Here is a 115,343-nt window from a genome sequence, read left to right as displayed (position 1 = left end):
CTTTAAATGGAAGTTTAGAATCTTTAAGTCAGCAGGTTATTGCAAGCGAGAAATCGGTGAGTGATATCAATAACAATATAATTGAATTGCTTGAAGCACATCAATTTGATTCCGTTGAAACAGTACAAGTAATACTTAATAATGTTTGGGATGTTGAATCAGAAAAAAACAAAACAAAACAATTTTCGATTGATTTACAAACTTCTAAAAATGGAGTAGCTGAATTTGAAAATTTAGTTGGGGTACAAACTTTTGACAAAGAAGTATTTGATAAAAAAAATATTGCATTTGAAGAGATCAAATTAAAAAGAGAAGCACAATTAGGGAAATATTCAAGGCTGCAAGGGGATTTAGTACGAATGAATGCTGAGTTTGATGCAAAGGGAGTTTTTCTATCTGAATTAAAAATGTATGAAACGCGACATGCAAATTTAGGGACTTTAGCAAATATGTTCAATGCGAATGGTTTTGTAAATTATGTTTCGAGTATTTACTTACAGAATTTATCTGATGCGGCAAATGTTCGTTTTCACCGTATGACTAAAAACCAATTGAGCTTAACCATCAATAATACAAACGAATTTGAAGTTGTAGATTATCTCAATAATGGAGCTTCCAGAAGTGTAAAAACGCTCTCTGGTGGTCAGGGTTTTCAGGCATCTTTATGTTTGGCTTTAGCTTTGGCTGAAAGTGTTCAATCATTAAATAAAAATGACAAAAATTTCTTTTTTATTGATGAAGGTTTTGGTACTCAAGACCCGGAAAGTGTGGCTGTAGTATTTGAAACCCTGCAATCTCTTAACAAAGAAAACAGAATTGTTGGGATTATATCTCATGTAAGTGATTTGCAAGAACGAATTCCTCGGTCCATAAACGTGGTAAAAGACGAAGAGAATGGTAGTATTATTACAGAAAGTTGGAATTAATTGTTATTGCATATTTTTAAAAATCAAACCTAAGTGTTCTAAATTCTTAAATTAACCTATATGAATTTTATTAACGATTTGCATTTTCAATTTACAGAATTAGTAGCAGATAATAATTTGAAGCCCTTTGCCTATCTCTTATCCAAAAGAATGAAGGAAGGAAACATTTGTGTTGATTTAGTAAAAGAAAATTTTGCAATGGAATATGAAACTTGGGCTGATGAAATTCAAAATATAATCCCGCCTTTTACTTTAGATACATTTACCGAATCAACAAATATTTTATCTATAAATGGAACCGATAGAAAACCGTTTATAGTTTTCAATAATAAGTTCTATACTTATAGATATTTCACTTACGAAACGGGGATAATTGACAAGATTAAGCTTTTAATTTCTCAGGAAGAAATGTTGCTGGCAAAACGGAAAGAGGAATTGAAAAGTAATTGTGAGGCTATTTATAAACTTCAGGACGCTAATTTAGAAATAACAGATTGGCAGTTAGTGGGATGTTTGAATTCCTATTTAAGCAACTTTTCAATTATCACTGGTGGACCCGGTACGGGAAAAACTACTACAATTGCCAAATTATTAGTGTTGTTGTATACCATTAATCCAGACTTAAAAGTTGCTTTGGCAGCTCCAACAGGGAAAGCAGCAATACGAATGTTGGAGTCTCTTAAAAATAATCTATTGTCTAATGTTGAGCCTTTAAAAAGTAAAATTGAAGAGTTAGAAGGAAGTACGATCCATCGATTATTGGGTTATCAACCAAACTCTCATTACTTTAAATACAATCAGGAGAACTATTTGGACTATGATGTTATAATAGTTGATGAGGCATCTATGATTGATGTACCATTACTTGCTAAGTTATTAGGTGCCATCGAACCCACTAAGAGGATCATATTATTAGGAGATAAAAATCAATTAGCTTCAGTTGAAGCAGGGAGTATGTTAGGAGATTTATGTAATTCTTCTATAATAGAAAAGGAACCAACCTTGAACGTCTTTAATGAAGATCGTAAATGTTTTATAAATCAATTTTTAAACAGAGCAAATATTATCGAGTCCAATAATACTTCTAAAGGAAAACTTTTAAATGAACATATTACTGAATTGATGCTCATTAGAAGAGTTACAGAAGAATCAAAAATTATTGCCCAACTTAGTAAAGCAATTATTCAGGAAGATTTAGAAGAAGTTAAAGCATTAATACATCGGGAATCTGATAATTTGAAAGTGGATACCTATTACAACAATGGAATTTTTGAAAATTTTATTTCCAATTATATAGAATATATTAAAGAAAAGGATATCAAAACCGCAATAGAAAAGTTAAATAAGATTCGTGTTTTATGTGCAGTAAGGGAAGGGAAATATGGTATTTATACAGCAAATAAAAAAATTGAGACTTATTTACAAACTAGAAATGTTTTAAAAATAAATGCAGAGGATTATGAAAATCGACCTGTTTTAGTGACAAAAAATAATAAAGAACTGAATTTATTTAATGGTGATATTGGTATTATCAGAACTAATTCTAACGGACACAAAATGGCTTACTTTATTGATAAAAATAAAGATGTACGTGAAATAATGCCTGCGAATATCGGAAGTTTCGAGACAGTATTCGCAATGACCATTCACAAAAGTCAAGGGTCTGAATTTAATGATGTGTTGATTATTTTGCCAGAAAATCAAGAAAATAGATTGCTGACCAAGGAATTACTATATACAGCGATAACGAGAGCTAAAAACAAGGTAATTATTCAGGGCACAGAAGATATTATTCTTCAGACTACACAGACGAGGGTAAAGAGAACCTCTGGAATTATTGATCGAATAAATAATTAATTATGAGTATTCAAGTTTATGCAGCTTCTACAATAGTACCATTAGCTAAACAGTTAGCTAATTCGATAAAAAACAACGGAAAATCTGTTTTTTATTCAGATTTTATTGTTTCAAGCAATAACGTTATGACACAATGGTTGAAAGTAGTAATTGCGGAAGAAAATGGCATTGCAGCAAACCTGGTAGCAAATTCTGCTAAAGAGATGTTGTCAATTGTCCACAAAATTATTGGTGGCAAGGAACAAAATAAATTGGTGTTGAACTCTTTGCAACAAAAATGGATAATTTACGAATTGCTAAATGAATCTTCTTTTTTTACTAAATTTCCATCCGTTGCAAATTATTATCTGAATAAACCGTCGTATAGATTGGCGTTAGCTGATAAAGTATCGACTCTATTTGACCAGTATGCTTTGTATATGCCCAGCACAATGGAAGCTTGGAATATAGAAGAATTTCAACGTCTAGGCATAGATGAGGAATGGCAACAACACCTATGGCGTGCTTTTCAGGAAAAAATAAATACTAACTTTTTAGATGATTATCAGTTATTTCAATTTATTAAATTGGAATTAAAAAAACCGGAAAAAATCGCAATTTTAAAGGAAAAATTACCATCCATTTATGTGTTTAATATTTCTAATTTTAATACCTATTTGTTGGAGTTATTTATTGAAATAGGCAAGGTAATTGAAGTTGAAATTTTTTATGCTTCAGCTATTCGAGAAGTTAAAGAATCCTATAATAATGATCTGGTACAGAATTTAAAAGGAAATTCAGCATATATTCTAGATGCATACAATAACAAAAATATCCCAATTATTTGGTTAGATGAAGTTATAGATAAAAGTCAGAATTCGTTGCTTGGTTCCTTAAAAAAGGCAATAATTAAAGATCTAAAACAAACAGCATTACACGATGCTGACAGCTCAGTAATTATAAATTCTTGTTATTCCTCTTTTCGTGAAGTGGAGGTTTTGTATAACTATTTGGTCAAGTCGATTGATTCTTCATGTAATGGAATTGGAGCAAGGGATATTGTGGTATATTGTTCTGATATTGCTATTTATGCCCCTGCTATTTATGCCGTTTTTGAGAATGCGCCTTATTCTTTCCCCTATCATATTATAGGCCAGAAAGAGCAAAATATTAATTCGTCATTAAATGCTCTGGAAGCTATCATAAATATTGATGTTAGATGGATGAAACCTTCTGCGGTGATGCAATTATTAGAATATACTTCAATTATTCAAAAATATCAAATTGAAGATGTGGCTTTTCTACGCAAATTGGTAAGTGAAGCTAACATCCGAAATGGATTTAGTGGTGATACATACAATGAAACTAATCTGATCTCTTGGGAGCATGGATTAAAAAGGTTGTGTTATGGTATGTTGATTTCAGGCGAAGAGTGGTTTACTGATGGAAATGATGATTACTTGGTAATCGATAAAGTTGAAGGAAGTAATTCTAATGATTTGGTTCGATTTAATTATTTAGTCCATAATTTGCATACTTTCCTTTTAGAATTAGATAAAGAACGAACAATCGCCAATTGGGTATTGTTTTTAGACGATGGGTTTGATTTGTTTTTTGATAGAGAAAATGATTTTAACCTGGAAGAGTTAACCCGAGAATTTTCTGCAATTGAAGAAGTTGCATCTCTTGATGAAGAAATAGCTTTTGCCACAATTTATCCAATATTACAAAAGGTATTTGAAAATAATGATTCTACAAATAGAGTTACTATTAATAAAGGGATTCGTTTCTGTTCTATTTCAGATGCAAAACCTATTCCTAGCGCCATTGTAGCATTATTAGGGTTGAATTTTGCAAATTTTCCGAGACAGCAAAAACCTTTAAGCTATGATTTAATTCAGCTTATTAATAATTCTGTTTTACAAGATGTCAAAGAAAAAGACAAAACCTTTTTCCTGGAAGCGATTCTTTCCGCAAAACAACAGTTATATATCAGTTACATCGGCAAGAGTTCAAAAGACAATTCAGAATTTCCGCCTTCTTCAGTGGTTGATACGTTGCTGGATTACCTTGAGATTAACGAATTAGTTACCAATCATCCCCTGCATAATTTTAATTCAAAATATTTTGAAGGCTCTCCTGAGTTTTATTCCTATTTAGGGGAAAATAATGGGGTTGAAACGGTCGAAAATATTTTTGATAAAGATAAAACTCCTGTTGAAGACAAGCGAAAAATTATAGACATTTCGTTACATGAATTTATTAACTTTTTCAAAGATTCCTTTAAATGCTATTATAATAAACAATTAGGTATTTATTATGGAGGAGATGAAGAAGCACTTGAGGATTCAGAGCTATTTGAGAATAATACTTTGCAAAAATGGGCTTTAAAGAAAATGATGGTAGATAAACGTACACTAAGTCCTCTCGAAATGAAAGCACTAAAAGTAAAGGGCAAGCTTCCTTTAGGTGCTTATGGTGAAATTTGTTTAGAAAATATACAAGAAAAAATTAAACCTCTTACTGATAAAATTTTGGAATTGAGAAATGGGTTTGAAGAAGAAAAAAGGAAAATAAATTATGAAATTAATATTTTAGGTGTTTTATATAAAGTAAAAGGTGAGATTGATTCTGTTTTTACAAACGGTACCGAAAAAAAGTACATTTATTCTAATGTAAGCAGCAGTCAACATAAATATCAGTTTGAAGCCTTTATGCATTTATTGTTTTTAAATAACAAGGAAAAAATTCAACTGGAGTATGTTAGTGATAAGTTCAGCAAAACTATTATTTATTCTGCTGAATTTAATGATATTTTAGATCAATTAATTACAGTTTTTGTAAATTCTAAATCAAATTTTAACCCTTTTTATATTAATGAAAATGTGAACGCCTATATTGTAAATGCTGATAGCAATGAAGTCACTCAAGAGATTGTAGAAACTGCTTTTGAAATGGATTCCTATTTAAGCACCTATGTTCGTAAAGAAATGGAAACAAATTATTTTAATGAAATGGCTAATAACCAAATATTTGTAAAAAATTGTCAATTGTTGAATGAATTAATATTTATAAATTTCAATTAATTATGGTAACAATAGATTTCAAAGATTTTGATGCAAACAAGGTTGGTTTAGAAGGTAGTAATTTAGTTGAAGCCAGTGCAGGTACAGGTAAAACGTATTCAATTGCTATATTAGCATTGCGCTTAATATTGCAAAAAGAAATCCCTGTCAAAGAAATTCTGATGGTGACATTTACTAAAGCTGCGGTTGCTGAATTAGAGACTAGAATTAGAAAATTTATCCGGTTAGCACATAAGTATAGTTTAGGGAGCGAAGATGGAGTAAATACAGACATTAGAAATCTGGTAGACAGTATTGACAAAGAGAAGACACAGATATTACTTATCGAAGCTGTTCGACAATTAGATGAGACAAATATTCTTACCATACATAGTTTTTGTCAAAATACATTGACCGAATTTGCTTTTGAAACCGGACAAGCCTATAATACTGTTCTGATTGAAAATTTATTAGATGTAATAGGGGATGAGGTCAAAGATTTTTGGAGAACAGAGATAGGGAATATAAATAAAAAGGATTTAGAAATAATTGTCAATAACCTGACAAAATATAAAATTTTCACAGATTGGTATCGCTACTTAGGGTTGGGAGTTTTTGAAAATGCTTTAAGTCTGGGGATTGACAATAAAATTTTCATTAACGGGGAATTAAATTTTGATAACTCTAAAACAATTGAAGCCCAGGAAAATGAAGTTCAGGAAGAAATTTTAAGTCACATTATTGATAATAAGGCTGCTTTTATCACTGAAATTAATATGTACCAAGCGCCACGTTATACAGATAACACCAAGGCAACATATGTTCAAGAATTGGAAGATCCATTAGGTTTTCTAACTTTTATTCTTAAAACAACAGCAAAACCGGCATTGGCAATTTTTGCAAAAGAAATCAAATATTACCGTGAATTACAAAAGAAAAAGGATTCTTTGAAGAAAATATTTTTTGAGCAATTTATTAGCAAAGTAATAATTTCTAAAACCGAAGTAATCAAGCAACGATTGAGATTATTGAACCAAGTATCTTTTGATGATTTAATTCAAAATTTGCATAGAACGATTGTAATTAATCAAAATGATAGCATAATTAATCTACTTAGAAATAGATATAAAGCCGTATTTGTTGACGAATTTCAAGATACAGATAAATTTCAGTATGAGATTTTTAATGCTACTTTTGATAATGAAAGAAGTATATTGTTTTATATAGGTGACCCTAAACAGTCTATTTACGGATGGAGGAAGGCTGATATCAATACTTATTTTGAGGCAAGAAGTAGGGTAGAGAATGTATACACTATGAATACTAATTTCAGATCGACACAGCCACTAATAAATGGTCTCAATGAAATTTTTAGTGAAGATAATTATTATGACGAGGATCTATGTTTAGGTAAGGGGCTGTTTTGCAATGAAAATGAAAGTTCTGTTGCTAAACAAATACATTATCAAGAGGTTGCTGCGAGTATTACTGCAGAGAATATGGTTTGTGTTTTAAACGATTCGAAAGAATTTCCGCTAACCATTTTTAATGGAATTCAAAACAAAGATGCAATACTTCCTAATGTTATTAATTTGGTTCAGGACTTGTTAAGAAATGGTAGTTTGAGATCAGGTCAAACGGATTCTCCAATAAAAGCTTCTGATATTGCCATTTTAATTCGGAAAGGATTTGAAGGTAAAGAATTAAAAAAAGAGTTCGATAAAATTGGAATTCCATCGGTATTAATAGATGAGGACAAAATTTTTAGTGCCTTGGAAACAACAGATGTACTGTATTTGCTTCAGGCGATCCAAGTGCTGTCTTCCTCGTCGATCAATAAAGCATTGTTGTCGAAACTGACAGGGTATAGCCGTACAGATATAGAAAATCTAGAAATTAACTTTCATATTACCCGTTTTAAAAAATATTTACTATTATTTAATTCTAAGGGAATTTATACTTTTTTACTTGCTTTTTTTGCGGATTATCGTACTCGAGAAAATTTATTAGGAGGTTCTGAATTTGCGGTAAGTAGCGGGCTGAAAGCGTATTCTAACCTTCTTCAGCTAGCTGAAGCTTTACAACGGATTCAAGAGGAAAGAGGGTATGAATTAACGGAATTAATATCCTTTGTAAGGAAGGCTATTGCTGGTGAAAAAATTGATGGGGATGAATATGGACAACGAATAGAATCAGATGAAGATGCTATTCAAATAACTACTATTCATAAAAGCAAAGGATTGCAATATAATCTGGTTATTGCACCTTATTTAGATTTAGATGTAAAATCAAAAGGAGCATTTTCCAGTTTCAGAAATGATCAAGGGAAATATTGTTTTGAACCTAATTATAATCATCCTGAATCCAATAATTTTGATTTTAGAATTCAGAATGAGCAAGAAAACAGAAGATTAATTTATGTGGCTCTTACGCGAGCAAAATACCAGTTGTATATATTTACTCTAAATAAAGGTTCTCTAGGCTCAATTCTGGAAAACAAGCAAAATTCTGACTCTTTGCTCATAAAAAATTATGAATTCAAAGAATTGTTTTTTGATTCGCAAAACAAACTTTTGGACAATTTAATATATGATGAGGCAAAAGAATTTAATTTGAAAGATAAAAAATGGTGTAAAATGAGTTTTTCATTTTTAAGCTTGCCTCATGCAGCTGCGCCAAAAGAGTTTAGTAGAATTAATGAAGATTATGATTACTTTATTTTTAAAGAACTTGAACGTGGCGCGCACATTGGGAATTTATTGCATACTATCTTTGAGTATATCGATTTTACAAATCCAGAAAAATGGCAGAAGATTATTGATTTAAATTTGAAAAGATATATCCCTAAGAAGCAGCAATTATATAGTCCTAAGATAATCGGTTTTCTAAATCATGTTCTAGATACTTCAATCGAAATAGCGGGAGACAAGATATTTAATTTAAAGCAAATTGCCAATTCAAAAAAGCTAAATGAATTAGAATTTGACATCAATATTGCTCAAATGGATTTGAATAAATTGTACGAGATTCAAACCGAGGCTACCCGATTTTCTTTTAGAAATGTTGATCTATATGGTATTCTTAATGGTAAAATCGATATGTTATTTGAACATGATGATAAATATTATATCCTTGACTGGAAATCTAATTATTTGGGGGATACTTTGGATGACTATACGCCTGAAAAATTAAATGATGCCATGAACGAAAACAATTATCATTTGCAGTATTATATATATACTATGGCTGCAAAGCGATATTTAGAAAGTAAAATAACAGGTTTCGATTATAACAAACATTTTGGCGGCGTGATTTATCTTTTTCTACGTGGTATAAGACAAGGTTCAGACACCGGGATTTTTACAACCAAATTATCAGTAGAAAATGTAACCAAATTAGAAGAGGTTTTTCAATTAGCGCCAACAAATTAAAAATAAGAGGAATCGTTTTGTTTAAGAATATTTAAACATTAGTAATGTTAAATTGAAAATAAAAAAGATGAATAAGTCCAATCACAATTTTAATGGATTTCCTATTGACGGATCCATGAGAAGCCAGACCCAATACAATCTTTTTGCAGGATATCTTGCAGAAGGGTTTAGGGCTTCCGCCGCTAAAAGTATTCCAGGAGACATAAGTATATTTTCATTTTTTTTCGCGATCTTGAATTTAGCAGCCTGCATTTCTGCCGGGATTTTAATAATTATCTGGTTTATCCTGTCAGGCTTGTTCCGACTCATTTTTCGTCGGAATATGCACAGTGAGGATGATATTCCTGTTAGTGTTAATGAATCCTCTCGAGACTCTGATTGGGATTATACACCAGAAGAACTCGATTATTATTTATCGGATGAATACGCGGAACTTTGCGAGAAAAGAGAAAATAAGCTATAAATTAAGTGTATTGGTTTGATTTAAAATCAGGTAAACCAGATCGAATTTATTACTATGAAAATGAATTGATCAGTAAATTTGATTATTTTTATGTGAATATTTATGATTTGGATTTTGATTGTATGTAATTCTGCATTATTGGTTTTACGAATTTTTTCTACCTCTCTTATGAAACTTTACTTATTATTTTTGGGTACAGATTGAAAGCGGCACGGTTGGACTTATAGTCTCAAGCATTTTCTAAATTTCTATATATTAGTATATTATTTTCAGAATGGTTTCATTTCACTTCCATCTAGTATACGATTATCTTCAGGTTTCGGGTCATAAACTGATTTAGGTATATCAGTCTGATATTTGAATAAATTATATTCACTCAAATATTTTCTATCATAAATCTTAATACTAAGTGTAAATATGATAATACCTATAAAAATTATAACTGCGTTACTGTTAGTTAATGACTTTAAAACCAGTAAAGAAATATTGATAATAACCGAAGCAATATTTAACATGATAAAAAATACATTACCTCATTAGTCATAAGAACCATTGTCATAGTAAACACTAACCAATGATTATAACAATCGATTAAGAAATAAGAACCAACAACAGCACCAAGTAAATTTATAAATTTATTTGATGTTAAAAAACTAATAAATAAGGTTATTGGGGAAATTAACACCATAAACAATATTATAAACCCAAAAGTCGCAAAACTACTACCAGTTGGTAAATTACCAATACTATCTGGGACCCATTCATTAGCGGTAAAAGTAGTTCCATCACTATTTTTACCTTTAAAAATTCCTTTAGGGATTAATTCCATAATAATAGAATTTATTAATTAAAATATTTTTATGCATTCATTAAATATAATTGATTTATTCTTGCTAAAGATTTTGATTTCAATGACAACAAAGTTTTTATTCATTGTCCTATTTTTAAAGAAAGCAGACTGTATGATTGAGTTGTATAAATTCATTAAAAAATTGGAATTATAAATTATGAATGATCTGATGTCTTAAATTTAATTATCAAACTTTGCGAGATAAAGTTAATAAGTAGAAATACTAATATCCAAGCCAATCTTTAAAACCTTTCCATCCTTTTCCTTTATATACTTCTTCAGGTTTAGCTGGAATAGTATCAGGTTTTAAACCCGATTGTTTAAATTTTCTCCATTCGCTTTCACTACAAAGTTTGAGACTGTGAACGAATACTTTTGCATCTTCATAAGGTAAAAAGTTAAATGAATTTCTTTTAACCGTTTCATACCCTAAAAAATCTTTAAACCCTTTCCATCCTTTTTCTTTATATACTTTTTCAGGTATAGCTGGAATAGTATCAGGTTTTAAACCCGATTGTTTAAAATTTGTCCATTCGCCTTCACTACAAAGTTTGAGACTATGAACCAATACTTTTGCATCTTCAAAAGGTAAGAAGTTATGCGTATTTGTTTTAACCTTTTCATACCCTAAAAAATCTTTAAACCCTTTCCATCCTTTTTCTTTATATACATTTTCAGGTTTAGCTGGAATAGTATCAGGTTTTAAACCCGATTGTTTAAATTTCCTCCATTCGCTTTCACTACAAAGTTTGAGACTGTGAACGAATACTTTTGCATCTTCATAAGGTAAAAAGTTAAATGAATTTCTTTTAACCGTTTCATACCCTAAAAAATCTTTAAACCCTTTCCATCCTTTTTCTTTATATACTTTTTCAGGTATAGCTGGAATAGTATCAGGTTTTAAACCCGATTGTTTAAAATTTGTCCATTCGCTTTCACTACAAAGTTTGAGACTATGAACTAATACTTTTGCTTCTTCAAAAGGTAAGAAGTTATGTGTATTTCTTTTAACCGTTTCATATCCTAAAAAATCTTGAAAACCTTTCCATCCTTTATTTAAATATACATTTTCAGGGTTGGCAGGAATGTTTTCAGGTTTCGTTTCCAATTTCTTATATTTTACCCATTCATCTCTGCTTTTTAAGTTTAGTGATCCTATAAATTTTTTTGCTTCTGCGAAAGATAAATAATTAATGATAATTTTCTGTAAACTCTTTTCTCTTTTCTTTAGAATATTTTCAGCTTCCGGAGTTAAATAAAGTTCTGTATATTCAGTTTTTATAGTTAAAAATTCTTCTGCCAAAGAAATAGCTCTTCCGTACTCTTTCATTGCCATATACGCACTCATCAATCTAGATATTAATGGATCAATAAAATGTGAATATTGTTTTTGTCCTAATTTTTCTTTAAAAAAAACCATAAATTCTTCATAATCTTTTTCTAATAAATTGGCTAATATTGGAGCATCTGTTTTTTTTGATGAAACAAGACCTTCATAAGCGCCACTGCGTATTTTGTCATTAAGATTTGAAGCTCTATGACTTACTTCATAATTATTGTACTGATTGTTCCATTGATAATAATTTTCTTCACTTATATTCCCCCCATTGTATGCAATTTCAATTACTTCTTCGGGTAATTTAATTGCCTCTTTATATTCCAGTTCACAATAAAATCTATAATATTTTTCATTAAATAATATACACAAGCCTTTATTTCCATCCGATCCTATATTATGAATTAGAACTTTTATTTTTTCAATTTTATCTATTAACCCATTATTTTTAAGATAAGCATAGGCAGTGATATTTTCTAGTTCCCTATCGATTTTATCTTTGGTATGAAACTGACTTAGGAATTGCATCTCTTTAGTAATACTTGTAATAGAAATTACATTACTATAAAATGCATTCAAAAGACGTTGGATTCTATAAGTACAATATTTTTGTATGTTATGTTTCGTGCCTTTATTGCTGAAGGCAGTTTTGTATTCTGATTTTTGTAATATATCTAATTCGTTAAAAAAATAAGTATTTGGATAATGTGCATTTTCAGTACATATATTTTGTTCAGGTATATTAGCATCTGAATTTAAATTTAAAAATTCAAAATTTTTGATTTTTATTTCAGTATCTAAATAATTGGTAAATCTTTTAAGTCCTTTTTGATACCTAGCTTCGTCGATTAAGTTAAGTCTATAGGCATTATTTACCTGGGTCAAATTTGAAAAACTCCAGTTAGGGAGTTTACTCGAATATAAGTCAAATAAAAGCAGTCTGTCTTTTTTTTGAATTACCCCTTTATCTTCGTCCTCATAAATTTCAATTGCAATATTTTCAGTCGAATAAGGAATAGGGTTTGTATTAGTATTTGTATCAAAATGATCATCCATGTATTGATACATTTTGTCCAAAATTTCTTTTATATTTAATTTTGTATCTAAAAACCGTATACAATCCAAAGCTTTATGGAAAACAAAAAGTGAGCGTTTTAGAAAATAGTACTTTGGATCATATGTTTCATTAAAAATAAGATTTTCAATAATTTGTATTCCATCGAATTCTTTTTCATCTATAATGATATCCAAATAAAGTTCAATTAATTCTGTTAATTCTGTTTTTCCAAAATAAGTTCTAAATATCAATAAAAAGTCCCAATTAAGTTGGTCAAAAGGAATTTCATTTCTTAAAAAGGCTTCCTCATAATGACTTAATAATCCCTTTAATGAAGGATTATTATTTATTTTTAGATTTAGTAACGATTTTTTAGACTTAGATTTTAAAAATTCTAAATTAATTTCATTTCTAGAATAAAATCCACCATTTTTTTTTAAGTATAAGTTAAAATCAGGTACTTCATTGTTAGAGATATCATCTATAGAAGTTAAAATAGAAAGACCATCTGGTTTTGAAGTTAAATCGGCAACAAATGAAATAAAATTTGATTTGAAACTTAAATATAAATCTCTTCGTAATGGCCTGTTACCATAAGAACGTAATATTGATTTATCATGTAACAGATGAATAAACTGATAAGAAATGTTATTGCTTAATAAATTTGTAATTTTATCCATATTATTTGGAAATTTAGATATTTTAATCTTTAAAATTAAGTGCTTTTTATTAAATGTCCTGTGAACAAGTACAATGCAATAAAGTCAAATGCATTTTTTATTTGTTTATTAAAACCCATATCTAAACTTTCATGATTTTTATTATGTCTGGTTTGGTCGCTTAAATATTTAATTCTACTTAAAATATAAGAGAAGTTCGTTTTTTTAATATCCGTTCTGTAAATCCTTTCAATGTCTTTATATTTTCTTAAATCAGATATGGAATTAAAATGGTTTATTACGTCAGCTTGTCCGATAAATAGTTTAGTTTCAGATTCCAAAATATAGCATTTTAAATATGTTTCAAAACCCGTAATAAGTTTGTTTAAACAAGTTTCACGATCGTAATAATCAGTTTTTGTGCATAAAAGCTCGTATAGTGATTGTAGCAATGAGTCTCCCCATCGAGTTATATTTCCGGTTGTATCTAAAATTGCTGTATAAAAAATATCAAAACTATTTGATAATTCCTCTTTATCCATTTTGTAGAAATTAATTTCGGAAGATAGCTCGTTAATCACTTCTGACTTCAATTTAGTTAAATCATAGCGTACTCTCTCGGTTAAAGCTTTATTACCTAATAACTCTGTTGATTCTTCTTGTACTTCAATATGCAATTCTTGGGGAACTGGTAATAATGAAGTTTCTAATGAAATCCATACGTCACTTTCGATTTGTTCTTTTATGAATAACTCTCTATCTTGAAAAACTCTATAAAAATTAGAATAAGAAATTCCTTTAGGCATTAAAAATTCAACATCAACTTTTAAATCAATTAGTTTAGCTTTTTTATTTTCTTTAAGAAAACTAATAGCATGTGCTCTAACGTTCTTTTTATAATCAGGCTCAGCTTTTTTACCTAATTTTTCTAGATCATGATTTTTTAATTCATGTTCATCAATAGTATAAAACGTATTATTATTTATAGTTTGTTTTAATAAAATTCCCGTTTCAACAAATTTTTGCAAATACGAATAGTAGTTTCCACTTCCATTAATTCTAAAACCATCATTTTTTAATGATTCCATTGTTTGCTTTTCTAAAATTCCTTTTTCAATTTCCTTTTCTTTTGTGCTTCTAATAATTTTAACGATAGTTTTAATTAATGAGTTTCCTAAATACCGATTTCTTTTGTCAACCGTTTTTATCTCAGGATATTTTTTAAGAAAGTCTTGATGAATAAAGAGATTTTCATCTTCCACGGCTCTTCTTGAACATAAAAAAAGGTTTGTTCTTAAACTACTTTCGGGGTATATAGAATAGGGAGTATTAGCTATAAATTCTTTCAATTGATTAAAGTTTACTTTCCCAATAAATTGTTCAATAACGGTTTGGTCTATAAATTTCGCAATAGTTTCTTGAGTTGCTTCATTATTATTTTTACTATAAAACCAATAACCGGATTTGTTTTTTGGTTTTATTTTATCGGTTTTCTTAATATGCAATTCAATAAGACTCGGTATAATTTCAAGATCTGTTTCAGCGGCTCTTTGATTGTATACATTTAAAATCTCCTCTTTATGCATTGCGCTTCCATTCTCTAAAAGTATTCGTTCCAATTTTGCATTTAGTGATGACAGATATTCCCATTTAAATTGGTAAAGCAATTTGTCATCGTCTTCTATAATTTCAATCTTAAAATAATCATCAAGCAATACATCTAAAATTTGTTTATTAATTCCTTTGCTTATGATTGGTATATTACTTTTTGTACTTTTTAGTTTTGGTATGATTTGTTCAAATGCTGAGAAAACTTCATTTTTCGTTAGTGAATTTCCTTCTCTTAGTACAGAATCGAGAACAGTTAGATGTGCCCTAAAGATACCAGATTCACCTTTTCTAACTATGGTATAATTGCTATTGACTAAATTATCAAAATTAACTTGAATACATTCTAACCTGAATAATTCAACAAGTTTTTCGACTTGTATAATGTCAACTTCATTATGATTAGAAAAATATTCTAAAAAATTAGAACTGTAGATCGATTCTTGAAGCGTTTTATTTACAGAAGACAATAAAGTTTGATTAACTTCTAATCCAAATCCCTGCTTGGCATTTAAAAATAAATCACAAAGATCGGGTCTATTTTTATAATCAAATAAATTTGTTCTTATATTCTCGGATGACTTATCGTATTTAAATCCAATTTCTTTAAAATTTAAAGACGCATTTGCATTCAGTCCAAAATATTCATTCATATAATTTGATATCTGAAGAAATGCATTATAATCTATTTTTTGAAAAAAGTTTTCTGGAAGTTTAGATTTAATTTCAAGAATATTAGAAATTTGCGTCAAACTATCTAATAAATTAGATGCGATACTTTTTTTGGGGTTTATGGTGTTACAAATTTGAATAGGTACATTTACTACATAATGATAATAATTTTCAAAATATTCTGATTCGTTGTCAACTTGAAGTTTAAATCGATTCAAGAGGGAGAGTTTCGTAACTCCTAATTTATCAATTTTTGTAAATTCTTCATCAGTTAGATTGTAAATGTCAAGTAATGAGAAGTTTTTTTCAATTAAAGGACCTTTGATTTTTGAATTTAATAATTTTTCCAGGTGTTCTTTTCCTTTAATTTCATTTAATATTGTTTGTAAGCTGATATCCATTTTTCTTGTTTACATGTTTTTTTATTCGATGGGAATGATTTATAAAAGTATTTCTTTTTTTCTGCTAATTGATAAACTAATTGAAATTTTATAATTTATGTTACTAGTTTTATTAAATGTTAGTCTTTGCTCAAGCGCAATGACACTGTTGGGTTTTGTTTAAGCGTATTAGGAGTGTTGTCGCAACTTCTTTACTTCTAATTCTGCTGAATTAAGCGCATTATACAGCATATCCAAATGAATTCACATAAAATATCGGTAGTATATTTAAGGTTTAGATTTATAAATCATCCCTTTATTAAGTATAATATATCTAAGCAAAAGAACGAAGTTAGGAAGGGACAAGATAATTAAAAAATCACGCATAATTTCCAAATTATCGTCCAAATCATGGTAATTTGGTTCACTAAGACTGACACAGGATGGCCTATCCGTGTATCTATCGATAAAAAATGTCAAACCCAATATTAGAGTGACAATAGCAAGTATTAGTAGCGCTCTTGATGTTATTTGTATATTTTAATTTTAAAGTTGAATTAATTGGCTACTTTAAATTCATTGGGAAATACTGCTGCTTTAAATATTTTTCAAGATAACAGTGATTTGTATACTTTCAATCTGTTTGATACTTATCTTCTTCTTAGCGCACTTCTCGATTGAGCTTGAATATTAGGGATGTTTTGTGGGACGATACTGATTTGAGCCATTTTTCATTACTGTTCCTTATTTATAAATCCACATAAGTACTGGTTTAGCACTTGATTTTAGAAAGGGGTCAATTATCTTAAAGCTATTATTTGAAATTGTAGGACAGCCCCAACCTTCAGTTGTTCCATTTGGATAAACTTCTTCATCTGAAACGGCATCCCACGAGTGAAACACAATAAAGCGCTTAAAAGCATTGCTGTTTGTTGGTTCTAATCCATGCAAAACATATTTTAAATTGACACCCCAACTACTATAAGCTCTATCGCCAATTTTATATTTTCCAAGAGAAGAGCAATGACTATCATCAATATTACTAAATTTAGGTTTATCTCTTGAAGAGTCATTCCTCCAAGGATTATCTCAACATCCATGACCAACCAAAAAACTATGCTTTATTTTTTTGTTTTTAAAATCCCAAACTATCAATCTTTTTATACCAGAGTGTAAGCTCATGTCAATTAACATGCAGAAATCTGTATTAAAGTTTTTAGTATTACAAAAGGCAAATGCCTGGTTTGCTTTGTCTCTTGTTGATTCAATATCTATATGGGGCTTTTCACGTGTCCTAGTACATCCAAATAAGAAGGTAGAAAATAGAATTATGATAGTCTGTAGATGTATCATTTTAAAATATTTGTATAAATTAATTAGTATTGTTGTTCTTTTTATTCGACTGAATTTTCGTCCTTGTTTTTTTCGTCATTTCGCTGTAATAACTCGGAAAACACAAATACAAGGTCCTCACCAGTTTCCATTAACCTATAAAATGACCATACGCAATCTTTGGTTAAATCATAATGGTCGAAGCAGTCATTTTCAATTTTTTTTGGATAGAGCATATAGGTTAGTAAATCTCCTGAATAAACAAATGACACATAATTGTACTTAATATTAACTTTGACCATCCCAAAATTTAATAAGCCATTAAAATGAGACGTTAAAACTAATATGTCGTTTGTTCTCTCCTCATCGAAACTTTTTAATATTATTGCATTGAATTCTAATTTATGATCGGTAACTGTATAATTGAATGTTATCAAATTACTTTCGTCTACATTGAATCTGTTTTCAATACGCTTTTCAGTTTCAAATTGCCCAAAACGCCATCCTTGCTCTAGGTTATATTTAATAAGGTCTTTCCAAACAAATTCAGAGCGTTTGCGTACATTCAAGAGTCTGTACATTCGCTTTGCTGAGGATAAAATTTTAAACAATAGTTTTTTTAATTTATTCATTGCACTTTTAAAATAAGATTACAGCTTATTTTTTTGGATTTACACCATATTTGTTAACACCTAAATCACCTTCTACAAATATCATCCAAAGTATATAAAATGGAATTATTTGAAACCATCCGCTATTTTGCATATCATGACATCTTTTAGTGCCTTGGGCTAAGCCAAACCAGTGCAGAGGAATTAAGGAAACATATAAAATCCATTCGTTATCTTCAAAGCTCATTCCATTCGAATAAACTGTCATGCCAAGAACAGCACCAATAATAAAACTAGCAGCGTAATAAATAATAACACTTAAACCATATTCTAATCGGCGAATACGACCTTCAAAAGAAAACAAATTTCGAAACATATTTTTTTTGTTTTGTTGATTGTCTTGAGTCTGATCGGAAGTATCGTATGATGGAGAAAATTCAGTTTTATTTCCTGATATTGGATTGCCACCTGCGGGTAATAAAGCTTCAATCTTAGTCCAATAGAGTGGAATGCTATGAGTTAAAAGAATGGAACTATTGGAATTTATTGGAACCTCATTATTTAGTATTTTTCTACCATTTATAGTACTGCCATTAGTGCTTACGTCACGAAAAATATATAGCCCATCCATTAAAGAAATTTCAGCATGTATTCTGCTGATATTTGGTTCGTTGATAACGATGTCGCAAACTTCGGAACGACCGACGGTGATTTTCTTCATATATTATTGGTTATTAATGTTATATCTTTATTTTTTAAGTTGCGTTTGTTTATTGGTGCGGATTACTTAGCCTGTTCGAGGGTGCTTTAATATAAAACCGCTATCGTTCTTGAGATTATTTGTAGGGCAATCTGAACTCCTATTCTTCTAAATAGAAATTTACCATGTATGATTTACCCTCAACAACTATTGTTAATCACTCTAAAGGTTGTATTGTATTTGAACCTGTTAAATCTAATTTATAAAAGTTTGCCTGTTCGCTACAATTTTGTTTTGAATAAAAATGAAATGCATTTATATTATCGATACAGAAACTAGTATCTGTGCCCTCATATTTTTCACCATTGGTATTTTCTGCATACCAATAAATAGAATTTCCCAGAAACGAAGTTGGAAGTGCAACACTAATTGATTTATTAGGTGTGATTTCAAACCAACCTATAGTTTCCCATCCTTTGTCGTAAAAAGCATAAGCTAAGAATACCGTAACATTTGAATTATTTTCGAAATCTACTATTTTTGATTGAGATGCAACTGGTGTATCAACGGTCGAGTCTATTACTGCAGTGGTATCAAGAACTACTGCAGCGGTATCAATAGTTATCGCATTAGTATCAGCAGGATAGTCAATAGCTGATTCGCTATCATCATTATTAGCTGACTTGGTATATTGAACAAAAACTATTAATAATATGAATAAACTCAAAATAACAAAAACAACATTACCTATTTGACCAAAAGGTGTTGAAAGCTTCTTAGACACTGGTTTGTCTTTAATGGGCTTTTCTATTGGTTTTTGGTTTTTTTTAAATAATGCCAATTTAAACTGGTCACAGTCTTGAAACCGATCTTCCCTTTGCTTTTGCGTGGCTTTATCAATTAGTTTTTGTAAGCGGTCGGATGCATAAGGATAAATACTATTGGCTCGTGGCAAGGGTTCTTTTACAATTAGTGTTTGCACTTCAAAATCTGAGGAAGTAGCGGTGTCATAAGCCGCTTTGCCAGTTATCATTTGATGCAGCATCACTCCTAAGGAGTAAATATCTGTACGCACATCGATATTTGGTGCAGCATTTACCTGTTCCGGACTCATATTGGACACTGTCCCGATGCGAGTTCCTGTTTGGGTTCTGCCTGAAGCGTTTTCGTCCACTATCTTGGCTATCCCAAAATCAAGTACTTTAACTTTTCCATCACGGGTAATAATAATATTAGCGGGTTTAATATCCCGATGAACCACACCTTTCTCATGAGCGTACCCAAATGCATCAAGCAAGATTGACATTATCTCGATGGTTTTAGGTTCAGAGATGGGGCCAGTCACTTCTTTTATGTGCTGTTCCAAATCCATTCCATCTACATATTCCATTATCAAATAGAAACTTGTAGCTGATTCTTCGTAACGAATTAGTTTTACGATATTAGGATGATCCAATTTAGCCATAATTTGTGCTTCACGCTTAAACCTTTCACGCAAATCCTTACTATGTGCTAAATTTGGCAATAGCTCCTTAATGGCTACTTGTTGATGAGTATTTGGGTCTTCACCTAAGTAAACGCGACTCATGCCGCCTTCGCCCAGTACTCTAATTATATTATAATTGAATAATTTCTTCTCCATTTTAAATTTAAATTCACCCGATTTAAGGTATTATTGTCCTGCCTGGCGATAAATATTCACATAGTCAACTACCGCATCACTTGGATTATTCATTTCTTGTAATCCCCATTACTTTCTTTTACCACTTCTTTAGAATGTAAAATCAATCCATATTTATTTATTATTAAAGCATGTTTGGATTAACTAGCTCAGATTTCCTTGAAATATAATATACGTAACTAGTCAAGTAACGATTGTTTTTAGCATCACACAAAAAAGTTAGGGACTTAAAGTTAGTATCCATTAAAATTTTTTGCCCATAATTATCATTTAAAACATACCAATTGTTTTTTCTGTCAAATGAATCATATTCCAATTTTGTATGTAGCCAACCACCTAATGATGGTTTTTTAAATGAAAGGTTAAAATTATTTAAATACAACTCTCCTTGCTCCGTTTTTTCTGATAATATCCATTGTGAATTATTTATATCATAATTGTATTCTTCGATTTTATCAACAATATAACCTCCATTAAAACTTATTATTTTTTTATAGATTTCTTCTTTTTTTACACCGGAAATTGTATTTTCTGTTTGGCTTGTTGCGGCACTATCAACAATTATTGTTGGTGCAGCTGTAGAGTCTATAACTACTACTGCTGAATCAATAATATTGCCAATTGGTATTTCACTCTCATTAGTATTAGGCGACTTATTAATTATGGAAAGACTAATTAAAACTAATAAAACCACAATTATAAAACCAACGCTAAGTGGTAGACCGACAGATGGTGAAAATGGCTTAGATACAGGTATATCTTTGGGCAGTTCTGGCGGTTTTTGATTATTTTTTAATAATGCCGACTTAAATTGATCACAATCTTGAAATCGATTTTCCCGTTTCTTTTGTGTTGCTTTATCAATTAATTTTTGTAAGCGGTCGGATGCATAAGGATAAATGCTATTGGCTCGTGGTAATGGTTCTTTTACAATTAAAGTTTGCACTTCAAAATCCGATGAAGTAGCTGTGTCATAAGCGGCTTTACCAGTTATCATTTGATGAAGCATCACACCCAATGAATAAACATCTGTACGCAAATCGATATTAGGTGCAGCATTTACTTGCTCGGGACTCATGTAGGCCACTGTACCGATGCGAGTTCCTGTTTGGGTTCTTCCAGAAGCATTTTCGTCTACTATCTTGGCTATCCCAAAATCAAGTACTTTAACTTTTCCATCACGGGTTATAATAATATTAGCGGGTTTAATATCCCGATGAACCACCCCTTTCTCATGAGCGTATCCAAAAGCATCAAGCAAGGTTGACATTATTTCGATGGCTTTTGGTTCAGATATTGGGCCAGTCACATCTTTAATGTGTTGTTCCAAATCCATTCCATCCACATATTCCATTATCAGATAGAAACTTGTACCTGTTTCTTCGTACCGAATTAGTTTTACTATGTTTGGATGATCCAATTTAGCCATAATTTGTGCTTCACGTCTAAACCTTTCACGCAAATCCTTACTATGTGCTAAATTTGGTAATAACTCTTTGATCGCTACTTTTTGATGAGTAATAGGGTCTTCACCCAAATAAACACAACTCATGCCACCATCGCCAATTTTTTTTATGATATCGTAATTCAGAAGCTTCTTCTCCATTTTCTTTTAATTGTTTCGAATAATTTGTATATGAAAAAATACTCCTTATCTATTTTATCAAACAATTCGTAATAATTGTTTTCAATTCGATACTTACTTACTATTAATATATCTGTTTGTCATTTTTCCATTTACCAAACTCCGTTTTTGAATCCTTAAATGTTGTAGTGCCATAACCATGTCTATTATGATTAACCCAATCCCCTTCGTATTTTTCCCCGCTTGGCCATGTATACGTACCTTTTCCATTAAAATTATCATCAACCCAATATCCCTTATATCTATCCCCATTTGCATATGTCATTGTTCCTTTTCCAGTCTTTGAACCATTAACATGATCTCCTTCATACTTATCCCCATTCGCAGAGGTATAAATTCCTTCACCAGTACGATTATCATTAATAAAATTCCCTTCATAAATATCACCATTCGCCCATTTCAATTTTCCTTTTCCAGTACGAGAACTATTAACAAAAGCCCCTTTATAAATATTCCCATCCGCCCATGTGAATATTCCATCTCCAGTAAGAGAATTATTAACAAAATCCCCTTCATATATATTACCATCCGCCCATGTCATTTTTCCTTTCCCCGTACAAGACCCATTCAATAAATCCCCCGTGTAAACAATTCCTTTACTATCTCCATCTATTACGGTAAAAGTACCGTAACCATTTGCAACTTGGTTTTCAATTTCTCCATCATAGGTAGCGTTTCCGCCAAATATCTGCATATTGATTTGACCAGTTTGTTTGCTGTTTATCTCTGATTCTTCAGTATTACTTGACTGAATGTTCGATTTATTTATTATTGCCACTATAGAAAAAAGAACAGTTAAAGCTATTAGACTCCAAAGGACATAAGACCAAGGTGTACCTGCGGTATGCGGTTGTTTGACGGGCTGTTTTACCGGTTCTTTAGTATTAATGAATAATGCCAATTTAAACTGGTCACAATCTTGAAAACGATTTTCTCTTTTCTTTTGAGTTGCTTTATCAATGAGCTTTTGTAGATGACCCGATGCATAAGGGTAAATACTATTGGCTCGTGGCAAGGGTTCTTTTACAATGAGGGTTTGAACTTCAAAATCGGATGAAGTTGAAGAGTCATAAGCTGCCTTACCGGTTATCATTTGATGAAGCATCACTCCTAATGAGTAAATATCAGTACGTAGATCAATATTAGATGCTGCATTTACTTGTTCAGGGCTCATATAGGCCACTGTTCCTATGCGAGTTCCTGTTTGGGTTCTTCCAGAAGCATTTTCATCTACTATCTTGGCTATCCCAAAATCAAGTACTTTAACTTTTCCATCACGGGTAATAATAATATTAGCGGGTTTAATATCCCGATGAACCACCCCTTTCTCATGAGCGTACCCAAATGCATCAAGCAAGGTTGACATTATCTCGATGGTTTTAGGTTCAGAGATGGGGCCAGTCACTTCTTTTATGTGCTGTTCCAAATCCATTCCATCCACATATTCCATTATCAGATAGAAACTTGTAGCTGATTCTTCGTAACGAATTAGTTTTACGATATTAGGATGATCTAATTTAGCCATAATTTGAGCTTCGCGTCTAAACCTTTCACGCAAATCCTTACTATGTGCTAAATTTGGTAATAACTCTTTAATCGCTACTTTTTGATGAGTAATTGGATCGTAACCTAAGTAAACGCGACTCATACCACCTTCGCCTAATACTTTCATTATGCTGTAATTAAATAATGATTCTTGCATAAATAAATGATTTTATATCGATTATTTTTAAGGTGTTTTTGTAGTCTGTTTAACCTCGGTTTTTAGCTCATTTTTTTTAAGTTCTGTTTGCTTTTTTACAACAGCTTTTGGGAAAGATACTTTTACAGAATCAGAGTTTACTTTTTTATTAGAGTCAATTTTTGCTGAATCTATTGGTGACTTATTACTTTTATCTTTCAAGCCATCCCTTATACTTTTTTGAACTACTGAGTCAATATCAACAGCTTTTGTACTATTAGTTTTAAGAGTGTCACTTTTAACAAAAACATTAGTAGGTGTTTCATCCTTTGGGAAAAATTTATTCCTGAAATTGTACGCTGAACCACCTAATATTAACAACATCGCACCAATTAAAATAAGTGTTTTCTTGCCTGTTTTGAAATTTTTAAATGAATTGGCTGCCTTTGGATCGATAGGGATATTTGTAACCGTTTTTGTATAGGCTGAATGAGTCATTTCAACAATCTGAACAGTGATATTGTCTGTCCCTCCAGCTGTGTTGGCTAAATCAATCAGTAAATTGGCTTTGCCTTGTAATTCCATGTTTTTTTTCAGCACGGTTTCGATTTCGGAGTCACTGACCATCCCAGTTAAACCGTCTGAACAAAGTAAAAACACATTGCCTTTAGCTGCTTGAATTGCGGCATTACCTACTGTAGGCGGTTTCATGTTTTTTAACCCCAGTGCATTTGTAATCTCATTCTTTCTAGGATGATTCTCTGCTTCTTCTTCAGTCAAACCACCCAAATTGATCATATTTTGTACAAATGAGTGGTCTTTTGTTATACGAGATAGTTTTTTATTGGAGAATAAATATATTCTGCTATCACCCACATGAGCATAATACACATCTGATCCAATAACCAAAATAGCGACACAAGTTGTACCCATACCAGTTAATTCAGGATTCTTTTCGGCATAAGCCAATATCGCATCATTAGCCGCCACAATAGATTGTCCTAATGCCTCATAAGGACTTTTGTAGTCTGATTGCTGTAAGCAATCCTTAATTATTTCTACTGCTATTTGTGAAGCCTTGGCACCACCTACATGCCCGCCCATTCCATCGCAGACAATGAAAACATAACCGTTTTTTGTTTCAAAGTTTCCAAAATAATCTTCATTAGCCTGTCTTACTTGTCCAACATGAGTAGCATTTCCGAAAGAAAAATTATTTAATGATTTTGTGTTTGCCATGTTTTGTTATTTAAAATAGATTTCAACATTTCCTGCTTTTACAATGTCACCAGCATATATTGCTGATTTATTTTGTTTTGTACTGTTTACAATTGTTCCGTTACTAGTGCTTAAATTCGAAAGGATGCAATCCACTCCAGCATAGTCAAGCGTAAAATGACTTCCTGATACCGTTTCGTTATCTATCACAATGTTATTGGTATTGTTTCTTCCAAATGATGTAAAACCTTTAATGATACCAATAGTTTCCGTTTTACCATCGTTTATAATAGTAATGGAGGATGGGGGCGAAGTAATTTGCGTTAACCCTCTTTTTGGAGGAGTTGTATTTTTAATTTCAGTTTTATGAGCCTTGTTAGCCAATTCTTGTGCTTTATTTTCATTAGCTTGTATTTCTGCCAAGGCTAAATCCTGAGCTGCTTTGATTTCGGCTTCTCTTTTTTTCTTTTTATTAGCTGATATCAAAAAAGAAACTAATCCTATAAGAGTTGTAATGAATAAGCCAATAATCCAATAAAGGTATTTTGAAAAGAATCCCTTACTTTTTGGTGAAACAAAACTCTTTGTGAATTCTTTCCCTTTTAATTTGATTATTACATCATGCTTCTCACCATCTCTCGAAACTCTGGTATCGAGTGAAATCGTATAATTATTATAGTTTGATTGTTCAATATATTTAGTAATTGCAGCGTCAATTACATTACTATTTTCTGCATTTATAAAGAATTTCGGATTTTTCTTTACTAACAAATTAAGATTATCAAAAGCGTACCTGTCATCAGATTTTAATCCAATTGTCCGTATTTGAATTTGTAAATCTTTCGCCCGTTTAATACATTCATTATGTTTAATAGGAGATTCGCTTAATGCTTTTCCTGTACCGATAATTATAATTAGTTTTGATGAATAGCCTTCGCTTTGCTTATTTACCCAATCGAGACTTTCGTACGTAGCTTTATACAAATCAGTCCATTTGCTAAATTCAGGGGACTGGCTAACCAAACTATTAATTGCTACAATATCTTGATTTGAAATAGGCTGAAATTTGGCTGAAATCAATTTTAATGCATTATTTTCAGCATCAGAGCGGTTATAATACCCGAACGCGAAATCAGTATTTGGTTGAGTGTTTTTACAAAACTGAGTAACACCAGCAACAATTCGTTCAATTGCTTTCTGAGATTTATCATTATGAGTAACAGCTGATGATTCCATCAAAATGAAAACTGCTTTTTTACCGGTTTTCAAGTTTAATTTAAAATCAGACTTTTGATCATTCTCAAAAATTGAGATTTCAGAAGCTTCCATCTTCTCAATCGTGCTAAAATCAATTTTTAACGAAGGAAATTTAGTGGTATCAATAGCTGAAAATACAGGATTTTGTGCTTTAGTAATAAGGGTAAAACTAAGTGCCAAAAACAAAACAAATAAGTTAGGTTTCATATAAATTATTTTAAAAGTTCAAGTGGAATTGCCATAAATGCAAATTTAGTTTTGCCAATATTTATAATGTCTTGATTTTCAAGGTAACCTTCTTCGGTTTCGAACCCGTTAACAAATGTTGCATTTGTTGAAAACTCATCCTTAAACCTAAACTTTCCACTTCTGTACAGAATAGTAATATGTTTACCTGAAACTCCAGGATCACTGCTAATTACAATGTCACAATTAGGATCTGCACCTATTAAATTTTTTCCTTCAAAGATTTTAAATGATTTGCCTTGAAGATTCAATGTATAAGAAACTAAAAAACCAACCAGTTTTCTGTTGTGGGTAGCTCCTACCTGACCACCCTCTTCATCTGGAGCTATTATTTTAGTGCCATTTGGAACATTTGTTTTGTTCTCGGAAGTAATCACTTGAAAAGGCATTGTTTTATCTCCATTGTTATAACCACTAGCAGAAACAATACGAGTTTTGGCTGAACTACTTGAATCATTCAACTCCGTTGATGCAGAATCACGCTCCAAATTATTCATAACTGTTCTTTCACCTGTGTTCCCTTTTGGGCAATAAGGACATGTGCTGTAAAGACTTGAATCGTAATTGTGACCATTTGAACACGTTTTAATGTTTGCCATAATGTTGTTTTTTTCTAAAAGTTTATAATTATCTATTTTGTAATTCTACTGCATATTTGGCTAACATCGCCATATTGAAACCTTGTGTCTGCACTAAGCCTTTGTAATTTATACCAACTAAATTTCCTTGATTATTAAAAATTGGGGAGCCACTTCCACCACCAATCGTAGGTACATTATGTCCAAAATTTACTCCATCACCTAAGCGCGTTATTTGTCCATTTTGAAAATTTGCCATTATACCTTTTTTTGTCGTTGCGAGTTCAAAACCAGCCGGATAACCTATCATAAATAGTTGTTCTCCAATATTCATTTTACTTTCATCATTAACTGCTTCATTAAGATTCACAATATTAATTACTAATGCTGGAAGAGATTTTGTTTTTGTTTGCAACATTGCAACATCAATTTCACTATTGCCTGCTTCTTTTGATAATACACAAGGGATGAAATCTGAAAGGGAAGTTATATAGCTATTGTTGAGTGCAATTCCAATTCCAATACTCTTACCTGAAATTTTTATGTTCTTCAATAATTCGAAAATTTTAAATTGATCTGCTTGGCTTGCAAATTGAGCATTTTCTGTTACAGATTCCTTAATGAATTTTTCTAGTTTTTCTTTGTCTTCTGAGTATTCCCAAGGAATTGCTACGTGTCTATTGGTGATAATCTCACCTGAGTTAGAAACAAAAAAACCAGTCCCAGTGATTTGAATTGGTTCTGTTTTTCCGTTTTCATAAGTTTCGAATCCTTCTTCTCCTTCTTTTGTTAAGTAAACAATTTTATTTCCAATTTTAACTTCATAAACAAATGAATGATATACTAAAACAACAGAATTTTTATACTTGTCGTTTACATCTATTTTAGCTGAAAATATTTTATCATTGACTAAATTTGATACCGGATTGTAAAATAATATACCAAGAGCGAGAACTATAACAATTCCAATCAATGGAATCCAAACATTTGTTTTGGTGTTTTCTGCTTCATTTCCTACTTTCTTTTTATAAAGACTTTCCCATTCAACGGGATACTTATTAGCCAATAATATTCTGTCACCACCAATTAACTGATACTTTGATATTTTATGACCATTCACATACGTACCATTACTTGAGTTATTATCTTGAATAAAAATTTCACCGCTTGCAGTTTTGTCGATAGTAGCATGATATGACGAAACATCAGATTGTTGAATAACAATATTGTTGGATGAATTTCTCCCTATTGTAAAAGAATTTGGGTCTTGAATAAGTTGTGGCGATGGACTATGCTGTTTGGTTATGTAGTCTTGCCAGTTAATCTCTGAGTCGCAGACTTGAATCTTATCTAATTGGCTAATTCTTGTCTCATTTATTTTTTTCCCGTTTACAAAAGTACCATTAGTTGAATTTAAATCTCTCAGAATAATTTCTCCACTATCTTCTATAATGATTAGCGCATGGCTGGATGATACATTGGGATTGTTGATAATAATGTCATTTGCTGGACTTCGGCCGATTGTGATTTTTTTCATTAAGTATTGTTTATTATAATTATTCTTAATCCAAAATATCAACTATAGACCCAAATACGGATAGATTGTCGCTTCAGATAGCATATTTTATTCTGAGCTAATAGTTTGTATCAAATATAACAAACGATATCTTTTATATAAAAATGAAATTTTTCATAAACTACTTCAATCATTCTTTAACAAAAAGTATGATATAGTTTGTTAAGAAATACAAGATGAAATTTAATTTTCATTCCTTTCTTTAGCAATTTCGTTTGGGCTATTAAAAATTTTATTTTTAAATTATAAAGTAAACGTAATTCGTTAAAAAATGGAATCCTTACGGGAAACCGTAAAGTGGTACGAATATTTAAAAAAATTGTAAAAATGCCTTTGTGGGGGGATATATTTTATAGGATTAAGAGCTGTATAACTAATTATTTAAACGATCCACCAATTCCCGATCCAGCTTAATACTTTTTCTTTCTCCTCTTTCACCTTTAATACTATAAAAATTGAGCAACGTATCTCCAACCGCATCTTTTATTTTTCTGTTGATTCTTGATAAAACAACATTTACGTCATTTTCTAAGGGACTAATCAAAACATCAATTGCTCGATTAAGTATTTTTGGATCTGTGTGTGAACAAAAATCACCATACAATTTTATCAGGGTTGCTTTATGGTCCTGCAGATCCGTTAAATGAAGACCGTCAGGATGGTTTAAAAACAGCAGGTATAGTGCTTTTTCTTTTGGGTTTAAACGTAGTTCAAGCCCTCCCATATCCGTCAGGAAAATCTTTTTGGTATGTCCCCTGATTTCCATTCTGCTTGGCTGGTTTAATATTACAGAACGGCTTCTGAAAGTCATACTCGCACGGATACCATCCAAAATATCAAAAAATTGACGTGTAAGTAATGGAGGTATGTCTCTTTCGATAAATTTTTGCATGCACGTATGGCAGACATCTGCAGTTCGCATCTTTAAGATAATTTGTGATTTTTCCTGGCAAAAATCCATGATACATCCCAAGGGATTTTTGTGAATGTTCTCCATAATCGCTTCATTTGTTGCAAACATATAATAACGCATCACCCAAATAATGACCTCATAGGAAATTGGAAACCTACAATCGATGCCTGTGCCAAAGAAGTGTTCCCAATTGGATGTCTGAATGAAATAGTTTTTCATAGAAGGGGATACTCCACCAAACCAATTTGGCTTATTGCCAATATCAGTAAGTAAAACCACGATGTCATTTTCAGGTATTTTTTTTATGGATCGATACTGTTTGCATTCTGAAAACAATTGGTTCCAGGTTTTTATTTTTTCCTTGTACGGAAACATAATACCTGATTTGGCTTCATTTATGAGGCTGTAATTGATTTGGATCTTCTGGGAAGTTTCAAAATCTTTTATGTTTTCCCATTCTCTTTCTTCGCCTACTGAATTGTATGGTAAAATTTCTTCCTCACATTCAAGGAAATGCATAGGACCACGGAATTGCTGCAGTAAATGCAGCACATTCCTATAGGTTTCCTCTTTTAATTCCGGAGATCGTAATAGATGTATATTCATATTTGTAAAGGGCTAATTTATTATTAATTCCTGCGATCCTTCTTATCAATAAAATCCAGAAAATCTTTCTTCATTTTTCCCATGGATTTCTTTACTGTATAGTCGCGCATTCCGTAACTTACATCATTCAACATGCCGTTCATATCTTCTTTATTAAAAGAAATTACATTTTCGGATCTGATATTTAGCATTTTAGAAGTATGCAAAGCATCAATATCTGCACCTAAAAAAGTAAAAGTCCATTTTGCAGTTTCCTCTAATGCAGCGATAGTAGCGGCAATTTGATGGTAGGTGAATTCCCTGCTCGCATTTTCCATTCCATCGGTTAAGATTACCACCACCACACTCATCTCGTCATTAATGATTTTAGTTTCATTAGCGATCCTGATTTGGTTTATTGACATTCCGATTGCATCTAGCAAGGCAGTTGCGCCATCAGGCTGATACCTTGAATACGTCAGCTGTTCAAATGCTGCAATAGCAACATGTGACAAGACATGATCTACCTGGTCATTAAAGATTGTCAGGGACACTTCAAATTCTTGATCTTGAAATTCCAGTTGCAGTTCCTTGATAGTTGCTAACTGATTGTTGAAGCCGGTTACTGTGGTTTCTTTACAATCATGCATAGAGCCACTTTTATCTAATACAAAATGGTAAAGCGTTTTTTTGTTTTTCATAATACTGATTTTTAAAGTTTATGATACAAATCTAGATTGTTGAATCAGTAAATTCTATTCTTTGCAAGCTTGCAACAGTGGTGATATGATCTTCTACAATTAAAAAAAAAGAAACGTTTAACCTATTTAGTACAGGGATTTAAATAATTGAAACTGCTGTTTTAGCAGCTCTAATTGCAGCTGTATTGATTCAAGTATTTATTCCATTCTTCTCGTTTCCCATTAAAAGTATTTATATCAACCCAACCATTTGTAACATCAAGTTTTCCTTTGTGAGAATGTTGCCATAATGTCCATTTTTTATTGATATTTGGATTTTTACTGAATGAACAAATCCAAATATCATATTTATCCAAATGGCCCAAAATATATTTTTTATAACTACTCTCATTGGAATAAATCATTATTCTTTTTCCAGATGCTTTTTCAACCAACGTAATAAATATTTTAATTTCATCAATGACATCCTCTATTGATTTAGCCTTTATGTTTCCCCATTCTTCAACATCAATAACTAATGGAAGGTTAGTCTTTTTATCACTGATGTTACTTAAAAAATTATTTGCTTCCCTTTTACCAGATTTATTGAATCTGAAAAAATGATAGAAACCAATGGGCAGTTTATTCACTGCATTCGAATAATTTTCTTCAAATTTTGGGTCTACAAAATCTGCGCCTTCTGTTGCTTTTATAAATACAAAATCTATTTTTCGTTCAGAAAGTTTTAAAAAGTCAATTTTGCCAGTATGTGCAGAAATATCAATGCCCGTAATTGGAAATTTAGTCTTGTTTATCTCTATTCCAGATGGAACAAAAAACATCCTATAAATAAGTAATGCTCCAATTATTAGGATTACAGCAACTGAGCCGAAAAATATTAAACAACCTTTTTTCATTTTTAAAGTAATCAGTCAATTTAGTAGTGCACAGTAGGGGTTTCTTCCTCTTATTGAGATTCTTTTTTAGATTAACCGCCATTTCTTTCAAATTTCACATAACATCTTTTCTGTTTATTCAATTCATTTAGAATTTTTATAAAAGTTTTTGTCTGTTTTTTTATTCCCATTAAATGTTCGATAGCTGAGGATCGAAATCTTTTTCTTTTCGGTCCATTTATATTATTTGTGAGTAACCTATAATATTAGGTTTGTCTTAAAACATCTTAATGATTTTTTACCTCCTAGCAGACGAACTACCACCTCCAAAAGCTCCAATACCTAAAATAAAACCAATCCAATAAAAAAAGCCTGTGTTATGCTCCGCATAAATTCCAATGTTAGCACCAAATATTTTTCCAATTATGGAAAATACTATTATCATACCGTGCCATATTCCTGAAAAAAAGCCTGCTTCACCGGATTCATAACCTTTTGGAGCACAAGAATATAGGCTGGTGATAATAAATAACAGGATGAGACCAATTGCAATTTTTTTTGTTTTCATTTTATTGTTGTTTTGGTGTGAATGGTTTAGCGGTTAATTTGTAATTTTAATTCCTTTTGCTAAAATATTGAAATAAAAAATGATGTTTTTACGGTTTTCCTCATTTCGGATTTATTTTATAAAAATCCCCAAAGAGGTAAACATCAGTTTCTTTTAAATTTAATTTTCGTTCTCGTCGCTGTTTATTTGGCGGTTACTAAGCTTCACATTCTTTTAATAATTGTTTTACAAACTACTTTAGGACCCAGCCCGCCTTAATTTTAATAGCTTTACATTTCGGACAGAATTCTTTTTCTTCATTTATACGGTCTTTTCCGTTATCATCTTGCATAAAACAAGTGCTTATGGGACAGTGAGGCAATCCTTGTGTATGTCCTAATTCATGGATGGCAACCTTAAAAAGTTTTTCAGGTTTATTAGTTCCTTTGAGCCTAAATGAAGATACAATACAAGATTTTCCCGGACAATAACCTAAACCCATTATTCCCCAATCGGCATGATTGTCTTTTGCTGTACTAATGTCTTTACCTGTAAGTCCAATAGTTAAATACCCATCTCTTGTTCTATTACTTAGGAACTGTATTAATGAGTCTGCTCTGTATCTTGATCGCGATTGATTTAGAGATGTTCGTGGAAATTCAATTGGAGATTTGACCACTATTTTTTATAGTATTTTCTTAATTCTCTTTTTAGGTATGCAAGGTCAGCGGGCGGTAAATCTGCAAATGGCTGAATTATAATGGTGATTTGCTTTGCTTTGTAATTGGTTTTATGTAATGCTCTTTTAATTGGTATCTTCGAGAAAGAATGAGTCTGCAATTGTAGTTTCTCAACACTTTTTAAATATTTATTTTTCTCTGAAGTAATTCCTCGATTTCTTTTCTGGTGACGCCGTACACATTGAGTATGTTCTTTGCTTTTAAGATATTAGATTTTAGGAATTTTTTTGCACAATACAATTCATATTCCAATTTATTGAAATCAATTTCTTCTACCGTAAATCCCTGATGTTCCAGCTGTAATAAATGCAAATCGGAATAATTTATAGGAAGCTTTATACTCCGCAGAATACTGTCGGTTTCAAAAAAAGTTGTTTGTGCTCTGACGGAAGTTACTCCAATTTTAAATACGTCATCCTGAATGAAACATTCCAGTTGTAAAACTGCCCAGTTTTTGATGATGTCCCTGAAATAAAATAAGCCTAAAGTCGCTTTGGCAGCACTGGTAGTTTCACAAGGTAATTCCAATCTTATGCCAGGAATTACTAATGTTAATAAACCGTCAGTAATGGTTAATTCGATTGTAGTGTATCTGTTCCATTTTGAAACAGGACCCAATGCCTTAGTGATTTTTTTAAGGTCATTTAGCAATTTGGATTTTCTTATTTTGAAGCTGGCTTGGTTCATTATCAAAAGGTATTTAGCTGATTTAAGTCCATACGTAAATTAACACCGATTAGTGGAGTTTCTCAATACCCACTTTTAGTGATATTTAGTTAAATTGGCGTTTATAGTGATTAGCTTTCAATCTATTTTCTCTATGTGGCAGGTGATTACCAATAAAAACTCCGAAGTGAGGACACTTCAGAGAGCTAGGGATTTGGTTAGCGGCTTCATACGGTCTTCTTTTACTATTTTATACGTCTAAGATTTCTTTAACTAGATTACCATTAAAATAAATTGGACTTAAATTTATTAATAGTTCATCAATTAGAGCTGTATCATCAGCATCTTCTAAGATTTCAATTAGTTCATCTTGTCTTGGTTGACCAAAAGTAAATCTGTAATAGGCTAAAACTCTAAGCATATTTTGATATTTTTCTATGTCTTTACTAAACGGATATAATGGTACAATTCTATTAATTTTTAAATGGTCTTCTGTTTCTAAATGCCAACAAGGTATTAAGTCACATGGAAAATCTGAAGCTAATTTTTCAGATTCAGATGCTTTTTTAAAAAGGTTATCCCAAATATTTGACTCATTATCGCTTAATTCATTTTTGTATTTATCAGCGACATTCAAACGGATAACATGTCCTTTGAATCTATGAATTCTTCCTTCTCTTTGTTCAAAATCAATCGGATTGGATGGTAAGTTCCAATGAACTATTTTTTTGCTGTAAAAGTGAAAATCTAATCCTTCCTGACCTATTGAAGTGGAAGCTAATACGAATGGTCTAAAAGGCGAATTAAAAGCTTCTCTAATATTAATCTGGCGGTTGGCTTTTGCAGAAGAAATTTTTTGTTCTCCAAAGTCTAAAGCAAAATGAGATCGAATTCTACTTTTATCTTTTTTACCGTTTTTGAGGTTTTTTATATTTCCTATTTCTAAAGGAGTTGATCGTATTGAAAGAATATCAGTTATAGTTTCAGCTAATTGTTTACTGTCTCTAACACTGTTACTATCTTTAAGCATATAAAAATACTCATCCAACATAGACTGTATATTGCCATCGATACAGTATTCTAAAACACTTTTATAATAGTCCTTTTGATTAGTATTTAATTGAATTACCGATATACTTTCAGGTTTGTTGAACAATGAAACAAATCCAGAGGCAGTGTGATAGCTTTCAACTAGCCTTGTTTCGATAGTATCATCATATAATTTATCGTAGGCTCTATAAGCTGCATTTGCTGGTGAACCAAGGCATAAATCAACTAATAAATCGACTACTGATTGAAATAATTCTAGTGTAATTTTACTGAGTTTTGGGACTTCGTTCTTGCAAATCACATTTTTAACTTCTTCAAAATGTTTGTGCTTTGCAGATTTGTCTTCTTTGTTTTCCGCATCTTCTACATCAACTGCGATATCATCAATTAGTTTAGCATTTAACCAATTTTCAAGTTGTTTTACATTTTTATGATTTTTGTCTAATAGTAATACTGCATACCAAGACCATTTCTGCCAATCACCGTCTTCGTGTCCAATTTCAAATATATTTAATTGTGTTAAATCGTATTTAATTTTTGAGGTTAATTCAGTTCTAATTTGTTCTAAAGTTTTATTTTCATTTAAGTTGCAAGCGCTATCATATAAAGTTGAAAGATAAATAGAAGGATAATTTAACATGAAGTTATTCATACCCGATAAAGATTTATCTTCTCTAACTATTTTGAAAGTTAATAGCGGAAATGGATATCTTTTTTTTTCAAAATAGGTATCCGTTCTTTCCGTTTTTTGAAGTAATTTCCCAACTGATAATCTTTCTGCTTCATAAGAAACAATACTAGCTACCATACGTGGCACCATTTTCCATGACGAAAAAAGCAATGTCTTGGTATAGCCTTTTGAATTTTCAAATGCACCCTTCAATTCATAATATGGAAGGCTAGGGGGGATCCACAAATATTTCCAGCCATCTTTATCAATTGTTTCATCCAACAATAACCTGATTTTAGCATTAGGGATTACTTTATTTCTAGTGCTGAATAATGGTTTGTAATGCTTTATTAAATTAAAATCCAGCCAATTTTCTTTGGATGAATTTACTAATATTTGTAGTATTTTATCTGTATTGTAATGTTCTTCCAACTTTTTCTTGTGCTGATAATTAGTTAGAAATGATAAAGGATAAGGACATGATTTTGCATATTCTATAGGAATTGCTAATTTGCTTTTATGGGTTTCGTTGAGGTGTTGAATAATTTTATCAAATTGAACAAAATCATTAATATCCTCTTTACTTATTTTTAACACCTGAATATTACTTTTCATCATGGCATCTTTGTTTTTTGATACCAACATTCGTTCCGTTCGAGCAATGCAGGAACGATATACTTTTTCTAAATTTTCTTTGACTTTTTTTGCGTCATCAAAATTTTCTTTTAAGGATGAAATATGTCTTAAATGGTGAAAAAATGATTTTCTATTACTTTCGAATTCTTGCCAAAACGTTTCGCTTTCCCCCTTAAGTAAGAAACGCAAAACATTTTCAAATTCTTTATAATGATGTTCTCCATTTAAATGGTCAAATTCATTAGTATAAGGTTTGAATGGTGTGGCAGAAAGCATTAGTACTCTTGCTCCCTCTTTGTTAAGAATTTGTCTCGCCAGTTCTATTCCTGGTTCATCTGAATGTTTTGATTTTATAAGTTTATTATACCTTTGAAATTCATCCAGAATAAACAGATTTGCTTCTAGATATTCCTTGCAACATTCCGATAATTTAATTCTCAAGTAATTTATTATTGGTCTAAAATGCTTGAATTTTGTGTCGTAATTATTTATTTGGATGCGTTCAGTGCACATTTTTTCTAATAAAAACAGACCTGTTTTTTCTTCTTCTATATCAAAATGATTGTAAATTGCTTTTAGATCTTTAATGGCAACCTTTTGTTTTAAAGCTTTAACAAATTTTTTATATAAGTCTTTACGAATGTGTCTAAAAGTACCCAGATAATAGTATTTCTGATCGAAACCTGCTTCAAATAAATTTGCATCTAAAATTGCTTTTTGCCAATTGTCATCAGCCATTCTTTTGCTTCCTTTTAGCAACCATTTTAAACTGTTTTTCTTATCTGAAAAATCATCAATATTTACTAATAATCGATATAATAGAATACGTTCATCCGAACGGCCTACATTTGTATTTTGATCAAATGATGTCGCAGGTGTAAATGCTTTAATTCTGAATTTGAATTTTCCGGTTTGCTTTTTTGGTTCGTAAGCTAATGCTGTAATTCTATCATCTGTGCTTGAATAATCAATTACTTGTGTTGCGTCTTCTCCATAAAAAATATTCAATTTTTCAATATTTTGTTTGGCAATTGCTTGGTTTGAACAAATATAAACCACATTGAAAGGTTTATTCTTGTTGCTACTTTGCAAATGTTTTTCATACATTTTTGCAATAATACCTCTTGACACAATGGTTTTACCCAAACCAACTTCATCAGCGATCAACATTTTAGTTTTATCTTTTTCAAAAAACTGTTTGATAGTATAGTCAACAGTTTCTAATTGAAAATCTTTTAAACCCGATAATGCTTTTTCTATGTACTCTTTAGCTTCCATTGTCTTCGGTTTCTATAGGTTTAAATACTTGCCACAATTCATCAAATTCGTCTGATATAATATCAATTCCATTTGTTTCTTTTTCTCCTTTTAGTCTTTCTAATAGACGATTTATTTTGACTAAACGTTCTGGATTTCTGCTCGACGTAATCATTAATTTCTCGTAGACAGGGGTGCCATCAAAGAAGGCTATTGAAGCATCCATTCCGTTTCTTTTTATTTTAACAGCTTCAACACCATTCTCCTCTAATTTTTCGGGTGTTTCTTCTGATAACAGGAATGATAAATAATTTAAAAATCGGGAACGATTGTTTACAATGGTTGAGAAAATCTTATTATATCGTGTGGAATCTAGATCTATTTTCATATCGAGGACGAAACTTTTTTCAATTTTTAAATTTCTTTCGATTTCTATAATTATAAAAGGACTTAATTGAATCTCATCGTAGTTTTTAAAATCAGTTATGCATTGTTCCTCCCCAATTATTATCTCAATGCTTTGCATTGTTTTTTCTGGTAGGGGTTTTATTTTTATTTTAATATCGCCGGGTAATTTAAAATTAATCTTTGGTATTACTATTTCTAAATCGTATCCTCCCAACTCATTTTTTATTGCCTTTCCTGTTATTTTAATACCTGATAATTCATGAATAATTCTTCTAATTTCTTGTTCTTTTATTCGTTCAGATTCAAGAATTTCTCTTTTTTCGCCATCATAAGGTTCAAATAATTTTATTGGGGAATCAATAGTAGTTGAAAGCTTTTTTTCCATTTGTAGAGGGCCCATAGATGAACTATTTGTTCTCAGCTCTACCATAAATTCAATGTTTCTTTCAGAAGCCGGCTTACTGGCATTAGCAGAGCCAAGGTACCATGAAATATCACTTCCTTTTTTATCTATAAAAAATTTTGCATGAAGGCTTTGACTCATTGGAATTTCATCAGGCTCACTTAATTCTTCCATGCTTTCTGCGAGTTCAATAAACGGATTGAAACAGTATTTTTTTTGAATACTTTTTAAAAGCATTTCGTTTAAACCAGACAATTCAAAATCAGAACTGAATAGTGAAAACTGTTTGCTGCTACCAACAAAATAATCTAAGGTTGTTTTATCTAAAAATGGTGAAACTACTAAACGATAATCTTGTTTTTCGGATTTTGAAGTTATTGGGTTGGAATAGTTTTTCTTGAATTTACCAATCGGATGGAAGTCAATATCGGTAAAGCCATCTGGCACATCAAATGCTACTTTTGGCAATTCTTTAAAAAACACATCTGGGATAGTTGTGCCACTTTTAGTTTTTAAAAAATGAAGAAAATCTATAATTCCTGCATTCTTGTCTTTTTCATTTTTATTAACCTGACCATCAGTTGTTATCGCCATATCCCAATCTCTTGAAAAAGTCAAATTGCGACTCGTACTGATGAAACGATATTTTACAGGTTCTTTCTTTTTTTTAGAAACAAATCTGATAATCCATATTTTGGGATGAAATGATTGATCATAATTAGGCATTTGAATTTTATGAATCCCTTTTTCCCAATAGGCCATTAAAGGATTGTAGGATTGAGGTACTTTAATTTTACCTCTTTGGCAAAAAATAGCTACATGTTTGGAAACATTAGTTAGTGCTTCCAACACGTCTTCTCTAATGTCTTTTGGGTTGAAATCTAAATCTCCGGAAAAAAACAATGCTACTGGTATCAACAGTATTGCTTCTAAATCTAAGGTATATGTTGTTGTTACTGCAAAGTCTAAATCATAGCCCATAGGCGGTTTGAGTGTTGCTCCATAATCTAAACGGTTGTTTTTGGCATCAAGCATTTTTTAGACCCTCCTTTACATCTTTTACGATTATTTTTGCACTTCTGAATCTGAAATCGAGCAATCCTAAACCAATAGCTTTTCCTTCTATAACTTGGTCTTTTTTATTAAATTTTAATCGTGCTTTTTTTCCTTTCGCTCTATATTCTTGATTTTTTATGAGTTCCGATTTTTTTGCCATATCTAATGGTTCTGTCTGCAGTAATTTAAACCAATCCCGCACAAAATCTCTGGTATATCCTCTCGTTGTATTGGAGTGGACAAATAGATCTTCGACATTAAATGCATTATAATTAATCATGTTATGCTTAAAATCATCATGCCACTCTTTCCAATTTTCTTCAAAGCAATCGGCCCCACAAAACTGTTTTTGCAATTCTTGATTGTAAGCAATATGTGCACCTTCCATTAATATGGCAAAATCATGAGCCAAAATAACATTACTTTTTAATTGTTGATTTGTTATTTCTGAAGAACATATTTTAGCAAAATCTATAAATATATCGCTGGAATTAAATTTCAAATAGATCTCTTCTTCACTTGCGACTAAAGACAAAACAGAATCTTTAATATCGATCATATTGTCTCTTAAAAAAGCAGCTTCATTATGAGACAAGTTTAAATCCAGATCTTCTTTCCAATTTTTATTTATAGGAACTTTTATATTAAAATAGTTTTCAAAACCAGCATCTTTATCATCCCCTTCACCGTCGGTTGTAATATATTGTGTCAAAGTTTCATGGTTACTTTTTGTCGCCCTTTTTAGGAAAGCCATAGCAGATAGTCCTTTCGAATCTATGCATTTCATTACATTTAACCCATTCCAATAGATTTCAGAAGGTCGACGTGCAATTTTTTCTTTACGAACTCGATATTTGCTGATACCAATCACCCCATGGCCTTCCTGATGATCGTACTTATCTCCTAAATCCCACATCACTTCGTACTCTTCGGTTTCTAAATAGGTAATGGGTGATTTCTTTTTTCGTTCCGCAAAGGTTAGTTGCAAAAAATCTTGCAGAATATAAGGAATGATAAAAAAGTATTTTGCTCGTGTTTGAATGGTTGATATGCCTGGAAACATTGCATTTGCCAACCCATCACGAATGGTACCAATACCTAATTCATCAACTTGTCCTTCAGGACGCAGTAAATCTAATATACTGCTTACCCTGTTTCTGTCTTTTCTACTAAAATCTATCCATCCTACTGCTGCCATAATTATTAGTATTTATGTTTTCTAATTACCTGTTTTTAATTTTTCAGATTATTTTCAAGCAAACAAATTTTTTTTGAATTTCTATTGCAAAAAACTAATCATTAATTCTTTTTTAGGTGACTAACTCCTTTATCAAGTTAGCCAATTCTGAAATTTCATCCATCTTATCTTCAGTTTCTAAATGAACTAACACTTTATTTTGAACGTTTACTTGTTTCACTTTTAAATAATCAAAGAGCTCATGCATTTTAACCAAAGCATCATTTGTAGTATATTCTATATTTTCGTTAGCTAGTTGTGATGCATGATTTACATTTGCTCGTAATGGAAACCAAGTGTTTTCAAATAGAAAACAAGAAAGGTTTTCACCATTATTAAATTGTATTTGACCTGCACGACAATTTTGAATAGCCTGAATTATGTGTTGTTTTTCCATGTTACTCTTATTAAGATATTTCCTCAATAGTTATCCCATCCTCCAAAAACCTGTAATTGCCCGGTCGTAAGCTTATGGGTTCACCTGCGATATAATCCTCTTCATCCCATTCATCTTCCCACTCTTCTTTTATTTTAATAAATTTGTATTGGGTTTCTTCGCAACTAATTTGACCTCCAAAATCTTCCTCTATTTCAAAAGTGTCACCAGGTTCTACTTCCATAACATCCATATCGTATCCTTGTTGGAATAATACAGCATCACCGTCATAATCATCGTTTTCTGAAAAATCCATTGAATCTCTTGTAGATTCATAACTTGGGGTAATTAAAATTTCTAGTGTTTTCATATTTTTTCTATTTTAATTTATCGCAAATTTTTGTAAAGTGGTTCATTTTGTTGGCTTCAATAGTACATATAAATGGCGTAAAATGACCATATGCAGAATTATTTCGTGGTATTTTCCTCGAACGTAAATATCTCGACGTCAATCGTGGGTAATTGACCAAATTAAGATAAGTAACTTATTGTATACGGTCTGGTTTATAGAGTGGTTCATGAAGTAGGTTTCTGTCTATCTTAATATATAAATCTTTCATATGAGGCATCATTCGCACCAATAGGCAAAAATGGAAAAAGTAAATCTATGATTTTAATAAGTAATAACCTATTTAAAAAATGAATCTATTATTTTGAAAATATATTTCGATTATGTTTTTTAAAATAGCTTGTTTTAATGGTTAAAATTCAAAATTAGACTAATGGAAAGGAAGTGTTTTACGGGTTTCCGTAATTATTAAAAATAATTAATAGAGAGTATACCGTGGTGAATAGCGGGACGTTCTTCTCTTACAATTTTTAAGTAAAAAACTTAAAAATTAGCCAATTTGATTCTATGACTAAGCTCAGTATTATTAGAATTGATTTGAATGGTGGCTTCGGTAGTGAAGCAATGTCGTGATTGACTGTATTAATTTAGTTTATTCATTTCAGCTTTAATCCAGTATGAACTTTTATATCGATCCGCATAAGTTTTTTTAATAATTAGTGTGACTTCTAATGTAAAGTTCCGCTTTCAAGAATTGCAGATTATAAACTTATCTATGACACATAGTCAAAGGAATTCACTATACTATTTGAAAACTATTTTGGTAGGTGAGTAAGCTCTTCTTTTTTCTGAAACGCGGGTTTTGGTGTAGTAGGGTAGGTGGTTGCAATAGTAATTAGTCATTAAATTGCAGCAAATGAAAATGCAAATCTTCCAAATTGAAGGCTTCTATATTGAGTTCGAAACTGCTCAGAAAACCTATTGCTTGCCGTTCCACATAAATTCCAATGGAGTTTGTGGAATTAATCTTTCATAAAGGAAAAACCGTTGTTACCGGCAATAGTAATCAAGGGTTGAATGCTTTCTTTGTATCGCAAATAATCGAAATCGTTGCCATCCTCCAAATCGGGGAAAATAGTAAGGTATTCTTCTAAATATTTATTTTTAGCATTATGACTTTTTACGATTTCAAAAGCTGTTTTTTGGAGATTAAAAAACTTGTCAAAATATTTGTTTACCGATGGGAGCTTATCACTTTTGGATGAATTAAAACTTTTGTCAATGGGGATTAAGTTCCAAATTAAATCGTGAGAAACAAATGCGTATGGAATGAAATGGTCTATTGCATATTTTTTTTCGTCGAAAATTAATTTGTTTTCTGTGAAGATGCATTCGATAGATCCCAATTCATTAAACACCAATTTCCAATATTCATTGGTTTGTTTAGTCAAGGAATTTCTTGTGATTGATTTGTTTATTTTGTTTGGAATGTCAGGAACATTTGGATTTCTTTTTTGCAGAAATAGGGATAGATTCCAATAACAAAAGTCTTTCAACAACTTTGAATTGGATATTAAATAAGAGATCCAAATGGGGTTAATATTTATGCAATCTTTTTCTAAACTATAAAGACAACCATTGTCAAAATTTTGGGATAAAGAATAAATAGTACTTCGATTACCGGAAAACCAAGGGGAGATAAACCAATGCGGGACATTTAAATCAAAATGATTCAAAAGGTCTACCGTTGCCTTGTTTGTAGAATTTTCTAGAACAGCATTTATTTTGCTCTTTTTTTCATCAATAGTAAGGTTCTCTATCTTTAGAATTGTCCTGACAGCTCCTTGTATTAGATCCTGTTTGCCAAAAGAGACGTGGAAATAATTTACGGTGTACCAAGAATTGCTTATCATTCTACAGAAAATTTTTCTTTTAGGAATGGTTGTGTTACATTCTTCAACCAATTCCAATATAGCCAAAAACCAATAAAATTTGTAAGTGGCCGAAGTACTCGCAAATACTGATACTAATTTGTTAATTGGCAGACTTTCTGAAAGAGGTAGATTCATTTGATATATTCGTGTTTTAATAAAAGAATCCCAAGTAATGAGACATTGGATCGCTGGTGTTTTTGATTTTTTTTATAATTCTTTATTCATTTCGAATTCAAGTGGTGTTTCATCCACAAGAAAGATTGTTGTTGAATCCTTCAATTTAACTATGATTCCCATAAGAGAAAAATGATTTGCTTGATTTCCTATTCTGATTATTTGTTTATTTTGATCCAATTTCCATTTGGCATTTTTAAGCATATGCATTGTCATCAAAAATAATTTAGATGTATTTGCTGATGTAAGTTCAAATATTCCATTTTCATTAAATGTAAATGATGCTTCCTTGAAACCATTGATTAGATCTTTAAATTTAGGGTCTGTTATTAGGGTTGTATTTTTTTGAACTTTCCAAGTGCCATACATTTTTTCTTTAGTTACTTCTTGGCTAAGTGTCTGTATTGAAATAAATAGAAATAGGATAAAGATTTTTTTCATTGGATTATGTTTATAATGTATTCCTGCAGAGGAAGCACATGAAAGGATTGTTTTGGCAGCATCGGGTGCGGTGCCAATTATTATTCATACAATTCCCAATATAAATCATCAATAAAGTGCGTAAATGTTTCGCTTGTAAATATTTCGCTATAATCGCCGTCTTCGTCTAGAAGGTAAAAGCTCCCTTCTTTTTTCATTACAGCGCTATAACTCATTCCAGCTTGATACGGTGTTTCAAAATTGTATAGTTTACCTTCTACTATACATACTTTATTTAATACTGAATTGATAAATAAAAGTCGAGTTTCACGAAGTACTTCTGTTAATTGATCAATAGTTTTTAAATAGTGAGTAGGTGTTTTTAATGAGTTAATATCAAAATTTTCTTTGAGTAATTTTATATTTTCTGCCCAAGGTTTATTTTCAAAATTATTCGATATATCATCAATTTCTTGCGATAATTTACTTACTTCTTCTTCTGTCATAATGCTAAAATGTTTTCTCGTATTCTTCTGTTTTGGTTCTCACTTTAAAATAGAGAATGTATTCTAAATACTGTTTGGATTGCCACTATATGTTTAATAGATGTTATCAAATATATACAACATTTATTACACTTTTATAATTGGATGAAAATAATTTCTTTAATTTTTGTGGTGAAGAAGCGGTAGCGTTTTCATGCTTCATTTTCCACTAGCGGTCGATAAATTTAAAGCAATTCTTCATTTACTAATAGGAATTGCACGGAATGTAATTCTGCGATCGAAATATATGTTTTAATTAGACGTTTACTTTCATTTTATAAATGTGAGAATAATTTTCAAGTGACCTAAATTTTAACAATTGAGCTTAAAGGTTTTTGCGAGTCGATATACTTTTATTTATAAAGAAAGCAAAATATTTTTCATACTTTTCATTCCATTCGATGCGCACTTCACCTTCATCTCCATTTTTCCATTTATGATAATTTGGCGAAGAAATCCCAACAAAATCCTTTAACCGATTTTCATTTATGAAATCAATAAGATATTTTGATGAAATTTTTTCACTCACTTTTTTTGCTATTTCTTTTACAACTTCTATCGTAAATGCATTTAAATGAGCAATCGCACATACATCACCATTTTCAAAAGTGAAAGGTTTCCCGTTTTTTAAATACTTTTCAAAATTGACAATTTTTGCGCCATTATATTGTGTCGCAGCTTTTTCAACTATTACACTGTTGTCCAATATATTTTGAACCATTTTTATCATTTCATTCATTATTTGCTATTTTTTATTACTTTACCACAGCTTATTTTTTCGATATTAACCTAAATGGGGTGATTAGCGAAGTTTCCTTTTTTATTTTACGTTTTTTCAAATATATACAACTATTAGTACACTATTATTATTATTATTATTATGAGATAATTTCCTTAATTTTTGTGGTGAAGGATGGTGAAAGCTTTAGCCATTCAAAACCACGCCTCGATTACCATATCTGGTTAGCTTACCACTTTTGAATTTCTCCAGATGGCAACTAAATTAAAGTTATATCTTCATTTGTATTTCTTGTAAATCAACATGTTTAACTATTATAGGATGTAATTCATTTTCATTTTCTGTTCTTGTTAAGCTGTTTTCCTTGATGTTATATGAATATGTAACACCACCGTACCATCTGTAATCGCCGCCAAAATAACTTCCGGAAATTTTTCCGTAAATTCTGAAGGGATAGTTAATGATACCATTGTCTCCGAAAGGCTTGTACACTGTTACATGCCAATCGGGTCCTTGTAAATGTTCCTTAAAATGTTCGTTACTTTCAATTAAAACTTTAAATATTTCCTGAATCTCTTCTATTGTTTTCATTTTTTTTTTAATAATATATTTATTTTCAATTTTACTGAATGTATTGTCTTTGGTGACTATTTTTATCGAAGTACATTGCTTAATCTATTTTGTAATTAGATATGATCAGGTGACATCATGCTCATACTGAAGTGAAAATAGATCAACATGGCGAAGTAATTTTGATTTATTAATTTCAAATGGTTCGCCTAAGATTTTTACAAAACGCTCTGTGGTCAGTTGCTTTATTTTTTCAATGTAATAATCTATGAACTGATCTTGATTAGCTAAACCATCGGGGAAATAGATAGTAGAATTTAAATCATTATCGTCAGTTCTTGCTTCCAGAATTAAGGAAAGGGAATTTTCTTTTTTTGAAATAATAACCAAGTATTTAGGGAAAATTAAATTTTCAAAATCTATTTTGCCACCTTCTAAAATATAGTTAATTGAACAGGTATTGTCGTTTCTGAGTATATGAAAGACTTCATTTTCATCTTTTATTATATCAATTTCTATCTTGTTTAATTTTTTAAGGTGTTTAATCGCATGCAATGATTCTATAGGATTATTTTCGAGCTTAAGTTCCTCTAAATTACTCATAGCATTTAGACAATCAATATTTTCAATGTTATTGTAGCTGGCATCAATTTTTCTAATTTTTTCTAGATTAGCTAATACCTTTAGATTTTTAAGTTTTTGGAAGGGCATTTTTATTTCCTCAAGGTTGGAACAATATTTTAAAAAAGATAAATCAAGAATATGCTCGGCGTAATCCAAATACAGATAAGTGATCTTTTCAAAATCAGATGCCTCTATGATTTCCTTATGGGCTATAGAATACCCCTTTTTTTTCTGAATTCTCTTCATTGTGACATTGTCAAAAATATGCTCATCCCAAACTTCATTATGAATTTTACGAATATCTTCTTTCGTAAACCCATTTTCAATCCAGTAAAGATGATTTTGAATTATGTATTTTGTGTATGGATCCATGTTCTGTTTTTATTGAGAAATTTAGCGACCTATTTAGACTCAAATTATTTAAAAAGGTAAATCTTCATCGTCTTCTGTTAGATCAACTGTATTTTCAAAGGCGCTAATCGGTGGAATTGTTGCTGGATTATTTATAAGTTCTATTTTAAAGACCTTTACATCTGTGTACCATTTATTGTTGTATTCTCTACTTTCTAATTCATACGATATGGTTAGAAAATTGCCAACTTGTAATTGGTCTTCTTTTATTTTATCTCCCCAAATGCTAACACATACTTTTTTCGGGTATTGACCGTCTGTCTCAACAATGATGTTCAGTTTTTTCCATTGTCCGTTTTTACCCATTCCGGTTTGGAGTGGAAAAATTTGGATGAGTGTTGCTGTTAATTGCATAATTTCTTTCTTTATTTGTTAAGCAAAGAAAATGCGCTGGTGTGCAAATGTGGTGCAGTGAAAAAACAAAAATTAACTTCTAATTAATTAAATTGAAACTTATTTATATAGGAATCTAACTCCGTTTTTAAAATATCATACCTCGCTAATAAAGTATTTACATCATTTTCCTTATTCTCTTTGATACCCTTATTTAAATATATATAATTATCATCAATTACATTTTTTATATGTGCAATAATTGATGAATAACTGTTCAATATATGAGTGTTACTGTTAATACAAATATCGGTTTTCATGTGTGACAAATATTTCACAGCTAGAGTCAAATGTGATTTTAAATGAAATTCACTAAATGATGTCGAGTCGTTTAATTGTTTAAGTAAATCTATGATGTTGTTTTCAAAGTTAAATATGGACAACACTAAAAATTGATTATTAGAACCTATTATTTTTATTCTAGCGAATTTATCTCCACTTGTCGTTTTGGAATCTTGTTTAAGGAAGTTTAGTCGATTGAAATTAAAGTTAAACGGGTTATATTGATCCAGTTGAATTAGTTTTGCAAAGGAATATTCAATTGGAAATAGCAAATTTTTACTATCATAATAATCTATTTCATTTAATTTTTTATCTCTAAGATAATCTGTACGTCCAATTGAATTATTATTGAATTCCCAAGAAGTCCAATGTTCAGTAGCTGAATCCATACAGGAATAGTTACCAATTTTTAAATTTGTTTTATGTGAATAACTATCTAAAATATGATAACTAAAATAAGGAGTTTTACCTGAGTTAGACTTACGGTTTAGCTTCTTGTGGATAGTAAAAAGTAGATTAGCGTTATTAGGAGCATTATCTGATTGCTCTACAGAAAAATCCTCATTAATAATAAACCAATCATCCGATTCCTTTTCATAGGTTGGGGTGAATGATAGATTTGCTGAAAATAATTGAGACTCATATTGATCAATTAATGCTTGAATATCATTTTCTTGTTGTTCACCCATGGCTTGATAACCTTCTTCTTGTTGTTCAAACTGTTCAATTAGACCTTCAATTTCGGATTCCTGTTGTTCAGCTATGGCTTGATATTCTTCTTGTTGATATTCAAGTTGCGATTCAAACGGTTCAATTAGACCTTCAATTTCGGATTCCTGTTGTTCACCTAAAGCTTGATACTCGTCTTGTTGAGACTCAAATAAAGACTGATTATAGTCATTGTCATCTGTATTGTTCATTTTATATTTTATTTAAATTAACTTCCAGTTCCATTGTTTCTTTTCTTTGTTGTATGACTTGATTGCATTCCCTTTGTAACTTAATCCATCTGTTAAATTTAACTTTGAAACTAATGATGGATGAATAAATATATCTTCCATAAATCCAAATGGTTTACCGGATGGAATTCTTATTTTACCTTCTACTTCTTTATGGAATTGTTTTTTGAATGTTTCATCATTTATTTTAACGGCTGTATAGAGTTGATGCATACCCTCATTACTGCCGCCTTGAAATCTTACTTTCAAAGTCTCTCCAATTTTAATGTCTCTAAAGAACCTGTCATATTTCAAAAAGCCAAACTTTGATTCTGAAGCAATAAAATTCAGTATTTTTTTATCCGAATTGACAAATTCAACAATTAGCAATTCTTCAGGTGTATCATAAAACAAAAGCGATTCAGCTTCCGGAATATACCTTTTGTAAAAGTCAGTATTTGATCTTTGCACTAATGCATTTTTATACCATTCCTGAGATTGCCAGTTGAGTACTTCGTTTGGAATTCTATAGGCATGTTGATTTCGTACTTTTACTAATAACTCTATTTCTGTTTTCGCTTCGTTATAGTTATTTTTAGAAATTAGTATTCTAGCCATTTTTTGTCTAAGTCCAACGAGCATCTCTTCTGGGCTTTTGCAAGACAATGCTTTGCAATAACAAGCAAAAACTTTTTCAGAATCATTTGAAAATGCTTCCGCTAATATTTCCCAAACCCAAAAGTCATTGCGTTTTTTCTTTGCAAAAGGCAATAATGATTCCAGCATATGGTCTTTATCACCTAACGCCAATAATATTTTTGCCTTAAAATAAGCGGGATATTGATAGTCCGGGTGACTTTCTTCTAAAACAGAAATTTTGTCTGCAAAAGCAATTGCTTTTTTTTTATCAAAAACAATTTCACCATCTGGATTTTGTTTTGGCAACAAGTGTTTGGCATAAGCTATATAAGCTTGTTCAACAATTGCCATCATTTCTCTCCCATTAGGGAGTGTTTCTTTTTGATAATCTTCTTCTCTGAAATTTTCAAAGTTCCACCAATCTGCAAATTGCAGGTAGTTATCACCATCTTTTAAAAATTTATGAAGGGCTTTAAACAAAAAGCTATATCCTTCTGAAGGTTTAGAGAATGTAAAACTTTTTGAAATTTCATATACTTCAAAAAGTTTAGCATACTGAAAGTTTGGAATACCAACTGTTTTAAAAAATAAGGAACCTATCTGCCAACAAAGATTATCGAAAAGCATTATTTCTTCGGCAGGTAACCCTAGACTCTTTATTATAGATAAATTTGAGATAAATGAATCCAAATCCCCCGAAGCCACATTTTTTTTTAAATAGTCGTAATATACCCAACTGATATTTCGTTTTCCCCAGATATTATCTGGTTGTGCTTCCAATTCTGCTTTTGCCATAGTTAAGGCTTCATCTAATTTTCCTGCTTGGCGTAGTTCTTTTATTTCTTTAGATGGCATATTATTCGTGTTTAAAAGTTTTTAATGCAGTTTGAATATCTGAAAGAAGTTGTTGACTATTGGACTGTTTTTGAATTGGGACTACTCTTCCGAAAAAACCGCTATTATTATACTCAAAGTCTATAACGGCTGCTTCGTGATTTCGTTTCAGAGAATATCTTTCTTTAAATTGCTGATGTTCAATATCCTCAATATTAATATTTAAAGTTTGAAACAATAGACTTAAATCATCAAATAAGTTTTTGGTAAATGGTAGTTTTTCTTCTACTTCAGAATCAAATATTAGTTTGCTGATAATTGTTTCCACCGTATTTCTTTTAATGGAAACATTAGGTAGGGCTTTTAGTAGAGCTTCTATTTCACAATAAAGATCTTCACTGTTTGTATTAGCTGCTAATTTTTGATATTTACCATTAAATACGTTATCTTTATTCACCCATGTTTTAAAAGCTGCAGTTTGATTTTCCCTTTTGAAATAATAAAATAATTCGAGATTTTTCTTCTCCCATTTAATAATTTCAATGTATTGCTTTCTGGCAGCAAAACGCACTCTGATAAAATGGTCCTGTAGCTGGACAATTTGATCTAAAAGGTGAAACTGTGTTAGTTGTGCTAACATTTCATCATCGATGCTTAATTCTTCTCCCTGAAGTTGATTTCCTGATAATTCATTTAACGAATTAATAACGGTAATGTCCAAGAAGGACATCGCGGAATAGGAATTGAAAAAAGGAGGATTCACGGCATATAATACTTTTGATGCTCTTGTTATTGCGGTATAGGCCCAGCGATAAAAACTTTGATTGGTTTTACCTGGTTTAATTTGATTGTCAGTAAAACAGTTAAATCCTTTGGTGTTATCATTATCCCAAATTGTAAATACGTTATCCCATTCACCACCTTGAGCTTTATGACAAGTAACCGCATATCCATATTTCATCAAAAGGCTGTTAAAGTATTCATCCTGCATAATAGCTTCTTTAAATTCCTCTGATTTCGGTTTTAATCCTTTGTGACGAGATGTGAAATCCACATATAGTGCCTGTGTTTCTTCCGGTTTCAAATAGTTGTCACCATAAAGGAAGTTTTCCAACACTTTGCCTTTTACTATTTTATTATTGCTCTCAGCGTCCGGAAATACCAGTTCCACGCCTCGCCAGGTTAAGGTGACGGAAGGTTTTCCTCTTAAAGCGATTGTTCGTGTTTCGCATTCCTTGCTTACTTCATTGATTACTGCAAATTCCCCATTAAAAATTCCTTTTCTATAATTATTACCACCCATTATAACGATATCACTTTTCTGGATTGGTAAATTGGCATTTCCAAATCTTCTTTCTCTTATTTGCAAATTGAGATCGAGACAGGTTTTGTTTTTACTGGCAATAATAATTTTAGGACTTGAAGCTTCTTGCCAAGTATGCAAGAAAGACTCATAAGATGGATTTAATATGTCTTTTCCGTTTGAACGTAAATTAAAATCATTAAAAAAGCCAGCGGAGATGCTCTTCCGAATGTTCGCCGCTGATTTTAGAATACCACTTTCGCCGTCTTGACGCTTCACTTCCTTCATTTCTGTTTCTTCCGATGAAAGATTAAATTTATCTTTCAAGTACTTAGGTTCAAAAGCTTTTGAACTATTATCACCTACAGGTGGTAACTGACAAGGGTCACCTACGAAGATTATCTTAGTCTGCGAGTTACCAGTGTTGATCCTAGAATAGGCGATTAAATCACTCAATAAATGCCCAGAACCGAAGCGAAAAAACTCCCCTTCACTTTTGGCATTTGAAAGCATGGAAGCTTCATCAATAATAAATATTTTACCGGCAACATCAGTATTGTTGCGAACTTTATAATTGTAGAAAAATGAATCTCCTTCTTCGACTTCCACCATGTCTTCGTAGCTATAAATGGACTTGTGAATAGTGAAGGCCTCTTGGCCTGTTTTTTCGCGAATGACTTTTGCCGCTCTTCCCGTAGGTGCCATTAATAAAAAGTCTTTTTCAATGGTGTTAAGGTACTCCACCAATCCTTCAAGAATGGTAGTTTTACCACTACCAGCATATCCTTTCAGCATAAAAACGGGAATAGGACTATCAAAAAAAGCCTCTAGCTTTGTTAAGGCAGTTTCTTGACCATGGCTTAGATTTAAATGACTAAAATGATCGAATATGCTCATGACTTACTATTTTGATGTTAAGGTGATATTGAAGTGTGCAGGATTAGCGCAGAAAAAGTGCTTTTTATTCGTTTTAAGTTTGTTTCTCAGGATTATATAAATCACGAAGTATAGTATTTTTTTTATCTTCTAATATATAATTTATTTGATGTCCAGAATTTACATATTCTTCTTCACGTTTATTGAGAATTAATATTTCAAGTGTACCATCCATTAATTTATTGTAAACTTCATAATCATATGGATAGGTTGAAGACACTCTTAAAGTAAATATTATATCTTGTTTATATTCAAAGACATTGATATATGAATTTAATTTCCCCAAATATTTTATCCATTTTAAATCTTCTTTTTTAATAAATATACTGTCATCTAAGGGTATCTTATAGTTGTCAATTTCTTCGATCATTGCAACTAATTGTTCTCTGAGTTTTATAATTAGGTCAGTCATGTTTTTATTACTTTTAGTAATTAATTGTTTTCATGGGCAAAGTTGAAAAAGATTTATGCAGGATTAGTGCATAGATAATATTTTCATCTAAGGGTAAGATTTATTTTATCGTTTTTAAACCATTAAAAATATAATTATATAGAGAAATGACCATCTTTTTATCTATTTTTATTACATCTCCTGTTGTAGCATTAGCATGAATAATATCATTTCTTTTTTTTATGATTGAATTTAATTCATTTTCAGTTATTTTTTCATCTGATATAAAATCAATTGTGTTTAATATTTTAAAAATCCAAGGCATATTTCTAGTTGATTTTAACTTTCCATTAGTTTTATGGTAATTTCCACTCTTGGAAGGTACTTCAATAAAGTTTCTTAAAAATTGATTTTTTATTCTGAATTGAAAATTGTACTTATTTTGACCATTTTCAACGCCTATAAGTATTAGATTGTCTATATCTATAACTCTATTAGCCATATTTTCAATTACTGAAAAATAGAAAAGGAAGGAAGCTGTTAATCCTGATGGTGAAGTGTCTAAAGAAAGAAGATTATTAGATAGTTCTAACCATTTTAAAGTTTCATCTACAAATTCTTTTGGGAGAGGTTCTTTTGATTTATTATAGTTTTTTCTAGGAATTAGTTCAGCCTTTAGAATTTCAAGTTTACTATAAAAATCTTTTAAAAAGTTTCGATTAAAACATTTATTTATAGTATGAATTAAATTTTCAATTGACAGTTTTGTGAATTGTGGGTCAACACTATTTTCCGGACTTTCTTTAATAATAAACCCATCAGCTCCAGCTTCTTGAAGTGCTTGCAAATTCCAAATTTTATTAGTTGCAGAAAAAATAATAACCTGAATTCCTTTATTGTGTTTTTTAATTTCTTTTAATATTTGAAAACCTGTTACTTCCCCAATGCTGCCATTTCCAAAATCATCTTTATGAAGTCTGAAATCTAAAATGACTAAATCTATATCTTCTTCAATCGTTTTTTTTATTGAAATATCAATTATTTCTTCTTTAGATTTTTCATTGAATTCATCATCTAAATGAATAAAGTCTATACCATCATTATCATCGAGGAAAATCTTGTAGAAAATCTCTCGCCAACCTTTGTTGGCTTCATCATCAATGTAAAGCACCTTTGGATGCCCTTCAAAATTAATTTTTAAAACTTTAGAATCTAATTTGTCTAAATGACTAATTGGATAAATTGTTTTTAAATATTTAAAATATAAATTGCTATTTTGAATAGCAGTAATCTCTTCAATATTATCATCATTTGCATCAATAGTGCGGGACCATCTGTATATTGCCCATTCATTAGCTATACTATGGCTATCTTCATAATTAGAGGGTATTTGAAGATTTATTTTTTTGATTACATTAGAAATTTCTTCGGTTTGTAGGTGTGAAATATTTCTATCTAAAGCATCTTTAAAACCTTTTTTAGAGTATTCAATTAAAAAAATATTCTTTGTTTTTAAAATATCAAAGTATTCATTTTCGATTAAGAACGAATAATCAACAAAACTGTAAATAAAAATAGGCTTTAACTGATTTTTTGTATCTGTACATCTTATATGCACAGCTAATCTTAACCCATTATAATCCGATAAAGTTGGTCCAAAACAAAGAGGAATGAATAAGTTATCATATTCATTTTCTGAAAACCATTCAATAATTATTTCATTTAAATATTCATCTGAAATCTCATCTCCAAAAATAATTTCATTAACTGCATTAGTAAACGGATCATCAATTTCTTCATCTAAACTTTTAGCGACAAAATTTACAGTTGTATCGTCATCAACTTGGAAATCTTCAATAGTATCATTTTTTAGTCTTAATTGCTTATATAAAGTTTCTTCAATCTGATGATTATTTCCATACAAAAGGTATTTTAAGTCAATTATACCTTCTTCTATTTTTTTAATGAATACAGCCAAATTTTGATAAACTATTTCGACTGGTAAATAACCTATTTCATCTTTTAAATTTCTGAATTTCTTGCTGCCACTAAAATAAACTAACTTAAAATTGTCGTCTTTTTTAACTTCATTTTTTAACATTGTTTCAAAATCCTTTATTAACGAGTCGTTAGCCCTCGAACTTTTGTCAATAAATGACTCATGAAATAAAACGATATTACCCGATGAATAGATTTCATTTAATAAATTGCTTAATTCCAGATAATTGTAAATTGGTGTAATGTATTCCGAATATTCAGAAAATTTTGTTGAACTCCAACCACCTTCTTCTTGCCTATGTTTTCGATCGTCAATTAAATATATCATTTTCTAAATTTTAATACATATTGCACTCCCTCAATATTGTTGATTGCGGTACTAACTCTTTCTTTAGTATTCCATAAATTAACTTCATAGGACTTTCCACATTCAAAATTTGCCCTTATATATAATTCACATAGCCCATTAATATTTGATTTTATTAATACAGCGTGAGTATCTCCTGTTCTATTTATAGTATCATTCAAAGAGGTGCGATAATGACCTATATTCATATCATGAATTATAAAATCAACTGTTTTGTCTAAATTTTCCTTAAAAGAAAGAGATATTTTAGGGACGAGAACATTTCTGCCCGCTATACCTATTATATTATCGATAATGGTTTGATACGCTTCTATAAGTTTTTGAACATTGGTAAATAGTTGAATACTTTCGAAAAAGTGGTCTGGTACAAATTCAAAATCTATTTTTTTTGGGTAATGTTTATTATTAATAAACTGAACAATATTTCTTAGCGAGTTGTCCGCTTTGATATGAAATAAATTCTTAAAATGGAGAACTAGATCAGAAAAATAAACAATCTTACTAGCAGAAAAATCAGATCTAATAGATTTAGTTAATTTAAAGCCCTTATTTTTCATTACTTTAATATACTTTCCTCCGGGATTAGGAGCAAGATCTATATTTTTCTGTGACCAATTTACTAATTCTTCAGAACACCAATTAGTTTCGATACCTGCCCACTTAGTGGGTTGCCCGGCATAGTTAGCGCCTGTTAAATAGCTAAAAATTAAATTTACTATTTCATGATTTATAAAGTAATCAGCTTTTAATTTTGTGAATGATTCAATAATCAGCTTTTGATGGTTTTTAATATCGTACACTTCATTATTACATTTTAGTTTGATATCGCTAAATACATTATCAGAGTCAACAGTATGACAAGTATATTTAAGGATTGGATGCTGATTATAAGCCTCTAGAAATTTAGATAATCCATTTAGGGCAAATGGATTATTATATTTAGGTAGATGATTATTTGAAGTTTCATTTTTTCTTAATTTCTTCTGAATCAGTTGCTTTGATACTAAGTTTAGCGTTTCTTCATTAGGAGTAATAGGAGGTTCAACTGTAGGCTCCACCACAAAATATTTAATTTTTTCTTCGATATTATCTATCCTTCTCTTTATTTCAGAATTTTCAGTATCAAAATTCAACAACTCACTTTTGGTCAACTCAAGGATTCTGTTTTTCTCTTCTATTTTAATTTTCTTCGAAGACAATAAATCATTTATAAAATCAATTTTATTATAAGTCATAGAAATATATTTTATAAGAATAGATTATCTAAAATGTCGTTTAAATCATTTGATTTGGTATCAATTTTAGAATTATCAGCAGATAGTTCTGTTTTTTTGGAGTAGTATAAGTCCATTGCACTTTCAATTCCATTTTCTTGCCAAATCTCTAATAATTTACTAATAAATGATTGTTTAAAAGCAAGTTTGTCGAACCTCACTTTTAATTTCACATATAAGTCATTTTCTTCTCCCTTTACCATTTTAAGGTAATTGAGTTTGCCATCAATAACATTTGCCATATTCGGTTTTCCTTTTGGATGTTTACCTTTTTGATAAACATATTGTTGCATAAAAAAAGAATATGCTCTATCATATCCATAGGCCTCCCAATTGTGCAACCATTGGCGCAATTGTTTAATATAACGACGGGTTACATTTACCTTGTCGTTTACTACTAAACCAGTTACTTCTTGACGATACCCTTCTTTTTGCAAACGTACTTTGCTTTCTTTTACATGAAAGTTTTGACTCGCAATGATTCGTCTTATTTCTTGATCAAAAGTACTGTTAGCAACAAAGATCTTTTCAAATGTGTTTGGAGATACCTCATAATTGTTGTGTTTACTACTAAAGGTAATATCATCCGCATAACGTGTGTAATTTAAACCAAAGCGTTTAGCAACTCCTGATAATTGTTTGTCCATTCTTTCACAAATTGCATTAGTTAAAGTAGGAGAGGTAGGCGCACCCTGCGGTAGAACCGAAGTGGTAATTTTTATCCATTCGTTGTTTATAAAACGTTCGACCTCCATAGGATTACAAGATAATCCAGCAATCATATTGGCTATTTTCTTTCTTTCGTCAGAAGTGTTTAAGTTAAAGGGGGCTACCAACAATCTTCCCCAAACACGTGACTTGTCGATACTTGGGAAAAAGTCTTTTAAATCCAGATTATATACATAACTATGGCCCACATGCACTTTTGCATTATCGACAATAGATTTGCACAAAACGAATCCTGCAGCTGATGAATGTGGAACATGTACACATTGCAAAATTATGTTTAAAGCTTTTTGAAACTCTTTCAATCCTTTGGTAGGTGCGTGAATGGTTCTATCTGCGCCAGACTTCTTTTTTATGGTAAAAGAAGTGTAGGATGATTTTCTAGTACTAGTCTTAAAACTATCATCTCCTTTATTTAAAAGAGTTAATAGATTTGTTTTTGACTTTATATTATTATTACTAGTTGAATCCTTGCTGATGTAATAATTGAGTTGCTTTTCTTCAAAAGGAATTACTTTATCTCCATACACCAATTTCTTTGCTTCATTAAGTAAAGAAAGGAAATCATTTTTGCTATTCATAATCTTGAATAATTCATGAATAGTTTTATTTTGGGCAGGAGTAATTTTCATTTTTAAATAAGTTTAGTCGTTTGGTAACCGTAGTATATTCTTTCTTTATGCTTATAAATAGCTTAAAATTATATTATAAAAAGTAACTTAAATAATATTAAAACTTAAATTGAAATAATAGATTAAATAATATTAAAACTTAAAATAATAACATAACTTCAATAATTATAAAATATATAAGTGAGGGTTTTAAAACAAGGTCATATAACCATTGTAAAAATTACGTCACTAACATTCAGTTTTGGAATCGATTAGAATCTGTTTATGGTATCTTTTTATAGAATACTACTAGAGATTTACAACTACTACTTCAATACCTAGACCATTTATCTTAACCAAAACCACCAGCCGATTTGAGATATTATAAATAATACTTCCAGCAGGCAAGTCTATCTTGCGATAGACAATTCAATATTTCACTACGGTTATTCAAAGAACTTTTGTTTGACTCTGCAAACGTATAATTAAAGAGTGCACTTTTACTGCACAGCTTAATTTAATTTTATACCTTGCGTTGTCTTCATATTGTAAATATAAATTAATTCTGACAATGGCAATCACTAAAAACCCTTTAATTCGATATAAAATATTAGATAAATGTTTTCGCAATCCATATAAGAATTTTTATTTCGAAACTTTATTAGAAACAGTAAATGAAGCTCTTTTTCAAGTTACTGGTAATGAGGAACATATTAAGACACGTCAATTGCGGGATGATATCGCCTTTATGAGAAGCCCCGAAGGATGGAGTATTGAATTAGCTGAAATAAGCGAAGGGAAAAAGAAAATATACAGATATGAAGATTTGAACTTCTCTATCAATAATGCCCCTTTAAATGATGTGGAGATGGATCAATTTCAATCGGCGATACAAGTGTTATCACAATTTGAGGGTATGCCGCAGTTTGAGGGAATTCAATCAATTATTGCCAAATTGAAAACCGATTTAAAAATTACTACTGATGAAAAACCGTTTATTGGTTTTGATAGCTCGCAGGATTTGAAAGGGATTGAACACTTTAGTGCGCTTTATAATGCTGTTCAAAACAAAACACCACTTCAAATTACTTATAAGGATTTTAAAACAGAAGAACCTTATACGTATGTTTTTCATCCTTATTACCTTAAAGAATACAATAACAGATGGTTTTTATTTGGTTTGAATCCCGAAAGTTGGAAATCAGATTGGAACGTAGCTATTGACAGGATCGTAGATGTTTCACCAATTGATATTCCTTTTGTAGCTAATGAAACAATTGATTGGCAAGAGTATTTTTCAGATATGATAGGAGTAAGTAGAGGAGAGGGTGCCGAATTAGAAAATGTTACATTACATTTCAATCGGCTAACCGGTAGATACATGGAGAATAAATCTATTCATGAGACCCAAAAGCATAAATGGATAAATAGTGACACCTTAGAACTTAAAATTAATGTGATACTCAATTACGAATTGGAGCGATTGATTTTGTCTTATGGAGAAAGTGTGATTGTTATTGAACCGCAACGTTTGATAAATACCATTATGTTTAGAACAAACACAAGTTTACTCAATTATTAATTTTAATTAGTACTGTATTTTTGATGTTATTATATGTGTTATTAATTTTTTTATTGGATCTCAAACTAGAAATTTTTTTTCTAAAATCTACATTTATACTATTATTATTGCCCATTAAATTAAACGGAGGATTAAAATGAGATATCAATTGCATCTCTATTTTTATTAAAATTATGGCGTTGGTAAAAAAAACATCACTAAATAAGATACCATCCATTTTTTCAACTTCTCTTAATCTGTTCCATTGAATGTAGTCTTTCTTGTATTTGGGTCTTTATCCCTTGGCACCATTTTATAACCAAACTTTTGCGTAGTGTTGAACTTCCCGCATTATTTCCCTAAAAATGTTGCTTAAAATCACGTTTTCTCAAGCTTGTTCATGCAATTCTGCGCGAACGGGTCTATTTAACTATCTGGTTGTGATAATCTCTTTTATCTTTGAGGTGAAGGAATATTAAATTACGATACATGCTTTACTTACAATAATTATAATTCTTCGTTTGATTCAGATAATTCTTTTGCAATAGCATAATCTTTCATTGTAAGAAAAGGAAATGAGCCATCTTCATTTGCTATAATTGTTTCAGAAGAAAGTTTACCATTTATCGTTATAAGTCTCATAGGAACTGCTAATGCTGGTGTTTTTTCATCCTTTTCGAGACAATTCATCATGTTTACTATTGTAGTAATTTGTTCATTAGTAATAAAAGGTATGGCATCATAACGTTCAGTATTAATTCCTACTGCTTTACTTAATATGAAAGGGCCATTATCCTGTTCATATTGGATCAAAAAATTTCTGTATTCGTCATAATAACTACCACTTCCTCTATAATCAATATACCAATCATTTTTAAATACCCATCCTTTTGTTAGAATACGTACACAATATTCATTTAGACCACCTTCTATACATTTATTATAATAAACTGGTTTAATACCAGATACTGGCTTACTTTGAAATAGACCATTACCAAGTTTTTCAGCATTGGAATTTATAAATTTCAGATCTATTTCCGCTTCTCTATAAATTATTTGAGTGGTAACGTTCTCTGTGATTGTCTCTTCTTTTATTAATTTTATCATCTTAAAATATTGGATTTAATTTTTAATGAGCTTATTAGTTGTCATCAAATATATACAACTTTTATTACACGATTATAATTGGATGGAGATAAATTCCTTAATTTTTTTGGTGAAGGATGGTGGAAGTTTTTCCTGCTTTATTTTCCATTGGCAGTCGAGGGATTGTTTTTTATTAAATTTTTCACTTGGGGTTAAAGGGATAAATCGCTTTGTAAAGGCTACTAATTGAATTTAATTAGATACTCGCCAAAGGCGAGTACCAAATTGGGTAATACTACTGATAATCAATACTAAATTTTAAAAAACGGCATTTTGTATCTTTTATTACGAAAAGAACTAAGATGTTGATATTATTTTGATGAAAATGAGATTTGAAAGTGAGTTTTAAATGAAAACCATTATAGTTTAATCAAATCTGAACCAGTACCAACCCCACTGATCAATAAACGTTGTATAGCTCTACTAGATGCAACATAAAAAAGAGATTTTTCAGCTTTTATTATATTCTCTAACTTGTTTTTTTCTAATGTATTTGCATCGTATGGTAATTTTGGAAATGTACGGTCATTAACATCAACTAAAAATACATGTTTGAACTCTAATCCTTTTAAACCATGAAATGTTGATAAGCGGATACCTTCTTTTTTACTGTTCAATAAGCCTTTGTCTACATAAGGTATATTATTTTTATGGAGCAAGTTTCTGAAATCATTCACACTATCTTTAGTTCGAGCTGCAATTACGATTTCATTATAGCTAATACCTTCATCAAACAATTTATTTATTTCTAGTAGTACATGATCAAGTTCAGACTGCTTATTTGTATATAATTGATATATTGGGATTACGCCATGAAATAGAGATAGATATCCTGATTTTTCTTCAGTTTCTCCGTCAAAATCGTCATAGTGTTCATTTGCTACGATCGAAAATGCCAACCTCTTAATTTCTTCTGTAGTTCTGTAGTTGATACGTAATCTTTTACTTCTATTCCCACGGATATTAATACCCGCCTTTGAAAAATTTATCTTGCGATTATAGATGTTTTGAAGAGGATCTCCTACTAAAAATAAATCATCAGGGGCTATTGGGGTAAGAGCACGGATAAAGTTTAATTCAACGTTCGTAAAATCTTGTAATTCATCTACAATTACTTTTGAATATACAGTTTGGTTATTTGATTTGAGATAATTTGCAACTTTATTATAGATTTCTTCTTTGTAATAAAAACCACTTGCTAGTTTTTTTTCTAAAAATAATTCAATTAGATGCCATACATCCAATCGCTGCCTTTTAGATATAGCTTTTCCACGACCAATTCTACTCGCTTTTAGATACTCAGTCTGTGAAGAAATATTTTGAACTAATATAACCTCTTCAAACTCCTCCTTTAAAAACTCCTCATCAAAGTTGGATAAGTTTTCTTCTAATACTTGTCCCCAAACTTCTTGAGGACTTTTCACAGCATTCATACCAAATACTTTATCAGTAGTTTTCCTTAATCCAAATTTTTGGGCCAGATCAAAAGCTAAACTATCGATATTGGTAATATGGTAGCTTTCTTTAGGAATTTCTAAATCAGTTGCTAAATTCATTAAGTTTTCACTTAGTTCTTTGGTATAGGTAGTAAAAAGAATTGGTTTTTCATCTATTTTGTGTTCAGCCAAATATTTTAATCGATGAAGTGCAGCAACTGTTTTACCTGTACCAGCGCCTCCAGAAAGTTTTATTGATCCATTAAATTTCCCGTAAACAAATACTGATTGCGATGGGTGTAAATAATATTTCCACTTTTTAAGTGATCCTTGTAATGCGTCATTTAATATTTCATCATCAGTTAATTCAATAAAAGAACGAGAATTGTTTTTACTTTGAATATTATTTACGGCACCTTCAATAATATCTGTTTTAAGGGTATCAATATTTGCCCCGTCAAGTAAATAAAATAGATTTTCAAAGACATCTACAGGTAGATAACTTTCTATTTTTTCTAATCCAGGAAAGTCATTAATTTTTAATACTGAAGGAATCAAGATTTCGGGAACACCAATTTCTAATAAGTCGCTAAACTTGTACTTGTTCATAAATAAATCGTTCTCAGGTACATTAGTAGAAGTATCTATATCTTTAATCGATTCATGAATGCTAAATACTTGATACGCCTGCGTCTGATCATTCCAATTTATGACTTTATTTTTAGCCCAATCCATTGCTTCGTCATGATTATCAATCCAAATCAATAAATATAATTCACCAGGAGTAACTTCTTTTAGAATTGCTCTATACTTTTGGTCTATTCTAGCTGTGCGGAATGTTTGATCTTTGAATGTATTTATAGATTCAAGATTTAAAGCAGCACTTTTTGAATTGGTTCTAAATTTGCTGATAAAATCGGTAACTTTAGATTGAGTTCCTTTATTTATCTTCAAGAATGCATCCCAAAATTTATCGTAAATAAATAATTTCATAGCTTAATATTTTTTAAATTTTCATCGTCATAAATTGTAAACCCACCTTTTAGCAATATATTATTAGATTCGGACGAGCTTGGATTAATTGCAATTTTAATTGAAGATAATATCAATTCTGCATCTGCCAAAACATCACCTGTATCAGCATCAATCCAAGTGTCTAAAAATTCTGCATTAGATGCTGTAATGATGCCTTTTGATATAGCTGATTGGATTATAGTATGTAGATGGTCTTCATATAAATCCCAAAGCGATTCCATCCATGTTTCATCGCTTTCTGTCAACTCCGTATCTTCGATATCGGCTTGGATAAAATTGTCTGATTGAAAAAGATTGAATAATCTCCAAAATGTTTCCCATTCTTTTTTATCTATTGTGCTACTATCGTTTAAATTAAGTTGATTGACCACATTGTTTTCACCTATATTCACCCAAGTATCCCATTCTAAAAATGAAGGCGTAAAATCATTTTCAACAGGAAGCAAAGCATTAAAATCTTTTATTTTATTTGAAATAATATAGCTATCATACAACAATTCTTTTGATACTAATTTTGATAATTGTGAAGGGTTGAAAGAGGGATCTAACAATTTTTTTGTCCACGAACCTAAAAAAGAGTACCAAGCTTGTTTATTATCTTCGACTGGTGGGTAAATCATTTGTGTAATTAATCTTTCTACACTATTTAAACTTAACGAGTAATTTGTTTTTTCACCTTTTTGAATTGTGTGAAGTAGTTTATCATAATTTTTTTTGAAATTATTTTTGAACAGAATTGCAACATCATCATCATAATTTACTTTATCACCTTCCAATTGTTTTTGAAAGTAATCGAGATCCGTCCAAGTGAGAGACCAAGTTTTAAATTCTGGCTGGGCAACTATCGCTTTACGAATGCGAATATCGTTTTCAAAAACGTTGTTTTCTTCTGAAGCATGAAACTGATATCCATCGAGATAAATAGCAGTCTTTGGAATCTGGTCTCGCCATTCCTTTTCTTTAAATAAATAACTTCCGCAAACCATCAAAAAGTCTGTACGTGTATTAAAAGCAATACCATCTTTAGGGCCTAAAATTATTTGAGGTCTAAGCCAGTAAAGAGCTTTAATATCTCCTTTTTCAATACTAAACTCATAGTAAACCGTTCCATTGTTTTTTTTCTCAGAAAAGTTCCAACCTTCCTGTTGTTCAGCATAAATAGAAAGCAACTTGACAAAACGTTCTTCTAATTCAGATTCTTCAATTTTTCCTGAATTGGTTAAAGTAGTTAAGCCATTATTGGTTTTTACCCATTCTTCTGTTTGGCTATAAATTTTACCAAACCATTTTTCTGCTCTCGCTCGACTTAAATCGGATCTATTATATTGATTTCCATAGCTGTAAATGCATTTGTAGCAGCCGTCATGATCAGTTAACTGACAGGAACAATCTCTAATGGCTTCATAACTCAATCTTAATAAATGAGAAAACTGTTTATCGTCAAAAATTTGTTCTAGATATCCTGTACCGCCAGGAATTGTATCATACAGTAATAAAAATCGGTCAAATTTATCTGTAAGTTGATTGAATTCTTTATAGGATTGAATTTGAATGTGACCAGGATTTCCCTTGAAGTATTTTTTCAAACCTAACTCCAAACCAGCTTGAAACATTCGTATATCGGTTTCACTATTAAATTCCTGAATAGGAAGCACTATTTTTAAAATTTCGGTTTGCATTTCTCTGAAGAAATAAATTTCTTCGAAAACATCTGTTTTTCCTGGTTCATATCGAACATCTCGATGTTTACAGTATCCATAATGAAAATCTCTAGCTTCAGAAATTAAATGAGTAGCTGAAATTGATTTACCACAATTTTTACAAGTAACAAAACCTTTTGTTAGTATTTCTTCTTCGTTTATTTTTATTTTGCGAGCGTCATTAGAGTCGTTTCGACCAAAGTTAACGGAAGTTATCGTCGCACTACTAACATATTCTATACCAAAGGGAATGTCTTTTAAAACCCAAGCACCAGCAGATGTATTTTGATCCAATAATACATGGTTCATCACCTGATACTGTTGTTTGTCTCGCTCATCATTAGCATCACTCAATGTTGCTTTAGCAGCATTATTAAATGACTTCATATGTGTCATTTTAACAAAAGTATGGACATTTGAAGAGGATGACCAAGAAGGATCACCACATTTAGGACAATTACCTGAATTAGATAACGAATCCATTTGCAAATGGTCACATTTTGAACAAAAACGTTTTTTATGCTTTATCTTATGGTCATTCCAATCGAAGGTATTGACACCAGATATTTCAAATTTATACCCTTGGGTATAAAAATAGTTTTCCGGAGCTAATTCTTTAATTGCTTGTACTGCTGATCGTACAATTTCGAAATCTTTATCTAAGCTTCTGGTAGTACTTCCTTCAACGGTTGAACTTAAAACATGTGCATTCAATGTAACCCCTGTCTCTGGGAATGCATAATTTGGCAAGATCCCTACATTTGTGAGATGTTCTAAAATGTTTCTAGCAGCAATGTTTTTTTTGATTCCGTTTAGATTTCTTTTTTCTTTGATATACTCGTCATATAAAGGATCTCCTTTTGCTAGATTAAGTATTTTAACTTCAGCATCCATATCCTTTTTTCGGTTCTCAATATTTAAAAGTTCGTCTCTAATTTGATTAAAGACCTCTAATAAATTACTATAAAAACTACCTGAAAGAAGTGCCTCTTGGATTTCGCCAAATACATTTAATGTAATTGATTCATCATATTGCTTTAAAAAAGATGTAGTAAGAAACAATTCATTTGAATCAATAAAATGATTTACTCTATTGATAAAAAACTCGGGACTTGTTAAATCACGATTGGATAATTTTAAATCACGAACAAAAGTAGGAATGCTATTTTCATTCGGGTTTTTGGATGTCCAACTATCAAAACAAAAGGCAGTAAAGTGACGTCGAAGAATATCTTTAGCTTCAAGGTAGCAACCTGGTGTATTTACTGCACCATTCATCATTTCCATTGGATCTGTAAAATAATACAAATCATGATTTTGATTCTTTGCAAAATTTACAATTACTGCTGAACCAGAACTACGACCAGCACGACCAATACGTTGTAAAAAATTAGAGGGCAGCGGAGGAATACTGTTATTATAAGCTGTGTTTAAGCTTCCGATATCGATACCCATTTCAAGAGTACTAGTAGCTATTAGGGTATTTACCGAATTGAATTTTTCTCTCTTTTTAAAATCAATTTCAAGCTGCTCTCTTACCTTTCGTTCTAGTAAACCTGTGTGTTCTTTTGCAAAAACACGAGGAGAACGATTTCTATTATATACTTCTTTGTAGTAGTTACTAGCCTTAGGCTGAGTCAAATTGTAATGACCAACACATCTATAACTTAAACAACTACCATTTTCTAAAAATTCAACATCATCATAGGTGTATTGCTTGTCCTCACAAGTATTGCAAACATAAGTTTTGATGTTTTTATGAATCCAAATAGTTGCTGGTACGATACAATAGTTTTCGTGATCTCCAGCGGTTTCTTTATTTAATAGCCCTACTTGAACTAATGCTTTTGTCCATTGTTCGTAAAATTCATTCACGAAATCAGTTGTAACTGCGGCAAGATTAAATGACTTATAAAAATAGGCATGAAACCAATTAGTTGTTTTGGCCCTTGTCGTATCTAATAGGTTATCCCTCGATTGTTGATTGGTTATTAATTTCGGAAAACGTGTACGTGGATGGAATCTAGGATTAAGAAAATGGCGACTGTCTTTTTGCCAGTTCAAATCCCAAACACTTAACTTTTCTTTTCGATATTTAGATAAATACAAATGATCTATTGCACCTCTATTTCTAGTACGGTGTAAGATGAGGTTTGTAAAACGAATAAATGAAGCTTTATCTAAAGTAGCGCTGGTATCATTCTCAGAGATCCAATCCGTAATGTGGTCCCATGTTTGCTCCAATAGGTCTTTATCAAAATAGGTAGAAGATGCTCCAGTTTTTTCTAGCGTACGACCAATTTTTGAATTATACCCAAATTCAGAATAGATTTCCCAACGCAGTCGTTCGTCAAATTCTTTTAAAAAATGTGGTGCATATTTATCTGCTACTAAAAAATCTTTTGGAGATGATTTCCCAAGATAATCTTTTGGAAAAAATCGATATAAATAACTGTTTAAGGAATCTTTACCAGACTCATCAGCTCGCACTTTCCAATAGTCTATAAATTCGTCAGCCAATTCAGAAAGCTGAATAGGACGGTTTAGCTCATTGATCACTTTTTGAACCGCTGATCTTAATGCAAAACGGTAGTTTCGACTTTCTATAAAACCCGCTTGATGTGCAGCGTCTTGAACAGAATTGGTAAATGCTAAAATTTTACGTCCTCTATCATCGGCAGAATCTAAATCGGTAGCTAGTGTTTGGCTAACTGCAATGGAACTAAGAGTTGGAATTTTTGTACCAACAATCGCTACAGTACCTGTCGAATTGCAACAAGGACATACCTCTTCTATTTTGTTGTCCTTTAGTTTTCTTAAAGCCTGAACAGCAAAACCCTCTTTATCTTGATCTACCACTTTAAGTGTTTTGGGATTGATTTTTAGTTGCATAAAATCATCAGGCTGATAGCCTGTTGCCTGAAAATCTTCTTGAGATAGTTCGTCTTTTGGAAGTATGTAATAGACATTTTTATTCCTTTCAAAATATTTTTTATATATCTCGTTAGTATCTTTGATAAAAGTGTCACTGTTTTCTAATTTTACTCCTAGCCATCCAGAACTGTTACATTCACGACAATACCAGGGTGGTAAAGCACCTATTTCTTGTTGAGCATCAACCTGATCTCTAAATGAGAAAGCAGCAGGTTGCTGTAAAGTATATTGTACACCACTAAGTTCACGAATCCAGAGTTGGATTTGAAGATACATAAAGGGTGATTTTTCATTAGTGGGATCTTTCGCTTCAGAAATTAAAGAGAGTAGGGATTCAAGCACTCTTTCTTTGGGGTTATAAGCATATTGCTCATCCCATTGTGGCAATTTCCGGTAGGAATCATTGATCATGGATAAATCACGGATAATGTCTTCAAGGGTTTTAATTCCTGAGTTTTTATTAACTACCACGACTAAGTCTCTCACAATCTTTAATTGAATTAAGCCAGTAGCTAACTCATTTTTATCTTGTTGCCATACGTCAATGTGTTGCTGGATAAAAGTGTCATATTCCTCGTACTCCTGATAAACTAATTTTTTTAATTTATTAGGTAAGGGAATAAAGTCATTTAGCACCTCTTCTTCCGCAAAAAATAAATTGGGGCTTATTCTATTTTCTGTAATTATTGCTTCGGTGGTTATTTCTTCACCGAAAACCTTAGTAGCATATTCTGCCAATAAAGTAGGTGCTTCGGGACCTGAACCAATTGTAGCAGATGTACCAACAGGACATAATTGTCTTGCTGCCATATTCAGTTTTAATTTTAATCTTCTAATTAAGTTTGCTACATCAGTACCCTGAGCCCCATCATAAGTATGCAATTCATCCAATACCAAAAATTGTAATAAGGTGCTGTCATGAAGATTATGTATCCACAATTTATGGAAATTATGTTTCATTAAGGCATAATCTAACATCTTAAAGTTGGTAAGCAGAATATCTGGTGGAGCATCTAAAATACTGTCTCGATGTTCTATGATATTTTCCTCACCCATGACTTTAGGAAATTGACCTTTTGGTCCATTACCTTCTCCGATGAATAAACCTGCAGTAATTTTTCCTTTTAGTCTTAAATCATCATAAATCATTTCTGCCAAACGCTTTGCCTGATCTGTAGCCAAGGCATTCATAGGATATAATATGATTACCTTGATACCGCTACGATGCTGTTGTTGAAAACAATAATCTAACATTGGGTATAAAAAGGATTCTGTTTTACCCGAACCAGTTCCAGTAGTAACAATTGTAGGCTCAGGTGATTTGTTTAGAGTAGCTAATTTAGTCCAAGCTTTTACCTGATGATCATAAGGAGGCCATGATGGTTTTATGGTTAGCGGAATCTTATCAATTTCAGATTGTTCCGCTTTCACAAAGCGAAGTTTAAGAGATACATACGGACCTTTAAACATACCTAATGTGGGATGATCGATAAAATTTTCAAAAGCTTCAGCTACTTCTTTTTTGCGAAAAGTAAAAGTAGCCTGCAAATACGATTTTATCGATTCTTTGATTTCAATAGCCTGTTGTAAACTTAGCATAAAGGGTTAATTTATATGATCTTCAATCTTAAAGTTTATTTTATACTCAGTAGGTTCTGCATGAAACTTTGAATTTTTTTCAAAAGATTCGTCAGTAAAACTGAAAGGACTTTTTATAATATGTATCGTACTTTCACCTACTATGGCAATATCGTATTTTTCGACATTTGTTTTACTAATTGCTGTTTGTTTTTCTGCTTTACTAAGAAAAAAATAGCCACCGGAATCTTTTTTAACTTCTAAAAAGCGCCATTCTATGTCTCCAACTTTTTTATATTCTAAATCATAATGCTTCCCATCTGTTTTAGTAGAAACATGATTGACTAAATATCCTTCTTTTAATAAAGAACTCTTTACTCGATTTTCTTGTTTTTTTCCTGAAGCTGCTTTGTTTCTATCTCCTTTGGAGTTATATGAACCTCCTTTATGACCAGATTTTGAACCATTGGAAGGGGAAAAGGAACCATTTAGTAAAGCGCTTTCAACAATGTCTAATGTGATGTCTTCTGGGTTGTTATCTCCATCTGGATCTCCATACTCCGCAGTTTTAGCAGCTGCTTGTTTATCACATTCTAGTTTTACCTCATTTTCAAACCCATCAAAATACATTAAACTGTAGAGTGAAGGATTTTCCTTTTTGATAATTTGTTCCATATCGTAGATACTTTCACCAAAGGAGTATGCTTTCAGAGTCTTTTTATATTTAGTACTAACATCAATTTCCTTTTCTATAACTTGATTTAAGTCGATTTTAAATTTATCCGCACTCCATTTTATTACTAGATCACCGTACTTGGGTTCTAAAATAATACTATTTTGGTTTGCAAAATGAGCATATATACTAGCGGCTTCATTATCAAAATCGGTAAAATTAGTAAAGAATTTTTCTTTTTCGGTTCTATCTGAAGATTCAGTACACTTTATCCAAAGCAGTTTTTCAAAAAGGTTTAAATAGTCCTTGATGTAATTATTGAATTGTTGTTTATGCCAGCTTTCCAGTGTTTTTGCCGTGATCACATCCTCTAGTTTTAAAGTAACCTGATTGGACAACCATTTTAAAAATTCAATTCCAGTTTTAGTTCCTAGATTAGAAAATTCAATGTCTTTATAAAATGGAGGCAATGGCACACCAATATTTTCTGTAATAGAATTTATAAAAGACAATTCGTTATCACCGTCAGTAATCTTTCCTGGGAATACTTTTTTCCAGAAACTTAATTCTTCTTCGCTGATACCTAATAATTTTTTAGCCTCTTCAATTAAATACTCCTTTTCGTCTGATTGTAAAATGTGAAGCGTTTCCTTTACACCATCTTTAAATATGCGTCGGTAAGTGTTTTTAAGATCTGCTACTTTAAATACTACGCAGACGATTTCTGCTATTACATCACAAAAATGGGATTGATTTCTTAAGTTTTCATAATCTGTATTTTCAGAATATTTTAGAATTACCAAATTATCTTTTGGTATGAAATCGAAATTATCAAAACTTAGCGTTGTTCCATCAGATAATGTATAAGTAGCTTCTTCAACAACTTGAATTTTTAGTTCCTTAAGATTTCGAGCTGTGTCTGTTTTGGCATCTTTGTTCAGTGCTTCTAATCGATAGCTCAACCAATAAGGTTTAAGGCGATTGATGTAATCATTCAAATCATCAGTTACCTTATTCTCTTTACCCACATTAAACTTAATGTCAGCAATAATGTCCTTAATTAGATGGACACCGAAAAATTTTGTAACTCTATTTTCTCCCATACGCTTAGGTAAATTGATAAACCAATAATTATCCAATATTTTTTGAGGAAGCAGTTTGTTATCTGAATAATAAACGTTGTTGACAGGTATTAAACTATACTCTTTACCAATGCCACCTTTTCTACAATAGTACTCAATATTCGTAAAATTGGGCTGAAAAGATTCCAATTTGGTATGTTCGTTGGCTCTAAAATAGTCATAGAGTAATTTGTAAAACGACTGACTGTTCACTTCAAATTGACGTTGGTCATTTTGTAACATTTGATAGATATGCTCTGGATTTAAATCATTGAATGACTTTTTAATATGTAGCAAGTCTATAATCTCCTGAATTGTGTATTCTTTAATTTTTAAATCTGTAAAAAAGGAGTCAGTTGTATTTATAGATATAAATGTATTTAAACCTCCAATAGGCATAGAAGCCACTACGTTGTTAGTTATTCCTGACGTGAAAATTTGAGATGATAAATACGATGGTTTATGATGAATCTCTTTTCGCTCTGTTCCAAATTGGGTATCAAACTGATCAGAACTAGTATAACGCATTTGTTCTAATAATTGTTCGTCTTTAGCAATCCAGGCAATTAGTTTTTCAATAGAAAAAGCTTTGTTTTTTAATATATCAGAAAAGGATTTAATGGACTTAACAGTATAATTTTTAAACACATCAGTCCTTTGTTCTTTGTGTAAAGACAGTATGATTTTAGAGTATTCATCATGCTCCCAACGTCCTAGATTTTTTTTGATTATCTCGAATTTACTATATAAATTAACATTCAACCATTTAAAAAAATTGATTATCACGTCCTCTTCTGCAGTTATTTTAAAGAAGTCATTACTGGCTAAATAGTCTTTGTCGTTTTTTATACCTTCAAATATTTTTTCGGTATCTATTCCTGCAGCGTATTCTTTTCCAAAATACAATTCGTCTGCATACTGCAGCTCATTGGTGCGTGACAGTAAAGGAATTTTTTCTATAGATGATAGATTTCCTCTTCTTTTAGGGTTGGATATAAAAATTGAAAATAAGGAAACCACCATTTGCTGAATAATATCCTGCTGATTGGGTGCTGTTTTTAGAGTTTTATTAGTTTCCGAAACTATCTGTTGAATAACTCCAATAATGTCATCCAAACCAATATTGATAATCGGATCCAAAAAACGTTTTATTGCTCTGGCATCACCACTTTCACTTTCTAATTTTCGAGCGCTGATTTCTTCATTGAATGTTTGTCTTAATTGAATATACAGATCTGTCGAAATAAATTGGATATGGTCTTTTATGTAATCAGGAAACTCCAATTCGCTTTCGTCAGTATCCTTTGTAAAAACTCTGATGTTCGAGGGGACAACCTCACCCTTAGTATTTAATAAAAGTGGCAGTTGTATAGAGTTATTATGCAAATCGTTAAAATAGCCATTCTCGTTTTTTGCTAAGATCCCAATCAGTGCTACTCTTTGTTCTAAATTCAGCGAGAGATTCAATTCTTGCACCAATTCTAAAAATGCTTGCACAGTATATCGTTTAGCAATATTCAATTTTTCAATAGGCTTTTTCAATAATCCTGGAAAGTAGTTCCCAAATCCATTTTCTTCTACCCAAGTAGAAAATGCGTCACCGTGGTAAATCACTTCTTCTTTTGTTACATATTGACCATCTAGGGTAGGGTAACAGGCAATGTTTTCTCTTTTTGACCTAACGTTTTCATAAAAAGTTTTCAGTACTTTACGACTGTTCGCAAGCTTCTGAGTAAGAAATTGGTAGGCACGCCAATCAGGTGGGCTTGTTTTTAAATGTTGCTCTGCAATGATTCCTAACGCATTTACAATTTCAGCGAGTATAAAAGTATTCTGTGCATTATCATTGATTTCTTTTCGATTATTGGTTAAGTCAAATGTAGCATGAATAATACAAGGCAAATCGGTTGTTACATCGGTAGGGAAATAATTGAAAAACATTCCCTCGATATCCCAAACGTCTTTCCAAGCAATACAGTATTTGAATTTTGTAGTTTCATTATAAGTTTGTTCTGGTGATCGAAATATATTCCAATGACTTTCGTTAATAATGATTTCTTGCTCTTCATCTAATGATTTGTTTAGTTCTATTCTTTCCCCATCTTTATTTAAAACCACTTTTTTGATATTTGGCAGAAATAATAGGATTTCTTCACTAACTGCCTCAATCTGATCCTCAATTTTAGGCAACTCAGCTTCCTTAAAATGTAAGATGACGTTAGTCACAAACTCATTGTCTTTTTGTGCAATGATTTCTGGAAATGCCAAAGCGGCAATAGGCTTTTCAACTAAACCTATTTTCTTTTCAGCTATTTCTTTTTGAATCCGCTCTTTTACTACTTCTTCAATAGCAATATATTGATCAAAATATTGATCGGAATAACTTTTAGAAAAACGAAAACTCACTTCCTGTGTTAGAATGCTTACCTGATCTACCCAGTTGAGAATGGAACGAAATCCTAAACCTTTGTTACCAATAAATTCAACCTTATTTTTTGTTGAAAGTCCTGTATACATCAAAGATTCCACACCATCTAAACTAAAGGCTGTGCCATTGTTAGCAATGCTAAGTGACTTTTTATTAGTATCCAACTCTATGTAGATGCAGTCACTTTGTGCATCATCGGCATTTTGCATTAATTCTAGTAACTGACGTCCATTATAGTCGGCTACTGTTTGATTTTCTTGTCTATAGCCTGATAGTAATGTTGAAGGATTTAATATATAGGTATCCCTCCATTTATTAACTAATTTTACTATTCCTTCGGTGGTTAGTTGGCTCATAATTTATTTTTCTTCATTAAAACGTTCTTCAAAATGTGCCCAAGCTTTTTTGTAATCTTCTACACGGTCACATTTAGTAAAAGGGGCATAATAGGTTACTTTTTCGCCTTGGTATAATTCTGATTTGGTAATGGTGTGCTCATGCGTTTCGCCTCCAGGCAGCTCTTTTATTTTGTCCCAATCTGCGCGGTCGAGGCCAACACCTACGAGTCCTTTGCTACAGGTAAATACAATATTTCCTTTGGTATCATACCAAGTATCATCTTCGTTTTGTTGCAATACAGGAAACTGAATGTTGTACATCAAGATCAACTCTTCTAAGTTGAGGTTGAGTGCCATAGCAGTAATCACATCAATTTCTACTAATGCCATTCTTCTTTCAAAATAATTACGCAATGGAGTTGTCGATGTCCATTCTAGCGTTAGATCAGAAAATGCTTTAAGACGAGAATCTTCTATAGACCATGAATCTTCAGTAATATCTCCGTTATATAAGTTTTTCCATAGCGCGGAGTAGTGTATACTTAAACAATTCAATAATAATGTTCTATTCTTAAGTAATTTTGAAATCTTAGAGTCAATTACTCTAGGGATCGGCACATCTTTTAATACAAAATCATAAAGATCTCCACGACCAATTGTTTTCAAATAAAAGTCATATACAATAGATCCTAAAAGGGATCCCAAATAAATCAATTCGTTTTGATTGAAGACAGTCAAAGAAATAACACTATTAACGTGAGAAACATTTGGAGGCACAATACAACTTTGCAAAGTTCGCTCTCCAGAAAGACTGAGTCTTCTACTAAAAACAATCTTATATTGATCCCAAATACTTTTGAAATTTAATTCTTCTTTATTTATTGATTTTAATTTTTCATTTAAGTGAAAATTGGATCTACTACAAAAATTCTCATCAATTTTAGATAATACTATTGAATCGTAATCTAAAGGTTTATTACATTCTTGTCTAGGAGTGTTATAAAAAATATTATTAACGTAAAAATGCGGTCCATTCAGCACGAAATTTGACTTCTCAATAGATCCTTGTTTTGTTTCTTTTCTTATATGATTCAATTCCTGTGCTTTATTTTCATCAAAACCCATAGAAGTCTTGCTTTCAATATTTGCAATTTTAGAATCTAAACTTCCTATCTTGTCTATAATTGATATGACTTGCGTACTATGTATACTTAACAACTTGTTTGAAAACCATTCATTTATATCTCCACTAAATTTTGACAGTATTTTTAAAGTAGATTCATTTATATTAATAACTCTATCTTGATGAGGCTTAGTATTCCAAGTGTAGCCTGTTTCAGTCTTAATTTTTAAACCCTCACAAGGTTCTATAGATTTTGTTTTTAAAGATAGCTCAATGGTTGAAGGATGATATAGATTATTAATTGAATAAAAATCAATTAAATCACCGTTTTCACCATATATATTAATTCCATAAGTTACCCAATGTAGTATTTCTGAGAATAGTTTTAGAGTATTTACAAATTGAAAATGGTACTTTAGTTTTTTATAAAGCACTTTCCTGAACTCTTGACCATTCGGATCGTCATAAACACTTTCTGGATGAATCAAACCTAGAAACCCTTCTTTTCGTATCAAAATCAAACCATTAAACAAAATACATTTATAAATATTTGTTTGTTGTCCTTTTAATAATGGATAATTTTGATGAGCTTTCATAAAAAAGGAAACTGCCTCTGTTTCGATATTTTCTTCAAAATATATTAATTTTTGATCATTATTGTTGAGAAATTCTGATTGAAGTTTTTTTACGTTAGAAGCTGAAATTTTACGAATCTCTAATTCAGGATAAATTTCAGACATCAAACCTTTTTCTTCAAAAGTCACTTTCAACCAAGGCGGGTTTCCTACGGCAATATCAAAACCATTGCGTTCGCGAAAAACTTCTATAAATTCTAGTTCATAATGAAAGAATTTATATTGCTCGGCATATTTAGCTACTAATACAGCTCTATCATTAACAAAAAGTGAGGAGGAGGATTGCTTTAAGGCATCGGTCAATTGCTTGGCTATCGCCCTTTTATCTTTTCGGTAATCACGTATCGCATTTTCATCTTCAGTATTTACCTCATGGATATCATCGAGATCGATATTTAAAATTTGTACTAAATCGCTGTACCATTCAGCACGGGTAGGCAAATCTTTTGCATCACGCACATCCCAAAACCAGAGGCTACACCAGTAATCCATAAGCTGTTTTAGCTTGTGGTAGGGCGCATTAGGTTTCAGTCTGTTTTCGGCAAAAGCTTGTTTCTGTTCGTACGAATAGGATTGAAAATCGAAAGTTAGTACCTCTTCTTGGTTTCCAAAAAAATCAGTATTGGCACGAGTAACAAGACCAATATTTTTTTGAATTTCATAATGCTCTAGCAATAGGGCATCAACAGCATTGGCTATTTTTTGTAATTGTTCAAACTCTTCTTTACGTAAAGGTTCGCAAAAGGTTTTTCGCCAGTCGGTTACACGTTTGGCTTCAGCGGCATAGCTTTCTTTAAGCAATTTGATACCTCCAGAAGATGCCATTCCCACATCAGGTAATAAGAAATGATATATTTCGTCTGCTGCCCTTAGCACTCCTTTTTTACCAAATTCTAAATGTTTTGGTGCTGTATACCACCATTCTTTTTTTACAAAACCAGTTGCTCCTTTGGCTTCAAACGAAAAATCTTTGTGTTTATATACTTTGAGCCAGCTACCCACCACGGCATTTCCAACCCCTAATCGATAACCAAAGAATGGGGTTTGCATGTCTTTGTGTATCACATTAAGCCATAAAGAAAGCTTTCCTAGCTCTACAGCAGTAGGGTTAAGATCGACACCATAGACATTGTTTAGCGCGATGTAGGCTTTTATTTTTTGAATTTCCTGTTGATATTGATTGGGGTCTACCTGCTTTTTCATTTCCTGCTGGCGGTAGGTAAGATAAGCTTGCGCCAATTGATTAATCGCTTCGTTATGAAAAGCGGCAGCTCCCATAGCGGGTTCTAAAATTTTAAGATCCAGCAAGTCCAAGCGCCTTCATTTCACCTTTGTCCAAGCGTTCTAAAATAGGCTTGAGCGTATATTTTACGGTAGTCTGCGTGAGTACTTCAGGTGTATAATACGAAGCCGATTTTTGACGGTCGCGACCGCTAAGACGGTAAATAAACGTTCCTTTAGGGATTACCTTTAACTCTTCTGTATCATCTGCTTTTTCGGTATGATATACCTCATTGTGGTCAAAATCATCTAAACGGAATCGAGGTACCAGATAGGAGCCATCTGTACGCACAACTTGTTCTGAATTCTCGTTTTTCTTTCGTTTGCGGTGTACTTCGATATAATCGGTTTCTGCCAAAAAACCGCGGAATGCCAGTAAGCTTTCGTAAACAGATCCTAATTGGTTGATACCTAAATTAGCATAGGATATGCGGCCACGATCTTTTTTGTTTTGTTTTTTAGAAAGTGATAATTGGCAAATCACATCTTGCCACACTTGATTTCTAATTTTAACTCGGTTGAGGTAATGCAGGTTCTCGGGAGCAAACATAGGAGAGTCCAAATGCCTGATCTTGAAACTCTTATTTACGCCATCATGTTCTCTATAACCACTATTTAATAACTTAAAAAGTTGAAAAAGAGATTCATGAAAGAAATACCCATTGATACTAGATTCAGTAACCAAAGGTACTTGTTCTAAATCGCGTAACATTTCTAGAGAATAGCCGTGTTCATAAACTTCGTCATTAGAAGGCAGTATGTCTAAATCTTCTCTAGATTCGGCATAAAACAAAAATAAGAGACGGTACACCATGTTTAGGCAGTCGTCTTTCAGCTTGGTAGCATCTATTTCATCTTGATTGAATCCCTGTGCTGTCCAGTTAAATACGGCTTCATTAGCCAGGCATTCTACGGCATGAATGACACCTTCTTTTAAATCTTGGGTTACCTCATAGGCTGCTTTGTGTGCATCTTCTTCCAATTGTTCCATTAAAATCATATCGGCCGTAGGAGCAAGTAATTTTTTGCCAAGCAAGAGGTAAAAAACAGCGTAATAATCTTTGTTGATCGCTGCATCATCAAACAAGGCTTCTAGGTCTAATTGTAGGTAAGAACCTCTAAACCATTTATCGGATTCTAATAAAAAATATTGATTACCAGCTAAAAGTAGCACGTATTTTGGACGGCTATTTTCGGGCATCAAAAACAATTCATTTATTGCCTGATTGATAATCATTGGAGAAATACTTACCCCCTCAGGAACAGTAAAAATATCTGCCCATTGTGCACGATGGTATTTTTGTTCTTTTGAAAACTTATCTTCTAGATCGTTATTTGAGTTATAGGCTTGTTCAAAAAGGCCATCTGGTTCTTCGTCAGAGGTTTTAATCATGGCATGCATTTCCATTACCATTAAATGCGGTTTAGCTCCACGGTAAAGGATTTGTCTAACCGGCAAGACCGATTTGTCATTAATGTAAAAAGGTTTTTCGTATTGATCGCACGCAACATCATAGCCTAAAGCACTTAATATTTTGGAATGAAATGCATTAGATAAATTGATTTTATCTTTGGTACGTAGATGATTTTCAATAAACCTCTGTTTGAGTTTAAAGTATTCCGGTTTAAGTTGCCCAATTGTTTTACTGAACTCTTTGATTGCTTCGACACTAAAACCTGATTTGTCGATTACTTTTTTGGTAAAGTTGTCGTCAAAATAGTTGGAAGTGAAATAATCGCCTATATTGTTAATGAAATGAATCATTTGTATTTCTTTTAGTTGTTGTAAAAAACGGCTACTACTTTTAAAAATGGATGCCCATTTAAGCTGGTCAAATCTTTAAAATATTGACTGGAGTTATTAAGAATCGTTTCCATTTGATATTCTTTATCCTTCTTTCTTTTCTTAATAAAACCTGTTTCTACAGCATCGGCAAACTCCAATCGTATTTGGTTTTCTTTACTATGTTTCCAATTCTTTAATTTTTCTTCATATACCGCCATTTTTTTCTCCATGTCTAATTGAAGCTTTTGTTGCTCTTGATCCATGTGAAGTTGATGTGCGAAATCGATAGCTTGCGGTAGAATGGTTTGCAATTGACTCAATTCTGACTCTGGAATTTCTTGCGTGTAAAGATTATCGGTTAGATGGTATTCTTTTACAAAATCTTCAAAAGGAATAGGTCTGCCTCGTAAACCACCGTTTAGTAACATTGGGATTACAAAAAAGTCTGATAAAATAGATTGCCCCAGATTGTTAGCTACAATTCCCTGTATCAGGAAAAAAGCGGTGTTGGAAGTAACTTGAGACAACTTTGCTACTAGTGCCACATCTTTATCTACAGAAGCTTCTAACTGTGTCATTAAATATTTGACCACAGGGTGCAGTTCATATAACATCTGAAACTTCGACCATTCTCCTTTTTTCTTTCGAGCTTCCTCTATAGCTTTTTGCACATCGTCTTTATCAAGTGAGAGTTGATATACTCCTTCTTTTTTGATCGGTTTTGCTTCAATAGGTAAATCATAAAGAATGCGATTGAGCTCTTTGGTGTTTTTTATTTCTAACAAATTCCCTTCGAATGTAGCATCATCAAATTTTAAATATTTATCGGTTTTTAGTTGTTCTATTAATGCTGAATAATAAGACTTCTCATCTTCAAATAAAGAGTTCATTTCTGCAATAGGGTGTGCTACTTGTAATTTTGGGGTAGCATCATTAAACAAAGCATCAAAGGAGTCATCAGTTAATTCCTGAACCGCTGGTTTATCTAGCAAATCAATATTACCCGTAGCAATCGTTTTTAAAACTAAATCTTCCTCAGAAGTAGCGTCATAGAGCTTATAAACAGAAGCAGCATCCCCTAAAGATTGATAAACCGTTTCTTCTTTTTCTTTTAGTTTATTGACAATATGTAAATCATCTTTGAGTCCCTCAAGATCCGATTTAGCAATGATGTAATGAATGTATGGAGTCTTGGTTTGTCCGTAACGATCGATACGCCCATTTCTTTGCTCTAATGTTATCAATGACCAAGGAATGTCATAATTGAACATGTGATTGCAATAGTAGTGTAAGTTAACCCCTTGTGAACCCGCATCTGAAGTTAGTAAAACACGATAATTAGAATCGGCTTTACCAAAGTCTTCAATAATGCGCTGTTGTTCCATATCAGTTAAAGAACCATGAAAATCAGCAATGACTTCGTTATCTAACTTAAAATCTATTTGTAATTTTTGACGTAATGCTTTTAATGTCTCAATACGTTCTGCAAAGACCACAATTCGAAAATCATTTTTTCTACCATTCCATTTCAATTTAATAAGTTCATCGCGAAAAGCAGCATATTTAGTATCTAGTCTTAAATTAATGATCGTTTCAAGTTGATCTTTAAGGTTTTCTAATAGGTCTAAATTTTGTTCCACGATTTCTTCTCGAATCTCCACCTCTTTTACTTTTTGAATGCGGTTTTTTACTGTACTCAAGGCAGCCTCTGGAGATGACATATAAGCCTTAAAAAGACCGATGGCAAAAAGTAAATCTTTCTTTTTTCCCTTTTTTGTTTTTTTACCAAAGAGATCGTCAGTGACATCGTCGGAATTTAGTCCTTCTAAAGCGGTAAATTTTATTTTTTGTTGAATAGATAAAAAATCATTTTCCGCATCTGACAAGTCTGCATGAATCGATTGAACCGCTCGTTCTTGAAAATTTGAACGCACCACTTCATCAGCGATATCGTTTTTAAATCTTCGAACATAGTAGGGTTCAATATCGTCTTTAAAATAGTTTTGTTCATCCTTAATTGCCAATGGTTCGATCATATTAATAAGATTGGCAAAGTTTTGCTTCTTACCATTGTGGGGTGTAGCAGAAGTTAAAATAAGAGATTCACATTTAGTACTAAGTAATTGCGCTAAGCTACCGCGAAGTGATGCAGAATTAGATACAGTATGGCATTCATCAATAACAATAATATCCCATTTTGTTTTTTCTATATAATGCTGGAACTTGGCATTATTTTTTAAAGTATCAATAGACACAATAGTTTTGTCATAATAATCAAAAGGATTTTTATTGGTTGGTAAGTCAGATTTAATCCTAGAAATCCCATCCGAATCCAATCGTACCAAAGGAATGGAAAAACGGTTCCAGATTTCTTGTTGAAATTGCGCTAAAATAGATTTAAGAGCCAGTACCATAATTCGCTTTCCTTTTCCACGTTTAATCATTTCTGAAAGGAAAATACCGACTTCTACCGTTTTACCTAGACCTACACCATCAGCGATTAATAATCTTGGCCTTGGTAAATCGAAAGCTTTTAAAGTAGGTTCTAACTGGTAGTCAGCTAGGTTAAAAGCCGCTTTATGCGCAATGGTAATTTGTTTACTGTAAACAGAAGAATTCCTTATTTGGTTTTCTACAAACAGCTTTGTCTTACGGTAACCATAATCAATATCGGCAACTAATTGCGTTTCTCTAGGATCTAATACTCGTATGTTTTTATCAATATTGGTATCGAAAATAAAACGTTTCCCTTTTACCAATTCAGAAATTCCTTCTACTTTCAGTATCCAATTACCATTATTTTCAGTGCTATCATTTATTATAAAATCTTCATCACGAGTAGTGATGCGTTGGCCTGGTGTAAAATTCATTAAATAAAATTATTTTATTTTGCTTGTTTCAATAATTCGTAAAATTGTTGTGAAATAACTTGCTTGAAGGAGATATAAATTAATCTTATTGGCTGTTATATCCAAAATATTTTTTAAATTTTGATTCACTCATTTACAAGTATTGTTTAAAATTATATATTACTAGGTATGCGTAATAAAACTATCCATTGATGTTCTTAGTTGGTGTTCTTAAAATATATGTAAAACTGTAAATTTATATGTTTTTATAAGAATAAACTATTTAATTTATGAATAGCTTATACACTTTTATACAATTAATATTAGCTATTAGAAAAAGGTTTTAAGGATTAGTTTTCAAAAATAAAATTTTTAAAAGGAATCACTTTACGGTTTTCCACATTTTGATTATTTTATTTTTGCTTTTGTATTTTAGTGTTTTGTTTACTAAATAATTTTAAGATAATATCACGAAATGTATTTCTTTATCCAAAATGATAAGCAAAAAGCGATGTTTATAAAAAAGCTACTTCAAAACTTTTTCGATAAGTAACAAAACGCAAAATTAAAATTAGAATTAGAATTTTGTCCAAAATGGTATTTGATGGTTATTTACAGTAAGCATAATTACGAACATTAAGATAGACTGCCGATATTAATAATAATGTGTTTAAAAAATGCTGCTTAATGCAAATTGATTTGTCAACTTCAAATTGGAATACAAGAATTAGAAAATTAGTCGTAAAAAAGTAAGTTAGTTTTTGGATTCTATAATTGTATTTTTAACGGTGTACTCAGGAGTGTATTAAACAGTGTACTGGGTTATATTTGCTTTTTGATGTTTTTTTAGTAGATTAGCTAAAAATTCTCGGATTTAGTACACTTTTCGATAAAAAACATAAAAAAACCCCAACGTTTGTTGGGGTTTTGTGACCTTGACTGGATTCAAACCAGTAACCTCTTGAGCCGTAATCAAGTGCGCTATTCAGTTGCGCCACAAGGCCATTTTGTTGCTATTGATGTCTTAATTAAGGCGTCTTAGCGGGTGCAAATATAGGTATAAATGTGTAATTTGCAAGTGTAAAATTGTAAAAAATAAAAAAAATATGGCGTTGAAAAATTATATCCGTGATATTCAGGGTTTTCCTAAACAAGGAATTTTGTTTAAAGACATCACTCCGTTGCTAATTAATCCCAAAGCAAGGAAGAAATGTCTTGAAATACTGATTTCGTCCTTGAAAGACAAAAAAATTGACAAGGTAATAGGAGTGGAAAGTCGGGGATTTTTCTTTGGAATGTTGATTGCTCAGGAATTGAATGTTGGTTTTATTCCAGTTCGAAAACCCAACAAGTTGCCTTATGAAACTATTTCGGCGACTTATGATTTAGAATATGGAACAGATACTTTAGAAATTCATACCGATGCGATTCAAAAAGGGGATAGAATCCTGATTCACGATGATGTTTTGGCAACTGGCGGAACGGCGAAAGCAGTTTGTGAATTAGTGGAACGATTGGGCGGAGAAATCGTGCAATGCAATTTCCTGATGGAATTAGCTTTCTTGAATGGAAGGGCAAAAATCAAGGGAAATGAAATTTTTGCTGCAATTACGTATTAATCTAGCGCACGCGTCGTTACGTAGTACCTAAAACTAATAATTGCCATTTGCCATTTCTTGGCTTTTGCCAAATCCAAACGCTTCTTTGTGAAACTTGGTAAAATGACTTTGTTTATTTTGGCTAGAATTTTATACATACAGTTTTATTTTGGACAAAGATATAAAAAAAGACGGTCTTGATGGGGACCGTCTTTTGGGGTTATTAATGGGAGTTTATTTTTTATGAAATTCTTTTGTTTCAATTTCAATAATCCCATTCAATGCTTTTTTTCCATATTTTTTTAACGCATTCTGTTTTGTGCTTTCAGGTCCATTTGATGGCTTTTGAGCACCAACTGAAAAAATATCCTCTGGCTTTAATTTATTCAAAGCTTTATAATCACTGATTTTTCCATTAATAATGATAATAGCTTTTTTATAGTCGACATTTTTATCATTTTGAATTCTCGTAATATTGTCTTCTGGCGCAGAGGTTTCAAAACTAATTCCCCAACCTTGATTATCCTTTTTAGCAGGGTCTACTTTTGGAGCTTTAGATTTAAAAGTTGGAGGAGCAGGAGGAGATGGTAGCTCTGGTATCACTTCTTTCGCATCCAAATAGCTTTTAGTAATAATACGGATTGAGTTCTTAGTTGAAGTCCCCTCTTTTTGAACATTAACTGAGCTAATATGATTTGGATTCATACTTTCGGCCTCTAGCGGGCTTACTTTTTTTCCGTCAATAAAATATTCTGCATCACCAGGAACACCATTTATTTCAGTAGTTTTTTTTGTAATTGTATAGGTGTTTTTTGGTTTTTGAATAATTTTTAAACTGTTAGGATCTACATTTTCTATACCTAAATCAGTTGCTGGAGTATTAAAATTAAATAGACTAATACTTTCTGCTCTTTTTTCTTTTGTTACAATTTTAATTATAGATTTGTTATTCTCGTTAATGACATTCATTGTGGCTATGTCATCCGGATTGCTGCGATCTAATTCTTCGTTGCTCACTTTTTTACCGTCGATATAAATTTCCTTTTCGATTATTGACGGGGCATTAGGAGCAATAGGCGTACTTTTTTGATTGTTGCTATTTTCATCTGAACCAAAATTTACAGAAAGCATCCCATTATTATTTTTAGACACTATAATGGCAAATTTATTTATTGCTTCATTTCCTTTTGTTTCCATTTTCTGAGCAATTTCTTTTCCTTTTTTTAAATTAACTTTAATGGCGGTTAATTCGTTTTTAGAATTTCTTTTGATACCGGAAAAATCAGCTATAATGGCATAGTTTTCTTTTAAATTCCTAGATTTTTCTTCTAGTTCTTCATCAGTAGTGTTTTTGTCTATTTCATAAACATCTTTTGGTTGTTCATCTGTTTTTATAATTTTTGTTGATGCTTGGAAATATACTTTTTCCTGAGCAACTACTTCAATTTGAAATAAAGATACAAATGCTACTAAAGCCGGCAGAACAAGCGTGTACTTCCAGGAATTCGATTTTTTTGATTGATTTTTGTTTAACATAACAATTCGTTTTTTGATTAATGATTGATAAAAATGATTAGTAATGGCAACACAATTTTCGTGTGTTGTTATTTTTAAAAATGTGAATTGATATGCTTTTTTGTCTAATATTTTTTTTGAGGCTTCGCTGTCAGCGATGAATTCTAGGTTTTGTAAAATCGCTTTTTTGTACAACCAAATAAATGGATTGAACCAAAAAAGGATACAAAACAGTCTTGAAATCAATACATCAACAGTATGATTTTGCTCACTATGCACTTTTTCATGTTCCAAAATATTTTCTAGTTCGGAACTGCTGTATAAGGACGAATTGTAAACGATAGTATTAAAAAATGAGAACGGAGCGAGGTTGTCTTGTAAGTCAATGAATTTAAAATCGGCTTGACGTTTTATTATTTTTCCTTTAAATACTTTTTGTAAACTGTAAAAATCAAAACCAAATTTAGTTAATAGAAATAATGCACCCATACAGTACAGCACTGCTAATCCAAGATAAATATATTCTTCTGTATGGTCTTCATTTACAGTTGTAGTTATAGGTAATGATGACCAATCATAATTTACAGGAGTAGGTTCGACCCAGATTATTTTCGTAAAAACGACTAACGGCAAAAGAACGGAAGTAAATAAACCCAGTAACAGAAACCAACGATTGCTGGTAAAAAAGGTTTCTTTTCGCAACATAAAATGATAAGCCAAATAAAACAGCGCAATTAATCCACTGGATTTGATAAGATAAATATAGAATGCTTCCATAAATATTGTTGTTACTATATAGTTTATATTTCCTCTTTTTGATTTTCAATCATGGCTAAAATTTCCCGTAATTCAGCTGCAGAAATTTTTTCTTCTTTGGCAAAATGCGATACCATATTTTTATAAGAACTATCAAAATAATTATCGATTGCCGTACTCATAAAGCGCTTTCTATAATCTTCTAAACTCACTATAGGATAATATTGGTGCGTGTTCCCAAAGGCATTGTGAGAAACAAAACCTTTTTCTTCGAGATTGCGCACAATGGTTGAAAGTGTGTTGTAATGCGGTTGATCTTCTGTTATTTCTGCAAGGACTTCTTTTACGAATGCTTTTTTGAGCTTCCATAAAATGTGCATGATTTCTTCTTCTTTATTAGTCAGTTTTTGCATGATTTTTTTATTTAAATCAAACTTACAACTAATTTTATAGTTGCACAACTATAAATGCAGTTTAATAACTATTTTTATAGTTTTTTTAACTTCTTTAAGTAGTTTCTGGAAACTGGAAAATCTTTTGATCAGAGACGTTATTATGAAAATATGGTTATGTGAGGGATAAAAGCTAGCTACCGAAGTAGCGCGTATATCCCGAAAGTTCGGGACGACAGCTATAAAGAAAAGGGGCCAGTAACGATGTTGTTGCTAAGCCCCTTTTTTTTATAGGGTCACGCCCAAAGAATGATAATGGAATTAGTTTTGTTCTTTTTGAACGAGTTTTTGCAGCCAGATACAGCCTGCGACTGATAAAATCCCTAAACTTCCCATGACAAACCAGTTGGCTTGATAGCCAAAAGTGGCTATAATTTCTAGTCCCGTCTTAGAACTTGCAATGTGTGCCAAGCTGAAACTCATTGTAAACAGTGCCATATAGCGACCCTCGTGTCCTTTTGGCGCTCGGCTTAACGCAAAAGAATTAGAGAACGGGAAGATGAACATTTCTCCAAAAGTGATAAAAAGGATACTCACAATTAATATTCCTGCCCACATATTAATCATTAAAACATAGAAACTTAGAGACATCAGCAACGAACCCCAAAGTATAATTTTGAGTTTATCGATGTTTTTTCTTTGGCTTATACTTACAATTGGCATTTCGAGAAAGAAAATCAAAAGCCCATTTAAGGATAATAAAAGTCCGCTTTGAAACTCGGTTAAACCAAATTTTTCATTGTGATATAAAGGCAAAGTGGTGAAAAGTTGAAAGAAAAGCATGGCCGTTATAAAACAGATAAAGAGAAAAATCCAGAATATCTTGTCTTTGAAAACGGAAGCAGGTATTTCGGTTTCGCTATTTGCGGAGTCTAAATCGGCTGGTTTTTTGCGCTCTTTTACTAATAAGGTAAAAATTAATATTGAAATAATACAAGAACTTCCATCTACCCAAAACAATCCGCTGTAGCCTAAATTCATGATAATCAAACCTCCTAAAGCCGGTCCAGCTGTAAATCCTAAATTTACCGCTAATCGAACTAAAGTCAGCGCTCTGGTGCGATTTTCAGGCTTAGCGTAGGTCGCTAAGGAAACGAACATGGCGGGACGAAACATATCAGCAACGGTCATAATGACGAACATACCAATGCATAATCCCCAAAATGTTCGAATGTATTGTACTAAAAACAGCAGTATTCCGCTGGTGAACAAACTGAAAACCATTATTCTATAGAAACCTATTTTATCAGATAATTTGCCACCAAGCCACGAACCAAGCATGGAACCAAAACCAAAAGCTACCATAATCCATCCGACTTGTGCATAGGAAAAACTCAAATCTTCTTTTAGATATTTTGATAAGAAGGGCAAGACCATGGTACCAGCGCGATTGATAAAAGTAATTAGGGTAAGTATCCAAATTTCTCTGGTGAAGCCTTTGAAATTATTTATGTAACGTTGAAAAGCTGTTTGAAACATATAATGAGTTATAATTTCACAAAGGTAGAAAACTTTGTTCCGATGCGCCTTTGTGTCCTAGTAACTTTTAAACTATTTTTGCATAAAAATAAAAACATGAGAACGCTATTCACTTTGTTTATTTTATTACAATTGAATATTGGCTTTGGCCAAGATAAATTTGACGTTTCGGCTGTTGCCAAATTTCAAAAGGAATTGAACGAAGAATATGCGGATGCCAAGAAAAGTCCTTTGACTGCAGAAGATTTAGCAGAGTTCAAAACACTTGATTTTTACCCTGCAAGCGAAACTTTTTTTGTGGTCGCAAAGTTTATCAGAACTCAAAAAGAGAAACCATTTGAAATGGAAACGTCTACAGACAGAAAACCATTGTATGTCAAATATGGCGAACTTTCTTTTACAATTGACGGTCTGGATTTTAAACTGAATGTCTATAAAAACATTGAACTTTCAAAAAAGAAGGAGTATAAAGACTATTTATTTCTGCCGTTTTCCGATTTGACTTCAGGCAAGGAAAGCTACATTGGCGGGAAATATATCGATTTAAGAATTCCAAAAGGAGATACCATCGTAATTGATTTTAATACATCATACAATCCATATTGCGCATATAATCACAAATATTCCTGTCCAAAAGTTCCTTTGGAAAATGATTTGGATATCGAAATAAAAGCAGGAGTTAAAAAATTTCACGACTAATGGAATTCTTTAATCTGCATACGCATAAATGGACTAATCAACCGAATGTGTTGGAATTAGTGAATCAATATCCTCAGGAATTTGATGCAACAATTCCGAATTATTCCATCGGGATTCATCCTTGGTTTATCGTTGAAGAACGAATAGAAGCTGACTTGGCGATAATCGAAAGTAAATTGCAAGAGGCAAATTGTCTCGCTGTAGGCGAATGCGGATTGGACAAACGCATCGATATTCCGATGGAATTGCAACAAATGGTTTTCGAAAAACAATTGCTTTTGGCACAGCAATATCAAAAACCAGTGGTTATACATTGCGTTGCGGCTTTTCAGGAACTGATTGCCATTAAGAAAAAATTGAATATTTCAGTTCCAATGCTGGTTCATGGATTTTCGAAAAATATACAAGTCGCCAAACAAATACTGGACAATGGATTTTATATTTCGTTTGGGAAATATTTATTGCTCAATCCAGAACTGGAAGCTGTTTTTAAAAGCGTTCCTGATAATCGATTTTTTCTGGAAACGGATACGGTTGAGGAAGGAATTGAGGCAGTTTATGAATTGGCAGCAAAATACAAAGGAATTTCAGTCTCAGAAATAAAAGAAAAAGTGAATACAAATTTTAATGAAGTTTTTGATTTCAAAATTTTTCAAAAACATTAAACTTTAAACAAAAAACAATGGCAGAGTGGACAGAAAGAGCCGAACTTTTATTCAAAAAAGAAGGTTTAGATAATTTGAAAAATGCAAATGTATTGGTTGTAGGATTGGGTGGCGTTGGTTCTTTTGCAGCTGAATTTTTGGCAAGAGCAGGAGTGGGAACCATGACTATTATTGATGGTGACGTAGTTGATATTACCAATGTAAACCGCCAATTACCTGCTTTACATTCGACCGTGGGACAACCAAAAGTTACTGTTGTTGGTGATCGATTAAAGGACATCAATCCAGAATTGAAATTGACTCGGGTACAGGAATTTCTTTCGCCGGAACGTGCTTTCGAAATTGTTTCAGAGGAATTTGATTATGTTTTAGATTGCATTGACAGCGTGACTCCAAAGCTAAATTTGATCATTGGTGCCAAACGAAAAAGAGTCAAAATTATAAGCAGTATGGGCGCTGGCGGGAAAATGGAAGCTTCTAAAGTGAAAGTAACAGATATTACGAATACTGTGAATTGTTATTTTGCTAAAACTATTCGAAGACGATTGAAAGAATTTAAAATTGATAAACTAAAAGTGGTTTTTTCTTCTGAAATTCAGGATGAAACGAGTTTGAAAATGACCGATGGATCCAATTTCAAAAAATCATTTTACGGAACAAACAGTTATATTCCTGGGTTATTTGGCTTGTATGCTGCAGAAACCGTGATTCGCTATTTACTTAAGAAATAGTGTTCAGAATTCAGTTTTTTTAGTATTCAGTTCTAAAAAATCTAAAAAGTCTAAAAATCTAAAGAGTCTAAAAATCTAAAAAAATGATACAAACCGTAATTTTTGACATGGATGGTGTAATTGTCGATACTGAACCCGTACACCGCTATGCTTATTTCAAACAATTTGATGAGTTGAATATTCCTGTTACAGAGGAAATGTATACTTCATTCACCGGTTTTTCTACTCGAAATACGTTTCAGAAATTGAAAGAAGTTTTCGTTATAGAACAAGAAGTAGAGGATTTGATTCAAAGAAAACGAAACATCTTTAATGATGCTTTTGATAGTAAGGCTGATTTGGAATTATTGGAAGGTGTTGAAAATCTTATTAAAGAATTATATCAAAATGGCATGCAATTGATTCTGGCTTCTTCGGCATCCAAAGTTACTATTGAACGTGTTTTTAGCAGGTTTAAATTGCATGAGTATTTTACGCATGTGGTAAGCGGAGAAGATTTTCCTAAATCAAAACCACATCCTGCAATTTTTGAACATGCCGCAAGTTTGTCAATTGCACCAAAAGAAAACTGTATCGTTATTGAAGACAGCACGAATGGAATAAAAGCGGCGAAAGCTGCCGGAATTTTCTGTGTGGGTTACAACAGTATTCACTCTGAGGCGCAAGATTTATCGGAAGCTGATGTTGTAATTAATCACTTTAACGAATTGGGTTTTGAAGCTGTTACCAATATTGATTCTAAATTAAGGAATAATTAACATTTGAAAGCCATTGAATTTGTAAATTTGATGACACAAAAATTTAAAACATGAAAAAAATAATCATTGTATTTGCCATTATTATAGCAAATTTCACCATCGAAGCTCAGGTAAAAACACCTCAATCCAGTCCAAAATCTACCATCATGCAAGAAGTAGGTTTGACAGCTGTAGAAATTAATTATTCAAGACCAAGTGCCAGAGGAAGAGCCGTTTTTGGAAATTTAATCCCTTTTGGAAAAGTATGGAGAACTGGGGCTAATGAAAATACAACCGTATCTTTTAGCGACGATGTTGTTATTGACGGTAAAATCTTGAAAAAAGGAAAATATTCATTGTATACAGTTCCAAAAATAGAAAGTTGGGAAATAATTTTCTACAAAACTACTGATAACTGGGGTAATCCAGAAGAGTGGAAAGAAGAAAATGTAGCACTTAGAGCTACGGTTAAACCAGAAACTTTGAATAAGAGTGCAGAAACATTCACTATTGGAATTAGTGGTTTAGATAATAATTTTGCCTTTTTAGAAATATACTGGGAGAACTCGTATGCAGCAGTAAAATTTGAAGTGCCTACACAACAAAAAGCAACAGCAAATATCGATAAAGCATTAGCTGGACCAGCTGCTGCTGATTATTTTTCTGCAGCTCAATTTTTATTCCAATCAAATGGCGACAATGCAAAAGCTTTAGTTTACATAAATAAAGCGTTGGATATGACAAAAGACAAACCGTTTTGGTATAATAGATTGAAATCATTGATTCAAGCTAAACTTGGTGATAAAAAAGGAGCAATCGAAACTGCGAAATTATCCCTTGCGGCGGCTGAAATTGCTAAAAACCAAGACTACGCAAAAATGAATAAAGATAGTATCGCAGAGTGGAGTAAGAACTAATTACCCTCACTGTTTTATAATAAAATCCCGTCTCCATTATAGTTAAAGAGATGGGATTTTTTATGCGCTATCCTGATATTTGGAAAACCATTTTTTTTTATCAAAGATTTATATTCCAATTTTCGGGTGGTTTTAAATATTATAAATCAATTAACACCTCAAAATTTAATGAGATTCCGTAATTGCCTAATTTTGTTTAAAATCTGAAATTTATAATGACAAAAAATATTCCAATTTCCCTATTAGAATTAGCAATAATCACCGAAAATAGTAATGCAAGCGAAACACTACAAAAAACAAAAGCGTTAGCACAACTGGCTGACAATTTAGGATATAAACGATTTTGGCTAGCCGAACATCATAATATGGCGCATGTAGCCAGTACAGCGACGGTTGTTTTGATTGGTTATATTGCCAGTCAAACGCAAAACATCCGTGTAGGTTCTGGTGGTATCATGCTCCCCAATCATGCGCCGTTAATTATTGCAGAACAATTTGGTACTCTTGAAATACTGTATCCAAACCGGATTGATTTAGGATTGGGAAGAGCGCCAGGAACGGATGGATTAACTGCACAAGCGATTCGGAAAGATTTCTTCGAGCAATCGCAACGCTTTCCTCAAAATGTTGCTGCGCTTCAGGAATTTTTCTCGGAGGACAATGCTACTGCAAAAGTGCGTGCTTTTCCTGCTGAAGGGACAAAAGTTCCTATTTGGATTTTAGGCTCTAGTATGGACAGCGCTGCTTTGGCTGCAGCCAATGGATTACCGTATGCTTTTGCAGGACATTTTGCACCGAAACAGATGTATCAGGCATTTCAGTTTTATCGAGATAATTTTGAGCCTTCGGAATATTTAGACCAACCCAAAACGATGGCTTGTGTAAATGCAATAGCTGCTGATACTGATGAAGAAGCCGAAAAATTAGCAACGAGTTTGACTCAGATGTTTCTGAATTTGATTCGGAATGATAGAAAACCATTGCAGCCGCCAGTTGATTCCCTCGATGGAATTATGAGCGAAGAAGAGCATTTTCATGTCAATCAAATGACTGCTTGCTCGTTTGTAGGAAGTAAAGAAAAATTAGTTGCCGAATTGAAACAGTTTATTAATTATACTAAAATCGATGAATTGATGATTACCAGCCCGATTTTTAATCATGACGATAAATTGAAAAACATTCGAATAATGAAAGAAGTTATCGATACAATATAATAGTATTTATTTCCTTCTTAAAAATAAAATAATCCTGCAGCGTTAAACATTGCAGGATTATTAATTTATTACTCATAATTATCAATATGTCATTGATAATTTATTATTTAAAACTTCCTACCATATCTTCGGGTTTAACCCAAGCATCAAAATCTTCTGAAGTTACGTATCCTAATCGTACTGCTTCTTCTTTTAAAGTTGTTCCATTTTTATGTGCAGTTTGAGCAATTTCAGCTGATTTGTAGTATCCAATTTTAGTATTCAAAGCCGTAACCAACATCAATGAATTGTCAACCAATTCTTTGATGCGTTTGTAGTTAGGTGCAATACCTTGTGCGCAATGTTCGTCAAAAGATATACAAGCATCACCTAATAAACGAGCTGATTGTAAGAAATTTGCAGCCATCAATGGTTTGAAAACATTCAATTCATAATGCCCTTGCATTCCTCCAACAGAGATGGCAACATCATTCCCCATAACTTGTGCGCAAACCATCGTTAATGCTTCACATTGTGTTGGGTTTACTTTTCCGGGCATGATGGAAGATCCCGGCTCATTTTCCGGGATAAGGATTTCTCCAATTCCTGAACGTGGTCCAGAAGCAAGCATGCGAACATCATTAGCAATTTTGTTCAAAGAAACAGCCAGTTGTTTTAATGCTCCATGAGTTTCTACGATAGCATCGTGTGCTGCTAAAGCTTCAAATTTGTTTTCGGCAGTTACAAACGGATGTCCAGTAAATTCAGCGATATATTCTGCTACTTTTACATCATATCCTTCTGGAGTATTTAATCCGGTTCCAACAGCAGTTCCACCTAAAGCCACTTCTGATAAGTGAGCTAAAGTATTTTTGACAGCTTTCAATCCGTAGTTCAATTGCGCTACATACCCTGAAATTTCTTGTCCTAACGTAAGTGGAGTAGCATCCATCAAGTGTGTACGACCTATTTTTACAACATTGTTGAATTCAACTGCTTTTGCATGTAGTGTATCTCTTAATTTTTCAACTCCGGGAATAGTAACTTCAACAACTGCTTTGTAGGCCGCAATGTGCATACCGGTAGGGAAGGTGTCATTTGAAGATTGTGATTTATTTACATCGTCATTGGCTTTAACGAATTGTTCGCCTTCGCCAATGTTGAATCCTTTAAGAACTTGTGCACGATTTGCAACAACTTCATTTAAGTTCATGTTACTTTGCGTACCTGAACCGGTTTGCCAAATTACCAATGGAAATTCATTATCTAATTTTCCGGCTAGGATTTCATCACAAACGGCAGCAATGGCGTCGCGTTTTTCGACTGGCAAAACACCTAAATCACAATTGGCATAAGCCGCTGCTTTTTTAAGATAAGCAAAACCTTCAATGATTTCTTTAGGCATCGAAGCCAATGGGCCTATTTTGAAGTTGTTTCTTGAACGTTCTGTTTGTGCGCCCCAATATTTATCAGCTGGAACTTGCACTTCACCCATGGTGTCTTTTTCTATTCTGAATTTCATTTTGTTGTTATTTAGGAATAATTATGTCTTTTACTACTTTTTAGCCCTGATGGGAATGAAAATCCTTTTCTTTTTACTTTCAAAAAGAAATGATTGGAGTGAACAGTCGGAAACAGCTCCAGATTCAGAGTCCTAAAATACGGATAATTCCTTTTTTATAAAAATTGATTGATAGTTTTTGTAGTTTTTTATTGGTACGAAAAGGAATTAAACTTACATTTGTAGCTACATTCAAAATTCCGGAAAACATGTTTGAATTTTCACAGTACTTAGGCTTTTTACTTTTCTTAACCATTCTTACTATAGGATTTTGGTTGATGTTTTTTCTAGTTGGTTTCGTATCCTATTGGGTAGGTGGAGCAAGTTGGGAAGCATACAAGGAGAAAAGAGCAAAAAAGAAGCAAGAACAATCAGTTTAATCTTTTTGTTAAATAAAAAAAGGACTCATTTATGGGCCCTTTTTTTATGTTTATACTTTTTGGACGTGCAAATAAAAACTGGACATAATCTTATAGTCTGTTTAAATGCATTTTATTGGTATTGCTGAAACTTACACTTGAATAATTCCATACTTTTTCAGACCTATCACAGATTATGGATTAGAATTTTATTAATTTTGCGGCTTTTATTTGACTAACCTTATAGGCGAAACCGCCAATAATAGTCTGTAAATAATTTTGAATATCAGCACAAATAAAAAATTATTTGAAAGATATTTTTTTAATTATTTTTTTAGCATTATTTCACATTAAAAACTAAAATACATTCATGAAATACTCAAGATTAACAAAAGAGCAATTTAAAGAATTGAATCAGGAATTCAGTACTTTTTTAGCAACCCAAGCGATTGATAAAGCGGAGTGGGATACAATTAAAGCTTCAAAACCCGAAGTTGCTGAACAAGAATTAGACGTTTTCTCTGATTTAATTTGGGAAGGGGTTCTTTCAAAAGCTACTTATTTAGAACATTTTTCTAAAAATCATATTTTCCTTTTTCATTGTTTTGATACGTATGTTCAATCGATTGTTTTGAAATCATTGGTTCCTGAAGTTGATTTTTTGACCAAAGAAGGATTGCAATGGCTTAGCGATAATATGTTTACGGATACTATTGAAATGAAAGTTGGAAAAAAAGAGTTTACCGAAGAGCGTAATACTTCGATTTTTGAACTGATACAACAAGGTTCATTTTTAAGCGATGGACTTTTATATCAGCAAATAAATGAAATTATGACATCATAATTGCATTGCTATTTCTTTTAAATTGGTTATTTTAGTACACTTTTTCAAAACTAAAATAGCCAATTTTTATTTTCTATGGACATTCAAAATACGATTCAAAAATTAAGGGAAGAATTAAATCAACACAATTATAATTACTATGTGTTAGATAAACCCACGATTTCCGATTTTGAATTTGATTTAAAATTAAAAGAACTTCAGAATTTAGAAAATAAATATCCAGAATACTTTGACGAAAATTCCCCTTCTCAAAGAGTAGGGGGTGCAATTACCAAAAATTTCCAAACTGTTGCTCATGAACACCGAATGTATTCTCTTGATAATTCCTATTCCAAAGAAGAATTAATTGATTGGGAAAAACGCATTCAGAAAGTTCTGGGCGATGTTCCATTAGAATATACTTGTGAATTAAAATACGATGGTGCTTCTATCAGCATTACCTATGAAAACGGAAAACTAAAACGAGCAGTTACGCGAGGCGATGGTTTTCAAGGTGATGATGTGACGAACAATATCAAAACTATAAAATCAATTCCTTTAGAGTTGAAAGGCAATTTTCCTGATAAATTTGATGTTCGTGGCGAAATCATTTTGCCTTTTGCAGGTTTTGAAAAAATGAATCAGGAATTAATTGAAATTGGAGAAACGCCTTATTCTAATCCAAGAAATACGGCTTCCGGGAGTTTGAAATTGCAAGATAGCGCTGAAGTTGCAAAAAGACCTTTGGATTGTCTGTTGTATTTTTTAATTGGAAATAACCTGCCTTTTAAATCGCAATTTGAAGGCTTGGAAACTGCCAGAAAGTGGGGATTCAAAGCACCGAAAGAAGCAAAACTGTCACATAATTTAGACGGAGTTTTTCAATATATAGATTATTGGGACACTCACAGGCATAATCTTCCTTATGAAACGGATGGAGTAGTGGTAAAAGTTAATTCTTTTCATTATCAGGATGAACTTGGTTTTACTGCGAAATCGCCTCGTTGGGCAATTGCTTATAAATTCAAATCAGAACAGGTTTCAACAAAATTAAATTCTATTTCATATCAAGTAGGAAGGACAGGTTCTATAACTCCAGTAGCTAATTTAGAGCCTGTGCAACTAGCCGGAACTATAGTAAAACGCGCTTCTTTGCACAATGCAGATCAAATTGAGAAACTCGATATTCGAGTTGGAGATACTGTTTTTGTAGAAAAAGGAGGAGAGATTATTCCAAAAATTATTGCTGTTGATTTAAGCAAACGCCCAGAAAATACAGAGCCAACAAAGTACATTACAAATTGCCCGGAATGTCAAACTGAATTAGTGAGAAGTCAAGGCGAAGCCAACCATTATTGTCCTAATTTTTATGGTTGTCCGCCACAGATTATTGGGAGAATCCAGCATTTTATTTCAAGGAAAGCAATGGATATCGAAGGTCTTGGCGGTGAAACGGTAGCCTTGCTATTCAATAACGGGTTGGTTCATAATTATGCCGATTTGTATGAATTAAAAGTGGAGCAAATTCTTCCTTTGGAACGAATGGCTCAAAAATCCGCAGAAAATTTGGTAAACGGAGTCGCTAATTCAAAAAATATTCCTTTTGAGAGAGTTCTGTTTGCACTTGGAATCAGATTTGTGGGAGAGACAGTGGCTAAAAAACTGGCTAAACATTATAAAAGTATCGATGCATTGAGTCATGCGACTTTGATGGATTTGATTCTGGTAGATGAAATAGGGGAACGAATTGCGCAAAGTGTGCTTGATTTTTTTGATAATCAGGAAAATCGAATTATCATTGATAGACTTAAAAAACATGGAATACAATTTGAAATTATCGAAAAAATAAATCCAAATGCAACAGTTAAACTTTCTGGAAAAACCTTTGTAGTTTCAGGCGTTTTTGAGAAATTTTCCAGAGACGATTTGAAAAAAGCGATTGAAGATAATGGAGGGAAAGTAGGAAGTTCCATTTCGGCAAAAACGGATTATCTTATAGCTGGCGATAATATGGGCCCTGCTAAATTAGAAAAAGCTAATAAACTCAATATTTCTATAATCTCTGAAGATGATTTTATGAATTTAATAAATCAAATGGATGCGTCTACTAACTAAAAAGTTTAATCTTATACCGGAAAATACAATCGTATTTTTGTTGTTTTCTTTTGCATTTATAGAAGTTATAGCAGAATTATTTTCATTTAAAATGATTTTGTTTGCATTTAAACCCTTAGTTGCCGCTTTGCTAATCTACCTTTATTGGATTACCTCCAAGGAAAGAAATGAGTTTTTTTTTATAACTATCTTTTTTTTGTTGCTTACCAGTATATTTATTATTTCAGAATCACAACTTTATTTGACGTTGGGGTTAGCCGGAATTATAGTTCATAGAACATTATTAATTGTTTACATTATAAAGTTGAATAAGGTCAAAGATTTTATACCTATTCTAATAGCGATAATTCCTTTTGTATTTATTTTTTCTTATTTGCTCTCGATTTCGGATGGAATTCCAGAGGGAAGTTATTACCCTTTGTTAGTCCAAAATATATTAGTATCTATTCTTGGCGGAGTTATTTTGTCGAATTATTTTATGACTGAAACTACAAATACACCGTGGCTGTCTATCTTTGGAGTACTATCTATAGCCTTGTATTTTACTGTTTTTATCGAGAAACTTTTTTTAAATAATTTGCCGCCAACCTATTTTAGACCATTGGGAATGGTTTTGTATGTAACGAGTTATTATGCTTTTTATAAATTTGTAATTGATACCGAAAAATTGAATACCGAGTTAAAAGCAAATAATGAATAGAGTAAGAGACTTTTTTACTCCGTTCAAAAAATCATGAGTGTGAAACGATTTTTGATTTTATAAAAAAATCGATTATAGAGTTACACTATAATCGATTTTCCTTCAAAAGCTTTAGCTTTATTGTTATCTACATAAAAATCTATTCTTCCTAAATTAATGCCATAGCAGCCTACCTGATTTACTAAAACTTCTTTGCCCAAAAGATTCCTAGCAACTGTAGGTTTGTCTAAGAACGTGTGGGTATGACCACCAATAATCAAATCTATATCTTGAGTGAGTTCGGCTAATTTTAAATCAGAAATTTTATTTGGCTCATCTCTGTATCTGTAACCTAAATGAGATAAACAAATCACGATATCACATTGCTTTTCTTTCTTTAAAATCCGAACCATATCCTGAGCTGTTTCCACAGGATTATTGTACACGGTTTCTTTGTACATTCCTTTGTCAACCAATCCTGCAAGCTCTATTCCAAGTCCAAATACACCTACTTTTATTCCGTTTTTATTGAATATTTTATACGGTTTTACAAAACCATCCATTACTGTATTTTTAAAATCGTAATTGGCGGACAGGAATTCAAATTTAGCATGGGGCATCTGCGCATGCAAACCTTCAACACCATTATCAAAATCATGATTTCCTACTGTAGACGCATCGTACTGCATCATACTCATCAATTTAAACTCTAATTCGCCTCCGTAATAATTAAAATATGGCGTTCCCTGGAAAATATCACCAGCATCCAATAGTAACACGTTTGGATTTTCTTTCCGAATCGTTTCAATCAAGGCTGCTCTTCGTGCCACGCCACCCATATTTGCATTGCGGGGATGATCCGCGGGGAAAGGATCAATATAACTGTGAACATCATTCGTGTGTAAAACCGTAAGTTGTCTGGTTTTTGTCGACTCAAAACTGCTTAATGACACACCTAAACCTATTAATGCTGAACCAGCAGCTGTTTTCTCTATAAATTCTCTTCTTTTCATTTTATATTTTTTTGGAGCTATTTCCCGCTTTTCGTTATATCCACGCAAAAAAAGCGTGGGATGCCGCTGCAATCAGGGCTAGGGCTTTCCGTTTTCTAAAACTATTTTGTTCTCTAAATTCGAATTACTTATTCAACAGTAATTCTAACATCTTTTATTACAGGAATGGTATCCACTTCTTTAAAATAATCTATAAGTATATTTCGTAGTTTGTACTCTAAATCAAATTTTTGAACTCCTTTTTTGAAGAAATTCATATTGTCACCACCGTTAGACAAATAATCATTAGTTCCCACATAATAAATGGTTTCCTTATTTAGTGGTTTTCCTTGTACCATAATATTTTTGGCAACATTATTTTTATCAATAGTAAAGGTTACTCCGGCTAATGGATGTGGTTTTTTCTCTGCGATGAAAAAGTCTACCATTTCAAGAATTTGTTCTCCTTTTAATGCAATAACAACCAAACTGTTTTCAAAAGGCATAATTTCAAAAGCTGTTCTGGCTGTTACATTTCCTTTTGGAAGTATGGAACGAATCCCTCCGCTGTTGAGTAAACAAATATCAATATTCTTTTGTTCTCTGGATTGAAATACGATATTTCCTCTCATTAGAGTAACATCAGCCATCAAATTACCAATTGTAGTTTGCCATTTACCGGTACTTTTATCTAATGTTTCCGGGCTATACGCTAAAACGCTATCTAAATCCTTGTTAATATGTTCTCTAAAAGGTTTTATAAAATTTTCAATTGCAGGAACTTGATTTACCTTTTCAGTGATAGGAATTCGTTTCCCTTCTATTTTAGTGACGTAATTTTGTTTGCTGCAAGAGGCAACAAATAAAAATGTTAAGAATATAACAAAAAGTTTAGAAACGTCGTTATACTTTTTTAGATTTACCATTTTAAATGCGACTTATTTAATTAATTTTGTAATCAAGTAAAAGTAATATGTTTTTAAATTATATAAAGAATTTTTTACTAAAAAAAACACTAAAAAATAGCTTGCAAAATTTAAAAAATGATTTCACCGCTCATCCTATCAAATCAATTGGTTTAGTAGTTGATGTTTCAGATTTTAATAATACAGAATCACTGATTAAAGAATTGTTATCGTGGGGAATTCTTCCAGAAAATATAAAAACGATTGTTTATTACGAGAAATTAAAAAAAAGTGAAGCAGAAATTCATCTCACATTTAGTGATAAACATCTCAATTGGAACGGAAAATTTTCATCAGCTGATGTAAATGATTTTGTGAAAGAAAAATTCGATTTGCTCATCAGTTATTACGATTTAGAAAAAGCAATTCTAATGCAAATTACGAATAATTCAAAAGCACATTTCAAAGTAGGTTTTTCATCCATAGACAAAAGGTTAAATCATTTTATGATTAAAACTGAAGTCAATAATTATAGTATTTTTACAAGTGAGCTATTCAAATATTTAAAATTATTAAACAAAATATAAAATAATATGCAATCATTAATAGGAACTGGTGTTGCTCTTGTAACTCCATTTAAACAAGATTTTTCAATTGACACCGAAGCATTAAAAAGAATTGTAAATTTTTCTGTCGATGGAGGAATTGAATATCTGGTAGTTTTGGGTACCACTGCAGAAAATGCAACTTTGTCTCCAGAGGAAAAAGAATTGGTTATACGTACTGTAATTGAAGCTAATAATGGTGCGTTACCATTGGTGTTGGGAGTTGGAGGTAATAATACATTAAAAGTTGTTGAAGAGTTAAAGACTAGAGATTTATCAGCGTTTGCGGCGATACTTTCTGTTTCACCATATTATAATAAACCTACGCAGGAAGGGATTTACCAACATTTCAAAGCAGTTGCTGAAGCTTCTCCAATTCCGGTAATACTGTATAATGTTCCGGGAAGAACGGCAAGTAATATGTTGCCTACAACTGTTTTGCGTTTGGCTAACGATTTTGAAAATATTGTAGCTATAAAAGAAGCGGCAGGAGATCTTGTTCAGGCAATGCAATTATTAAAAAATAAACCTAAAGATTTTCTGGTGATTTCAGGCGATGACATGATTGCATTACCAATGGTTTTAGCAGGTGGAGCAGGCGTAATTTCAGTTATTGGGCAAGGTTTTCCAAAAGAATTTTCTGAAATGATCCGTTTAGGATTAAACAGAAAAGTGGATGAAGCTTTCAAAACGCAATACCTTTTAGCGGATTGTATTGATATGATTTTTGAACAGGGAAATCCAGCCGGAATCAAAGAAGTGTTTCTATCACTGGGAATTTCAGAAAATACCGTGCGTTTGCCATTGGTAAAAGTAGATGATTCTCTGGCTACTAGGATTGATGAGTTTGTCAAAAAAATCAATAAGCAAGGGTAAAGAAAGGGTCTTTTTTTAAACAAAAAATATATTTTGAAGTCGCTGAATTAATAACTAAATTTGCCACCGAAACTTCGGTATGATTTTGTAGGTTGTTTCAACTTGCAAATCATGAAAAAAGTAAAAAAAATGAAAAAAATAATATCTCTATTGCTTCTTGTTGCTGTTTTCAGTTCTTGTAACGAGTACCAAAAAGCATTAAAAAGCGAGGATGTTGCTGTTAAATTTGAGATGGCAACTAAATTATACGATTCTAAAAAATATGCCAAAGCGATTCGTATTTTTGAACAGATTGCTCCTGCTTACAGGGGAAAACCTCAAGCGGAAAAACTGTTCTACATGTTTGCTCAATCCTATTACAAAACAAAACAATATTATTTAGCTGGATACCAGTTTGAAAGTTTCGTTTCTAGTTATCCTAAAAGTGAAAAATTGCAGGAATCGGCATATTTGGGAGCTAAAAGTTACTCAATGTTGTCACCCGTTTACAGTTTAGATCAAGCAGATACCACAAAAGCGTTAGATAAATTACAATCATTTATTGATAATTTTCCGAACTCGGAATATCTAGCAGAAGCCAATACTGCAGTGAAAGTATTAAGTGAAAAAATTGAGAAAAAAGTATTTGAAAATGCTAAAGGATACAATACAATTTCAGATTTTAAATCGGCTATTGTCGCTTTAGATAATTTTGTTGCTGATTATCCTGGAACGCCCTACAAAGAAGATGCGTTGTTTTATAAGTTAGATTCTGCGTATCAATTGGCCATCAATAGTGTTCCTACAAAAATGGAAGAGCGATTAAATGTTGCCAAAGTTGCACAATCAAATTTGATAAAATTTAATGCTGAAACTAAATATAAAAAGATAGCTAACGAAATGTTAGTTCGAATAGAAAAAGATTTACAAAAATTTACTAAATAAATAAAGTCATGGATTTAAAAAAGACGAATGCTCCAGTAAATACAATAACATACAACAAAAATGTTATTGAAGAACCTACTGGTAATGTATATGAAGCGATAACCATTATGGCTAAAAGAGCAAATCAAATCAATTCTGAAATCAAAAAAGAATTGACAGAGAAATTAGAAGAATTTGCTACATATAATGACAGTCTTGAAGAAGTTTTTGAAAACAAAGAACAAATTGAGGTTTCAAAATTTTATGAAAAACTTCCTAAGCCGCACGCTTTAGCAGTTCAAGAATGGTTAGACGGTAAAATTTACCACAGAGATTCAAATAAATAACTGTACGATGTCAGTTTTAAGCGGTAAGAAAATTCTACTTGGAGTTTCTGGTGGAATTGCAGCCTATAAAACAGCATCATTAGTACGGCTTTTCATAAAAGCAGGTGCACATGTCCAAGTGATAATGACACCTGCTTCTAAGGATTTTGTAACTCCTCTTACGTTATCCACATTGTCCAAAAATCCTGTACATTCCAGTTTTTATAATCAAGACGACGAGAACGAAAAATGGAATAATCATGTAGAATTGGCACTTTGGGCTGATTTAATGGTTATTGCTCCTGCAACAGCAAATACTTTGTCTAAAATGACAAGTGGTACGTGTGATAATCTTTTGATAGCAACGTATTTATCGGCAAAATGTCCGGTATATTTCGCGCCAGCAATGGATTTAGATATGTACAAACATCCGTCAACGATAGCTAATTTTTCTTCTCTTACACAATTTGGGAATACAATCATTCCAGCCGAAAGCGGTGAGCTGGCTAGCGGATTATCTGGTGAAGGCAGAATGGCTGAACCTGAGAATATTGTGGTTTTTATTGAAGAGGATTTAAACAATAAATTGCCGCTAAAAGGAAAAAAAATACTAATCACGGCAGGTCCTACCTACGAAGCAATAGATCCAGTACGTTTTATAGGAAATCATTCTTCAGGAAAAATGGGTTTTGATATCGCAATTAGTGCGGCAAATCTGGGAGCTTCGGTGATTTTGGTTTCTGGACCTACAAACTGTAAGGTTTCAAATCCATTGATCAATGTTATTCCCGTAGTTTCAGCAGAAGAAATGTACATGGTTTGTCATCAATTTTATGGAGACACAGATGTAGCTATTGCTGCTGCAGCCGTTGCAGATTACAAGCCTAAAACCGTTGCAGCACAAAAAATAAAGAAAGCTGCAGATAATTTTACAATTGAACTCGAAAAAACGAAAGATATTTTAGCTTATTTAGGAGCCCAAAAGAAATATCAGTTTCTTATTGGTTTTGCTCTGGAAACAGAAAATGAAATTGAAAATGCAAAGCTGAAAATTCAGAAAAAAAACTTAGATTTGATAGTTTTAAATTCGCTGCAAGATCAAGGCGCTGGTTTTGGTAAACTAACCAATAAGGTTACTTTTATTGATAAATTTTTTAATATTGAACCTATGGAATTAAAATCAAAAGAAGCAGTTGCAGATGATATCCTGAACAAAGTAATGACACATTTTGGTATTCAGCGATAATAATTGTAATCGTATTTTCAAATAGTTGTATTTATACAAAACCGATAAAATAGAAATCTACAGATGAATAAAATTTTTACTTTTTTGCTGCTTTTTATTTTTAGTTTTGCCCAAGCACAACAGTTAAATTGTGTTGTAACCGTAGATTCGCAAAGATTGAGCGCCACAAATCAGCAAGTTTTTAAAACTTTAGAAATCTCAGTAACCGATTTTTTAAATAAAACAGATTGGACAGGTCAGGCAGTTAAACAAAGTGAAAAGATTAATTGTTCCATGTATATAACTGTTTCTTCAAATAGTTCTGATCAATTTACAGCCACAATTCAAGTACAATCTTCCAGACCGGTTTTTAATTCCTCCTATGCGTCACCTGTATTAAATTTTAATGACAAAGACTTTAATTTCAGATATATAGAATTTGAAAATTTGATTTTTAATCCAACAACGTTCGATTCTAATTTAGTTTCTGTTCTTGCATTTTACAGTTATATGATTTTAGCATTGGATGCAGACACATTTGTTGCTGAGTCCGGAACGCCAAATTTTGAAATCGCTCAAAATATTGCGAACGTTGCGCAACAGGGCGGATCAAAAGGATGGAGTCAAGCTGATGGAAATCAAAATCGTTATTTTTTGATAAATGATATTTTATCTCCTACATTCAAACAAGTGAGACAAACCATGTTTGATTACCATACGGGATTAGACTTGATGAGTCAGGATTTGAAAGCGTCGAAAGAAAAAATAAAAGGATCATTGGTTAGTTTGGCAAAATTAAATCTTACTAGACCTAATGCCTTTTTAACACGTGTGTTTTTTGATGCTAAATCAGACGAAATAGTCTCTATTTTTTCTGGTGGTCCTAGTATTACTATCTCAGATTTAGTTGATAATCTGAATAAAATTTCTCCTTTGAACTCAAGTAAATGGGTTTCTATTAAATATTAATTGGTCTTCAATTTTAGTTTAATTTAAATTTTTTCAAAAAAAATAATATAGTAAATGATAACTTCACTTTCGATAAAAAACTATGCTTTAATAGAAAAATTGAGTATCGATTTTTCAAAAGGTTTTTCTACAATTACTGGAGAAACGGGTGCTGGTAAATCAATAATTTTAGGCGCATTAGGATTGGTTTTAGGAAAAAGAGCCGATTTAACTTCTTTGAAAAATAAGGAAGAAAAGTGTGTCATTGAAGCTCATTTTGAAATTTCTAAATATAATTTGTTGCCTTTCTTTGAGGAAAATGATCTGGATTATGAAAACGATACCATTATTAGAAGGGAAATTCTGCCTTCGGGAAAATCCAGGGCTTTTATAAATGACAGTCCTGTAAATCTTCAAGAGCTGCAGGAATTGAGCTTTTTTTTGATTGATATTCATTCGCAACAACAAACACAGGAACTTTCAGATGAAAATGTACAGTTCAATATTATAGATGCTATTGCAGCTAATAAAGAGACAATTCTAGGGTATCAATCGGTTTTGAAGAATTATAAATCTGACAAATCTAAATTGAATTCGTTGCATAAAAGACAAAGCGAATCAAAGAAAGAGCAGGAATACAATACTTTTTTGCTGGGTGAATTGGTGGCAGCGCAATTAAAATCAGGTGAACAAGAAGTTTTGGAAGCTGATTTTGAGAAGTTGAATAATGTAGAAATTATAAAGGAATCTATCGATAAATCTTTGGCTATAGCCAATGAAGAACAAATAGGTGTATTGCATAATTTGAACGAAATTAAGGTTTCATTACAAAAAATCGCCTCTTTTTCAGATGAATATCATTCTTTATTAGAACGAATTACAAGCATAACAATCGAATTTGATGATATTTCAAATGAAATGAATCGTTGTTCTGAAAAATTAATTAACGATCCGGAACAATTGGATTTAATCAGTCAAAAGCTTCAAGTTATTTTTACTTTGCAAAAGAAACATCAGGTTTCATCTGTGGATGAGCTATTGGAAATTCAAGCTAATCTTGAAAATTCAGTTTTAGAATTAGGCAATATGGAAGAGGAAATTTCGGCATTGACTGTTGCTATCGAACAAAAAACAGTTGAGTTAGATACTTTTTCGGAAACAATCCATAACAGTAGAGTGGAAGCTGTTCCCGTTTTATCTCTGAAATTGATTACCATTTTGGAAACGTTGGGAATGCCAAATGTGCGTTTCAATATTGATATTAATACAACGGAAACCTATTTTCCAAATGGAAAAGATGAGCTTCAGTTTTTGTTTTCTGCGAATAAAGGAACTGATTTCGGATTGTTGAAAAAAGTGGCGTCAGGAGGGGAAATGTCAAGGATTATGCTGGCTGTAAAAGCAATATTGGCACAGTATTCAAAACTTCCAACGTTGATTTTTGATGAAATTGACACAGGTGTTTCCGGTGAAATCGCCATCAGAATGGGTGAAATCATGAAAGAAATGAGCCAGAAGATGCAAATTTTTGCGATTACGCATTTACCGCAAATTGCGGCAAAAGGGAATGCACATTTTAAAGTATTTAAATCGACTGTTGGCGAGGATACCCAATCTGAATTGAAGCTTTTAAATGACGATGAAAGAATAGTTGAAATTGCGCAAATGTTGTCAGGAACAATCGTTTCTGATTCTGCCTTAAATCATGCGAAAGCCTTGTTGAACTAATATTTTACTTTATATTTGTTTCCTTATAAAAGCAAGATATTTGCATCAGCAATAAAACGATTAGACGAATAAATAAAAAACGAATAACCAAGAATATGATTATAGAACCAAGAATGAGAGGGTTTATTTGTACAACATCACACCCAAAAGGATGCGAGCAAAATGTTAAAAATCAAATAGAGTATATAAAATCAAAAGGTGCAATTGAAGGTGCAAAGAAAGTATTAGTAATAGGTGCTTCAACCGGTTTTGGTTTGGCTTCACGTATTACAAGTGCTTTTGGTTCAAATGCAGCTACAATTGGTGTATTTTTTGAAAAAGCACCTTCTGAAGGAAAAACAGCTTCTCCAGGTTGGTATAATTCCGCTGCTTTTGAACATGAAGCGCACAACGCAGGATTATATGCTAAAAGTATCAATGGCGATGCATTTTCAAATGAAATAAAGCAACAAACATTAGATCTTATAAAAGCTGATTTAGGCCAAGTAGACTTGATAATCTACAGTTTAGCATCACCTGTACGTATGCACCCCGTTACGGGAGTTTTGCATCGTTCTACGTTGAAACCTATTGGAGGTACATTTACTAATAAAACGGTTGATTTCCATTCCGGTAAAGTTTCAGAAATTTCAATTGAGCCTTGCAGTGGTGACGATATTGAAAATACAGTTGCAGTTATGGGTGGTGAAGATTGGGCTATGTGGATTGATGCTTTAAAAGCTCAAAACCTATTGGCTCCTGGCGCTACAACGGTTGCTTATTCTTATATTGGACCATCACTGACTGAAGCGGTATATAGAAAAGGAACTATTGGTCGTGCCAAAGATCATCTTGAGGCGACTGCATTTGCCATTACCGACAGTCTTGCTGCGATTGACGGAAAAGCATTTGTTTCAGTAAATAAAGCATTAGTAACACAAGCAAGTTCTGCAATTCCGGTTATTCCATTGTACATTTCGCTATTGTACAGAATCATGAAAGAGGAAGGAATTCATGAAGGATGTATCGAACAAATTCAGCGCTTGTACCAAGAAAGATTGTATACAGGAAATGAAGTTCCGGTGGATGAGAAAGGAAGAATACGTATTGATGATTTAGAAATGCGTCTTGATGTTCAGGAAAAAGTAGCTAAATTGTGGATTGAAGCTGTAACTGAAAATTTAGCTGAAATAGGAGATTTAGAAGGATACAGAAAAGATTTTTATAATCTATTTGGCTTTGACGTAGCAGGAGTAGATTACAAAGCCGAAACAAACGAAGTGGTAAACATCGAAAGTATTGGCTAATCAAATTACTGAATAAAATATTTATAAAACCATCAATTAATAGTTGATGGTTTTTTTATGGATAAAGATTATATTTGTTAAAATTTTTTAAATCTAAAAATTCACATTAATACCACCTTTGACATTTATGTTTTTTTCCTTAATTATACCCGTTTTTAATTGTCCTGACGAAGTTGACGAGCTTTTAGAAAGTTTGTCTCACACTACTTATAAAGAAATATTTGAAATTGTATTAGTAGAAGATGGATCTACTTTAGTATGTAAAGATGTTGCCGAGAAATATGGAGACCGACTTGATATTTCGTATTATTACAAAGAAAATTCAGGACCTGGTGATTCCAGAAATTACGGAATGCAGAAAGCCAGAGGTGATTATTTTATCATTTTCGATTCAGATTGTATTATTCCAACGCAGTATTTATCAGAAGTTGACAAAGCATTAAAACTAAATTATGTCGATTGTTTTGGAGGTCCTGATAAAGCTTTAGACAGTTTTTCAGATATTCAGAAAGCAATTAATTTTGCAATGACTTCTTTTTTAACAACGGGCGGAATCCGCGGTGGTTCTGAAAAAATTGATAAGTTTCAGCCTCGAAGTTTTAATATGGGATTGTCACGAAAAGCTTTTGAAGCCTCGAAAGGTTTCCGAAATATCCATCCTGGAGAAGATCCGGATTTGTCCATTCGCTTGTGGAATCTAGGTTTTGAAACCAAACTGTTTCCCAATGCTTACGTGTATCACAAGAGAAGAATTGATTGGGAAAAGTTTTCAATTCAGGTGAATAAATTTGGAAAAGCAAGACCTATTTTGAATAGTTGGTATCCAAAACATAATAAACTGACTTTCTTCTTTCCTTCTGTTTTCATTATTGGATTTTTTATTTCAATTGTATTGCTGTTGATTTTTAATTTTGATGGTCTACTTCAATTGTATTTTATTTACTTTTTGGTACTGTTTTTGGTGTCTTCTTACCAGAATAAGAGTGTTAAAATAGGTTACTTATCAGTAATAGCGGTTTGGAAACAGTTTTATGGATACGGTTTAGGTTTTATCAAATCATATTATAAAGTGATTATTTTGAAACAAAAACCCCAAGAAGCTTTTCCTGAATTATTCTTTAAAGTGTAATATGACAAAAATTATTGGTTTAACTGGCGGTATCGGAAGTGGAAAAACTACCATTGCAAAGTATTTTCAATCCTTTGGGATTCCAGTATATATTGCTGATGATGAAGCGAGGAAGATTATGCAATCTCCAGAAATTATCAACGCCATTAAAAATACATTCGGAGAGGATATTTTTGAAAACAGGATATTAAATCGTGAAAAACTGGCCAAAATTGTTTTTAACGATCCCGAAAAACTAAAAAAACTAAACAGTATTGTTCATCCTGCAGTAAAAAAACATTTTGAACTCTGGCTTATAGAAAATAAAACTTTTCCTTACATTATTTACGAAGCGGCGATTTTATTTGAAAGTGGACGATATAAAGATTGTGATATAATTGTAACTGTTACAGCTCCAATAGAAACAAGGCTACAGCGTGTTCTTGAACGTGATAAAACTACTCGGGAACTTGTTTTGAAAAAAATGGAAGCGCAATGGTCAGATGAAAAACGAATTGCAAAAAGCGATTTTGTAATTGAAAATATTGCTCTTGATGCTGCAAAACTGGAAGTGGATCGAATTCTTAAAATTTTAAAGATTAAACAAAAACATTCATAGGTGTTAATGTTTGGTTAATCTATTATTTAATATATTGTTAAAATACTAAATTTGTTTCGATGAATAAACTTTTTTTTAGATTACTTGTTTTATTAATGAGCTTGTCCCTAATTGGGATTATTCTAGTTCAGGTGTATTGGTTTAATACCTCATTTAAAAATAATGACGAGCAATTTAAATTTCATGTTAAACAAGTTATTGGCAGTGTGGCTGATAAGATTCAAAAACAAGAAGCATACAATTTTTATGATAAAATAAATCACTATAAAGACAGTACAGGAAAAGTACCAAAAAAGGATGATATATTAGAATTTTATTACGTTCAAAAAAATCCAAGAACCAATAAAACAATCATATATTCAAACAGTATAATTTCTGAAGATTACAATATTTCACCTTCGTTCTTTGATAAAAAATTTGACAGTGAAAAGTTCAAGAGCTTTAGCTCTAAACGTGTAACTGAAGTTTATAACAATAATTCTATTGATAAATCTGGGGTAACACAAAGTTTAATTCCTGATATTAGAGTTGAAAAAAGAGGTAATTTAGATGTTTTAGACAACGCGTCATTTGAAATTTTTTACAAGGATTTCGCGTCTGTTCTGCCTATTCAAGAACGTGTTTCCAAAGAAACATTGAGTAAACTTATCAAAAAAGAATTAGAGGAATCTGGCGTGAGTACAAAATTCGAATTTAGTATTTACAATAATAACTTAGCGACTGCTGTAAAATCGAACGAATTTAAATACAACAAAGAAGCTACTTATTCTATCCCAATCTTTACTGATAATGAAGGGAACAGTAAATACCAATTACTAGTTACATTTCCGCACAAAAAGAAATTTTTGTTGTCAGATCTCGTAAGCATAACGGTGCTTTCTATCATATTTACGCTAATTATTCTTATTGCGTATTCAAGTGCATTGAATCAATTAATACGTCAACGTCAGATTTCTGAAATTAAGAACGATTTTATCAATAATATGACGCACGAGTTCAAAACTCCGATTGCGACAATTAATTTGGCTTTGGATGCAATCAGAAATCCGAAAATAATTGATGATAAAGAAAAGGTGTTACGATACCTGCAAATGATAAAGGATGAAAATAAACGAATGCACGCCCAAGTAGAAAATGTACTGCGTATCTCTAAACTAGAAAAAAAAGAATTAAATATTATAAAAGAATCACATAATATTCATGAGATTATAAACGATGCAATTGAGCATGTAAATTTAATATTAGAAGATAGAGAAGGTACAATTAAAATCCATTTTAATGCAGTGAGAACTACAGTTTTAATTAATGATGTTCATTTTACTAATGTAATTGTTAATATTTTGGAGAATGCTATAAAATATTCTCCTAATATTCCGGAAATTGAGATTTTTACTGAAAATATCAAAGATATGATTATTATCAAAGTAAGAGATAAAGGTTTGGGAATGAGTAAAATTGCTCAAAAAAGAATTTTTGAAAAATTTTATCGAGAGCATACAGGTGACATCCATAATGTCAAAGGACATGGTTTGGGTTTAGCTTATGTGAAAAGAATTGTTGACGACCATAACGGTCAAGTTTATGTAGAAAGTGAAAAGGGAAAAGGGAGTACCTTCATAATAAAATTACCATTAATAAATTAGTATATGGAAAATGTAAATAAAAAAATACTTCTAGTGGAAGATGATCTTAATTTTGGTGCAGTTTTAAAAGATTATTTAATGCTAAATGATTTTGATGTCACTTTGGCTAAAAATGGGATGGAAGGATTTGAAAAATTCAAAAAAGATACTTTTGATTTATGTATTCTGGATGTTATGATGCCTTACAAAGACGGATATACATTAGCCAAAGAAATCAGAGAAAAAAACAATGAAGTGCCAATCATTTTCTTGACAGCAAAATCGATGAAAGAAGATGTGTTGAAAGGATATAAAGCTGGTGCTGACGATTACTTGAATAAACCTTTTGATTCGGAAGTATTGTTGATGAAAATCAAAGCTATAATTCAAAGAAAATCTTCTGACACTAAAGCAGAACAAGTACAATTTGAATTTAATATTGGTAAATTTCATTTGAATTCAAAACTTCGTTTTCTTACCTTTAATAATGAAGAACCAATAAAACTGTCTCCAAAAGAGAATGAATTATTGAAAATGTTGATTCTTCACGAAAATGACTTGATGCCAAGAGAATTAGCCTTGACAAAAATTTGGAGAGATGATAACTATTTCACTTCAAGAAGTATGGATGTTTACATCGCTAAGTTGAGAAAGTATTTGAAACTGGACGAAGATGTTGAAATTTTAAACATCCACGGAGAAGGATTCAGATTAGTTGTTAAGAATAAAGTAGCAGAATAAATACATATAAGCCTCAAGAAATTGAGGCTTTTTTTTTGGATTGAAATAGTGTGATTTATTTCCAATTCAATTGTAAAGCAAAACTGGTTTTATCTTCTTTTGTAATACTAAAAATGGTTTCTTTTTCTGAAATACTTTCGTGAATGATGACTGTATCTTTTAGTGATAATTCCTTTAAGAAATTCATTTCAAAACTTTTAATTTTCTGATTTAGAATTAATTTCTCATCCACCAAATCCAAACACCATTCCAGATATTTGACATTATTGACATGATTTACAATGTCTAAATCAGATAAGAACACGCTTTTTTCAAAAACAATTTCCTTTTCATGATTGAAATTTATTTTAGAGAAACCATCAATAGTTGCTCTTTTTTCAGGAAATAATTCAAAATGTTCAAATGGTAACGCCAATGCTTCCGGCCGACGCTTTTTAGTATTAAAAACTGCCCAGAAAGTCTCAGAACCTACAATTTTTTCTCCATTTACGTGCATTTCCAGCGCACGCACGGAACGAGAATTTTCCAAAGAATTAATCCATGTTTTCACAGTTACCGTATCACCCCATTTTGGCAATTTGTTTATCTCGACACGCATTCTGCTCAATACCCAAGCTTGGTCAAATTCCTGCATGTCCGTAAAACTGATCCCACCAACTTCTGAATGTGCAGCAGCCGTTAATTGCAGCATATTACACAAATCAGTGTATTTTAAAAATCCATTTGGCGTACATTGTGTAAAATTGATTTCCCAGTCTTTGCTTAAAATGGAAGTGAAATTTGGAGAGATAGGCATATAAATAATTATGAATTATGAATTATGAATTTGTATTCTTTAGTTTTATTTTTTTGAATTGATGTAATCCACAATAGTTTCATAGGGAGTTTCAAAATCAAACCATTTGGTATTTTCATTTCTTTTGAACCAAGTTAATTGGCGTTTAGAAAATCTTCTGGTGTTTTTCTTTATTTCTTCAATGGCAAATTCCAATGAAATTTCTTTGTCAAAATAACTGAATAACTCTCGGTAACCCACTGTTTGTAATGCATTCAACTCTTTATTTGGAAATAACGTTTTGGCTTCCGCTAGTAAGCCTTCGTTCATCATAATGCCAACGCGTTGATTGATTCGGTTATAAATGACCTTTCTATCGGCTTCCAAACCTATTAAAATTGGAGTGAAGGTGCGACTGTTTTGCTTTTGATTTAAAAAAGAAGAATATGGTTTTCCGGAACCCAGACATACTTCTACAAAACGCATCATTCGTTGCGGGTTTTGTAAAGTTTGAGGATTTTCGGCGGCTAAAGTTTTGAAATAATCAGGATCTAAAACTTCGAGTTTTTGCTGTAAATATCCGATTCCTAATTTTTCATAATTCGTATTTATTTCAGTACGAACTGAGGCGTCTATTTCCGGAAATTCATCAAAACCTTTTAGAATTGCATCGACGTACAGTCCGGAACCGCCAACGAGAATCGCATAATCAGTGGTCAAAAACAATTCGTCCAGTTTTGCAATCGCTTCTTTCTCGAAATCACCAACGGTATAATTTTCGAATATGGATTTGTTTTGGATGAAATGATGAGTTGCAGTGTCTAACTCAGCTTTGTTTGGCACAGCTGTTCCGATGGTCATTTCCTTGAAAAACTGTCGGCTGTCGCAGGAAAGAATATCGCATTTGAAATAATTAGCTAAAACAATGCTTAAGGAAGTTTTTCCGATTGCTGTAGGTCCGACAATTGTGATTAAGTATTTCATATTTTTTTAGCCCAGATGGAAACGGAAACCCCGCAGTTATGAAAATTAGTTTTTCCTGGTATAAAAGAGCGACTGAAAGAAGCTCCTTTTATGCCTTAGAAAAACAATTAAAATAACGAGGAGTTGTAGTGTACAGCTGGAATTGCTTCTAATTATTAATTTAAAGTTCTGATCCGCAATGGAAACAGTATTTGGCATTAAATTCATGACCTTCAGTACCGCATACATTACAAGGATTGATTCTCTCAGACCTTGGTTTTTTGCGGTTGCTATTGGCAAATTCAGCTGAAACTATTCCGGTAGGAACGGCAATTATTCCGTAACCCATAATCATGACTACCGATGCGATGGCTTGTCCCAGTGGCGTTATAGGCGAAATATCTCCATATCCTACAGTTGTGAGCGTGACGATAGTCCAGTAAATACTGATAGGAATACTAGTGAAACCACCTTCTTTTCCTTCGACTACATACATTACAGAACCGATGATGATACTGCTGATAAGCATAAAATAAATGAAAATCAATATTTTTCCTTTGCTGGCAATCAACGCTTCTTTGAGGTGTGTAGATTGGCTGGAGAACTGCGGATGTTTCAAAATTTTGAATAATCGCAATAATCTCAGGGCTCTGACCACTGTTAAGACACTGGTTCCAACAAAAAACAACGAGAAATACATGGGTAAAGTGGCAATCAAATCAATAATTCCATAGAAACTAAATATGTATTTCCAGGGTTTTTGGATTGAAATGATGCGCAGAATGTATTCTAAAGTAAAAAATACAGTTATAACCCACTCTAAAATAATGAGTTCGTGATGGTATTTTATATCGAAACCTTTTACAGTTTCGAGCATAACGATGATTACGCTGAGTAAAATAACACCTAAAAGTACCAAATCAAATAATTGTCCGGAAGCTGTATTTGTTCCGTAAATTACGATATTCGTTTTTTGTCTGAAAGCGTCAAATTTCGACTTTATTATGTGCATACTTTTTATTCGATTAATAATCGATTAGAATTTCAAGGTTTTCAGAGTCTTATTTTTTCGGATATGTCCTTGAATAATATTTTTGGTGTCACGGTTATTTTGCATCGGAATAATGATATTTCTTAGTATTTCGATATTATTGATTTGATAGTTTAAATCATAAAAAGCATAGCCTTTATAAATCCCGTTTTCTATCAAAACTGCTGATCGCTCACTGATGGTTCTTCCTTTATCAATCAAGACCATGTTTTGATTCTCGAAACTATTTTTCTCGATAAAACTGAGCACTCTGGCATTGTATTCTTCAGGAGAAACACTACCAATACAAGCGCCGTCGCACTCTTTAATGCTGTATTGAAAACAATTTGTTTTAGTATGATATAATCCGGTCAGTTTCTGGCATAAATTGTAATGGGAAGAGATTCTGAACAATGCATTTTTGCCTTCCTGCAGCGAAGTAAAAGAGGTGATTTCTTTTTTTCGACCATCTGCTTTTTGAAGTTTCAGATTGATGTAACCATTTTTATCTTTCTCAGCATATAAAGCCAGTTGAAAAATACTTTTTCGCTGAGCTCTGTTAAAGATGGGTTTATTTATTTTTATTTCTTCACTTTCTTTTAATAAAGCAATCAATTCACTTCCGGTTTCATCATACGTTACGGTAAAAACTTCTGCTTGAATTTTTTTGCATTTTGGCGAAGTTCCTGTAAAATGCTGGTTGATTCGTTTTTTTATGTTTCGGCTCTTGCCGATGTAAACTAGGTTCCCTTTTTCGTTGTGAATGTAATAAACACCAGTTTTGGTAGGTAATTTTGAAACAATATCCAGCAGTTTTGGAGCAATTCCTTTTTCGATTTCGAGCTTAATAAAATCTTTTACAATTTCTTTTTCCAAATCTTTTTCTAAAAGTATTTTAAATAATTTGACAGTTGCTAATGCATCTCCACTTGCACGATGTCTATCTGCCATTGGGATTCCAAGGGCGCGAACCAATTTTCCTAAACTATGGGAAGGCTGCTCTGGTAATAATTTTTTTGATAATTCAACCGTACAAAGTGTTCTGGCTTCAAAATCGTATCCTAACCGTCTGAACTCTGTTCGAAGTATTCTGTAATCAAAAGAGGCGTTATGAGCAACGACAATACAATCGTTTGTCATTTCGATAATGCGTTTTGCAACTTCAAAAAATTTCGGTGCCGATTGTAACATGGCGTTATTAATACCAGTGAGTTTGACCACAAAAGGCTGAATTGGAATTTCGGGATTGACCAAACTAATAAACTGATCCACGATTTCATGTCCATCAAATTTATAGATGGCAATTTCAGTGATTCCCTCCTCGTTAAATTGTCCTCCAGTGGTTTCTATGTCGAGTATTGCGTACAATTTTTTTGTTTAATGTTTAATGTTTCAAGTTAAG

The 115,343-nt window shown here is 31.9% G+C and carries 85 protein-coding genes, 1 tRNA gene and 1 pseudogene (1 of these 87 running past the window's edge); 29 read left to right on the top strand and 58 right to left on the bottom strand.

Annotated features, from left to right (window positions below; all coding sequences use genetic code 11):
- The 5 genes from AC0J6S_RS14725 to AC0J6S_RS14705 form a co-directional block, all read left to right on the top strand.
- Window positions 1-926, top strand: partial view of an AAA family ATPase gene (locus tag AC0J6S_RS14725; RefSeq protein ID WP_474954503.1) — the end only. The gene continues 2,119 nt to the left of window position 1, outside the view; only the last 926 of its 3,045 coding nucleotides appear in the window; its start codon lies beyond the left edge, outside the window; its stop codon occupies window positions 924-926.
- 60 nt (window positions 927-986) lie between these two features.
- Window positions 987-2,783 (top strand): exodeoxyribonuclease V subunit alpha, encoded by a 1,797-nt coding sequence (gene recD, locus AC0J6S_RS14720; protein ID WP_474954502.1) that lies wholly within the window; start codon window positions 987-989, stop codon window positions 2,781-2,783.
- Between the two features lie 2 nt (window positions 2,784-2,785).
- A complete protein-coding gene (locus tag AC0J6S_RS14715) occupies window positions 2,786-5,848 on the top strand; it encodes an exodeoxyribonuclease V subunit gamma (RefSeq protein WP_474954501.1) in 3,063 nt (1,020 codons plus the stop codon).
- Between the two features lie 2 nt (window positions 5,849-5,850).
- Window positions 5,851-9,258, top strand: coding sequence for a UvrD-helicase domain-containing protein (locus AC0J6S_RS14710; protein WP_474954500.1), 3,408 nt, complete (start codon window positions 5,851-5,853; stop codon window positions 9,256-9,258).
- 67 nt (window positions 9,259-9,325) lie between these two features.
- Complete coding sequence (locus AC0J6S_RS14705; RefSeq protein ID WP_474954499.1) at window positions 9,326-9,721, top strand: hypothetical protein; 396 nt, start codon at window positions 9,326-9,328, stop codon at window positions 9,719-9,721.
- 508 nt (window positions 9,722-10,229) lie between these two features.
- On the opposite strand, the gene AC0J6S_RS14700 is transcribed toward AC0J6S_RS14705, so the two are convergent.
- From AC0J6S_RS14700 to AC0J6S_RS14515, 38 genes and pseudogenes are all read right to left on the bottom strand, one after another.
- The gene (locus tag AC0J6S_RS14700; protein WP_474954498.1) at window positions 10,230-10,550 is read right to left on the bottom strand and encodes a hypothetical protein; all 321 of its coding nucleotides are present in this window, start codon (window positions 10,548-10,550) and stop codon (window positions 10,230-10,232) included.
- Between the two features lie 244 nt (window positions 10,551-10,794).
- Window positions 10,795-13,644, bottom strand: coding sequence for a hypothetical protein (locus tag AC0J6S_RS14695; protein ID WP_474954497.1), 2,850 nt, complete (start codon window positions 13,642-13,644; stop codon window positions 10,795-10,797).
- A 35-nt stretch (window positions 13,645-13,679) separates the two neighbouring features.
- On the bottom strand, window positions 13,680-16,304 hold the full coding sequence (locus AC0J6S_RS14690) for a hypothetical protein (RefSeq protein ID WP_474954496.1): 2,625 nt from the start codon (window positions 16,302-16,304) through the stop codon (window positions 13,680-13,682).
- A 723-nt stretch (window positions 16,305-17,027) separates the two neighbouring features.
- Window positions 17,028-17,330 (bottom strand): annotated as a pseudogene (locus tag AC0J6S_RS14685) (murein L,D-transpeptidase catalytic domain-containing protein); the annotation flags it as partial.
- A 347-nt stretch (window positions 17,331-17,677) separates the two neighbouring features.
- Window positions 17,678-18,247: a hypothetical protein gene (locus tag AC0J6S_RS14680; RefSeq protein ID WP_474954495.1), complete on the bottom strand. Its 570-nt coding sequence runs from the start codon at window positions 18,245-18,247 to the stop codon at window positions 17,678-17,680.
- Window positions 18,248-18,272: 25 nt separating this feature from the next.
- On the bottom strand, window positions 18,273-18,947 hold the full coding sequence (locus tag AC0J6S_RS14675; RefSeq protein ID WP_474954494.1) for an FHA domain-containing protein: 675 nt from the start codon (window positions 18,945-18,947) through the stop codon (window positions 18,273-18,275).
- A gap of 196 nt (window positions 18,948-19,143) precedes the next feature.
- Window positions 19,144-20,568 (bottom strand): protein kinase domain-containing protein, encoded by a 1,425-nt coding sequence (locus AC0J6S_RS14670; RefSeq protein WP_474954493.1) that lies wholly within the window; start codon window positions 20,566-20,568, stop codon window positions 19,144-19,146.
- A gap of 163 nt (window positions 20,569-20,731) precedes the next feature.
- Window positions 20,732-22,213, bottom strand: a complete 1,482-nt coding sequence (locus AC0J6S_RS14665) for a serine/threonine protein kinase (RefSeq protein ID WP_474954492.1) — start codon at window positions 22,211-22,213, stop codon at window positions 20,732-20,734.
- Between the two features lie 103 nt (window positions 22,214-22,316).
- Window positions 22,317-23,954 (bottom strand): protein kinase domain-containing protein, encoded by a 1,638-nt coding sequence (locus AC0J6S_RS14660; RefSeq protein WP_474954491.1) that lies wholly within the window; start codon window positions 23,952-23,954, stop codon window positions 22,317-22,319.
- A 27-nt stretch (window positions 23,955-23,981) separates the two neighbouring features.
- Window positions 23,982-25,172, bottom strand: coding sequence for a Stp1/IreP family PP2C-type Ser/Thr phosphatase (locus tag AC0J6S_RS14655; protein WP_474954490.1), 1,191 nt, complete (start codon window positions 25,170-25,172; stop codon window positions 23,982-23,984).
- Window positions 25,173-25,178: 6 nt separating this feature from the next.
- On the bottom strand, window positions 25,179-26,615 hold the full coding sequence (locus AC0J6S_RS14650) for an FHA domain-containing protein (RefSeq protein WP_474954489.1): 1,437 nt from the start codon (window positions 26,613-26,615) through the stop codon (window positions 25,179-25,181).
- Window positions 26,616-26,620: 5 nt separating this feature from the next.
- Complete coding sequence (locus AC0J6S_RS14645) at window positions 26,621-27,253, bottom strand: FHA domain-containing protein (protein WP_474954488.1); 633 nt, start codon at window positions 27,251-27,253, stop codon at window positions 26,621-26,623.
- Between the two features lie 28 nt (window positions 27,254-27,281).
- Window positions 27,282-28,769 (bottom strand): FHA domain-containing protein, encoded by a 1,488-nt coding sequence (locus AC0J6S_RS14640; protein WP_474954487.1) that lies wholly within the window; start codon window positions 28,767-28,769, stop codon window positions 27,282-27,284.
- A gap of 412 nt (window positions 28,770-29,181) precedes the next feature.
- Window positions 29,182-30,327, bottom strand: coding sequence for a hypothetical protein (locus AC0J6S_RS14635; RefSeq protein WP_474954486.1), 1,146 nt, complete (start codon window positions 30,325-30,327; stop codon window positions 29,182-29,184).
- A gap of 23 nt (window positions 30,328-30,350) precedes the next feature.
- On the bottom strand, window positions 30,351-31,007 hold the full coding sequence (locus tag AC0J6S_RS14630) for a vWA domain-containing protein (protein ID WP_474954485.1): 657 nt from the start codon (window positions 31,005-31,007) through the stop codon (window positions 30,351-30,353).
- A 170-nt stretch (window positions 31,008-31,177) separates the two neighbouring features.
- Window positions 31,178-31,903, bottom strand: a complete 726-nt coding sequence (locus AC0J6S_RS14625; protein WP_474954484.1) for a glycoside hydrolase family 25 protein — start codon at window positions 31,901-31,903, stop codon at window positions 31,178-31,180.
- A 277-nt stretch (window positions 31,904-32,180) separates the two neighbouring features.
- Window positions 32,181-32,450, bottom strand: a complete 270-nt coding sequence (locus AC0J6S_RS14620) for a hypothetical protein (RefSeq protein ID WP_474954483.1) — start codon at window positions 32,448-32,450, stop codon at window positions 32,181-32,183.
- 232 nt (window positions 32,451-32,682) lie between these two features.
- On the bottom strand, window positions 32,683-33,108 hold the full coding sequence (locus tag AC0J6S_RS14615) for a Zn-dependent protease (protein ID WP_474954482.1): 426 nt from the start codon (window positions 33,106-33,108) through the stop codon (window positions 32,683-32,685).
- Between the two features lie 181 nt (window positions 33,109-33,289).
- Entirely contained in the window at window positions 33,290-33,856 is a 567-nt protein-coding gene (locus AC0J6S_RS14610; protein ID WP_474954481.1) for a hypothetical protein, read from the bottom strand.
- 229 nt (window positions 33,857-34,085) lie between these two features.
- On the bottom strand, window positions 34,086-37,469 hold the full coding sequence (locus AC0J6S_RS14605) for a helicase-related protein (protein ID WP_474954480.1): 3,384 nt from the start codon (window positions 37,467-37,469) through the stop codon (window positions 34,086-34,088).
- Entirely contained in the window at window positions 37,459-39,294 is a 1,836-nt protein-coding gene (locus AC0J6S_RS14600; RefSeq protein WP_474954479.1) for a phospholipase D-like domain-containing protein, read from the bottom strand. Before AC0J6S_RS14600 ends, AC0J6S_RS14605 begins: the two co-directional genes overlap by 11 nt.
- Window positions 39,287-40,513, bottom strand: coding sequence for a DUF6361 family protein (locus AC0J6S_RS14595; RefSeq protein ID WP_474954478.1), 1,227 nt, complete (start codon window positions 40,511-40,513; stop codon window positions 39,287-39,289). The genes AC0J6S_RS14600 and AC0J6S_RS14595 overlap by 8 nt, the downstream gene beginning before the upstream one ends.
- Before the next feature lie 112 nt (window positions 40,514-40,625).
- A complete protein-coding gene (locus AC0J6S_RS14590) occupies window positions 40,626-40,949 on the bottom strand; it encodes a hypothetical protein (RefSeq protein WP_474954477.1) in 324 nt (107 codons plus the stop codon).
- 10 nt (window positions 40,950-40,959) lie between these two features.
- A complete protein-coding gene (locus AC0J6S_RS14585; RefSeq protein ID WP_474954476.1) occupies window positions 40,960-41,298 on the bottom strand; it encodes a hypothetical protein in 339 nt (112 codons plus the stop codon).
- Between the two features lie 1,001 nt (window positions 41,299-42,299).
- The gene (locus tag AC0J6S_RS14580) at window positions 42,300-43,346 is read right to left on the bottom strand and encodes an HNH endonuclease domain-containing protein (protein WP_474954475.1); all 1,047 of its coding nucleotides are present in this window, start codon (window positions 43,344-43,346) and stop codon (window positions 42,300-42,302) included.
- Between the two features lie 72 nt (window positions 43,347-43,418).
- Window positions 43,419-43,826 carry a hypothetical protein gene (locus AC0J6S_RS14575; RefSeq protein ID WP_474954474.1) on the bottom strand — a complete coding sequence of 136 codons (408 nt, stop codon included), beginning with the start codon at window positions 43,824-43,826 and terminating at the stop codon, window positions 43,419-43,421.
- 80 nt (window positions 43,827-43,906) lie between these two features.
- Window positions 43,907-44,311 carry a hypothetical protein gene (locus tag AC0J6S_RS14570; protein WP_474954473.1) on the bottom strand — a complete coding sequence of 135 codons (405 nt, stop codon included), beginning with the start codon at window positions 44,309-44,311 and terminating at the stop codon, window positions 43,907-43,909.
- Window positions 44,312-44,675: 364 nt separating this feature from the next.
- Window positions 44,676-45,089, bottom strand: coding sequence for a hypothetical protein (locus AC0J6S_RS14565; protein ID WP_474954472.1), 414 nt, complete (start codon window positions 45,087-45,089; stop codon window positions 44,676-44,678).
- Between the two features lie 270 nt (window positions 45,090-45,359).
- Window positions 45,360-45,680 (bottom strand): hypothetical protein, encoded by a 321-nt coding sequence (locus AC0J6S_RS14560; protein ID WP_474954471.1) that lies wholly within the window; start codon window positions 45,678-45,680, stop codon window positions 45,360-45,362.
- Window positions 45,681-45,785: 105 nt separating this feature from the next.
- Window positions 45,786-46,655 carry a leucine-rich repeat domain-containing protein gene (locus AC0J6S_RS14555; RefSeq protein WP_474954470.1) on the bottom strand — a complete coding sequence of 290 codons (870 nt, stop codon included), beginning with the start codon at window positions 46,653-46,655 and terminating at the stop codon, window positions 45,786-45,788.
- Window positions 46,656-46,703: 48 nt separating this feature from the next.
- Window positions 46,704-47,048 carry a DUF3127 domain-containing protein gene (locus AC0J6S_RS14550; RefSeq protein WP_474954469.1) on the bottom strand — a complete coding sequence of 115 codons (345 nt, stop codon included), beginning with the start codon at window positions 47,046-47,048 and terminating at the stop codon, window positions 46,704-46,706.
- Between the two features lie 83 nt (window positions 47,049-47,131).
- Window positions 47,132-48,289 carry a hypothetical protein gene (locus tag AC0J6S_RS14545; protein WP_474954468.1) on the bottom strand — a complete coding sequence of 386 codons (1,158 nt, stop codon included), beginning with the start codon at window positions 48,287-48,289 and terminating at the stop codon, window positions 47,132-47,134.
- A 12-nt stretch (window positions 48,290-48,301) separates the two neighbouring features.
- Complete coding sequence (locus AC0J6S_RS14540) at window positions 48,302-49,801, bottom strand: DUF7017 domain-containing protein (RefSeq protein WP_474954467.1); 1,500 nt, start codon at window positions 49,799-49,801, stop codon at window positions 48,302-48,304.
- A gap of 1 nt (window position 49,802) precedes the next feature.
- Window positions 49,803-51,980, bottom strand: coding sequence for an ATP-dependent DNA helicase (locus AC0J6S_RS14535; RefSeq protein WP_474954466.1), 2,178 nt, complete (start codon window positions 51,978-51,980; stop codon window positions 49,803-49,805).
- 73 nt (window positions 51,981-52,053) lie between these two features.
- On the bottom strand, window positions 52,054-52,431 hold the full coding sequence (locus AC0J6S_RS14530) for a hypothetical protein (protein ID WP_474954465.1): 378 nt from the start codon (window positions 52,429-52,431) through the stop codon (window positions 52,054-52,056).
- Window positions 52,432-52,531: 100 nt separating this feature from the next.
- Complete coding sequence (locus AC0J6S_RS14525) at window positions 52,532-54,736, bottom strand: response regulator (protein ID WP_474954464.1); 2,205 nt, start codon at window positions 54,734-54,736, stop codon at window positions 52,532-52,534.
- Window positions 54,733-56,010, bottom strand: coding sequence for a hypothetical protein (locus AC0J6S_RS14520; protein WP_474954463.1), 1,278 nt, complete (start codon window positions 56,008-56,010; stop codon window positions 54,733-54,735). The genes AC0J6S_RS14525 and AC0J6S_RS14520 overlap by 4 nt, the downstream gene beginning before the upstream one ends.
- 11 nt (window positions 56,011-56,021) lie before the next feature.
- Complete coding sequence (locus AC0J6S_RS14515; RefSeq protein ID WP_474954462.1) at window positions 56,022-57,407, bottom strand: reverse transcriptase family protein; 1,386 nt, start codon at window positions 57,405-57,407, stop codon at window positions 56,022-56,024.
- 550 nt (window positions 57,408-57,957) lie between these two features.
- On the opposite strand from AC0J6S_RS14515, the gene AC0J6S_RS14510 reads away from it, so the two are divergent.
- Complete coding sequence (locus tag AC0J6S_RS14510; RefSeq protein ID WP_474954461.1) at window positions 57,958-58,968, top strand: helix-turn-helix transcriptional regulator; 1,011 nt, start codon at window positions 57,958-57,960, stop codon at window positions 58,966-58,968.
- Here the strand turns inward: AC0J6S_RS14510 and AC0J6S_RS14505 are convergent.
- The 9 genes from AC0J6S_RS14505 to AC0J6S_RS14465 all read right to left on the bottom strand — a co-directional run bounded on the left by AC0J6S_RS14505 (window position 58,958) and on the right by AC0J6S_RS14465 (window position 82,014).
- On the bottom strand, window positions 58,958-59,185 hold the full coding sequence (locus AC0J6S_RS14505; protein WP_474954460.1) for a GIY-YIG nuclease family protein: 228 nt from the start codon (window positions 59,183-59,185) through the stop codon (window positions 58,958-58,960). The genes AC0J6S_RS14510 and AC0J6S_RS14505 overlap by 11 nt on opposite strands.
- A gap of 269 nt (window positions 59,186-59,454) precedes the next feature.
- Complete coding sequence (locus AC0J6S_RS14500; protein WP_474954459.1) at window positions 59,455-60,054, bottom strand: hypothetical protein; 600 nt, start codon at window positions 60,052-60,054, stop codon at window positions 59,455-59,457.
- Between the two features lie 398 nt (window positions 60,055-60,452).
- On the bottom strand, window positions 60,453-62,522 hold the full coding sequence (locus AC0J6S_RS14495; protein WP_474954458.1) for a 3'-5' exonuclease: 2,070 nt from the start codon (window positions 62,520-62,522) through the stop codon (window positions 60,453-60,455).
- A complete protein-coding gene (locus AC0J6S_RS14490) occupies window positions 62,519-68,797 on the bottom strand; it encodes a DEAD/DEAH box helicase (RefSeq protein WP_474954457.1) in 6,279 nt (2,092 codons plus the stop codon). The genes AC0J6S_RS14495 and AC0J6S_RS14490 overlap by 4 nt, the downstream gene beginning before the upstream one ends.
- 6 nt (window positions 68,798-68,803) lie before the next feature.
- Window positions 68,804-73,354 (bottom strand): sacsin N-terminal ATP-binding-like domain-containing protein, encoded by a 4,551-nt coding sequence (locus AC0J6S_RS14485; RefSeq protein ID WP_474954456.1) that lies wholly within the window; start codon window positions 73,352-73,354, stop codon window positions 68,804-68,806.
- A gap of 3 nt (window positions 73,355-73,357) precedes the next feature.
- Entirely contained in the window at window positions 73,358-76,408 is a 3,051-nt protein-coding gene (locus AC0J6S_RS14480) for an Eco57I restriction-modification methylase domain-containing protein (protein WP_474954455.1), read from the bottom strand.
- Complete coding sequence (locus AC0J6S_RS14475) at window positions 76,389-78,140, bottom strand: hypothetical protein (protein WP_474954454.1); 1,752 nt, start codon at window positions 78,138-78,140, stop codon at window positions 76,389-76,391. Before AC0J6S_RS14475 ends, AC0J6S_RS14480 begins: the two co-directional genes overlap by 20 nt.
- A gap of 11 nt (window positions 78,141-78,151) precedes the next feature.
- Entirely contained in the window at window positions 78,152-81,031 is a 2,880-nt protein-coding gene (locus tag AC0J6S_RS14470) for a helicase-related protein (protein WP_474954453.1), read from the bottom strand.
- Between the two features lie 909 nt (window positions 81,032-81,940).
- A tRNA-Arg gene (locus AC0J6S_RS14465) sits at window positions 81,941-82,014 on the bottom strand.
- Window positions 82,015-82,116: 102 nt separating this feature from the next.
- On the opposite strand from AC0J6S_RS14465, the gene AC0J6S_RS14460 reads away from it, so the two are divergent.
- Window positions 82,117-82,629, top strand: a complete 513-nt coding sequence (locus AC0J6S_RS14460) for an adenine phosphoribosyltransferase (protein ID WP_474954452.1) — start codon at window positions 82,117-82,119, stop codon at window positions 82,627-82,629.
- On the opposite strand, the gene AC0J6S_RS14455 is transcribed toward AC0J6S_RS14460, so the two are convergent.
- From AC0J6S_RS14455 to AC0J6S_RS14440, 4 genes are all read right to left on the bottom strand, one after another.
- Window positions 82,626-82,766 (bottom strand): SsrA-binding protein, encoded by a 141-nt coding sequence (locus AC0J6S_RS14455; protein WP_474954451.1) that lies wholly within the window; start codon window positions 82,764-82,766, stop codon window positions 82,626-82,628. The genes AC0J6S_RS14460 and AC0J6S_RS14455 overlap by 4 nt on opposite strands.
- A 76-nt stretch (window positions 82,767-82,842) precedes the next feature.
- Window positions 82,843-84,900 carry a M56 family metallopeptidase gene (locus tag AC0J6S_RS14450; protein WP_474954450.1) on the bottom strand — a complete coding sequence of 686 codons (2,058 nt, stop codon included), beginning with the start codon at window positions 84,898-84,900 and terminating at the stop codon, window positions 82,843-82,845.
- Between the two features lie 23 nt (window positions 84,901-84,923).
- Entirely contained in the window at window positions 84,924-85,292 is a 369-nt protein-coding gene (locus AC0J6S_RS14445; RefSeq protein WP_113633657.1) for a BlaI/MecI/CopY family transcriptional regulator, read from the bottom strand.
- A 300-nt stretch (window positions 85,293-85,592) separates the two neighbouring features.
- Window positions 85,593-86,810, bottom strand: coding sequence for an MDR family MFS transporter (locus AC0J6S_RS14440; RefSeq protein ID WP_474954449.1), 1,218 nt, complete (start codon window positions 86,808-86,810; stop codon window positions 85,593-85,595).
- Between the two features lie 96 nt (window positions 86,811-86,906).
- Here AC0J6S_RS14440 and AC0J6S_RS14435 point away from each other — a divergent pair, with 96 nt between their 5' ends.
- The 6 genes from AC0J6S_RS14435 (at window position 86,907) to AC0J6S_RS14410 (ending at window position 91,773) form a co-directional block, all read left to right on the top strand.
- Window positions 86,907-87,509, top strand: coding sequence for a DUF1684 domain-containing protein (locus tag AC0J6S_RS14435; RefSeq protein ID WP_474954448.1), 603 nt, complete (start codon window positions 86,907-86,909; stop codon window positions 87,507-87,509).
- Entirely contained in the window at window positions 87,509-88,174 is a 666-nt protein-coding gene (locus tag AC0J6S_RS14430; protein ID WP_474954447.1) for a TatD family hydrolase, read from the top strand. Before AC0J6S_RS14435 ends, AC0J6S_RS14430 begins: the two co-directional genes overlap by 1 nt.
- Before the next feature lie 17 nt (window positions 88,175-88,191).
- On the top strand, window positions 88,192-88,905 hold the full coding sequence (locus tag AC0J6S_RS14425) for a tRNA threonylcarbamoyladenosine dehydratase (protein ID WP_474954446.1): 714 nt from the start codon (window positions 88,192-88,194) through the stop codon (window positions 88,903-88,905).
- An 83-nt stretch (window positions 88,906-88,988) separates the two neighbouring features.
- Window positions 88,989-89,663 carry an HAD family hydrolase gene (locus tag AC0J6S_RS14420; RefSeq protein ID WP_474954445.1) on the top strand — a complete coding sequence of 225 codons (675 nt, stop codon included), beginning with the start codon at window positions 88,989-88,991 and terminating at the stop codon, window positions 89,661-89,663.
- A gap of 50 nt (window positions 89,664-89,713) precedes the next feature.
- On the top strand, window positions 89,714-90,559 hold the full coding sequence (locus AC0J6S_RS14415; protein WP_474954444.1) for a DUF2911 domain-containing protein: 846 nt from the start codon (window positions 89,714-89,716) through the stop codon (window positions 90,557-90,559).
- A 215-nt stretch (window positions 90,560-90,774) separates the two neighbouring features.
- Window positions 90,775-91,773 (top strand): LLM class flavin-dependent oxidoreductase, encoded by a 999-nt coding sequence (locus AC0J6S_RS14410; protein WP_474954443.1) that lies wholly within the window; start codon window positions 90,775-90,777, stop codon window positions 91,771-91,773.
- Between the two features lie 103 nt (window positions 91,774-91,876).
- Here the strand turns inward: AC0J6S_RS14410 and fumC are convergent, their stop codons facing one another.
- A complete protein-coding gene (gene fumC, locus AC0J6S_RS14405; RefSeq protein WP_474954442.1) occupies window positions 91,877-93,274 on the bottom strand; it encodes a class II fumarate hydratase in 1,398 nt (465 codons plus the stop codon).
- Between the two features lie 164 nt (window positions 93,275-93,438).
- Here fumC and AC0J6S_RS14400 point away from each other — a divergent pair, with 164 nt between their 5' ends.
- The 4 genes from AC0J6S_RS14400 (at window position 93,439) to AC0J6S_RS14385 (ending at window position 97,310) form a co-directional block, all read left to right on the top strand.
- A complete protein-coding gene (locus AC0J6S_RS14400; RefSeq protein ID WP_474956386.1) occupies window positions 93,439-93,693 on the top strand; it encodes a hypothetical protein in 255 nt (84 codons plus the stop codon).
- Window positions 93,694-94,042: 349 nt separating this feature from the next.
- On the top strand, window positions 94,043-94,516 hold the full coding sequence (locus AC0J6S_RS14395) for a DUF6495 family protein (protein WP_474954441.1): 474 nt from the start codon (window positions 94,043-94,045) through the stop codon (window positions 94,514-94,516).
- 75 nt (window positions 94,517-94,591) lie between these two features.
- Entirely contained in the window at window positions 94,592-96,610 is a 2,019-nt protein-coding gene (gene ligA / locus AC0J6S_RS14390; protein WP_474954440.1) for an NAD-dependent DNA ligase LigA, read from the top strand.
- Complete coding sequence (locus AC0J6S_RS14385) at window positions 96,594-97,310, top strand: hypothetical protein (RefSeq protein ID WP_474954439.1); 717 nt, start codon at window positions 96,594-96,596, stop codon at window positions 97,308-97,310. The genes ligA and AC0J6S_RS14385 overlap by 17 nt, the downstream gene beginning before the upstream one ends.
- Before the next feature lie 80 nt (window positions 97,311-97,390).
- On the opposite strand, the gene AC0J6S_RS14380 is transcribed toward AC0J6S_RS14385, so the two are convergent.
- On the bottom strand, window positions 97,391-98,302 hold the full coding sequence (locus tag AC0J6S_RS14380) for a bifunctional metallophosphatase/5'-nucleotidase (protein WP_474954438.1): 912 nt from the start codon (window positions 98,300-98,302) through the stop codon (window positions 97,391-97,393).
- Window positions 98,303-98,430: 128 nt separating this feature from the next.
- Window positions 98,431-99,207 carry a 5'-nucleotidase C-terminal domain-containing protein gene (locus AC0J6S_RS14375; protein ID WP_474954437.1) on the bottom strand — a complete coding sequence of 259 codons (777 nt, stop codon included), beginning with the start codon at window positions 99,205-99,207 and terminating at the stop codon, window positions 98,431-98,433.
- Between the two features lie 47 nt (window positions 99,208-99,254).
- Between AC0J6S_RS14375 and AC0J6S_RS14370 the strand changes: the two genes are divergently transcribed.
- From AC0J6S_RS14370 to AC0J6S_RS14315, 12 genes are all read left to right on the top strand, one after another.
- Entirely contained in the window at window positions 99,255-99,773 is a 519-nt protein-coding gene (locus tag AC0J6S_RS14370) for a DUF6913 domain-containing protein (RefSeq protein WP_474954436.1), read from the top strand.
- Between the two features lie 6 nt (window positions 99,774-99,779).
- Complete coding sequence (dapA, locus tag AC0J6S_RS14365; protein WP_474954435.1) at window positions 99,780-100,667, top strand: 4-hydroxy-tetrahydrodipicolinate synthase; 888 nt, start codon at window positions 99,780-99,782, stop codon at window positions 100,665-100,667.
- 129 nt (window positions 100,668-100,796) lie between these two features.
- The gene (locus tag AC0J6S_RS14360; protein WP_474954434.1) at window positions 100,797-101,591 is read left to right on the top strand and encodes an outer membrane protein assembly factor BamD; all 795 of its coding nucleotides are present in this window, start codon (window positions 100,797-100,799) and stop codon (window positions 101,589-101,591) included.
- Between the two features lie 8 nt (window positions 101,592-101,599).
- The gene (locus tag AC0J6S_RS14355; protein ID WP_035671643.1) at window positions 101,600-101,917 is read left to right on the top strand and encodes a DNA-directed RNA polymerase subunit omega; all 318 of its coding nucleotides are present in this window, start codon (window positions 101,600-101,602) and stop codon (window positions 101,915-101,917) included.
- A 7-nt stretch (window positions 101,918-101,924) separates the two neighbouring features.
- Window positions 101,925-103,142 (top strand): bifunctional phosphopantothenoylcysteine decarboxylase/phosphopantothenate--cysteine ligase CoaBC, encoded by a 1,218-nt coding sequence (coaBC, locus tag AC0J6S_RS14350; RefSeq protein WP_474954433.1) that lies wholly within the window; start codon window positions 101,925-101,927, stop codon window positions 103,140-103,142.
- A 63-nt stretch (window positions 103,143-103,205) separates the two neighbouring features.
- Window positions 103,206-104,090: a type IX secretion system protein PorD gene (gene porD / locus AC0J6S_RS14345; protein WP_474954432.1), complete on the top strand. Its 885-nt coding sequence runs from the start codon at window positions 103,206-103,208 to the stop codon at window positions 104,088-104,090.
- Window positions 104,091-104,144: 54 nt separating this feature from the next.
- On the top strand, window positions 104,145-105,797 hold the full coding sequence (gene recN, locus AC0J6S_RS14340) for a DNA repair protein RecN (RefSeq protein ID WP_474954431.1): 1,653 nt from the start codon (window positions 104,145-104,147) through the stop codon (window positions 105,795-105,797).
- Between the two features lie 95 nt (window positions 105,798-105,892).
- A complete protein-coding gene (gene fabV / locus AC0J6S_RS14335) occupies window positions 105,893-107,083 on the top strand; it encodes an enoyl-ACP reductase FabV (RefSeq protein WP_474954430.1) in 1,191 nt (396 codons plus the stop codon).
- A 127-nt stretch (window positions 107,084-107,210) separates the two neighbouring features.
- Complete coding sequence (locus AC0J6S_RS14330) at window positions 107,211-108,212, top strand: glycosyltransferase family 2 protein (RefSeq protein WP_474954429.1); 1,002 nt, start codon at window positions 107,211-107,213, stop codon at window positions 108,210-108,212.
- 1 nt (window position 108,213) lies between these two features.
- Window positions 108,214-108,810, top strand: coding sequence for a dephospho-CoA kinase (coaE, locus tag AC0J6S_RS14325; RefSeq protein WP_474954428.1), 597 nt, complete (start codon window positions 108,214-108,216; stop codon window positions 108,808-108,810).
- 59 nt (window positions 108,811-108,869) lie between these two features.
- Window positions 108,870-110,453, top strand: coding sequence for a sensor histidine kinase (locus AC0J6S_RS14320; protein ID WP_474954427.1), 1,584 nt, complete (start codon window positions 108,870-108,872; stop codon window positions 110,451-110,453).
- A gap of 3 nt (window positions 110,454-110,456) precedes the next feature.
- Complete coding sequence (locus tag AC0J6S_RS14315) at window positions 110,457-111,173, top strand: response regulator transcription factor (protein ID WP_113634522.1); 717 nt, start codon at window positions 110,457-110,459, stop codon at window positions 111,171-111,173.
- Between the two features lie 55 nt (window positions 111,174-111,228).
- Here the strand turns inward: AC0J6S_RS14315 and AC0J6S_RS14310 are convergent, their stop codons facing one another.
- From AC0J6S_RS14310 to AC0J6S_RS14295, 4 genes are all read right to left on the bottom strand, one after another.
- Entirely contained in the window at window positions 111,229-111,969 is a 741-nt protein-coding gene (locus AC0J6S_RS14310) for an acyl-[acyl-carrier-protein] thioesterase (RefSeq protein WP_474954426.1), read from the bottom strand.
- 45 nt (window positions 111,970-112,014) lie between these two features.
- The gene (miaA, locus tag AC0J6S_RS14305) at window positions 112,015-112,932 is read right to left on the bottom strand and encodes a tRNA (adenosine(37)-N6)-dimethylallyltransferase MiaA (RefSeq protein WP_474954425.1); all 918 of its coding nucleotides are present in this window, start codon (window positions 112,930-112,932) and stop codon (window positions 112,015-112,017) included.
- 160 nt (window positions 112,933-113,092) lie between these two features.
- Complete coding sequence (locus AC0J6S_RS14300; RefSeq protein ID WP_474954424.1) at window positions 113,093-113,923, bottom strand: ion transporter; 831 nt, start codon at window positions 113,921-113,923, stop codon at window positions 113,093-113,095.
- 24 nt (window positions 113,924-113,947) lie between these two features.
- A complete protein-coding gene (locus AC0J6S_RS14295; protein WP_474954423.1) occupies window positions 113,948-115,309 on the bottom strand; it encodes an exonuclease domain-containing protein in 1,362 nt (453 codons plus the stop codon).
- Between the last annotated feature and the right edge of the window lie 34 nt (window positions 115,310-115,343).

It is taken from the genome of Flavobacterium sp. TS_SC_5 (assembly GCF_056156265.1).
Note: the sequence above shows the minus strand (reverse complement) of the source record. Positions and strands in the feature narration are given on the sequence as shown.

Bases quoted from the DNA above. Each gene is read 5' to 3' on its own strand.
- AC0J6S_RS14675 (WP_474954494.1), bottom strand. From the start codon at position 18,947: ATGAAGAAAATCACCGTCGGTCGTTCCGAAGTTTGCGACATCGTTATC.
- AC0J6S_RS14670 (WP_474954493.1), bottom strand. From the start codon at position 20,568: ATGGAGAAGAAATTATTCAATTATAATATAATTAGAGTACTGGGCGAA.
- AC0J6S_RS14585 (WP_474954476.1), bottom strand. From the start codon at position 41,298: ATGAAAACACTAGAAATTTTAATTACCCCAAGTTATGAATCTACAAGA.
- AC0J6S_RS14395 (WP_474954441.1), top strand. From the start codon at position 94,043: ATGAAATACTCAAGATTAACAAAAGAGCAATTTAAAGAATTGAATCAG.
- AC0J6S_RS14635 (WP_474954486.1), bottom strand. From the start codon at position 30,327: ATGAATATACATCTATTACGATCTCCGGAATTAAAAGAGGAAACCTAT.
- AC0J6S_RS14570 (WP_474954473.1), bottom strand. From the start codon at position 44,311: ATGACAGAAGAAGAAGTAAGTAAATTATCGCAAGAAATTGATGATATA.
- AC0J6S_RS14630 (WP_474954485.1), bottom strand. From the start codon at position 31,007: ATGAAAAACAAAAAAACGCTTTACCATTTTGTATTAGATAAAAGTGGC.
- AC0J6S_RS14330 (WP_474954429.1), top strand. From the start codon at position 107,211: ATGTTTTTTTCCTTAATTATACCCGTTTTTAATTGTCCTGACGAAGTT.
- AC0J6S_RS14625 (WP_474954484.1), bottom strand. From the start codon at position 31,903: ATGAAAAAAGGTTGTTTAATATTTTTCGGCTCAGTTGCTGTAATCCTA.
- AC0J6S_RS14545 (WP_474954468.1), bottom strand. From the start codon at position 48,289: ATGAACAATACAGATGACAATGACTATAATCAGTCTTTATTTGAGTCT.
- AC0J6S_RS14300 (WP_474954424.1), bottom strand. From the start codon at position 113,923: ATGCACATAATAAAGTCGAAATTTGACGCTTTCAGACAAAAAACGAAT.
- AC0J6S_RS14460 (WP_474954452.1), top strand. From the start codon at position 82,117: ATGGCGTTGAAAAATTATATCCGTGATATTCAGGGTTTTCCTAAACAA.
- AC0J6S_RS14380 (WP_474954438.1), bottom strand. From the start codon at position 98,302: ATGAAAAGAAGAGAATTTATAGAGAAAACAGCTGCTGGTTCAGCATTA.
- AC0J6S_RS14450 (WP_474954450.1), bottom strand. From the start codon at position 84,900: ATGGAAGCATTCTATATTTATCTTATCAAATCCAGTGGATTAATTGCG.
- fabV (WP_474954430.1), top strand. From the start codon at position 105,893: ATGATTATAGAACCAAGAATGAGAGGGTTTATTTGTACAACATCACAC.
- dapA (WP_474954435.1), top strand. From the start codon at position 99,780: ATGCAATCATTAATAGGAACTGGTGTTGCTCTTGTAACTCCATTTAAA.
- AC0J6S_RS14505 (WP_474954460.1), bottom strand. From the start codon at position 59,185: ATGGATGGTATCTTATTTAGTGATGTTTTTTTTACCAACGCCATAATT.
- AC0J6S_RS14520 (WP_474954463.1), bottom strand. From the start codon at position 56,010: ATGACTTATAATAAAATTGATTTTATAAATGATTTATTGTCTTCGAAG.
- AC0J6S_RS14360 (WP_474954434.1), top strand. From the start codon at position 100,797: ATGAAAAAAATAATATCTCTATTGCTTCTTGTTGCTGTTTTCAGTTCT.
- AC0J6S_RS14650 (WP_474954489.1), bottom strand. From the start codon at position 26,615: ATGAAACCTAACTTATTTGTTTTGTTTTTGGCACTTAGTTTTACCCTT.
- recN (WP_474954431.1), top strand. From the start codon at position 104,145: ATGATAACTTCACTTTCGATAAAAAACTATGCTTTAATAGAAAAATTG.
- AC0J6S_RS14530 (WP_474954465.1), bottom strand. From the start codon at position 52,431: ATGACTGACCTAATTATAAAACTCAGAGAACAATTAGTTGCAATGATC.
- AC0J6S_RS14680 (WP_474954495.1), bottom strand. From the start codon at position 18,247: ATGAATAAATTAAAAAAACTATTGTTTAAAATTTTATCCTCAGCAAAG.
- AC0J6S_RS14595 (WP_474954478.1), bottom strand. From the start codon at position 40,513: ATGGCAGCAGTAGGATGGATAGATTTTAGTAGAAAAGACAGAAACAGG.
- AC0J6S_RS14610 (WP_474954481.1), bottom strand. From the start codon at position 33,856: ATGAACCAAGCCAGCTTCAAAATAAGAAAATCCAAATTGCTAAATGAC.
- AC0J6S_RS14425 (WP_474954446.1), top strand. From the start codon at position 88,192: ATGGCAGAGTGGACAGAAAGAGCCGAACTTTTATTCAAAAAAGAAGGT.
- AC0J6S_RS14485 (WP_474954456.1), bottom strand. From the start codon at position 73,354: ATGAGCCAACTAACCACCGAAGGAATAGTAAAATTAGTTAATAAATGG.
- AC0J6S_RS14415 (WP_474954444.1), top strand. From the start codon at position 89,714: ATGAAAAAAATAATCATTGTATTTGCCATTATTATAGCAAATTTCACC.
- AC0J6S_RS14430 (WP_474954447.1), top strand. From the start codon at position 87,509: ATGGAATTCTTTAATCTGCATACGCATAAATGGACTAATCAACCGAAT.
- AC0J6S_RS14410 (WP_474954443.1), top strand. From the start codon at position 90,775: ATGACAAAAAATATTCCAATTTCCCTATTAGAATTAGCAATAATCACC.
- AC0J6S_RS14655 (WP_474954490.1), bottom strand. From the start codon at position 25,172: ATGGCAAACACAAAATCATTAAATAATTTTTCTTTCGGAAATGCTACT.
- AC0J6S_RS14580 (WP_474954475.1), bottom strand. From the start codon at position 43,346: ATGAATCTACCTCTTTCAGAAAGTCTGCCAATTAACAAATTAGTATCA.
- AC0J6S_RS14495 (WP_474954458.1), bottom strand. From the start codon at position 62,522: ATGAAATTATTTATTTACGATAAATTTTGGGATGCATTCTTGAAGATA.
- AC0J6S_RS14455 (WP_474954451.1), bottom strand. From the start codon at position 82,766: ATGTATAAAATTCTAGCCAAAATAAACAAAGTCATTTTACCAAGTTTC.
- AC0J6S_RS14420 (WP_474954445.1), top strand. From the start codon at position 88,989: ATGATACAAACCGTAATTTTTGACATGGATGGTGTAATTGTCGATACT.
- AC0J6S_RS14620 (WP_474954483.1), bottom strand. From the start codon at position 32,450: ATGAAAACAAAAAAAATTGCAATTGGTCTCATCCTGTTATTTATTATC.
- AC0J6S_RS14605 (WP_474954480.1), bottom strand. From the start codon at position 37,469: ATGGAAGCTAAAGAGTACATAGAAAAAGCATTATCGGGTTTAAAAGAT.
- AC0J6S_RS14515 (WP_474954462.1), bottom strand. From the start codon at position 57,407: ATGAAAATTACTCCTGCCCAAAATAAAACTATTCATGAATTATTCAAG.
- AC0J6S_RS14590 (WP_474954477.1), bottom strand. From the start codon at position 40,949: ATGGAAAAACAACACATAATTCAGGCTATTCAAAATTGTCGTGCAGGT.
- AC0J6S_RS14705 (WP_474954499.1), top strand. From the start codon at position 9,326: ATGAATAAGTCCAATCACAATTTTAATGGATTTCCTATTGACGGATCC.
- AC0J6S_RS14370 (WP_474954436.1), top strand. From the start codon at position 99,255: ATGTTTTTAAATTATATAAAGAATTTTTTACTAAAAAAAACACTAAAA.
- coaBC (WP_474954433.1), top strand. From the start codon at position 101,925: ATGTCAGTTTTAAGCGGTAAGAAAATTCTACTTGGAGTTTCTGGTGGA.
- AC0J6S_RS14510 (WP_474954461.1), top strand. From the start codon at position 57,958: ATGGCAATCACTAAAAACCCTTTAATTCGATATAAAATATTAGATAAA.
- AC0J6S_RS14445 (WP_113633657.1), bottom strand. From the start codon at position 85,292: ATGCAAAAACTGACTAATAAAGAAGAAGAAATCATGCACATTTTATGG.
- AC0J6S_RS14435 (WP_474954448.1), top strand. From the start codon at position 86,907: ATGAGAACGCTATTCACTTTGTTTATTTTATTACAATTGAATATTGGC.
- porD (WP_474954432.1), top strand. From the start codon at position 103,206: ATGAATAAAATTTTTACTTTTTTGCTGCTTTTTATTTTTAGTTTTGCC.
- AC0J6S_RS14470 (WP_474954453.1), bottom strand. From the start codon at position 81,031: ATGAATTTTACACCAGGCCAACGCATCACTACTCGTGATGAAGATTTT.
- AC0J6S_RS14695 (WP_474954497.1), bottom strand. From the start codon at position 13,644: ATGGATAAAATTACAAATTTATTAAGCAATAACATTTCTTATCAGTTT.
- AC0J6S_RS14490 (WP_474954457.1), bottom strand. From the start codon at position 68,797: ATGCTAAGTTTACAACAGGCTATTGAAATCAAAGAATCGATAAAATCG.
- AC0J6S_RS14315 (WP_113634522.1), top strand. From the start codon at position 110,457: ATGGAAAATGTAAATAAAAAAATACTTCTAGTGGAAGATGATCTTAAT.
- AC0J6S_RS14690 (WP_474954496.1), bottom strand. From the start codon at position 16,304: ATGGATATCAGCTTACAAACAATATTAAATGAAATTAAAGGAAAAGAA.
- fumC (WP_474954442.1), bottom strand. From the start codon at position 93,274: ATGAAATTCAGAATAGAAAAAGACACCATGGGTGAAGTGCAAGTTCCA.
- AC0J6S_RS14525 (WP_474954464.1), bottom strand. From the start codon at position 54,736: ATGATATATTTAATTGACGATCGAAAACATAGGCAAGAAGAAGGTGGT.
- AC0J6S_RS14535 (WP_474954466.1), bottom strand. From the start codon at position 51,980: ATGAGCATATTCGATCATTTTAGTCATTTAAATCTAAGCCATGGTCAA.
- AC0J6S_RS14645 (WP_474954488.1), bottom strand. From the start codon at position 27,253: ATGGCAAACATTAAAACGTGTTCAAATGGTCACAATTACGATTCAAGT.
- AC0J6S_RS14320 (WP_474954427.1), top strand. From the start codon at position 108,870: ATGAATAAACTTTTTTTTAGATTACTTGTTTTATTAATGAGCTTGTCC.
- AC0J6S_RS14555 (WP_474954470.1), bottom strand. From the start codon at position 46,655: ATGGATCCATACACAAAATACATAATTCAAAATCATCTTTACTGGATT.
- ligA (WP_474954440.1), top strand. From the start codon at position 94,592: ATGGACATTCAAAATACGATTCAAAAATTAAGGGAAGAATTAAATCAA.
- AC0J6S_RS14600 (WP_474954479.1), bottom strand. From the start codon at position 39,294: ATGCTTGATGCCAAAAACAACCGTTTAGATTATGGAGCAACACTCAAA.
- AC0J6S_RS14660 (WP_474954491.1), bottom strand. From the start codon at position 23,954: ATGCAAGAATCATTATTTAATTACAGCATAATGAAAGTATTAGGCGAA.
- AC0J6S_RS14385 (WP_474954439.1), top strand. From the start codon at position 96,594: ATGCGTCTACTAACTAAAAAGTTTAATCTTATACCGGAAAATACAATC.
- AC0J6S_RS14500 (WP_474954459.1), bottom strand. From the start codon at position 60,054: ATGATAAAATTAATAAAAGAAGAGACAATCACAGAGAACGTTACCACT.
- coaE (WP_474954428.1), top strand. From the start codon at position 108,214: ATGACAAAAATTATTGGTTTAACTGGCGGTATCGGAAGTGGAAAAACT.
- AC0J6S_RS14560 (WP_474954471.1), bottom strand. From the start codon at position 45,680: ATGAAAACAATAGAAGAGATTCAGGAAATATTTAAAGTTTTAATTGAA.
- AC0J6S_RS14640 (WP_474954487.1), bottom strand. From the start codon at position 28,769: ATGAAAAAAATCACAATCGGCCGAAGTCCAGCAAATGACATTATTATC.
- AC0J6S_RS14440 (WP_474954449.1), bottom strand. From the start codon at position 86,810: ATGTTTCAAACAGCTTTTCAACGTTACATAAATAATTTCAAAGGCTTC.
- AC0J6S_RS14310 (WP_474954426.1), bottom strand. From the start codon at position 111,969: ATGCCTATCTCTCCAAATTTCACTTCCATTTTAAGCAAAGACTGGGAA.
- AC0J6S_RS14475 (WP_474954454.1), bottom strand. From the start codon at position 78,140: ATGATTCATTTCATTAACAATATAGGCGATTATTTCACTTCCAACTAT.
- AC0J6S_RS14355 (WP_035671643.1), top strand. From the start codon at position 101,600: ATGGATTTAAAAAAGACGAATGCTCCAGTAAATACAATAACATACAAC.
- AC0J6S_RS14575 (WP_474954474.1), bottom strand. From the start codon at position 43,826: ATGAAAAAAATCTTTATCCTATTTCTATTTATTTCAATACAGACACTT.
- AC0J6S_RS14565 (WP_474954472.1), bottom strand. From the start codon at position 45,089: ATGAATGAAATGATAAAAATGGTTCAAAATATATTGGACAACAGTGTA.
- AC0J6S_RS14550 (WP_474954469.1), bottom strand. From the start codon at position 47,048: ATGCAATTAACAGCAACACTCATCCAAATTTTTCCACTCCAAACCGGA.
- AC0J6S_RS14665 (WP_474954492.1), bottom strand. From the start codon at position 22,213: ATGGAGAAGAAGCTTCTGAATTACGATATCATAAAAAAAATTGGCGAT.
- miaA (WP_474954425.1), bottom strand. From the start codon at position 112,932: ATGAAATACTTAATCACAATTGTCGGACCTACAGCAATCGGAAAAACT.
- recD (WP_474954502.1), top strand. From the start codon at position 987: ATGAATTTTATTAACGATTTGCATTTTCAATTTACAGAATTAGTAGCA.
- AC0J6S_RS14710 (WP_474954500.1), top strand. From the start codon at position 5,851: ATGGTAACAATAGATTTCAAAGATTTTGATGCAAACAAGGTTGGTTTA.
- AC0J6S_RS14715 (WP_474954501.1), top strand. From the start codon at position 2,786: ATGAGTATTCAAGTTTATGCAGCTTCTACAATAGTACCATTAGCTAAA.
- AC0J6S_RS14375 (WP_474954437.1), bottom strand. From the start codon at position 99,207: ATGGTAAATCTAAAAAAGTATAACGACGTTTCTAAACTTTTTGTTATA.
- AC0J6S_RS14540 (WP_474954467.1), bottom strand. From the start codon at position 49,801: ATGCCATCTAAAGAAATAAAAGAACTACGCCAAGCAGGAAAATTAGAT.
- AC0J6S_RS14700 (WP_474954498.1), bottom strand. From the start codon at position 10,550: ATGGAATTAATCCCTAAAGGAATTTTTAAAGGTAAAAATAGTGATGGA.